Annotated in this window: 97 protein-coding genes and 1 riboswitch; of the genes, 75 read left to right on the plus strand and 22 right to left on the minus strand. The window is 55.9% G+C overall.

Annotated elements, in window-relative coordinates; all coding sequences use genetic code 11:
- Window positions 1-27: 27 nt before the first annotated feature.
- The 22 genes from tnpC to D7024_RS03630 all read left to right on the plus strand — a co-directional run bounded on the left by tnpC (window position 28) and on the right by D7024_RS03630 (window position 20,932).
- On the plus strand, window positions 28-1,596 hold the full coding sequence (gene tnpC, locus D7024_RS03525) for an IS66 family transposase (protein ID WP_165859389.1): 1,569 nt from the start codon (window positions 28-30) through the stop codon (window positions 1,594-1,596).
- Window positions 1,597-1,700: 104 nt separating this feature from the next.
- Entirely contained in the window at window positions 1,701-2,459 is a 759-nt protein-coding gene (urtD, locus tag D7024_RS03530; protein ID WP_341466939.1) for an urea ABC transporter ATP-binding protein UrtD, read from the plus strand.
- Window positions 2,453-3,139, plus strand: a complete 687-nt coding sequence (gene urtE, locus D7024_RS03535) for an urea ABC transporter ATP-binding subunit UrtE (protein ID WP_121450551.1) — start codon at window positions 2,453-2,455, stop codon at window positions 3,137-3,139. Before urtD ends, urtE begins: the two co-directional genes overlap by 7 nt.
- Before the next feature lie 44 nt (window positions 3,140-3,183).
- Window positions 3,184-3,486 (plus strand): urease subunit gamma, encoded by a 303-nt coding sequence (gene ureA, locus D7024_RS03540; RefSeq protein ID WP_121450552.1) that lies wholly within the window; start codon window positions 3,184-3,186, stop codon window positions 3,484-3,486.
- Between the two features lie 9 nt (window positions 3,487-3,495).
- Window positions 3,496-3,891 carry an urease subunit beta gene (locus D7024_RS03545; RefSeq protein WP_121450553.1) on the plus strand — a complete coding sequence of 132 codons (396 nt, stop codon included), beginning with the start codon at window positions 3,496-3,498 and terminating at the stop codon, window positions 3,889-3,891.
- Complete coding sequence (gene ureC, locus D7024_RS03550; protein WP_121450554.1) at window positions 3,872-5,590, plus strand: urease subunit alpha; 1,719 nt, start codon at window positions 3,872-3,874, stop codon at window positions 5,588-5,590. The genes D7024_RS03545 and ureC overlap by 20 nt, the downstream gene beginning before the upstream one ends.
- 22 nt (window positions 5,591-5,612) lie before the next feature.
- A complete protein-coding gene (locus D7024_RS03555; RefSeq protein WP_121450555.1) occupies window positions 5,613-6,056 on the plus strand; it encodes an urease accessory protein UreE in 444 nt (147 codons plus the stop codon).
- The gene (locus D7024_RS03560; protein ID WP_121450556.1) at window positions 6,025-6,735 is read left to right on the plus strand and encodes an urease accessory protein UreF; all 711 of its coding nucleotides are present in this window, start codon (window positions 6,025-6,027) and stop codon (window positions 6,733-6,735) included. Before D7024_RS03555 ends, D7024_RS03560 begins: the two co-directional genes overlap by 32 nt.
- A 26-nt stretch (window positions 6,736-6,761) precedes the next feature.
- Window positions 6,762-7,373: an urease accessory protein UreG gene (gene ureG, locus D7024_RS03565; protein ID WP_121450557.1), complete on the plus strand. Its 612-nt coding sequence runs from the start codon at window positions 6,762-6,764 to the stop codon at window positions 7,371-7,373.
- Complete coding sequence (locus tag D7024_RS03570; RefSeq protein WP_121450558.1) at window positions 7,370-8,230, plus strand: urease accessory protein UreD; 861 nt, start codon at window positions 7,370-7,372, stop codon at window positions 8,228-8,230. The genes ureG and D7024_RS03570 overlap by 4 nt, the downstream gene beginning before the upstream one ends.
- 63 nt (window positions 8,231-8,293) lie before the next feature.
- The gene (locus D7024_RS03575) at window positions 8,294-8,500 is read left to right on the plus strand and encodes a hypothetical protein (RefSeq protein WP_121450559.1); all 207 of its coding nucleotides are present in this window, start codon (window positions 8,294-8,296) and stop codon (window positions 8,498-8,500) included.
- A gap of 332 nt (window positions 8,501-8,832) precedes the next feature.
- Complete coding sequence (locus D7024_RS03580) at window positions 8,833-10,215, plus strand: ammonium transporter (protein WP_121452447.1); 1,383 nt, start codon at window positions 8,833-8,835, stop codon at window positions 10,213-10,215.
- Window positions 10,216-10,275: 60 nt separating this feature from the next.
- Complete coding sequence (locus tag D7024_RS03585) at window positions 10,276-10,614, plus strand: P-II family nitrogen regulator (RefSeq protein ID WP_013824337.1); 339 nt, start codon at window positions 10,276-10,278, stop codon at window positions 10,612-10,614.
- Between the two features lie 235 nt (window positions 10,615-10,849).
- Window positions 10,850-11,677: a nitrogenase iron protein gene (gene nifH / locus D7024_RS03590; protein WP_072867214.1), complete on the plus strand. Its 828-nt coding sequence runs from the start codon at window positions 10,850-10,852 to the stop codon at window positions 11,675-11,677.
- A gap of 83 nt (window positions 11,678-11,760) precedes the next feature.
- Window positions 11,761-12,078, plus strand: coding sequence for a P-II family nitrogen regulator (locus tag D7024_RS03595; protein WP_121450560.1), 318 nt, complete (start codon window positions 11,761-11,763; stop codon window positions 12,076-12,078).
- A gap of 93 nt (window positions 12,079-12,171) precedes the next feature.
- Entirely contained in the window at window positions 12,172-12,534 is a 363-nt protein-coding gene (locus tag D7024_RS03600; RefSeq protein WP_121450561.1) for a P-II family nitrogen regulator, read from the plus strand.
- Between the two features lie 114 nt (window positions 12,535-12,648).
- Window positions 12,649-14,109 carry a nitrogenase component I subunit alpha gene (locus D7024_RS03605; protein WP_013824333.1) on the plus strand — a complete coding sequence of 487 codons (1,461 nt, stop codon included), beginning with the start codon at window positions 12,649-12,651 and terminating at the stop codon, window positions 14,107-14,109.
- Window positions 14,100-15,578, plus strand: coding sequence for a nitrogenase component 1 (locus D7024_RS03610; RefSeq protein WP_121450562.1), 1,479 nt, complete (start codon window positions 14,100-14,102; stop codon window positions 15,576-15,578). Before D7024_RS03605 ends, D7024_RS03610 begins: the two co-directional genes overlap by 10 nt.
- A 224-nt stretch (window positions 15,579-15,802) precedes the next feature.
- Window positions 15,803-17,191 (plus strand): nitrogenase component 1, encoded by a 1,389-nt coding sequence (locus tag D7024_RS03615; RefSeq protein WP_121450563.1) that lies wholly within the window; start codon window positions 15,803-15,805, stop codon window positions 17,189-17,191.
- A complete protein-coding gene (locus tag D7024_RS03620) occupies window positions 17,172-17,987 on the plus strand; it encodes a radical SAM protein (RefSeq protein WP_121450564.1) in 816 nt (271 codons plus the stop codon). The genes D7024_RS03615 and D7024_RS03620 overlap by 20 nt, the downstream gene beginning before the upstream one ends.
- A gap of 88 nt (window positions 17,988-18,075) precedes the next feature.
- Complete coding sequence (locus tag D7024_RS03625; protein ID WP_121452448.1) at window positions 18,076-18,957, plus strand: hydroxymethylglutaryl-CoA lyase-like TIM-barrel protein; 882 nt, start codon at window positions 18,076-18,078, stop codon at window positions 18,955-18,957.
- Between the two features lie 211 nt (window positions 18,958-19,168).
- Window positions 19,169-20,932, plus strand: coding sequence for an NAD+ synthase (locus D7024_RS03630; RefSeq protein ID WP_121450565.1), 1,764 nt, complete (start codon window positions 19,169-19,171; stop codon window positions 20,930-20,932).
- A gap of 64 nt (window positions 20,933-20,996) precedes the next feature.
- Here the strand turns inward: D7024_RS03630 and D7024_RS03635 are convergent, their stop codons facing one another.
- The 4 genes from D7024_RS03635 to D7024_RS03650 form a co-directional block, all read right to left on the minus strand.
- Window positions 20,997-22,406 (minus strand): bifunctional diguanylate cyclase/phosphohydrolase, encoded by a 1,410-nt coding sequence (locus tag D7024_RS03635; RefSeq protein ID WP_165859253.1) that lies wholly within the window; start codon window positions 22,404-22,406, stop codon window positions 20,997-20,999.
- A gap of 315 nt (window positions 22,407-22,721) precedes the next feature.
- Window positions 22,722-22,853: a cyclic lactone autoinducer peptide gene (locus D7024_RS03640; protein WP_121450567.1), complete on the minus strand. Its 132-nt coding sequence runs from the start codon at window positions 22,851-22,853 to the stop codon at window positions 22,722-22,724.
- A 17-nt stretch (window positions 22,854-22,870) separates the two neighbouring features.
- On the minus strand, window positions 22,871-23,500 hold the full coding sequence (locus tag D7024_RS03645) for an accessory gene regulator ArgB-like protein (protein WP_165859254.1): 630 nt from the start codon (window positions 23,498-23,500) through the stop codon (window positions 22,871-22,873).
- Window positions 23,501-23,507: 7 nt separating this feature from the next.
- The gene (locus D7024_RS03650; RefSeq protein WP_121450569.1) at window positions 23,508-23,984 is read right to left on the minus strand and encodes a hypothetical protein; all 477 of its coding nucleotides are present in this window, start codon (window positions 23,982-23,984) and stop codon (window positions 23,508-23,510) included.
- A 459-nt stretch (window positions 23,985-24,443) separates the two neighbouring features.
- Between D7024_RS03650 and D7024_RS03655 the strand changes: the two genes are divergently transcribed.
- The 5 genes from D7024_RS03655 to D7024_RS03675 all read left to right on the plus strand — a co-directional run bounded on the left by D7024_RS03655 (window position 24,444) and on the right by D7024_RS03675 (window position 30,856).
- Window positions 24,444-25,043: a DUF8726 domain-containing protein gene (locus tag D7024_RS03655; RefSeq protein ID WP_121450570.1), complete on the plus strand. Its 600-nt coding sequence runs from the start codon at window positions 24,444-24,446 to the stop codon at window positions 25,041-25,043.
- Window positions 25,044-25,123: 80 nt separating this feature from the next.
- Window positions 25,124-27,013 carry a DUF8725 domain-containing protein gene (locus D7024_RS03660; RefSeq protein WP_121450571.1) on the plus strand — a complete coding sequence of 630 codons (1,890 nt, stop codon included), beginning with the start codon at window positions 25,124-25,126 and terminating at the stop codon, window positions 27,011-27,013.
- Window positions 27,010-27,936, plus strand: a complete 927-nt coding sequence (locus D7024_RS03665; protein WP_121450572.1) for an ABC transporter ATP-binding protein — start codon at window positions 27,010-27,012, stop codon at window positions 27,934-27,936. The genes D7024_RS03660 and D7024_RS03665 overlap by 4 nt, the downstream gene beginning before the upstream one ends.
- Window positions 27,933-29,003 carry an ABC transporter permease gene (locus tag D7024_RS03670; protein WP_121450573.1) on the plus strand — a complete coding sequence of 357 codons (1,071 nt, stop codon included), beginning with the start codon at window positions 27,933-27,935 and terminating at the stop codon, window positions 29,001-29,003. The genes D7024_RS03665 and D7024_RS03670 overlap by 4 nt, the downstream gene beginning before the upstream one ends.
- A complete protein-coding gene (locus D7024_RS03675; RefSeq protein ID WP_121450574.1) occupies window positions 29,000-30,856 on the plus strand; it encodes a DUF8809 domain-containing protein in 1,857 nt (618 codons plus the stop codon). The genes D7024_RS03670 and D7024_RS03675 overlap by 4 nt, the downstream gene beginning before the upstream one ends.
- A 25-nt stretch (window positions 30,857-30,881) precedes the next feature.
- On the opposite strand, the gene D7024_RS03680 is transcribed toward D7024_RS03675, so the two are convergent.
- The 4 genes from D7024_RS03680 to D7024_RS03695 all read right to left on the minus strand — a co-directional run bounded on the left by D7024_RS03680 (window position 30,882) and on the right by D7024_RS03695 (window position 35,290).
- A complete protein-coding gene (locus D7024_RS03680) occupies window positions 30,882-31,886 on the minus strand; it encodes an anti sigma factor C-terminal domain-containing protein (RefSeq protein ID WP_121450575.1) in 1,005 nt (334 codons plus the stop codon).
- A 2-nt stretch (window positions 31,887-31,888) separates the two neighbouring features.
- A complete protein-coding gene (locus tag D7024_RS03685) occupies window positions 31,889-32,368 on the minus strand; it encodes an RNA polymerase sigma factor (RefSeq protein ID WP_165859255.1) in 480 nt (159 codons plus the stop codon).
- Between the two features lie 222 nt (window positions 32,369-32,590).
- Window positions 32,591-33,364 carry a protease complex subunit PrcB family protein gene (locus D7024_RS03690; protein WP_243113681.1) on the minus strand — a complete coding sequence of 258 codons (774 nt, stop codon included), beginning with the start codon at window positions 33,362-33,364 and terminating at the stop codon, window positions 32,591-32,593.
- 306 nt (window positions 33,365-33,670) lie between these two features.
- Window positions 33,671-35,290: a PD40 domain-containing protein gene (locus D7024_RS03695; RefSeq protein ID WP_121450577.1), complete on the minus strand. Its 1,620-nt coding sequence runs from the start codon at window positions 35,288-35,290 to the stop codon at window positions 33,671-33,673.
- Window positions 35,291-35,718: 428 nt separating this feature from the next.
- Between D7024_RS03695 and D7024_RS03700 the strand changes: the two genes are divergently transcribed.
- Window positions 35,719-36,279, plus strand: a complete 561-nt coding sequence (locus tag D7024_RS03700; RefSeq protein ID WP_341466940.1) for an ABC transporter ATP-binding protein — start codon at window positions 35,719-35,721, stop codon at window positions 36,277-36,279.
- A gap of 34 nt (window positions 36,280-36,313) precedes the next feature.
- Window positions 36,314-36,922, plus strand: coding sequence for a putative ABC transporter permease subunit (locus tag D7024_RS03705; protein ID WP_125185613.1), 609 nt, complete (start codon window positions 36,314-36,316; stop codon window positions 36,920-36,922).
- A gap of 50 nt (window positions 36,923-36,972) precedes the next feature.
- On the opposite strand, the gene D7024_RS03710 is transcribed toward D7024_RS03705, so the two are convergent.
- Entirely contained in the window at window positions 36,973-38,169 is a 1,197-nt protein-coding gene (locus D7024_RS03710; protein ID WP_165859256.1) for a tetratricopeptide repeat protein, read from the minus strand.
- 324 nt (window positions 38,170-38,493) lie between these two features.
- On the opposite strand from D7024_RS03710, the gene D7024_RS03715 reads away from it, so the two are divergent.
- The 5 genes from D7024_RS03715 to D7024_RS03735 all read left to right on the plus strand — a co-directional run bounded on the left by D7024_RS03715 (window position 38,494) and on the right by D7024_RS03735 (window position 44,149).
- On the plus strand, window positions 38,494-39,552 hold the full coding sequence (locus D7024_RS03715; protein WP_121450580.1) for an AAA family ATPase: 1,059 nt from the start codon (window positions 38,494-38,496) through the stop codon (window positions 39,550-39,552).
- Window positions 39,553-39,573: 21 nt separating this feature from the next.
- Window positions 39,574-40,470, plus strand: coding sequence for a DUF58 domain-containing protein (locus D7024_RS03720; RefSeq protein WP_121450581.1), 897 nt, complete (start codon window positions 39,574-39,576; stop codon window positions 40,468-40,470).
- 167 nt (window positions 40,471-40,637) lie between these two features.
- The gene (locus tag D7024_RS03725) at window positions 40,638-42,560 is read left to right on the plus strand and encodes a vWA domain-containing protein (protein ID WP_125185614.1); all 1,923 of its coding nucleotides are present in this window, start codon (window positions 40,638-40,640) and stop codon (window positions 42,558-42,560) included.
- The gene (locus tag D7024_RS03730; RefSeq protein WP_121450583.1) at window positions 42,550-43,800 is read left to right on the plus strand and encodes a vWA domain-containing protein; all 1,251 of its coding nucleotides are present in this window, start codon (window positions 42,550-42,552) and stop codon (window positions 43,798-43,800) included. The genes D7024_RS03725 and D7024_RS03730 overlap by 11 nt, the downstream gene beginning before the upstream one ends.
- Window positions 43,772-44,149 carry a hypothetical protein gene (locus D7024_RS03735; protein WP_121450584.1) on the plus strand — a complete coding sequence of 126 codons (378 nt, stop codon included), beginning with the start codon at window positions 43,772-43,774 and terminating at the stop codon, window positions 44,147-44,149. The genes D7024_RS03730 and D7024_RS03735 overlap by 29 nt, the downstream gene beginning before the upstream one ends.
- A 21-nt stretch (window positions 44,150-44,170) precedes the next feature.
- On the opposite strand, the gene D7024_RS03740 is transcribed toward D7024_RS03735, so the two are convergent.
- A complete protein-coding gene (locus D7024_RS03740) occupies window positions 44,171-45,055 on the minus strand; it encodes an SDR family oxidoreductase (protein WP_121450585.1) in 885 nt (294 codons plus the stop codon).
- A gap of 17 nt (window positions 45,056-45,072) precedes the next feature.
- Complete coding sequence (locus D7024_RS03745; protein ID WP_121450586.1) at window positions 45,073-47,382, minus strand: CRISPR-associated endonuclease Cas3''; 2,310 nt, start codon at window positions 47,380-47,382, stop codon at window positions 45,073-45,075.
- Between the two features lie 271 nt (window positions 47,383-47,653).
- Between D7024_RS03745 and D7024_RS03750 the strand changes: the two genes are divergently transcribed.
- The gene (locus D7024_RS03750; RefSeq protein ID WP_121450587.1) at window positions 47,654-48,142 is read left to right on the plus strand and encodes an HIT family protein; all 489 of its coding nucleotides are present in this window, start codon (window positions 47,654-47,656) and stop codon (window positions 48,140-48,142) included.
- Between the two features lie 138 nt (window positions 48,143-48,280).
- On the opposite strand, the gene D7024_RS03755 is transcribed toward D7024_RS03750, so the two are convergent.
- Both D7024_RS03755 and glgP read right to left on the minus strand, forming a co-directional pair.
- Window positions 48,281-49,315: an alpha-hydroxy-acid oxidizing protein gene (locus D7024_RS03755; RefSeq protein ID WP_121450588.1), complete on the minus strand. Its 1,035-nt coding sequence runs from the start codon at window positions 49,313-49,315 to the stop codon at window positions 48,281-48,283.
- Window positions 49,316-49,391: 76 nt separating this feature from the next.
- A complete protein-coding gene (gene glgP, locus D7024_RS03760) occupies window positions 49,392-51,995 on the minus strand; it encodes an alpha-glucan family phosphorylase (protein WP_121450589.1) in 2,604 nt (867 codons plus the stop codon).
- Window positions 51,996-52,228: 233 nt separating this feature from the next.
- On the opposite strand from glgP, the gene thrC reads away from it, so the two are divergent.
- The 9 genes from thrC (at window position 52,229) to D7024_RS03805 (ending at window position 59,961) form a co-directional block, all read left to right on the plus strand.
- On the plus strand, window positions 52,229-53,725 hold the full coding sequence (gene thrC / locus D7024_RS03765; protein WP_121450590.1) for a threonine synthase: 1,497 nt from the start codon (window positions 52,229-52,231) through the stop codon (window positions 53,723-53,725).
- A gap of 202 nt (window positions 53,726-53,927) precedes the next feature.
- Window positions 53,928-55,166, plus strand: coding sequence for an HD-GYP domain-containing protein (locus D7024_RS03770; RefSeq protein ID WP_121450591.1), 1,239 nt, complete (start codon window positions 53,928-53,930; stop codon window positions 55,164-55,166).
- A gap of 85 nt (window positions 55,167-55,251) precedes the next feature.
- Complete coding sequence (locus tag D7024_RS03775) at window positions 55,252-56,433, plus strand: M24 family metallopeptidase (protein ID WP_121450592.1); 1,182 nt, start codon at window positions 55,252-55,254, stop codon at window positions 56,431-56,433.
- A 21-nt stretch (window positions 56,434-56,454) separates the two neighbouring features.
- Window positions 56,455-57,003 (plus strand): 4Fe-4S dicluster domain-containing protein, encoded by a 549-nt coding sequence (locus D7024_RS03780; RefSeq protein ID WP_243113682.1) that lies wholly within the window; start codon window positions 56,455-56,457, stop codon window positions 57,001-57,003.
- A 258-nt stretch (window positions 57,004-57,261) separates the two neighbouring features.
- Entirely contained in the window at window positions 57,262-57,969 is a 708-nt protein-coding gene (locus D7024_RS03785) for a ferredoxin-like domain-containing protein (protein ID WP_121450593.1), read from the plus strand.
- A 19-nt stretch (window positions 57,970-57,988) separates the two neighbouring features.
- A complete protein-coding gene (locus D7024_RS03790; RefSeq protein WP_121450594.1) occupies window positions 57,989-58,444 on the plus strand; it encodes a hypothetical protein in 456 nt (151 codons plus the stop codon).
- Between the two features lie 28 nt (window positions 58,445-58,472).
- On the plus strand, window positions 58,473-58,739 hold the full coding sequence (locus D7024_RS03795; protein WP_243113683.1) for a protoglobin domain-containing protein: 267 nt from the start codon (window positions 58,473-58,475) through the stop codon (window positions 58,737-58,739).
- Between the two features lie 11 nt (window positions 58,740-58,750).
- Complete coding sequence (locus tag D7024_RS03800; protein ID WP_121450595.1) at window positions 58,751-59,080, plus strand: hypothetical protein; 330 nt, start codon at window positions 58,751-58,753, stop codon at window positions 59,078-59,080.
- Between the two features lie 11 nt (window positions 59,081-59,091).
- Window positions 59,092-59,961: a methyl-accepting chemotaxis protein gene (locus D7024_RS03805; protein ID WP_125185615.1), complete on the plus strand. Its 870-nt coding sequence runs from the start codon at window positions 59,092-59,094 to the stop codon at window positions 59,959-59,961.
- Here D7024_RS03805 and D7024_RS03810 read toward each other — a convergent pair.
- Complete coding sequence (locus tag D7024_RS03810; protein WP_121450597.1) at window positions 59,929-62,058, minus strand: cell division protein FtsA; 2,130 nt, start codon at window positions 62,056-62,058, stop codon at window positions 59,929-59,931. The two genes, D7024_RS03805 and D7024_RS03810, sit on opposite strands and share 33 nt — an antisense overlap.
- Window positions 62,059-62,285: 227 nt before the next feature.
- Between D7024_RS03810 and D7024_RS03815 the strand changes: the two genes are divergently transcribed.
- Window positions 62,286-63,053, plus strand: a complete 768-nt coding sequence (locus D7024_RS03815; RefSeq protein ID WP_121450598.1) for an ABC transporter ATP-binding protein — start codon at window positions 62,286-62,288, stop codon at window positions 63,051-63,053.
- Window positions 63,054-63,069: 16 nt separating this feature from the next.
- Window positions 63,070-63,837, plus strand: a complete 768-nt coding sequence (locus D7024_RS03820; RefSeq protein WP_121450599.1) for an ABC transporter permease — start codon at window positions 63,070-63,072, stop codon at window positions 63,835-63,837.
- On the opposite strand, the gene D7024_RS03825 is transcribed toward D7024_RS03820, so the two are convergent.
- From D7024_RS03825 to D7024_RS03835, 3 genes are all read right to left on the minus strand, one after another.
- Complete coding sequence (locus D7024_RS03825; protein WP_121450600.1) at window positions 63,809-65,017, minus strand: glycosyltransferase; 1,209 nt, start codon at window positions 65,015-65,017, stop codon at window positions 63,809-63,811. The genes D7024_RS03820 and D7024_RS03825 overlap by 29 nt on opposite strands.
- A 115-nt stretch (window positions 65,018-65,132) precedes the next feature.
- A complete protein-coding gene (gene deoC, locus D7024_RS03830; protein ID WP_121450601.1) occupies window positions 65,133-65,801 on the minus strand; it encodes a deoxyribose-phosphate aldolase in 669 nt (222 codons plus the stop codon).
- 47 nt (window positions 65,802-65,848) lie between these two features.
- Entirely contained in the window at window positions 65,849-67,246 is a 1,398-nt protein-coding gene (locus tag D7024_RS03835; RefSeq protein WP_121450602.1) for an ArsB/NhaD family transporter, read from the minus strand.
- Between the two features lie 154 nt (window positions 67,247-67,400).
- A riboswitch (cyclic di-GMP riboswitch) is annotated at window positions 67,401-67,490 on the minus strand.
- 158 nt (window positions 67,491-67,648) lie between these two features.
- Here D7024_RS03835 and D7024_RS03840 point away from each other — a divergent pair.
- Together D7024_RS03840 and D7024_RS03845 are read left to right on the plus strand one after the other, a co-directional pair.
- A complete protein-coding gene (locus tag D7024_RS03840; RefSeq protein ID WP_121450603.1) occupies window positions 67,649-68,083 on the plus strand; it encodes a universal stress protein in 435 nt (144 codons plus the stop codon).
- A gap of 155 nt (window positions 68,084-68,238) precedes the next feature.
- Complete coding sequence (locus tag D7024_RS03845) at window positions 68,239-68,760, plus strand: nitroreductase family protein (protein WP_243113684.1); 522 nt, start codon at window positions 68,239-68,241, stop codon at window positions 68,758-68,760.
- Here D7024_RS03845 and D7024_RS03850 read toward each other — a convergent pair.
- On the minus strand, window positions 68,757-69,296 hold the full coding sequence (locus tag D7024_RS03850) for a 4Fe-4S dicluster domain-containing protein (RefSeq protein ID WP_121450605.1): 540 nt from the start codon (window positions 69,294-69,296) through the stop codon (window positions 68,757-68,759). The two genes, D7024_RS03845 and D7024_RS03850, sit on opposite strands and share 4 nt — an antisense overlap.
- 194 nt (window positions 69,297-69,490) lie before the next feature.
- Complete coding sequence (locus D7024_RS03855) at window positions 69,491-70,159, minus strand: Crp/Fnr family transcriptional regulator (RefSeq protein ID WP_121450606.1); 669 nt, start codon at window positions 70,157-70,159, stop codon at window positions 69,491-69,493.
- 558 nt (window positions 70,160-70,717) lie between these two features.
- Here D7024_RS03855 and D7024_RS03860 point away from each other — a divergent pair.
- The 6 genes from D7024_RS03860 to D7024_RS03885 all read left to right on the plus strand — a co-directional run bounded on the left by D7024_RS03860 (window position 70,718) and on the right by D7024_RS03885 (window position 80,046).
- Window positions 70,718-71,908, plus strand: a complete 1,191-nt coding sequence (locus tag D7024_RS03860; RefSeq protein WP_121450607.1) for a sulfite exporter TauE/SafE family protein — start codon at window positions 70,718-70,720, stop codon at window positions 71,906-71,908.
- Between the two features lie 89 nt (window positions 71,909-71,997).
- Window positions 71,998-72,537, plus strand: coding sequence for a hypothetical protein (locus D7024_RS03865; RefSeq protein WP_121450608.1), 540 nt, complete (start codon window positions 71,998-72,000; stop codon window positions 72,535-72,537).
- A gap of 88 nt (window positions 72,538-72,625) precedes the next feature.
- Entirely contained in the window at window positions 72,626-74,710 is a 2,085-nt protein-coding gene (locus tag D7024_RS03870) for a molybdopterin-dependent oxidoreductase (RefSeq protein ID WP_121450609.1), read from the plus strand.
- A gap of 20 nt (window positions 74,711-74,730) precedes the next feature.
- A complete protein-coding gene (locus D7024_RS03875) occupies window positions 74,731-75,240 on the plus strand; it encodes a 4Fe-4S dicluster domain-containing protein (protein ID WP_121450610.1) in 510 nt (169 codons plus the stop codon).
- A gap of 17 nt (window positions 75,241-75,257) precedes the next feature.
- The gene (locus D7024_RS03880) at window positions 75,258-78,062 is read left to right on the plus strand and encodes an FAD-dependent oxidoreductase (protein ID WP_121450611.1); all 2,805 of its coding nucleotides are present in this window, start codon (window positions 75,258-75,260) and stop codon (window positions 78,060-78,062) included.
- 100 nt (window positions 78,063-78,162) lie between these two features.
- Window positions 78,163-80,046 (plus strand): methyl-accepting chemotaxis protein, encoded by a 1,884-nt coding sequence (locus tag D7024_RS03885; protein ID WP_121450612.1) that lies wholly within the window; start codon window positions 78,163-78,165, stop codon window positions 80,044-80,046.
- Here the strand turns inward: D7024_RS03885 and D7024_RS14710 are convergent.
- Both D7024_RS14710 and D7024_RS03890 read right to left on the minus strand, forming a co-directional pair.
- The gene (locus tag D7024_RS14710) at window positions 80,043-80,195 is read right to left on the minus strand and encodes a hypothetical protein (RefSeq protein ID WP_165859257.1); all 153 of its coding nucleotides are present in this window, start codon (window positions 80,193-80,195) and stop codon (window positions 80,043-80,045) included. The two genes, D7024_RS03885 and D7024_RS14710, sit on opposite strands and share 4 nt — an antisense overlap.
- 93 nt (window positions 80,196-80,288) lie before the next feature.
- A complete protein-coding gene (locus tag D7024_RS03890; protein WP_121452450.1) occupies window positions 80,289-81,152 on the minus strand; it encodes an HpcH/HpaI aldolase/citrate lyase family protein in 864 nt (287 codons plus the stop codon).
- Between the two features lie 210 nt (window positions 81,153-81,362).
- Between D7024_RS03890 and D7024_RS03895 the strand changes: the two genes are divergently transcribed.
- From D7024_RS03895 to D7024_RS03910, 4 genes are all read left to right on the plus strand, one after another.
- Window positions 81,363-81,848 carry a hypothetical protein gene (locus D7024_RS03895; RefSeq protein WP_121450613.1) on the plus strand — a complete coding sequence of 162 codons (486 nt, stop codon included), beginning with the start codon at window positions 81,363-81,365 and terminating at the stop codon, window positions 81,846-81,848.
- A gap of 65 nt (window positions 81,849-81,913) precedes the next feature.
- A complete protein-coding gene (locus D7024_RS03900) occupies window positions 81,914-82,579 on the plus strand; it encodes a DUF421 domain-containing protein (protein ID WP_121450614.1) in 666 nt (221 codons plus the stop codon).
- A gap of 178 nt (window positions 82,580-82,757) precedes the next feature.
- Window positions 82,758-83,417, plus strand: coding sequence for a ComEA family DNA-binding protein (locus tag D7024_RS03905; RefSeq protein ID WP_121450615.1), 660 nt, complete (start codon window positions 82,758-82,760; stop codon window positions 83,415-83,417).
- Between the two features lie 98 nt (window positions 83,418-83,515).
- On the plus strand, window positions 83,516-84,229 hold the full coding sequence (locus D7024_RS03910) for a lytic transglycosylase domain-containing protein (protein WP_243113685.1): 714 nt from the start codon (window positions 83,516-83,518) through the stop codon (window positions 84,227-84,229).
- Window positions 84,230-84,380: 151 nt separating this feature from the next.
- Here D7024_RS03910 and D7024_RS03915 read toward each other — a convergent pair whose 3' ends face one another.
- Window positions 84,381-84,623 (minus strand): alpha/beta-type small acid-soluble spore protein, encoded by a 243-nt coding sequence (locus D7024_RS03915; protein WP_121450616.1) that lies wholly within the window; start codon window positions 84,621-84,623, stop codon window positions 84,381-84,383.
- 147 nt (window positions 84,624-84,770) lie between these two features.
- Here D7024_RS03915 and D7024_RS03920 point away from each other — a divergent pair, with 147 nt between their 5' ends.
- The 17 genes from D7024_RS03920 to D7024_RS04000 all read left to right on the plus strand — a co-directional run.
- Window positions 84,771-84,989, plus strand: coding sequence for a hypothetical protein (locus tag D7024_RS03920; protein WP_121450617.1), 219 nt, complete (start codon window positions 84,771-84,773; stop codon window positions 84,987-84,989).
- Between the two features lie 315 nt (window positions 84,990-85,304).
- Window positions 85,305-87,743 carry a DNA internalization-related competence protein ComEC/Rec2 gene (locus D7024_RS03925; protein ID WP_165859258.1) on the plus strand — a complete coding sequence of 813 codons (2,439 nt, stop codon included), beginning with the start codon at window positions 85,305-85,307 and terminating at the stop codon, window positions 87,741-87,743.
- Window positions 87,744-87,873: 130 nt separating this feature from the next.
- Window positions 87,874-88,851 (plus strand): GTPase, encoded by a 978-nt coding sequence (locus D7024_RS03930; protein WP_121450619.1) that lies wholly within the window; start codon window positions 87,874-87,876, stop codon window positions 88,849-88,851.
- Between the two features lie 160 nt (window positions 88,852-89,011).
- On the plus strand, window positions 89,012-90,148 hold the full coding sequence (locus D7024_RS03935) for a sensor histidine kinase (protein ID WP_121450620.1): 1,137 nt from the start codon (window positions 89,012-89,014) through the stop codon (window positions 90,146-90,148).
- A gap of 33 nt (window positions 90,149-90,181) precedes the next feature.
- Complete coding sequence (locus D7024_RS03940; protein WP_121450621.1) at window positions 90,182-90,817, plus strand: response regulator; 636 nt, start codon at window positions 90,182-90,184, stop codon at window positions 90,815-90,817.
- Window positions 90,818-90,961: 144 nt separating this feature from the next.
- The gene (locus D7024_RS03945) at window positions 90,962-91,147 is read left to right on the plus strand and encodes a Flp family type IVb pilin (protein ID WP_121450622.1); all 186 of its coding nucleotides are present in this window, start codon (window positions 90,962-90,964) and stop codon (window positions 91,145-91,147) included.
- Between the two features lie 23 nt (window positions 91,148-91,170).
- Entirely contained in the window at window positions 91,171-91,701 is a 531-nt protein-coding gene (locus D7024_RS03950; RefSeq protein WP_121450623.1) for an A24 family peptidase, read from the plus strand.
- A gap of 8 nt (window positions 91,702-91,709) precedes the next feature.
- The gene (locus D7024_RS03955) at window positions 91,710-92,099 is read left to right on the plus strand and encodes a TadE/TadG family type IV pilus assembly protein (protein WP_121450624.1); all 390 of its coding nucleotides are present in this window, start codon (window positions 91,710-91,712) and stop codon (window positions 92,097-92,099) included.
- A 13-nt stretch (window positions 92,100-92,112) separates the two neighbouring features.
- On the plus strand, window positions 92,113-93,048 hold the full coding sequence (locus D7024_RS03960; RefSeq protein WP_121450625.1) for a pilus assembly protein TadG-related protein: 936 nt from the start codon (window positions 92,113-92,115) through the stop codon (window positions 93,046-93,048).
- 36 nt (window positions 93,049-93,084) lie between these two features.
- On the plus strand, window positions 93,085-93,810 hold the full coding sequence (cpaB, locus tag D7024_RS03965) for a Flp pilus assembly protein CpaB (protein ID WP_121450626.1): 726 nt from the start codon (window positions 93,085-93,087) through the stop codon (window positions 93,808-93,810).
- A gap of 25 nt (window positions 93,811-93,835) precedes the next feature.
- A complete protein-coding gene (locus tag D7024_RS03970) occupies window positions 93,836-95,113 on the plus strand; it encodes a CpaE/TadZ family protein (RefSeq protein ID WP_121450627.1) in 1,278 nt (425 codons plus the stop codon).
- 16 nt (window positions 95,114-95,129) lie between these two features.
- Window positions 95,130-96,509 (plus strand): TadA family conjugal transfer-associated ATPase, encoded by a 1,380-nt coding sequence (locus D7024_RS03975; protein ID WP_121450628.1) that lies wholly within the window; start codon window positions 95,130-95,132, stop codon window positions 96,507-96,509.
- A gap of 13 nt (window positions 96,510-96,522) precedes the next feature.
- Window positions 96,523-97,497: a type II secretion system F family protein gene (locus D7024_RS03980; protein WP_121450629.1), complete on the plus strand. Its 975-nt coding sequence runs from the start codon at window positions 96,523-96,525 to the stop codon at window positions 97,495-97,497.
- A 127-nt stretch (window positions 97,498-97,624) separates the two neighbouring features.
- Window positions 97,625-98,434, plus strand: a complete 810-nt coding sequence (locus tag D7024_RS03985; RefSeq protein WP_243113686.1) for a type II secretion system F family protein — start codon at window positions 97,625-97,627, stop codon at window positions 98,432-98,434.
- A gap of 11 nt (window positions 98,435-98,445) precedes the next feature.
- The gene (locus D7024_RS03990) at window positions 98,446-98,841 is read left to right on the plus strand and encodes a DUF192 domain-containing protein (protein ID WP_121450630.1); all 396 of its coding nucleotides are present in this window, start codon (window positions 98,446-98,448) and stop codon (window positions 98,839-98,841) included.
- On the plus strand, window positions 98,804-99,712 hold the full coding sequence (locus D7024_RS03995; RefSeq protein ID WP_121450631.1) for a HAMP domain-containing protein: 909 nt from the start codon (window positions 98,804-98,806) through the stop codon (window positions 99,710-99,712). The genes D7024_RS03990 and D7024_RS03995 overlap by 38 nt, the downstream gene beginning before the upstream one ends.
- 147 nt (window positions 99,713-99,859) lie before the next feature.
- A partial coding sequence (locus tag D7024_RS04000) for an NAD(P)/FAD-dependent oxidoreductase (RefSeq protein WP_243113687.1) occupies window positions 99,860-100,668 on the plus strand: 809 nt, incomplete at its 3' end.

Consider the following 100,668-nt stretch of genomic DNA (forward strand, 5'->3'; position numbering starts at 1 on the left):
AACACTACTTCGCAATCTATCGCTGCCATGAATATAGAAGAGCTGCAAAGCCGCTGTCTACAGCTGGAAGAGCAGTGCAGATGGTTGGAACAACAGAATGCCGAGCTGACCGCTAAACTGAATTGGTTTATGGAGCAGCTTCGCTTGAGCAAACACCGGCAATTCGGTGTTTCCAGCGAACGGACCGCTTCTGGCTACCAGCAGCTTTCGCTTTTTAATGAAGCGGAAGTGGAAGCCCAGCCGGATTTGCCCGAACCGGCTGTCGAAACCATCACCTACCAGCGCCGCAAACAGCGTGGCCGCCGGGAGATGGTGCTCGATAACCTGCCGGTGGAAACGGTTGAGTACCGCCTGCCGGAAGAAGAGCGGGTCTGTTCGTGCTGCGGTGGTCCTTTACATGAAATGAGCACCGAAGTACGACAGGAACTGCAGATCATCCCGGCCCAGGTAAAAGTGGTCAAGCATGTACGTTACGTTTATTCCTGCCGCCATTGCGAGCGCAACGAGCTAACCACCCCCATTGTCACCGCTCCCATGCCGGCTCCTGTACTTCCCGGAAGTATGGTTTCTCCCTCGCTTATGGCTTACATCATGAACCAGAAATACGGGGAAGGTCTGCCGCTGTACCGCCAGGAGCAGCAGTTTGCCCACCTGGGGGTGGAGCTGTCCCGGCAGACGCTTGCCAACTGGGTGCTGCACGGAGCGAATAACTGGTTGACCCTGATCTACGATCGCCTGCATGAACACCTGCTTAAGCGGGATATTCTGCATGCCGATGAGACAACCCTGCAGGTCCTCCGCGAGCCGGGCCGGGCTGCTGAAACCCAATCGTACCTCTGGCTCTACCGCACCGGGCGGGACGGTCCTCCCATTATTCTCTACGACTACCAGACCACCCGGGCCAGCAAGCACCCCCGCCGGTTCCTGGCAGGTTTTAAAGGCTACTTGCACGTTGACGGCTACGCCGGCTACAACGAACTGCCGGATGTCACCCTGGTGGGCTGCTGGGCCCATGCCCGGCGCAAGTTTGATGAAGCGTTAAAGGCCCTGCCGGAAGATAAACGCAATAAAGCAGTGGCCGCCCGGGTGGGGCTGGAATTTTGTAACCAACTTTTTGCCATTGAGCGCGACTTGAAAGATGCAACGCCCCAGGAGCGTTATCAAGCCCGCCAGGTGCGCAGCCGCCCCGTGCTGGATGCCTTTTGGGCATGGCTTAAAACCCAGAAAACACAGGTACTGCCCAAAAGTTCCTTTGGTCAGGCAGTTAACTATTGCCTGAGCCAGTGGGATAAACTCATTGCCTTTTTGCAGGATGGACGCCTGGAACTGGATAACAACCGGAGTGAGCGGTCGATCAAACCCTTTGTCATTGGCCGCAAGAACTGGTTGTTTGCCAATACTCCGCGGGGTGCCCGGGCCAGCGCTATTACTTACAGCATCATAGAAACGGCAAAGGAGAATGGGTTGAATCCTTTCCAGTACCTCAGCTATCTTTTTGAAAAACTTCCCAACCTGGACCCTAAAGACAGTAACGCCCTGGATCAGTTACTCCCCTGGTCCGATTCGCTGCCCCCTGTGTGCAGGGTTAATAAATAAGCCAGATTATGTCCCCACCTGATTGCAAGGTGGGGTTTATTTTACGCTTACGTTATACAAATGCGAAGCCATGCTGAATTTTCTAAGAAATAAGGTGGATGTCTATGGCTGGAACAGTCATATATGTGGAAAACCTAACCGTGACTTTCAATGGGTTCAAGGCCATTGATAAAATGAACTTTTGTATGAATTATGGCGAGCTTCGGTTTTTGGTTGGACCGAACGGGGCTGGCAAAACAACGCTCCTGGACGTAATATGTGGAAGGTTAAAGCCAACAAGTGGACGCGTGATTTTTAAAGAGGATATTGATATTGCAAAGAAGCAGGAACATGAATTGGTCCTGCTTGGCATTGGTAGGAAGTTTCAAACGCCATCGGTTTTTACGGATCTAACAGTTTTTGAAAATCTGGACCTGGCCTTGCGTCGGAAAAAAGGGATTTTACCCGCTTTATTCCACAAAAATACTGCAGCAGAAAAGGAAAGGATAATGTCAATCCTGGAAAGTGTGTGGCTGGTCGAAAAGATGCACTTAAAAGCTGGCATGTTGTCCCATGGTGAAAAACAGCGTCTTGAAATTGGGATGTTGCTGGTTCAAGAGCCAGAGCTATTATTGCTTGATGAGCCTGTAGCAGGATTAACGAAGGATGAAAGGCAAAAGATGGGTGAACTTCTTCAGACTATATCTAGGGAATGTTCCGTTTTGGTGGTAGAACACGATATGGGATTCATACGGCAGTTCGCACGGCGGATAACTGTAATGCACGAAGGCAAAGTACTAAGTGAGGGGAATATCACCAAAGTGCAAAGCGATCCCAAAGTAGTCGAAGTGTATTTGGGACGGGGTGGTGATAAACCATGTTAAATGTAGAACGATTAACCGTTTCATATGGCGAAAGTATCGTTTTAAAAGATATCCAGCTACAAGTTCCTGACGGTGCCATTGTTGCTCTTATAGGTCGTAATGGTGTGGGTAAGACCACTTTACTAAAAAGTATTATGGGCTTGCTTCATATCAAAGAAGGCAAAGTTATTTTAGCTGGTGAAGATATTACTACTTACTCGACGGATGAAAGAGCCAGGCGTGGTATTGGTTATGTTCCGCAGGGGAGAGATATTTTTCCATACTTAACGGTTTACGAAAACCTTGTGGTTGGACTCGATAAGCGGCAGAGTTTTATGTTAGAAGAAGTTTTAAATCTTTTCCCGATGTTAAAAGGATTATTATCGCGCATGGGGGGGAATCTTAGTGGCGGACAACAGCAGCAACTGGCAATTGCTAGGGCCCTGGTTAGAGAACCGAGGGTTTTGCTTTTTGATGAACCGACAGAAGGTATTCAACCGTCTGTAGTAATAGAAATTGAGAGGGTAATCAAATCGATAAACAAAGAAAAAGGGGTATCCGTTCTGCTGGTGGAACAATATTTAGATTTTGCCTTAAGAATCGCAGATTATTTATATGTTATGGAAAAGGGACAAATTGTTTTGCAGGGGGAGACAAGAGAGATAAAATCACAAAGTTTAAAGGAGTACTTGGTGATCTAGGTGTATAGTCTACCATATTTAGTAAAAAAGGGAGGGAGTCTTAAATGCATTTAACCCCGCGGGAGCAGGAAATGCTGCTTATTTTCCTGGCGGGTGAGCTGGCCAGAAAAAGGAAGGCCCGTGGATTGAAGCTCAATTATCCTGAGGCTGTTGCTCTCATCAGTGCAGAAATCCTGGAGGGGGCCAGGGACGGTAAAACGGTGTCCGAATTAATGCGGCTTGGTGCTCAGGTACTCAAAAAGGATGATGTTTTACCGGGGGTAGCAGAAATGATTGATGAGGTTCAAGTAGAAGCGACATTTTCAGACGGCACTAAGCTTGTTACTGTCCACAATCCTATAAGGTAGGGGTCAAATATGAAACCAGGCGAGTATGTTTTGTCCGATACTCCTATTATTTGCAATAACGGGCGCTATACAATTACTATCACGGTCGCTAATACCGGTGATCGACCGGTACAGGTCGGCTCTCATTTTCATTTTTTTGAAGTAAACCGGGCATTGAGATTTGACCGGGGTAAGGCCTTTGGGATGAGGCTGAACATACCGGCAGGTACGGCAGTACGCTTCGAGCCGGGAGAGGAGAAAGAGGTTACCCTAGTGGCTCTAGCGGGTTTCAGGACTATTTACGGTCTGAACAAACTGACCGAGGGAACGGTTAGCGAAGAAAGGCGTAAAATTCAATGCTTAGAAAAGGCCGAGCAACTTGGTTACTATCGGGAGGTTACGGAAAATGGTATTGAGATTAAGTAGAAAAGAATACGCCGATATGTTCGGTCCGACCGTTGGCGATAAAGTTCGGCTGGCCGATACAGATTTGTTTATTGAGGTTGAAAAAGATCTCACGGTGTATGGAGATGAGTGTAAATTCGGTGGTGGGAAAGTAATCCGCGACGGTATGGGTCAGTCACCAAGGTTGACGAGAGCTGCCGGTGCGTTAGATCTGGTTATTACAAATGCCTTGATCGTTGACTACTGGGGCATTATAAAGGCAGATATTGGTATTAGGGACGGTTTAATTGTCGGTATCGGAAAAGCCGGTAATCCAGATCTAATGGAAGGGGTTGACCCTAATTTAGTCATCGGAGCCAGTACTGAAGTTATCGCCGGGGAAGGTTTAATTGTTACGCCTGGTGGGGTGGATACTCATATTCACTTTATTTGTCCACAGCAGGTAGAGGCTGCGCTTTGTGCTGGAATAACAACGATGATCGGTGGGGGAACCGGTCCAACTACTGGTACCAACGCCACCACCTGTACTCCTGGCCCATGGAATCTATACCGTATGCTGGAGGCGGCGGAGGCATATCCAGTAAACATGGGTTTTCTGGGAAAAGGAAACGCTTCTTTTCCTGAGCCATTAGTAGAGCAGGTAAAGGCAGGTGCGATGGGATTTAAACTTCACGAAGACTGGGGTACAACACCCGCCGCAATTGATTGTTGTCTAAGGGTAGCTGACGAATATGATGTGCAGGTGGCCATCCACACCGATACATTGAATGAGGCCGGGTTTGTAGAAGATACTATTGCGGCAATTAACGGCCGTACTATTCACACCTACCATACTGAAGGAGCAGGCGGGGGGCACGCGCCGGACATTATTAAAGTTGCTTCCTATCCAAATGTACTTCCTTCTTCAACTAATCCCACGATGCCATATACGATTAACACTATGGAAGAGCACCTAGATATGCTTATGGTGTGCCATCATCTGGATAGCAAGGTGCCCGAGGATGTAGCATTTGCTGAGTCGCGGATTCGACCCGAGACGATTGCTGCAGAAGATGTATTGCATGATATGGGCGTCCTAAGTATGATGAGTTCTGATTCACAAGCCATGGGTAGAGTGGGGGAAGTAATAATACGAACCTGGCAAACAGCAGACAAAATGAAGAAACAACGAGGACGTTTACCGCAAGAAGTGGGCGATAATGACAACTTTCGGGTAAAGCGTTATGTAGCCAAATATACTATAAACCCAGCTTTGACACATGGTATCGCCAAATATGTAGGCTCGATAGAGGTGGGTAAGCTAGCGGATCTGGTATTATGGAAACCCAAATTTTTTGGGGTCAAACCAGAGTTGGTGGTTAAAGGAGGTATGATTGTCATGGCACAAATGGGAGATGCCAACGCGTCAATCCCCACACCACAGCCTGTTTTAGGCAGGTTAATGTTTGGTGGATACGGACGGGCAAAGTATAGCACTTGCTTGACCTTTGTTTCGAAATATGCCTTTGAAAGTGGAATTTCGGAAAAGCTTCGGCTTCAAAAGAAAGTCGCACCAGTAGGAAGCTGCCGTACCCTGACAAAGAAGCAGATGGTTCATAATGATACTACACCGGTGATTGAAGTAGATCCCGAAACGTATGAAGTAAGGGTAGATGGCGAATTAATCACCTGCGAGCCTGCAAGGGAACTGCCGCTAGCTCAGCGATATTTCCTGTTTTAGTGGTCTTAAGGGGTGGTGGTGTGTGATTGTTAGCAAGATAGTGGGTAATATAAAAAACTTCCCTTGTGCCAATCGCCGGGTCGAGAGACTCTATTTATCTTGGGATGAACTCGGGAAGAGAATAATCCGCAAAACCACGGATACAGGTACGGATATAGCTCTGGTGCTGTCTGAGACAGGGAGTCTGCATGAAGGGGATATTATTTATGTGGACGAGGAAAAACTCATCCTCGTGGAATTAAGACCTCTTGACGCCATTGTAGTTAGACCCAAAGATCTTTTTGAAATGGGACGTCTCTGTTATGTCCTTGGAAACCGCCATTTGCCTATCTTTATCGAGGGTGAGGATGTTATCACTCCCTATGATTCTGCAACCTGGGACTTTTTGTGCCGAAATGGGTTCGATATAGAAAGATGCGAGCGGGGGATATCCCATGCCTGTCGGTTATCAGGGCACCATCACTGATTCGGCATTTCTCAGCGCTTTACAAGTTGCGGACTCTCTTTTTCCTATTGGAAGCTTTAGCCACTCTTACGGTTTGGAGACTTTTGTCCAGGAAGGTGTGATTACTTCAGCTGCGTCCTTGAGAGACTTTATGTTAACATATATTTATGTATTAGCTCATACAGATTGCCTTGGTGTTTTTTTAACCCAAAAGTATGCTCTTGTCCGTGATTTTGATTCAATTGTTCATTTAGACCAGCTTATGACTGCTTTAAAGAACAGTTACGAAATTAGAGAAGCCAGTACGAGGATAGGTAGGGCGATGTTAAATATTGCTCAACAACTTTGGGTTTCTCCTTTACTTGAAAAGTATTCTGTGGAAGTAAGTAAGGGTGTTGCGCACTGTAACCATGCTGTTGTTTTCGGCTTGATCATGCAAATCATTGGATTACCCCCTCTGCAGGCCAACCTGGTTTTTCTTTACAATACTGCCGCTAGCATGGTCAATGCAGCCATAAAACTAGTCCCACTTGGACAGAGGGAGGGCCAGAGCGTTCTTTTTTCTCTTCACCCACTAATTATTGAAACTGCCAATAAGGTGCTTGAGCTTGAAGAAAGGGACTTAGGAGCGTTTGCGCCGGCTCTTGAGATAAGGTGCATGGCACACGAAAGGCTTTATACACGTTTATTTATGTCATAAAAGTAGTATCGGTGGGGGGTAGTAAAATGAAACCAGTTAGAATAGGTATAGGTGGACCTGTAGGCTCCGGTAAAACCCTTTTAATTGAAAAAATTACACGCCAACTGGTAAATGATTATAGTATGGCGGTGGTAACTAATGATATTTATACCAAAGAGGATGCCGAGTTCTTAATCAGAAATGGTGTTCTTCCCGCGGATCGTGTTGTGGGAGTAGAAACGGGAGGATGTCCACATACAGCCATTCGTGAGGATGCTTCAATGAACCTGGAAGCTATTGATGCGTTAGCAAAAAAGTTCCCAGACCTTGATCTGATCTTCGTAGAAAGTGCGGGTGATAACCTGGCTGCTTCCTTTAGTCCCGAACTTGTTGATTTCAGTATCTATGTTATAGATGTTGCGGCTGGAGACAAAATCCCTCGAAAAGGAGGGCCGGGAATAACTAGGTCAGATTTGCTGGTGATTAATAAGATTGATTTGGCTCACTTTGTGGGAGCTAGCTTGGAAGTAATGGAACGGGATGCACGTAAGATGAGGGGAGACCGGCCTTTTGTTTTTACAAATTTAGTTAATGAGACTGGGTTGGAGAAGGTCGTTGCCTGGATAAGAAAAAATGCTCTTCTTGAGGATCTACGATGAAAAAGGAGATACTTACCACAATCTCAAGTCCATTGCATATTGGGAAGCAAGGGCATCTTTATATCAAATTATCTCATAAAGAAGGCTTCACCTATATCGATGATAGCTATTGCGTCGCACCGCTAAAAATTGCCAAGCCCTTTTATTTGGATTCTAGTGGAGAAGTATTTCTTTACATCATGAACCCGACCGGTGGGATGGTACAGGGAGATCGCTATCGCATGGATGTAGTTTTGGAGCCAGGCGCGCAAGCATTTCTCACTTCACAGGCTGCTACAAAAATATATCGTATGGAATATGATTATGCTGCTGCAACTGATTGTTTTAAGGTTAAGGAAGGAGCTTTATTAGAATATTTTCCTGACCCGGTTATACCGTTTGCGGGCTCTCGTTTTGTTGGTGAAACAGAAATAATAATTGATAGGGGTGGTAGCGCTTTTATTGGTGAAATATTGTTTCCCGGTCGTTTGAAAAGAGGTGAGATGTTTCAATATGATTTCTACAGCAGGAGAACAAGGGTTTTTTACCAAGGGGAGCTAGTTTACTATGATTTTTTTGACTTGCGGCCAAAGGATAAAAAAGTTGACGTATTAGGCATGTTTGAGGGTTACACCTATTATGGACAGCTTACCATTTTTTCGAGTGCGGTAACCAGGGAACTCAGCGATCTCCTGCATTTTGCCTTACAAGATACTTCAGGCTTAACTGGTAGTGCCTCCTTGACTCAGAAGTATGGTGTTATTGTTCGCATTCTTGGCTCAAATAGTATACAGTTAACCAGTGCTTTAACCAAGTGTTGGGATATATCGCATAAATTTCTGTTAGGTCGACCTGCTCCTAAAATAAGGAAGTATTAAGATAAAAATTTCCTTATCTGGCCCTGTGCTACGGCAATATATACGGGCCCCAGCGGGACCCGTATGGTGAGGCTGAGGGTGGCCATCTTCGTGCAGAAGATGCTTGAGGGTGAAGCACCCACAATTTACGTTGATAGGGAAGGGGCTAGGTCTATGAACTTTAAAAAAGGTGTTGACAACAAATTCTCCCTGACTTATAATCTGAACAGAGGCAGATACAGGGGAGTATCTAAGGAGGCAAGGGCGCCTTCTAAGGGAGGGTTCCGTTAGGAGGCGTTTTATCCCGTACAAACGGTATATCCAATGGTGGAGATCAAGCAAAGGCGCTTTTTCAGAAGGTGTTTCTTCTGAAGGGCGCCTTTTTATCATACCAGCGTGGGCTCAAAGCAAGGGTGCTTTAAAGGGAGCAATGTTGTTCCGCTAAAGCACCCTTTTTACGTTTGCAGGAAACGTCCGGCCGGTGAATTGGCGCCGTTCACCCCGGGCGATAAGATACAGGTCATCTTCAGCCGTTATAGCAGGGTCAGGAGACTGCAGCGGCTGGAGGTGCAGAAACCAGGGTAGGTTTGGATAGGAGGTTGGTGTAAGTGTACAGGCGAATCATGAATGGCCTTTACCTTTTACTTCTGGTATTGCTGGCCGCACCCGGTCTGGCCTGGGCCGGTGAAGCTCAAATTGATACGGGAGATACCGCATTCATACTTATCTCTGCAGCACTGGTGATGCTCATGACCCTGCCCGGAGTGGCCCTGTTTTACGGTGGTATGGTCAGGCGCAAGAATACCCTCAGCACGATCATGCAGAGCCTGTTTATCATGGCCCTGATTTCGGTGCAGTGGGTGCTCTGGGGTTACAGCCTGGCTTTTGGTCCCGACCAGGGGGGGGTAATCGGTGACCTTTCCTGGCTTGGCTTAAACGGTGTGGGTCAAGAACCCAATGCCGATTATTCGGCTACCATTCCGCACCTGGCTTTTATGGCCTTCCAGATGATGTTTGCGGTCATTACGGCAGCCCTGATTACCGGGTCCTTTGCTGAGCGCATGCGTTTCCCGGCTTTTGTAGCCTTTACCCTGCTCTGGTCGACTTTCGTTTACGACCCCCTGGCTCACTGGGTATGGGGCGTGGACGGGTGGATGCGTAACCTGGGCGCCCTGGACTTTGCCGGCGGCACGGTGGTGCACATTTCCTCCGGCGTATCCGGCCTGATCGCGGCCCTGGTGCTGGGCCGGCGAAAGGGTTACGGTTCGGAGCCGATGGTGCCCCATAACCTGCCCCTTACGGTCCTGGGAGCGGCGCTGCTGTGGTTTGGGTGGTTCGGTTTTAATGCCGGCAGCGCCCTTTCGGCCAGCGGACTGGCAGCCAGCGCTTTTGTGGTGACCAATACGGCCGCTGCAGCGGCAGCCCTCTCCTGGGTCTTTGCCGAGTGGATCCGTCACGGCAAGCCTACCGTGCTTGGTGGCGCCAGTGGCCTGGTGGCCGGTCTGGTGGCCATCACCCCCGCTTCCGGCTTTGTCGGTCCCATTCCTGCCGTAATCATCGGCCTGGTGGCCGGCGTGGTCTGCTACCTGGCGGTGAGCGTGGTCAAGACCCGGCTGGGTTATGATGATTCACTTGACGCTTTCGGCGTGCACGGTATCGGCGGTACGTGGGGCGCGCTGGCCACCGGCCTGTTTGCTTCCAGGGCTGTTAACCCTGCCGGTGTTGACGGGCTGCTCTTTGGCAACCCCCATCAGCTGTGGATCCAGTTTATCAGCGTACTGGCCAGCTGGCTGTTTGCCGCCGTTATGACTTTCGTCATCCTCAAGGTGGTGGGATTGTTCTTCAAGTTGCGGGCCAGCGAAGATGAAGAGGTACAGGGTCTGGATATCACCCAGCATGGTGAGGATGCCTACTCAGACATGGTGCTGGGCGCACCGGTGAGCCGCATTCAAAGCTTATCGGGTTCTCATTCTACCGTGGTCACTACCAGGGAAGCCGGTGTGTAAGATAAATTAAAGCTGCTTTTTCCCGGGACATGGACTACTGGAAGTAAAGGGGGAACCTCAATGACCAAAATTGAATGCATCATCCGCCCCGGTAAGTTGGAAGACGTTAAAGATGCTTTAGGAAGATTTGGCATACATGGTATGACTGTATCGCAGGTCATCGGCTGTGGCCTGCAAAAGGGTCGTACCGAGGTCTACCGGGGTACGGAATACAGCATTAACCTGCTGCCCAAAATCAAAGTGGAGATTGTCATTGCCGATAAATTTGTAGATGAGGTGGTAAAGCTGGTTACCGAAGCCGCACGTACCGGTGAAATCGGCGACGGCAAGATCTTTACCTATCCGGTGGAAAACGCCATTCGCATTCGTACCGGTGAAACCGGTGAAAGTGCCATCTGATGATTCTCTGGAAAAGGCAATTGCTACTCGCAGGTGAGGTTTTCCTGGCGTTAAAACAAAGATGTTTGAGAACTGGCATTGGCGCCCCGGGTTTAAAGGATCTTCCCTCCTCCCTCTAATCCCGTGGCGCCTCTTAAATTTAGTGAACAGTGAAGTTGTTGCGGGCAAAGGTGCCGGTATCCCCCCGGGGAAACGGCACCTTTTTACATTAAATAAAAGATATGGAGGGCTGATCATGACCAGAAAAATTGCCATTTACGGAAAGGGTGGCATCGGCAAATCCACCACCCAGCAAAATACCGCTGCCGCCCTGGCCCATTTCTATGGGAAAAAAGTTTTGATCCATGGCTGCGATCCCAAGGCGGACTGCACGCGGCTGATTCTTGGCGGCAAGCCGCAGGAGACGGTGATGGATACCCTGCGGGAATTCGGAGAGGACGCAGTGACCATCGACCGGGTGGTAAAGACCGGGTTCTGCGGGATCAAGTGTGTCGAGTCCGGGGGGCCGGAACCGGGTGTCGGTTGTGCCGGTAGGGGTGTAATCACGGCCATCAGTCTGATGGAAGAGCTGGGTGCTTATACGCCGGACCTGGATTTCATCTTTTTCGACGTACTGGGTGACGTTGTCTGCGGTGGTTTTGCCATGCCGGTGCGTGAAGGGAAGGCCCAGGAGATCTACATTGTGGCTTCGGGGGAAATGATGGCTCTTTATGCCGCCAATAACATCTGCCGCGGTATGGTCAAGTATGCCGAACAGAGCGGCGTCAGACTGGGGGGTATTATCTGCAACAGCCGTAACGTTGATGGGGAGAGGGAATTGATGGAAGAGTTTTGCTCCAGAATAGGTACCCAGATGATTCACTTTATCCCGCGGGACAATATCGTCCAGAAAGCGGAATTTAACCGCCAGACGGTGACCCAGTTCGATCCGAATTGCAACCAGGCCCGGGAGTACAGGGAGCTGGCCAGAAAAATTATTGATAACGATATGTTCGTCATTCCGCAACCCATGACCATGGACGAGATGGAGAGCCTGGTGGTCAAATACGGCCTGCTGGAGTAACGGAGTGGAAATGTAAAGGCGGCATATGTAAATGAAGCCTCAGAGGAATGAGGAAAAAATTGTTACACCGGGGAGGTTATAGTATGAAAATGATCAGGGCCATCATCCGTCCCGAAAAAAGTGAGGAAGTGGTGGACGCCCTGGCTGAAGCTGGATACGTAGCCCTGACCAAAATGGATGTGGTTGGGCGGGGCAAGCAAAAGGGCATTCATGTGGGCAGCATATACTACGACGAGCTGCCCAAGGTGATGATCATGCTGGTGGTGGAGGACGGCAAGGCGGCAGAAGTAGTGGAAATCGTTACCAGAGCTGGTTATACCGGAAACTTCGGTGACGGGAAAATCTTTATCACCCCGGTGGATGAGGCCTACACCGTACGCACCGGTGCTGCGGGGCTGTAAGCCGCGGGAGGTTAACGGATTCTTGCCGGAGGCCGGTAAAACGCCGCTGGCACCGGCACTCTCCGGTGGATTTTGCATGGGGGTGAATATACCATGAAGGAAGTAATTGCCATTATCAGGCCCAATAAAATAAACGCTACTAAAGAAGCCCTGGCCGTGCTGGGTTTTCCGGGTCTGAACGCCTGCAAGGTGGTGGGGCGGGGCAAGCAGAAGGGAATCACGGGTGAAGTGACCTTTGCCGTCAGCCCCGAACTGGAAAAGCAGGAGGGCGGGATGAAATACGTGCCCAAACGGATGATTTCCCTGGTGGTGGACGACCGGGACGTGCCACTGGTCGTGGCTGCAATCATCAAAGTCAACCGTACCGGCCGGATAGGAGACGGGCGCATCTTTGTCTGCCCTGTAGAAGAGGTAGTCCGGGTACGCACGGGGGAAAAGGGCCCGGCAGCCATCTGATAACAGGACGGGTCATAAAGCGTCCGGGAATTATACGCTTAAATGAAGGTGAAAGATGGTCCGTCCGGCCGGGAGGACGGCTGTCGCGAAAGACGTGAGGGGAGGAATGAAATCATGCCTGTGGTAAGAATGAAGTGCAACGAAACGATTCCCGAGCGGGATAAGCATATTTACCGCACAGAAAAGGAGAAATCCATAATTCCCGCCTGTAATATCGCCACCATTCCGGGGGATATGACCGAGCGCGGGTGAGCTTTTGCCGGTGCCCGCGGGGTCGTGGGCGGACCAATTTCCGACGTCATTCAATTGGTTCACGCGCCGGCAGGTTGCGCCTGGTACACGTGGGGTACACGGCGGCATCTATCCGACTTTTATCCCTGGGCTACGCCCACCCGCCTGACCAATGTCGCCTTCAACCGCCGCTACTGCATGTGTACCGACATGCAGGAAAAAGACGTTGTCTTCGGGGGCATGAAAAAGCTGGAACAGGCCTGCCTGGAAGCCATCCGGCTGTTCCCCGAGGCAAAGGGTTTGATCATTTTTACCACCTGCACTACAGGCCTGATCGGCGACGACGTGCAGGCGATAGCCCGGCAGGTGGAAAAGAAAACCGGCAAGCTGATCTTCACTTCCGAATCACCGGGTTGTTCCGGGGTGAGCCAGTCCAGGGGGCACCACGACTTTAACACCCAGTTTTACCGGCAGATACGGCAGTTGAGGGAGCGTCGTCCGGAGCTGAAAATGTCCGAAGAAGAGAAAACTCCCTATGACATCTGCTTGATTGGCGAGTACAACATGGACTGGGATTTAAAGATAGTCAGACCGCTCTTTGAGAAAATCGGCGTGCGCATTGCAGCCGTTTTCAGCGGCAACGAGCGCATCGAAAACCTGGTCAAGATGCCCGATGTGAAATTAAACGTGGTGCACTGCCAGCGTTCCGCCGAATATATCGCCCACATGATCAAAGACGGGTTTAACATTCCGTTTATCCGCGTCTCGCTCTTCGGGATTAAGCAGACTGCAGAAGCGCTGCGGAAAACCGCTGCTTTCTTTGGCCTGGAGGAGCGGGCCGAGAAGGTGATTGCCGGGGAAATGAAGCGGGTGGAAAAGAGCCTGGCTTTCTACCGGGAAAAGTTAAAGGGCAAGCGGGTGGCCATTTACGTCGGCGGCCCCCGGGTATGGCACTGGATCAAGCTGATGGAGGAACTGGGGATGACCGTGGTGGCCGTCGCCTGCACCTTTGCCCACGAAGACGACTATGAAAAGATCAACGCCCGGGCGCCGGAGGGAATGCTGGTTATTGACAACCCCAACGAGTTTGAGATCGAAGAGATGCTCAAGACCGAAAAGCCGGACCTGTTTTTAACCGGGCTGAAAGAAAAGTATATCGCGCGCAAGATGGGCATTCCCACGGTAAACTCCCACTCCTACGAAAAAGGTCCTTATGCCGGCTTTGTCGGTATGGTTAATTTCGCCCGGGATATCTACCAGGCTCTTTACGCACCGGTTTGGAAATACCAGTGGGGCATTGATGGTGCTCCGGCAAAAGACGAGGAGGAAGGGTCATGCAGCTGAAGGAAATTCCCGTTACGGGCATACCTTACGATCAGATAAAGATCGAAAAAGTCCCGGCGGCGCCCGAGTATTGTGAGCGTCCGGCGGAGTTGATTCCCTCCGCCAACAGGGCTGTGGTGATCAATCCCAACCGCACCTGTATGCCCCTGGGAGCCATGTGGGCGGTGCTGGGAGTAAGGAAGGCGATCCCTTTTGTCCAGGGTGCCCAGGGCTGTACCACTTACGTACGGTATACGTTCTGCCGTATTTTTAAGGAACCGGCCGTTATCGCCACCGCCTCTTTCCATGAGGATGCGGCGGTTTTTGGCGGCCGGCGCAACCTGGTGGAAGGCATTCGCAACCTGGTGGTACGTTACTGGCCGGAGCTGATTGGTGTGGTGACCACCTGTTCCAGTGAAATTATCGGCGACGATATGGTCAGCTTTATTAAAATGGCCAGGGCCAACCTGCGTAAAGAGATCGGACCTGAGAAAGCGGACCGGATCCCCATAGTGCTGGTCAACACCCCCAGCTTTGCCGGGTCCCATGTGGAAGGTTATGACCGGGCCTCCCGTGCCTTTGTGGAGACCCTGGCCACCACCAGGGGAGAACCCAACGGCAAGGTGAACATCATTCCGGGTCTATTTTACCCGGGCGACATCCGGGAAATCAAGCACCTGCTGCGCCACATGGGTGTGGAGGCGATAGTGCTCTTTGACATTTCCGATACCCTGGACGCTCCCCTGGAGCCGCCAATGTCCGTCCCCTACTATCCTCCTGGGGGTACTGCGGTGGGGGAAATCAGAGACATGGCCAATTCGCTGGCCACCTTTGCCCTGCAGCCCCACGCCGGTCAGGCCGGCGCCCGCTACCTGGAGCGCAAATACGGCGTGCGTGCCGTGGTTGGTCCACCACCGGTTGGGGTACAGGGTACCGATGCCTTTTTAAAGGCGCTGCGGGAGATAACCGGAAAACCCATCCCCGAAAGCCTCTTACAGGAAAGGGGACGGTTAGTCGATTCCCTGGCCGACACCCTGCACCACACCATGATGAAAAAGGTGGCTGTCATGGGGGATCCTGATATAGTACTCGGTGTCACCCGCTTCGTGCTGGAAATGGGGATGGAGCCGGTGGCCCTGGCCGGTGGTACGGCCAGCAAGACCTTCGTCCACGATGTGGAGGCCATCCTGGCCGAAGCGGGCTACGAAGGCGAACCGCCGCTGATCATCAATGGCGGCGACCTTTTCGAGTTTGAGGAGTACCTGAAAAAACAACCGCGCCTGGACCTGATTATCGGTAATTCCCGGGCGGTGGACATCTCCCGTGAGCTGCAGGTACCGCTGGTGCGGGTAGGTTTCCCCATCTACGACCGCTTCGGTTATCAAAAACGTCCCATTGTGGGTTACCGGGGTGGGGAAATGCTGCTTGCGGAAATTGTAAACAGCATGCTGGATTACCAGTACCCCGATGACCGTACCCAGCAGTTGTAGGGACTTTTATGGAATTCCGGGTGATAGTTGCCACGATTCATTTCTTAAATATTGTCAGGAAACGCCAGGTTTGGGTCGGGCCGGCCGGTGGGGGGCGTGAAAGCTCCCCAGGGCGCCCGGCCGGTCCCGGCTCAATTAATAAACAACACAAAGCAACGGGTGGTTTTGAGAAGAGGCCCGTTGGGCTCAAGAGGGGATGCTTTTCGATTAAGGAGAGGATAACTATGCAAATACCCATTGATGTAATACCTGAACGGGCCGGGCACCTGGAAGTGGTGGAGATACCCGCATGTGACCGGCGTACCCTCCCCGGGGTAGTTTCCCAGCGGGCCTGCCTGCTTTACGGAGCCCGCTGGATGCTGGCAGCCATCAGGGACGCGGTTCACCTTATCCACGGGCCGGTGGGTTGTGCTTACTACAGCGGGACGGTGCGTAAAAAGAACTACAGGGTGTTTTCCACTGCCCTGGGTGAAAAGGAGATTGTCTTTGGTGCCGGGCAAAAACTGGAAGATGCCATCAGGGAAGCAGTAAGTTTGCGTCCCCGGTCTTCTGCCGTGCTGGTTTACACTACCTGCGCGGTAGGACTGATCGGTGAGGACGTGGAGGCAATCTGCAAACGGGCATCGGCCTCCCTGGGCCTGCCGGTGGTGCCGGTCAACTGTCCCGGTTTCGGCGGGGTGAGCCAGGGTAAAGGGCACGATGTCGCCGCGGCAGCCCTGCTCGAGCATTTTATCGGGCGTGCTCCGGCCGGGCCGCCCCTGGAGAACAGTGTAAACATACTTGGTGAGTTTGACGTTCAGGGGGATTTGAAGGAAATTGAGCAGTTGTTGCAGCGTCTCGGTTTAAATATTATCTGTGCCGTGTCCGGCCGGGCGACGGTAGAAAATATGGCCCGGGCTCACCGGGCCGGGCTCAATATCGTCCACTGCGGGCGTACCGGGCGCTGGCTGGCCCAAAAGATGGAGGAGCGCTTCGGCATTCCCTGGCGGAAGGTTTCCTTTTTTGGTTTGGCCGAAACCGCGGCGGCGCTGCAGGCCATTGCTGCTTTCTTTAACCGCCCGCGGGAGGCGGCGTGGGTGGAAAAGGAGGCGGAAACCGCCAGGCAGAGGGCGCTTTCTTACCTGAGACGCCTGGCAGGCAGGCGGGTGGCCCTGTTTTTTGGCGCTTCACGTATGGATTCCATGGCCAGGGCCTTTGGCGAACTGGGCATGGAGGTGGTTTTATGCGGCTCCCAGTTCGGCTGCCGGGAAGATTATACCGAGTCCCGCCGCTGCCTGGGCCGGGGAACGCTGATGATTGATGACGCTCACCAGCGGGAGCTGGAGGAATTTTTACACCGGTACCGGCCGGACCTGCTGGTGGGGGGCACCAGGGAAAGGTTCATGGCCCATAAGATGGGAATACCCTTCCTGGTCTTTCCACAGGAAACAAGCCCTTATGCCGGCTTCAACGGTTTTGTCAACCTGGCCCGGGAAGTGGCGGCCCTGGTGGGAGCCCCGGTGTGGCGGCTGGGTAACAGCGGGTTTTCGCGGAAGGAAGGCGAAGAAATGGTGGTCAAACACGTGCGGTATATGGAGAGGGGGATAAACGAGAATGAGAGATCCAGCCTGTGAGGAGATAACCAGGGAGCATCCCTGCTATAATAAAGCCGCTGCCAGGTGGTTCGGGCGCGTACACCTGCCGGTGGCGCCGGACTGTAACATAAAGTGTCGTTATTGTACCCGGCTCTACGACTGCGCCAATGAAAACCGCCCCGGCGTGACCAGCCGCCTGATGACCCCGGGGGAAGCCCTGGAGTACCTGAAACGGGTGGTGGAAAGGGACGGGCGCATCCGGGTGGTGGGCGTTGCGGGTCCCGGGGAGCCCCTGGCCAATAAAGCCACCATATATACCCTGCAGCTGGTGCATCACCGTTTTCCAGAGCTGATCAAATGTATCAGCACCAACGGCCTGCTGCTGGCTGAAAAGCTGCCGGAACTGCAGGAAGCAGGGGTGCGGGCGGTGACGGTGACGGTGAACGCTGTTTCACCGGTGGTAGGCAGCCGGATTTACGATTACGTATCTTACCGGGGGCAGGTATATAAGGGGACTGCCGGGGCGGAACTGCTGTGGCGGGCCCAGCATGCGGGCATCCGCCTGGTCCGGGAACTGGGCATGGTCGTTAAAGTAAACAGCGTGCTTATTCCCGGAGTAAATGACGATCACCTGGAAGAGGTGGCCCGGGCGGTGAAGGCGGCCGGGGCGCATGTCATGAATATTATCCCCCTGATTCCCCAGGGGAAGTTTGCCGGCCTGCTTCCACCGCCGCCGGAGCGGGTCAACCTGCTGCGTCAAAAGCTGTCTCCCATTATTGAGCAGATGACCCACTGCCGGCGCTGCCGGGCGGATGCGGTGGGGATGCTGTCATGAGATTTTAAATTGTGCGGGCGGCAGGGTAGATTTGCCCTGCCGTTTCTCTACCCGGTACCACCGGTCATTTTATCCGGAGGTGAAACTGATGCAGGTGCATATTGTGGATACGACCCTGAGGGATGGAGAGCAGGCACCGGGGGTGGCTTTCAACCTGCAGGAAAAGGTGACCATCGCCAGGATGCTGGACCGGCTGGGGGTGGCCCAGATCGAGGCCGGCACGCCGGCCATGGGGGAAATGGAGCAGCAGGCCATTGCGGCCATTGTCCGGCTGGGTTTAAAAAGCCGGGTGAGCACCTGGAACAGGATGGTGCTGGCGGATATCCGCGCTTCTTTAGCCTGTGGGGTACAGCATGTGCACATTTCTGCCCCCGTTTCCGGCATTCAAATCCGCTATAAACTGGGGAAAAACCATCAATGGGTGCTGGACCGCTTACGGCAGGCCTGCCTCTATGCCCTGGATCACGGTCTTTCCGTGACGGTGGGGGCGGAGGATGCTTCCCGTGCAGACCCAGGCTTTTTACTGGAGATTGCCTTTTTAGCCGGGGAAGTGGGTGCAAAACGGCTGCGTTACTGTGATACCGTAGGCATCCTGGACCCGTTTACCACTTTTGAACGTCTCGTCTGGCTGAAGGAGAACACGACCTTAGAGCTGGAGTTCCACGGGCACAATGACTTCGGCCTGGCCACGGCCAACGCCCTGGCGGCCATTAAGGCCGGTGTCGGTTGGGTGGATGCCACCATCAGCGGGCTGGGGGAAAGGGCAGGGAATACTTCCCTGGAGGAACTATACCGGGTACTTACCGAACTTTACGGTCTGGATCCGGGACTGAACACCCGTTATCTACCCCTTCTGGGCCGCTTCGTGGCCCGGGCGGCAGGGCGGTTGAATCAATATTTTTTACAAACAGCTTTAAGGGACGGTATTTCCAGGGGATGCCGGCAAACAAATCTTTGCTCTCCACAGTGAATCCTTTAAGAAGGACAGAAGATGCCTCGCCCAAAATAAATATATTTCCGCTGTCTATTTCTCCGGATCCACAATCCGGTATTCTTGCTTTATACCCTTGTTTTTGTTAGAATACCGGTAAGAAAATTGCTTTGGAGCAATGGTGCCCCTGTCCTTCCGCTTTAACGGGGACAGGGTTTTTCAATTTCATCCCTGAAAGAAGGGAGAGCATATGCGCATAGCCCTGGCCCAGTTGAATCCGACCATTGGAGATATAAGCGGCAATGTTGACAAAATCCGGCAGGCTGCAGGAAAAGCCCGGCGTATCGGAGCCGGGCTGGTGGTTTCTCCTGAGCTGGCAGTTACCGGTTATCCGCCCCGGGATTTGCTCTGCCGTAAGGATTTTTTAGAACGGGTAAAAAGGGCGCTGGAGGAAGATATTGCCCCCCTGAGCAATGAGATAGCCATCCTCGTCGGTGCGCCGGTGAGGGGAACGGAAGTGCCGGGAGAGGAAAGAAGCACCGCGCCGGATTTCCTGTTCAATGCCGCGCTTCTTTACGCGGGAGGAAAACAGATCGGCCGCCAGGATAAAAGCCTTTTGCCCAACTACGACGTTTTTGAGGAAAGCCGCTATTTCCGCCCGGCCGGGCGAAGGATTCCGGTGCAACTGGGCGAGTGGAGCCTTGGTCTAACCATCTGCGAGGACATCTGGAACGATAAGGACTACTGGAACCGGCAGCTTTACGAGGTGGACCCGGTGGAGGAACTGGTGGCCCGGGGTGTGGACCTGCTGGTCAACATTTCCGCTTCGCCCTACCACTACGGCAAAATCAGGCTGCGGGTGGATATGCTCCGCAGCCTCGCCCGTAAGCACGGCCGGGTGATTATTTATGTCAACCAGGTCGGGGGCAATGACGAGCTGATCTTCGATGGCACCAGCCTGGCAGTGGATGCTTCCGGCAATGTGGTTTGCCTGGCCCAGAGCTTTAAGGAGGACCTGCTGGTGCTTGAGGTGGAGCAGCATGGATCCCGTTGGATTTTAGCGGAGACGGCGGCTGAGGCCGGCCCGGCGCCCGACCGGGATAAACCGGCCGCGGCGGCAAATAATGAAGGCAGGCTTTCTCCCTGCGGGGACCTGCCCGCCCGGGCTCTTCCTGAAGAGGATATCAGCTACGTTTACCGGGCACTGGTGCTGGGCATCGCCGATTACATGCGCAAGACCGGCTTTCGTAAGGCCCTGGTGGGGTTAAGCGGGGGCATTGATTCCTCTGTTACTGCCGCTCTGGCTGCCGCGGCTCTGGGGCCGGAGAACGTGCTGGGGGTTTCCATGCCTTCCCGCTACTCCTCTCCCGGCAGCCGTTACGATGCCCGGAAACTGGCGGAAAACCTGGGCATTGCCTTCCGGGAAGTGCCCATCGAAGGAATGTTCAGTGCCTTTCTGGAAGTTATGAATCAGGGTGGCGAACCGTGCGGAGACCTGGCGGAGGAGAACATCCAGGCCCGCATCCGGGGCAATATCCTCATGTTCATTTCCAACCGGGAGGGCTACCTTACCCTCACCACCGGCAACAAGTCCGAGATGGCTGTAGGCTACTGCACCCTCTACGGCGACATGTCCGGAGGGCTGGCAGTGCTGGCCGATGTACCCAAGGTGATGGTTTACCAGCTGGCCCGCTATATTAACCGGGAGCGAGAAATCATTCCCCACAGCGTGCTGGTTAAGCCCCCTTCGGCAGAGTTGAAACCGGGCCAGGTGGACCAGGACTCCCTCCCTCCCTACGAGGTGCTGGACGCCATCCTGCAGGCATACATCGAAGAGGAGAAGCCGGCTGATGAAATTGCCGCCCGGGGGTTTGACCCGGATCTGGTGCGGGAAGTAATCCGCAAGGTGGACCGGGCCGAGTACAAGCGCCGCCAGGCCGCGCCGGGCCTGCGGGTGACCTCCAGGGCCTTTGGTATGGGCCGGCGTATGCCCATTGCCTGGCGGGCGGGGTAGGTTTCGCCGGTATTATACATGTGGATTATGGGAGTTCAGGCGGCTGGTGTCATTTTAAATACATTTATGAGCGAATGATTACCTCCTGCTTCATGATGATTTCCGTGAACAACTCCACCAGGTGAGGGTCAAACATTTTCCCGGCTTCTTGTTTTAAGACCATACACGCTTCCCGGGGGGTTTTGGCCGCTTTATAGGGACGGTCTGTGGTCATGGCGTCAAAGCTATCGACAATGCGCAAGATACGGGCAAAAAGGGGGATATCTTCCCCGGCCAGGCCATCCGGATAACCGGTACCGTCGTAATTTTCGTGATGGTGACGGATCAGCGGGACAATGGCCGAGAGCAGGGTAAGGGGCCGCACAATGTTCCCGCCCCAATCAGGATGGTTTTTAATCATCTCCCATTCATTTTGATCCAGTTTGCCGGGCTTGTTCAGTATTTCCGGCGGTATCTCAACCTTGCCTATATCGTGCAGGTACGCGCCGCACTGGAGCAGGCTGACATGTTCCGGGGGAAGCCCCATCCTCTCCGCCAGAGCAACGGCGTAACCGGCCACCCGCTCGGAATGTCCAAAGGTATAACGGTCCCTGGCGTTGATAATGGTAAGAAGGGTTTTTAAGGAATTAAAGAGCTCTTTTTCCGAGTGGCTAAAGGCGCGCAGTTCGTCCACCACGGAGAAGTACAGGTGGGTTTTCCGGCCGTATTTGGCCCGGTAAAGGGCGTCATCCGCCACCCGGACCAGTTCCCGCGCGGTGGTACCGTCCCCGGGATAGCAGGCTATGCCCGAGGAGATGGTCATCCTGCCTGCCGGCAGGTTTTCGGCGCCTTCAAAGGGAAAACCGGCCACCTCTCGCTTGATCTGCTCGTCCAGTTCCCGGGCTGCCTCCCGGTCCGCCCCGGGCATGACTACTACAAATTCTTCTCCTCCATAACGGGCCGCAAAAGAAGGCTCCTTTACCAGCCGGGCCAGTATACGGCCGATGGTGGCCAGGACTTGATCACCCTTCTGGTGACCGAAGGCATCGTTATAAAACTTGAAGTAGTCTATATCCATCATGATCAGGCTTAAAGGCCTGCCGGTTTTTTCGGCTTCTGTCAGGCGGCGGCGCAGCTCTTCCTGGAAGTACCGGTGATTGTAAAGCCCGGTCAGGCCGTCGGTATTGGCCAGGTGGATCAGGCTGTTCCTGGTTTCGGTTTCGATATCCGTAAGCCCGCCGATAAACCACCCCGCCAGGACGATTACGCCGGTATTGACCAGATCTACCTGGAAAGCCTGGGGTGAAAAAGGACGCAGGATGGGGAATAAATCGCTGATAAGCACCACGCAGCTGGAAAAGGCGGCCACTGCCACCCCTACCTTTTTACCCCAGGTGGTGGCAGCGATAATTACCGGTATAAGCAAAAGAAATTTGGTTGCCGGAAAGGCTACGGCCAGGGAAAGGGTGAGGGGTAGTAAAATGCAAATTATCAATAGCTCGCCTAAATAAGGCAGGTAAGGCTCACTTTTGAGGGTTAATTTTTTGATTAAATACAAAGTGATATTTAAAGCGATTGTTGCCGAAAGGACTACCGAGAAGTAAAAAAAATTACGGTAAGCTTCCCACGGTGTAAAATTATATAAAGCCGGTAGTACCAATAATGCTAACAGGATGCATACGATATGGGTACAGGTAATATGCTCCGTAATATTTCTTTGCCTTTTATCCTTCCATGTAACCATAACATTTCCCCGTTGTACAAAAGGTATTAGGAGAGGTATAAAAGCCTCTCCTAAATACACGAAATGTTACTTTTTTAAGGCGCGAGGTATTTCTGGTTGATAGAACCATGTGAAACATGCCGGTTTTATACTGACCGTAGCAACAAAAAGCAACACACTGAAGAGAGCTGTTAAAGCACTAAAATACATCCGCTTCATTGGTGGATCACCTCCATTTAGATGAAATTAAATATTTTGTCTATCCTGGCTACAAAGCGGTGGCCAATACGGGTCAGGGAAAAAACCTGCCACAGCATACCTATTTCAGCAGCCAGGATTAGGATTGCCATGTTGGGGCTGGAGAGTACTAGAAGAGCGAGTTGAAGCGTAACAATACCTAACACTGCTGCTGATGAGAGCCAGCGAAAACGTTGCCGTTCCCGTGGTGAGGTAATGGGCTTGGCCGGGGAATCCACCGGCGCCAGCCGCCAGGCAACCGCAAAAGCCAATGCCCCGCCGGCCAGAATCACCAGAGCTAGTAAAGGACGTGGGAAAAATGGTGTAAGATTGGTTGCCAGCGTTCCAAACAGGGGGACAGTCAGGATACTTAAAATGGTACACCGTGCGGGCGATGTACAATGGGCGCCGCCGGAAAAAGAGCGCAGGAAGGCGCTTGTAAAAAGTGCTGCCAGGGCGGCCGGCAGGCATCCCGCCAGCCATGCCACCAGCGATATGCCCAGCATGGAGACGACGGTCTGAAAGAGGATCAGCAGGCTGTAGGCCGCAATCTCTTCCTGCTCTTCTGTTAGCGCCAGGGTTTTGCGCAGGTAACCGGCTAATTCCCGGGAGGGACTAAAACGGACCACCGAGGCATCACCTGGATACTTGTTTGCGATTCCGATGGTTGAAATAATTTTTCACCAGGGCCAGTATTAATAAAGCAACCTCATAGGGAAGGCTGAAAAGGCCCCTTAATAGAGGGTTTTTAACTGCCTGTTCATATGAAAGATTGCTTAAGGCTATCAATGGCTTAACGCTAATCAATTCGACTAGAGATATTACAATAAAGCAGACGAGAACTGCCAAAAAAACCCTGCTGGGCTTGGCACCCGTGACCAGCCTCGTGTAAACTACCAGGGAAATGGCCAAAATCACCGTGTGCATCCCAAAGGCAATGGGCAGTAAACGCACCAGGTTGGTGGCAGTCTGTAAAAGGGCTACCGCTGCAATCTTTTTCCATTCCAGCGGCAGGCCCAGGAGGGCAAAAACGGCCATGGCCATGACAATACTTTCAGGCAGGTCCTGTACGGGTAATGCCAGCAATGCCTGGGGTAATGTTTCTCCAAACATGTTGTAAGGTCTCTCCAGGTAGGAATAACCAGCCTTCTGCCTTTACTTCGTCATAAAACAAGAAAATCCTGCTACTTGCCGCGAAAAAAAGAAACCTACCTTTTCTTTTTCCTTCGACATGAAGTTACAATAAAACCTGGCTGACAGAATTTACGTACAATATGATCATGAGGAAAGCTGTTGCCAGGAAGGCTTTTGTAAAAAAATTTCCCGGCAATGGAACCGGAGGGCCTTCCGGTTCGTCTTATTAATGTAGGGGTATGGATGGAGTGTATGTTGATTTGAAGTGAAAGGGGCGTGCCTGGAAGGTTGATGTGTCGAATATTAATGAGACGGTTAACTAAAGCCTTGGCCAGAAGTGCAGGTTGTTATGCTTACCCGGGCCGGTTTCTGCCTTTTCAGTCAGGGAGATGTTACTACCCGCCCGGTGTGGCCGCTCAACTCTTGTGGTGGCTGCCGTTGCGGCGATGGTCCACCGCCGTACTGGCAGTTGTAATGCTCTTTTGTTTCTTGCCGGCTGTTTTTGCCGCACCCGGTCCCGTTAAAATCAGCGTGGTGCCCGGCTGGCAGGGACAGGTGGTGCCGGGTAGTACGGGTCCGGCGGTGGTCACCCTGAAGAATACCAGCCGGCAGGATATCAGCGGCGTGGTGGAAGTTATCAACTATTACAGGCACGTACCGCCTCCACCGCCCGGTTCACCACCCGGTGCCAAACCATCAGGGCCGCCTGTTTTTATTCCCGCCTCCGCCTTTGGCGAGAAAGTTTCCCTGCCCGCCGGTGCGGAAAAGCGGGTGGTGTTGTGGTTTCCCTGGCATGGTCCCGGGGACAAGATGATATTCCGTTTTCTGGAAGACCAAAAAGTCCTGGGAAGCGTAGAAGTTAAGGTACCGGGCACCGCCGGCGTGATACACGGTCCCATGGCCGGGGCGGTGGGGGTGCTTGGGCAGGTGCCTCCGGCACTGGAAAAGGTGCGCCTGACCACGCCCGACGGTGTTCCCCGGGCTCCCCGGATAATTTCCCTGAGCGCCGATCTTTTCCCCGGCGTGGTGAAGACTTAAATGCTTTTGACACCATCCTGGTAACCGGGTCCGGGGCGGGTACCCTGACGGAAGAACAGCGGCGGGCCCTGGCCGGTTGGGTGGAGTTCGGAGGTCACCTGGTCCTGGCTGGAGGGCTTGAGATTAGCGATACCCTGGCCGTTCTGCCCGCCGGAACTACCACCATTAAAAGCGAGGGCATAACTGACCGGGGCAACTGGCAACCGGCGGCCGCCTGGTTGAAACAGCCCTCCGCGGAGGTAACCGGCGCCCCCGCAGCCCGTCTGGCCGGGAAGGGAACCTGGTGGGGGCCGGTGGAGAGCCCGCTGGGATTGCAGGAAGATTACGGCTACGGTAAAATTACCGTGCTTACCTTCGATCCCAATCAAGCCCCCTTCAGTCGGGGTTCCCTTGGGCAGGCCTTGTGGAAAGAGCTTCTCATGACAAGAAATCAAGAGGAATACAAGTTTAACCCCGCATTCCCCATGGTCCGGTTGGAGAGTATGTCCCACCTGCCCAACAACCTGCCCCGTACGGCCTTTCCCCGCTGGTGGGTAGTGGGTCTCTGTTTGCTGGCCTATATTTTGATGGCGGGGCCACTGGTTTATCTGGTCTTGCGGAAGTTGCAGCGGCCCGAGTTGACCTGGCTGGCCGTACCCCTGCTGGCCGTGATTTTTACCGGCAGCCTTTACCTTTACATGCTCCGGGCGGGCACCAGCGTACTGGTCAACACGGTACAGGTGGCCGATGCCGCCACCGGGGACCGGGTTAAAGGATATACGGCGGTGGGCTTTTTTGCTCCCACCCGGTCCATTTTTACCGCCACCCTGGCCGGAGGTGACCGTTCGGTACAGGTGCAAACCTTTGGGGGCCGACCCTGGGAGATATATGGCCCGCCCGCAGAACCGCCCTATACCGTAATCCGCGGTAACGACCTGGAGGTGCGTTTCAGCGATGCATCCCAGTGGACCATGCGCACCCTTGCTTTTCGCCAGGACATGGCGGAGGCCGTTACCGGGTTAACGGCAAAACTGCGGGTGGAAGGGTCCCGGCTGACCGGCACGGTGAAAAACGGTACCGCCCTTCACCTGGATCACGTTACCCTGCTGCTGGGCGATGATTACCGGGGACTGGGGGACCTGGCGCCGGGTAAGGAGGTGGCCGTGAATATGCCCATCCCCGTGCCGCCTGCTTATAATCCCCAGGGGATGCCCCGTCCCAACCTGCCCACCTGGCAGATTTTCCTGCAGCCCAAGGGCCGCAGGGATGATAAGCGCGGTCAGACGCCGTCCCAGGGGCCTTACCCGCCGGACTACCAGCCTCCGCCCCGGCCGCTGACCGTGGAGGAGCAGCGGCGGGCCATGATGCTGGACCAGTGGCTGGGCATGTACCGCTACGGGCCGGTGGAGAATGTGAGTCAGCCCCTGACCCTGGTGGCCTGGACCCACGACCCGCTGCAGGATGTGGGGGTGAAACACCTGCGGTCTAAAAACCATTACCTGGGCATGATTTTATTGCACCCGGAACTGGTTGTTCCCAAAGGAGCTTTTAAGCTGCCCCCGGGCCTGGTGGTCCCCCAGTTGGCGGACATCGATGTGCGGGGCATGTCCGGCCACAATAACCTGATTGGCCTGGAAGGGGGCTCTTTGACATATGCTTTCCGGCCGGGTTTGCCCGCAGGGGCAAAAGTAGAGGAGATTACGGTAGAACTGCCTTTCTTCCCCGCCCGGTCCACTCCCGGTATGCCCAGGGGGGCCATGGGACCGCCTGTTTCCCAGCCGGCAGATGTAGCTCCGGGGGCGCTGGAAGTGTATCACCCCGGGCGGGGGTGCTGGGAGCCGCTGGCGGGGGCCAAAAGTTTTACCCTGCCTGGAGAATATGTCAAGCCGGACGGGGAAGTACTGCTGCGGGTAAATGGCGAGAGCTTTTCCTCCGGGAGAGGATTTTACTTCCTGCCGCCGACGGTGGCCTACAGGGGGGTGATGGAATGATCCGTACCAGCGGGCTGGTTAAGTATTACGGGCGGATCATGGCATTGCAGGGGCTGGATATGACGGTGCCTCAAGGGGCCATTTACGGGTTCATCGGGCAGAACGGGGCCGGTAAAACCACCACCCTGCGCATCCTGGCCGGGCTGCTGCTGCCCGACGGCGGCGCGGCCGAAATAGCGGGCTACGATGTGGTGCGCCATCCCCGGGCAGTGCGGGGGGTGGTGGGGTACATGCCCGATTTTTTTGGCGTGTACGATGACCTGAGGGTGGGGGAATACCTTTTGTTTTACGCCGCTGCCTACGGCATCCGGGGCCAGCGGGCGGCCAGGTTGCGGGATGATCTCCTGGAACTGGTGGAACTGGGGGACAAGCGGGAGGCCTTTGTGGATACCCTGTCCCGGGGTATGCAGCAGCGTCTGTGTCTGGCCCGCTCCCTGATTCACGATCCCCAGGTGTTGCTCCTGGATGAGCCGGCCAGCGGTCTGGACCCCCTGGCCCGGGTGGAAATGAGGGAAATATTAAAGGAATTGTGCCGCATGGGAAAAACCATTATTATCAGCAGCCACATCCTGTCGGAGCTGGCCGATCTCTGCACCCACATCGGCATGGTTACGGCAGGCCGGATAGTGCGCCAGGGGCTTTTGCACGAAGTGCTGGCCGCCGCACACCGGCGGAATTTTATCGTGCGCTGTTACGGGTCCCTGGCCCCGGCGCTGGCCGTCCTGGAAGCGTGGCCCGGCGTGGAAATCATCAATACCACGGAGGAACAGGTTGAATTCAGCCTGTCCGACGGCCCGGCCCAGGTGGCGGCCCTGTTGAAGGAGATGATCTCCAGTGGGGCAGCCGTAACCCATTTTGCCGAGACGCAGCAGAGCCTGGAGGATACCTTTCTGCAGCTGGCCAGGGAGGGGGATAAAGCATGAAAACATTCCTCCGGAACCAGTGGGAAGGACTGCGCAACGGCCTGGTTCCCATGCTGGGCAAGGAAATGCGTGGCCGTACCCGGGGACTGCGTTCCCCTTTGTTGCTCAGCTTTTTCCTGGGGTTGATGAGTGCCGGTACGGTGGCCTTTCTATGGCTCATGACCGATCGCACCAGCCAGATCATGCCTCAGGTGGGCCTGAACCTCTACAGCCTTCTGGTCCTGGGCATGATCCTGCTTCTGGCCTTTATTGCCCCGGCCATAGCCGCGGGAGCCATCAGCGGCGAGCGGGAGAGACGCACCTATGATCTCCTGCTGGTGACCAGGGCTTCTTTAACGGGAATTGTCCTGGGCAAGTGGCTGGCCTCGGTGGCCTACCTCCTCTTCCTGGTGCTGGCCGCCCTGCCGGTGCTGGCGGTGGTCTTTCTCTTCGGCGGGGTGCCCCTGTCCAACATGGGCATGGCCCTGGTGGTGGCCTTAACCACCGGTTTGGGCTACGGCGCCCTGGGCCTGGTCCTGTCGGCCATTTTGCGCCGCAGCCAGGCGGCCACCATTGTTTCCCTGGTCCTGGTCTTTATGCTGGTCTTTGGTTCCCTGGTAGTGGCAGGAGTGGTCAGTGCCGGCAGGCAGCCGGCGGGAGATATGCCCGTGCCGGCTGGTGAGCCGTGGCAGTCCGTTCCCGGCCCACCCTGGTATGTTTACCTGAGCCCTCTGGCGGCCCTTTCCCCGGCCCTGCCCGGTATGGAAAATGAAGGGCTGTCCATGAGCGGCCGCATCCCCCTGGTGGGAACGATGCTCAACGAAATCCTGCGCCAGTTCCGGATGGGTCCGGAAGCCGGAACTTATGTTTACGGGTATGCTTACGGGCCGGGTTACCCGGGCGTATATCCCGGGGCCCCGGGAAGGGCCGGGTTACCGTCCTGGGCCCGTTTTGCCCTCTGCCAGGGAATACTGGCGGTGATCTCCCTGGTGATATCGGTTCTGGTCATTGCCCCCCGCAAACCCTGGTCGGTGTGGCTGGCCTCCCGGCGGGCCAGGGCCAGGGGGCAGGGAGGAATTCCGTTATGAGCAATGGCATTCGCGTAATATTGTTGTCTTTTCAAAAGAAACGCCATGGCTGGCCTCATGCCGGCCTGGCGGACGCCCTGTCGCCGCTGGGGAGGCGGGTGCGCACCCGCTACCTGCTGGAGAGCCTGCGGCTGGCCCTTTTGTGGGGGATGGCCCTGGCTGCCGGAACACTGGTGCTACTGCGGTTGACTCCGGTGGGCTTGCCGGGCCTGTGGGCCGCCGTAACGGGCGGGGTTTCGGCCCTGCTGGTGGTTGCCTGGCGTGCCTGCAGGCGTCCCGATGCCCTGGATGTGGTGCGGGTGGCCGATTCCCTTGGCCTGGACGGGCGTGCCGTTACCGCCTATCGCCTCCTGGCCCGGCAGATACCGCCGGATCCCTGGGCACAGGCGGCGGTAGGGGAATCCCTGGCTGCCTGCCGTGAGCTGGGTACCAGGGTGGAACGTATTTACCCGGTCATACCCGCCGCCGGGCCCTGGAGGCACGCCGGCCTGATGGCGGCGGTGTTGCTCGTCCTTTCCCTGCTGCCCAATCCCCTTGCTTCCCACTGGGACGCCCGGCGTGAAGAACGGGCGGCCCTGGCCGAGGCGGCCAGGCAATCCAGGCTGGCGGTGGAAAAGGTGCATCAGTTAAAGATAGGGGCGCAGGGGCTGCTTCCTGAGGAGCTACGCCGTGAGCTGGCAGCTCTTCCCCGGGCGGTGAGCCGGTCCCCCAACCGGGTGGAAGCGGCCACCCGCCTGGAACGGTCGGGTCGGAAGCTGGATGACCTGCTGGCCGGTCTTAACCCCGGTGCCCGCCGGGATGTCCGGGAACTGGCTGCCCTCTGGGGGCGGAAAAATGACCGGGTTTTAATGGGCCTAGCAGCCGCTTTAGAAAACGGAGATGCCGCAAAAGCCCAGGAGCTGGCCCGCCAGCTCTTCGGGGCAACTGATGGGAAAGAAAGGGAAGAGCGGGCCCTGGCCCTGTTCCAGGGAGCGGAAACGGTGAAAACCCCGGCCCTTCGCCAGAGCCTGCGGGATGCGGCCCGGGCCGTGCTGGAGGGTGATCCGGCGGGCAGTTCCCGGGGAGTAGGAGGCGGTAAGGGTAATCATTCTGACAGTGCCGGTGAAGCCCTGGCCTCTGCGCTGGGTGAACTGGCGGAAACAGCCCTGGCTGCTTCCCGGCTGGCCGCGGCATCCTCCGTCTTTAACGGCCTGGCCCGGCAACTGGCTGCGGGGGCTCCGGTATCTGCCCTGGCTATGGCCGGAAACGCCGGTTATCCCACCGGTCCGGGGGCCGAAATGGCCGGGGCCGGCGGTTACCCCGGTGGAGCCGCAAATCCGGCAGGTGCAGGCACTGGTGCGCCTGGGGCGGCAGGTGGGAGTGCAGCCGGTACCGGCGCTGCCGGAAGTGGTGGTTCCGGTGACAGCGCCGGTGGGAGCGGGGCCGGGGGCACCGGTCAGGACCAGGGCACGGGAGATCGGACCGGTGGCGGTAACGGCGGTGGAGAGAATACCGCTTCCGGTGGTCGGGGTAATAATGGGGGTAATGGCAGCGGCAGGGGTGGTGGCAGCAATGGGGCGGGCGGCCAGGGAGCCGGTCATTCCGGCGGAGGAATGGAGACAATCTATGCCCCCTTCTTACTGGGAGGCAAAGGGGAGGAATCCCGGGTGGCCGGGCAGGTGCGTCCCGGTGAAGCCGGCGAACAGGTGGGCCTGCACCAGTCCCCCACCACCCTGGGGGCCATACGTCCCTACAGCGAAGTTTATGCTGCGTATAAAGCCGAAGCCCAGGAATCGTTGTCCCGGGCGCCCCTGCCGCCGGCCCTGCAGTCCCTGGTCTGGCAGTATTTCGAGGGGGTAAAACCGGAAGAGTAAAGCCGGCTTATCACCTGTGTCCCCGCTACTCCCTCCCGGCAACCGCCCCTATAACGGCTGCGGAAACCACCGGGTTATCCCGCAATTTTAAAAGATCGGCCGGTTTGCCGCAAACCACCAGGCCGTAGTAGCGAATGCCGTTCTGCTGTAAATAATCGGCCGTGCGCTTGAGCAATTCAGAAGAGTAACTGGGAATCCCGCTTAAACGCCGCAATTCTTCGGGAAATTTTTCATCGGTAAACCTTGGCTCCGCGTCCTCCCCGTCCGGGAAACCGCCCAGGGGAAGGCCCACCAGCCGGTGTGCCAGGCTGTATGCCGCAAAGGGGCTTTTCTTGCCCGCCTCCGCAATTTCCTCGTTGCTGTAGGCGGAAATGGCGCCCCAGAGCGGCTCCACCCCCGCGGGAAGCAAGGCGGTCATCTCTTCCCTGGTGAGCAGGCGGCTAAAGGACAGGGCCATTTCTACTGTTTTACCGGCGGGGATCCCGCTTAACCGGTCGAACTGGCGGGGAAGCTGTTCGTGGGTTACCGCCGGGTGGAAAAACCTTAACCGCGGGACCGCGCCGGGCAGCAGGTATTCCTGGCCCCCCACCTGGAGCACGGTCTGGTCCGGGTCCCGGAACATTTCCCCGCCCCAAACCTGGTATTCCACCCTGGTGGTGCCGACGTAAACGGGGTGGTCGCCGACCATCCGGACCAGGAGGTATTCCCTTTGCTGCCCCAGCCAGCCCACATCCTGCCAGGAGCCGCGGACGGCAATGGTGTTCGGAGTGCTGTAACGGATCAGGTCGGGGTAAAAACTATCGATCCGGTTCCCCTGCTCGTTCAGGAGGTGCCTGGTCCACACAAAAAGGAGCGCGAAACTGACCACCATCACCCCCAGGGCAATCAGGATCGTGCGCAAAGCGCTGCGCCACCGCATCCGGCGTAAAAAGCGCCGCTCATCCCAAAAAAACTGTTCTTCTTCGCCCCCGGCCAGTCCTCCCGAAGTTTCACCTTCTTTTTCGCCCATGTTCAACTCTTTTTCGGTCATGATCAGCCCTCCCAGAGTTTTGTGTATTCCTCTTTAAACTTCTGCCTGGCCCGGAAGAGCCTCACTTTGACGGTGCCGGGCTTCATCTTCAGGGCGGCGGCGATCTCTTCCGTGTTCAGGCCCAGGTTATACTTCAGCGCCAGCAGGGTCCGCTCCGGGGGGCTTAAGCGGTTCAGCGCAGCCACCACCGTCTCCCGGACCGCCCCGGCGAGCGCGGCTTCCTCCGGCCCCCGTGCCCCGTCCGTCAGCTCTTCGGCAGGAAAATTCACCAGCACCACCCCCTTGGGGGAGCGGCGCAGCCAGTCAATGTACTTGTGGCGGGCGACAGTGAAAAGCCAGGCCCTTAACTTTCCCGGCCGTACCCCGTCCAGGTGGAGGTAGGCCGCCACCAGCGTCTCCTGGGCCAGGTCCTCGGCATCTTCCCGGGCCAGCCCCAGGCCGCTGAAGTAGTGGTAAATCAACCGGTACAATTCCTGCCACAAGGGGCGCCTCTCCTTCAGGAACTTTTTGCCGGCCGGCCTGATGGCATCCGGCGCGGGTTGGATGAAAAAGAATTCTTTTTCATTCTATAAAGACGGTGGAAAACCAGAAAAGGTTACAGGAGATTTTACGACAAAAAAAGGGGGGCAATAAAAAAGGAATAACATCACCACCCCCTATCCGCAATATGATAACATTATGCCGACTCGGCGTTCGGGTGCTTGTCACCTCACCTCCCGAAACTCCGGTGCCGCGCCGCCTGCCGGGATGCGGGCCAGCACGCAAGGGTAGGTGATTACCTGGGCCGCCATCTGGCCGGGCGGCGGGCCGGCAACCCGGTAATGCACCGTTAGTTTGCCCCGGCCGTCATCGTGGATGCCGGTAATCTCCACCCTGTAGGCGGCGGTAGGTTTTTCGCCGGCCGCGATGAAGATGTAGCGCCACTGCCCGGAAGTAAAGGAGCCCGCAAAGGGCTGCCGGCTGTTGGCCGCCACCCACTTTTTTACTTCTTCGGGGACGGGAGCGGTGGTTTCCAGTTCGCGCCATAAATCCCCGGCATCCCCGGAAACCAGCACCTTATAGGGCACGGCCGACCCATAAGGGCGGATATTTACGTAAAGAGGTAATTTCATCTCCTCCAGGAGCTTTTGCGCCTTTTCAGCCGCGTCGCCCTGAGGATATTCTCGAATGATTTTTTTCAGGTAACCGGTGTCGCCGGTGTAGGCGCCCAGGACCAGGAGCGCGTCGTCGGCCATGGAGATCTCCGGATATTCATTCACGAACTGCCGGTAGGTGGAGATTATCTTTTGTCTCACTTCCGAGGGGGTAAAGGCAAACCAGGCGTCCTGACCCCACTGTTCCAGGCCGATGTAGCACAGACCCAGGGAGTAAAGCGCCCTGGCCTTTAGTTCGGGGGAAGCGGCGGGATGGCTGTAAACCTGTTGGAAATACGGGAGGCTGTGGCTGTAGTTGATCATTTCCCGGGCAAAGGCCGCCATCTCCGCCGGCGCCCGGCCGGAGGCGGTGGCGTTGATATAGCCGAGCCAGTTGTACCACTGCCGCTGTCCCGCCCAGAGGTGGTTGTAGTAAAGGAACTGGTCGTGGTAGATGGCCGCCGCCAGGTCGTACAGGCGGGCGGGATCTTGAGTTTTTTCCCACTGCTCCTTTCAATACGCATTTGCCTCCACGGTCACCGCCGGCGCCGCCGAAATCCTGGTCTACGGAACCGCCGTGAAGATCTAAACTATCTAATGGTCCGGTTATAACCATGGCGTCGGTGATGATTTGCGGGCCTGTTCGCTGTCTCATTCGCAGGATAATACCACCAGCCTGCCCTCCTCGCCGGACCGGTCGTCCCAGATATAGACCAGCCGCTTGCCGTTTGCTCCCAGGACCATCTTTTGGCCGCCGTCGGCGGTGATTTGCGTTGCGCGGTCACCCTGCACCCAAAAAATCTCTTCCTCGCCCCCTGCGCCCCCGGTGAGGAAGAAACCGTCCGCGCAGCCGGGCACGGGGAAGAGGTCATCCCAGAAATCAACAACGGAGGCGACTTCCACCGGCTTTTCCCCTTCCCGGGCAACCCACAGGGAGCATTTATCCTGCCTGCTCACCAGGTAATGCACCTGCCTGCCGTCCGGGCTGACGTTTAAGGGTGTAATGTAGGCGGCGTCGGGGGGTAAATCGGCCACTTTCGTCATTTTTCCCTGGAGGTCGGCCACCCACAGGGACTGCCATTCCATCGCGGCCTCCCTCCAGGTTCCGGTCTGGCCGGCGGGGCTGCCCTTGACTTTCCCCGCGGCAAAAGCCAGGTGATTGCCGTCCGCCCCCCAGCGGAAATTCGCCACCTTCGCCCCGGGGACAGTTATACGGGCAACCTTTTGACCGTCCGGGGTAACTATTTCCACTGCTTCCGCCACTGGCGCGGGGCCGTCTTCTAAAGGCACGACGTGGTAGTCGTTGGCGTACCGGCCGGCCTTTTGACCGGGCTTCAACGGCGCCGCGTAATAGGCCAGGTGACTGCCGTCCGGGGAATACCGGGGGAGGAAGTTCCAGTTCTCGCCGTTTAGCGCCAGGGCTTTTTCCCGGCCGCTTTCCAGGCTCAAGAGGAAAATCCCTTTTTGGTCCGGCTCCCACAGTTCGTAAACGCAGCTGTCGCCGGCAGGAGAAAGCAGGGGATAAAAAAGGCCGTCGTAGGAAGGAATATTATCCTTTAAAAGCGTTTTTTTGCCGTCGGCAAGATCCAGCCGCCACAGGGCGCGGGAAGCCTGCACAAAAACGCCATCAATGCCGGGGAGCAAATGCACCTGGCGCACCATGCCCTCCGGCACGGGCAGCCAGGCTATCTCCCGGGCTTCGCCCTGATCCGGCGCGGCCGCCCGCAGGGAAATCCCCCGCTGCCCCTGGTGGGCTCCGTCGGGCTGGGTTCCCTGGCGGGCGAAGACCACCTGGTTGTCCCTGGTCCAGCCCAGCAGTTGCAGAACTAGCGTACCGCCGGTCAATTCGTCCCCGGTCCGGGCCAGGAGCCTTCCCCCGGAGCCGTCCAGGGCCATCACCCACAGTCCGGCCGTCCGGCCGTCCGGCTGTTCCTGCCTGCCCTGAAAGGCAATCCACCGGCCGTCCGGCGAAAACATGGCCGCGGCCGGCGTATAATCAAGCGCGCCTCGCTCCATGGCAAAGGAGGCCAGGTGGATCGCACCGCCCCTGACCGTACCGCCGCCGGTGGTTACTTTTATCCCGAGAATTTCCGCTGTCTTTTCCGGCAGCGGCTGGGGCGGCTGCACCGGCGGCTGCCCTCGCTGCTCCTGTTGCGCCGGCGGCGCCTGCCCCGGCCCCGCCTTCGGTCCGCAGCCCGCCGCCCCGATCACCAGCGCCACCCCCAGGAGCAGGCAGGCGGCTAAATGCTTGTAAGCCTTTTTAACAGCCACCCCGGTATCTCCTTTGTCTGGTTTTTATATTATTTGACGGCGACAAGGGAGGTTTTGTTCCCGGGGTGGAGAGCAAATACTGCAAGATATTCTTCCCCCTTTGCAAAGAATCGATTTCTTTGGTGATCCTGGCCAAAACCCGTTGGTATTCGTCTACCCGCTGCCGGATATGCCCCGCCTGATCCTTTAGCATCTTCACCGGCTAAAATAGAATAGCATGACAAAAAATTTGTTTAAGCAGGAACTGAAACTAATTTTCCTGCGTCTAAAATAATAGTTGAATCATTCAATAGCAGCTGTGCTAAAAATACGAAATTAACAACGGGGAAATTTATTGCAAGGGTTCTTGGGGTTGATTTTGGCAATAGTTACTTTCTCAGTGATTCACGAAGGGATACATTACGAGGGAAAGGACAGGATAACAGCCAGTGCTCGAGTTGGTTAATTTATCGAAGTCATACGCCGGAGGACGGGTCAAGGCGGTCGACAACGTCAGCTTAAAAGTGCACCAGGGAGAAATCTTCGGTTTTTTGGGTCCCAACGGAGCGGGCAAAACGACCACCATTAAAATGATCGTCGGCCTTTTACAGCCCGATGAAGGAACGATCTTGATCGACGGGATTAATCTGGAAAAAGACCCTCTCGCCGCCAAACGCAAAATCGACGTGCCCGATCACCCCGACGTTTACGAAAAATTAACCGGGATCGAATATCTGAATTTCCTCGGGGATGTCTACCAGGTGCCCGCCGAAACCCGCCGGGAAAGGCTGGAACATTACCTGGAAATTTTTGAGCTAAAGGACGCCGTGAAAGATTTGATCGGCAGCTATTCCCACGGGATGAAACAAAAGCTGGTCTTAACCGGCGCTCTTTTGCACGACCCGCCGGTGTGGATCATGGACGAACCCATGGTGGGCCTGGACCCCCGTTCCGCCTTTTTGCTCAAGGATTTGATGGCCGGCCACTGGTTTTTCCGCCCTCAAGTATAAATATTTTCAGCAAAAGAAAGAACTCTGGCGGCCGGTGGTCGGAATCCTGGGCGGAGGCGCCGCGCTTCTCGTCTTGATGGGGACGTATTTCTCGCTGGCGGGCGCTTTCTACGCGGGCGGGAAAATGCTGGGGCAGCCCTGGCTGGTGCTGGAATTGGCCATCCTGCTGGGAGAACTGCTGGTATTCTTTTTCGGGCTGGGCTGGGCAATTTCGGTTCTTTATTTTTCCAGCGATCTCCCCATTCTCCTCCCCCTCCCCTTGAAGCCGCAAGAAATCTTGCTGAGCAAGTTCCTGCTGGTTTTGACCAACCAGTACATTTTTCTGCTTTTTGTTTTCCTTCCCCCTTTTCTTATCTATGGAATAGGAGAAGGGGCGGGCTTTCTTTATTACCTCACGGCCCTGGCAATTTTCCTTTTCGCGCCCGTCATCCCGCAAGGGCTCGGCACTCTGCTGGTTCTCCCCTTGATGAACTGGGCCAGTAAAAAACGGGCGCGCGACTTTTTCACCGTGCTGACCTACGTGCTGTCGCTGGGCGTGGCCATCGGAATACAGTTTCTTTTCCAGAAGAATCCTTTTTTCCACCAGTCCAAAAATATCTCCGGCGGGAATGGAAACTGTTCATCAGAACGCCCGTCTACGTAATGAGGAGCGGTTGCATGTAAAACAGGGTTCGGGAAAGTCGGCCGGGGAACCTACTTTGTTTCTTTGCTGGCAAGTTCTTCCAGGGCTTTCCGGGGTTTGTCCCAACCGGGCAGGTAAATTAAGGCTTTCTGGAAGTATTCAGCGGCCCTTTGGTTCTGTCCCAACCTGGCGTAGATCTCGCCTGCCTCGTAACAGGCTTCGCCCATCATGCGGGGGGAAAGATCGGCAGTTAAAAGACTTCGGATAGCAGAACCCATACTGGCGGGTTTTTGCGGGTGGGGAAGCTTTTTCTCCCCTGCGGCGATGATGTCCTGGTAGATGGCGGTGGCCTCATGATAGCGTTCGAGACCGGTTAACGCCCGCGCTTTAATCAGTTGAAAACCATATATAGAAGGGTAGATTACCTTGTCTGCAACCATCCCTTTTTCGGCTGCTTCCAGGGCCTGCCGGTATTCCCTTACCTTAACCAGGGCGTCCGCCAGGTAGTACCAGTAAAAGCTGGCCTGCGGGTGTTCCCGCACCCTTTTCCGGTAGTACTCTACCACCCTTGGGAAATAGGCGAGGTAAACGTCTTCAGCGGAGATCAAATTTTTCCCATCCCAGCGCAGTACATCTACGGCCATGGCGTCACCGGTGTCCTTGACCCAGACGGCCAGTTCCTGCCGGCCGTCTTTACCTTTTTCACCGGCCAGGTCCTCCACTTCCAGGCGGTGGTAACCTGTGCCGGCAATTTTTTTCAGGTTTCCATCCTGCCAGGCCAGGATGTCCAGGCCATTGCCCGCCGAGGCGCCGATGGCCCAGCCGATAAGCAATTCATCCCGCCCGTCGCCGGTAATGTCGGCCAGTTGCAGCCGTTCCAAACTATATCCGCCTTCCTCCTGCCACAACTTTGCCCACTTACCGTTCTTTATTTCCTCCAGAACCAGGACACCTGCACTGCCCTGGCTCGTGCGGTAACCGGCAATAATTTCCGGTTGCCCGTCATGGTTTAAGTCGCCGGTTTGAATTAATTCCCGGGTGCTTTGGGCCACCTCCCCTGCCGGTTCCGGGGCTAAAAGGTGTGCACCGGCAGGTAAGAAGGTCTGCACAATCTTTAGCAGCTCGTTCTGATTACCCGCCTTTCTTCCGGCGGCAGTGCTGGCGCCTGTTCCCGGGGGCTTAATCAATGCTCCGGGCGTGGGGAACTGGGCGCAGGCGCTGATGATTATGCTTCCCGCAATGAGCACGGGCACAAGTTTTTTACGCATGGCCACCATCCTTTTGCCGCTGTTGTAAAAAAAGGGCCTTTTAGCGCAAGTTTATCAGATCTTTAAACCGGAGTGGTTACAAAAAGGTTACAGAACTAACCTGTTATATGCGGTTTTTCTAAAGGCAGGGAAACGTAAACCGTTGTTCCGACACCCGTATTCTTTGTGCGGGTTTTTGGACTTCATCCCTCTATATTCAGGACGGATTGACCCTGCAAAAAGTTCCCCAAAAACAAAAAAATAACCCCTGGTGGGAACCAAATGGGCCTGCCCGTCGTCATATTAAGGTAAAGAAGAAAGCATCTCAAAGTAAAGGATGATTTTATGGCCGTAAACAATAAAGAAAGGGACTATGGACCGGCAGGTACAGGGGGCGCCGGCCTTCCGGCACCGGAAGGCGCGGAGATTACCCGCCGTTTACATGAGGTTACCCGCCGGCTGGGTGAAGTGCAGGAAGCCATCGGACGGGTGATTGTGGGGCAGCAGGAGGTGGTCCACCAGGTATTGATTGCCCTTCTGGCCGGGGGACACGTGCTCCTGGAAGGCATACCGGGTTTGGGTAAGACGGTGCTGGTGCGGACCATCGGCCAGGTGACCGGTCTTACCTTCCGGCGCATCCAGTTCACTCCCGACCTGATGCCGGCGGACATCACCGGCACCATGGTCTTTGAGGAGCGGGGTAGCGGCGGGCCTTTTCGTTTTGTGCCCGGACCAATCTTCGCCAACATTGTGCTGGCCGATGAAATAAACCGGGCTACTCCCAAAACCCAGAGCGCGTTACTGGAAGCCATGCAGGAACGCACGGTAACCGTGGGGGGGACGAGCTATCCCCTGCCCAATCCTTTCTTTGTACTGGCCACCCAGAACCCGCTGGAGATGGAGGGAACCTATCCCCTCCCTGAAGCCCAGCTGGACCGGTTTTTATTTAAAGTTAACGTACCCTACCCCACGGCCGAAGAGCTGGCGGTCATTGCCGCCCGGACCACCGGTGCCGTGGAGCCCCCGGTACCGGCGCTGCTTGAGCCCCACGAACTCCTGGAGTGGCTGGGGCTGGTACGGCACGTGGTGGTGGTTGAAGACATAATGAACTACGCGGTGCGACTGGTGCTGGCAACCCAACCCGAAAACCCCCACGCCCCCGAGCGGGTGCGCCGTTATGTCCGGTACGGTTCCAGTCCCCGGGGGTTGCAGGCCTTGATCCTGGGAGCCCGGGCCGAGGCCCTGCGGGACGGTCGCCCCCAGGTGGTTTACCGGGATGTACAGCGGGTGGCACCGGCCGCCCTGCGCCACCGTTTGATCCTGGGCTTCGAAGCGGCCGCGGAAGGAGTTACGGCCGATGACCTGGTTGTCGAGATACTGGCTACGGTGCCGGCGATATCGTGACGTTATAATGGCGGAGGATTTATGAAATTCCAAAATCATTCTCATAACCCTGACCCGGCTCCCGGCAGGTACTTGCTAGAGCCCGGCCTGGTGGCCCGCCTGGAAGGCTACCGCCTGGTGCGTTACCGCCCCGCCGGGGGTGAACCCGGCGGGGGCCGGCGTTCCCACCGTAAGGGGGGCGCGGTGGAATTTGCCGACTACCGCCAGTATACGCCCGGAGACGAACCCCGCCGGGTGGACTGGAAGGCCTATGCCCGGCTGGGTCGATTGTACGTCAAGGAGTTTCTTGATGAGCGGCAGGACTGCGTCCTGCTGCTGGTGGATACCAGTGCCTCCATGGATTACGGCGGGGAGGCCCACAAAGGGCGCTGCGCCCTGCGGGTGGCTGCCGGGCTGGGGATATGCGCCCTGGCGGGCCATGACCGTTTGGCCGCCGCGGCCGGTGGGAGCCAAACAGCCCTCTTAGCCCCTCTGGGAGGGCGGGGGAGTATTTTTCGCCTGCTGCAGTTTCTGGAGGGATTGACTTTTGGAGGCGTTTCCGACCTGGCCGGGGACCTGCGTGCCGCTTTAGCCATGGCACCCCGTACGGGCAGCCTGTACGTTTTTTCCGACCTGCTGGATCTGGAGAAGGTGGAAAAGACCCTGCGCCTGGCTGCGGGTTACGGTTTGGAAACGACGCTCCTGCACATCATGGCACCCCAGGAGCGGCAGCCAGTTTTGGAAGGGGAATGGGCGCTGGTGGATGCCGAGAGCGGGGACCGGGTGGAAATATCCGTAACCCCCGCGTTGCTCCTGGCATACCGGCGGCGCCTGGAAAACCATATGGGGCAACTGGACGACCTGTGCCGGCGCTGGGGAGCCCGGCGGGTGATGGTGGACAGCGGTGAGAGGCCGCCGGCACCTTCTTCATTACCTTGACCCGGGCAGGGGTATTGCACCCGCGATCAAGCAGTAGGGAATGCCTGCCGTAGCAAGCAATGTACTAACTTTGGTTGGCGGATCGGTCATGTTAATCTACTCCCTGCCGGAGCTTTTGGGTTATCCGGGATATTTTCTGCAGACGGTTGAAACCGGAGGCGATTTGTTTGAGCTTTTTACACCCCCTTTTCCTGTGGGTGGGCCTGACTTTGCCGGCCATAGTGGCCCTGTACATATTGCGACCCCGGCGCAGGGAAATGATTGTTCCCAGCACCCTTTTCTGGCAGGCAGCGCCGTCCAGTATAGAGGCCAGCCGCCCCTGGCAGCGGCTGAAACCCCGGTTGTTATTGTGGCTGCAGCTGCTGGCGGCCGCATCCCTGACCCTGGGGGCTGCAGCGCCGGTGTGGTACTGGGGTTCACCTTCCAAAAGCGTCATAGTACTTCTTGATGCCTCGGCCAGTATGAACGCTACCGATTTAGGGCAGACCCGCTTTTCCCGGGCATTGCGGGAAGTGGAGGCCCTGGCCGATAGCCTGGAGAAGGGGGCTACCATGACGGTTATTGCCTTTGACCGGCAGCCCCGGATGGTGGTGCGTGAGGCTGCCGATTCCCGGCAGGTGCACCGGGCGCTGCAGGGGCTCAAGCCGTCCTGTTATCCGGGGGACCTGGGGCCGGCCCTTTCCCTGGCCCGGGCACTGGGCCGCCAGCAGGACCGGCCCCGGATAGTCCTGGTGAGTGACGGCGGTCTGGCTCCGGTGGACAATGCCGGGGATCTGGAACTGGTCACCGTGGGTAAGGATGGGGCGGCCAATGTGGCCCTGGCCGGTTTGCAGCTTCGCCCGGCCGGAGAAGGCCAGGCAGCCCAGGTAACGGTTGTTAACCATGGCGGGCGGGCGGCTTCCGGCCAGGTTTACCTGAGTGCAGGCCGCCAGGAAATGCAGGCCCGGAAATGGCACCTGGGGCCGGGGGAAAGCACCCACCTGCTGTGGCCCGATTTACCTGCCGGGGTGCCGGTGGCGGCACGCCTGGCCGTAGATGATGCCGGGATGGATCACCTGGCCCTGGACAACCAGGCCTGGGCGGTGCCCGAAAACAAACACCGCGTGCGGGTTTTGCTGGTCAGCCGGGGAAATATCTTCCTGGAACGGGCGCTGGGTGTATTGCCGGGCGTTGAGGTATATAAATGCACCCCTCAAGAATACCCATCCCTTTTGGGCGGAGCTTACAACTACGAGATTACCGTGCTGGACGGCCTTAATTCCCCCTTGCCGCCGGGGGCGGCGCTTTTTGTAAATCCCCCGGCGGGGGAGGTGGCCGGATTAAAAGTGGGTGGCAAATTTCATCCTCCGGCTCTGGCGGGAATGGAAGGAAGTGCCATCCTCCACTATGTGGATCTTTCCCAGGTGCATATTGCCTCTGCCCGCGACCTGGAACCGGGCAGCGGCTGGGCCGCCGACGTAAAGGCGGCCGGGAAAACGGTGCTGGCCCACGGTCAGGGGCAGGGAAAACGCCTGGTGGTCTGGGGATTTGATTTGCATGATTCCGATCTCCCCCTGCGTCCGGCCTTTCCCGTTCTCCTGCATAACACGATGGCCTGGCTGGCACCTCCTGACCTGGAGCTGCCGGCACAGGTTTACCCGGGTCAGGAGGTAGAGGTGGCCGCTTTACCTCTGGCCCGGGGTATAGAGGTGGAGCCGGTTTCACCGGAAGCAGTTTTTTTCCGGGGAGCTTCCCTTTCCAGTGTTCCCAATGAGAACAATTTAGATGATGGCAAGCCTGGTGCTCGGGTGGTGCTTGCCCCACCCTTCCCGCCTGCTCCCTGGATTCCCTCTGCGCCGGGCCTGTACCGCATCGTGGAAAGCTGCGGGGATGGGGATTATCCCGGCCACCAGATCAGCCGTCTGGTGGCCGTAAACGGATACCATCCCCGGGAATCGGATCTGCGCGTGCGGGACCCCCGTTCCCAGCAGGGGGAGGAGGTAACCTCCACCGCCCCGCGGCCCCGGCCCCGATCCCTGGCGGGCTTGTTGAGTGCTCTGGCCCTGGCGGTGGTGCTGGTGGAGTGGGGGGTGGCCAGCCGTGGGCATTAGTTTTACCGAACCTTTATGGTGGCTGGCCCTGCCGGTAATTCTGGCCGCCGCCTGGTACCTGCGCCTGCCCTGGCTGCAGATGGCCCGGCTGGCCGGACGGGGGCCCTGGCGGCGGGAAATTTTCCGGGTCGCTTTTCGTTTTGCCATCCTGATCCTCCTTGTGGCCGTGCTGGCGGGGCCGCACCTGGTTATGCCGGTGCAGCGGCAGGCGGTAATTATGGCCCTGGACGCTTCGGCCAGCGTGGGGCCGGCCAGAAGCCAGGGAGAACAGTGGATCCGGGAAGCGCTGGAGGCCAGGCCGGCTTCCGCCCTGGCCGGCGTGGTTGCCTTTGGCCAGCGGGCACTGGTGGAAGAACCCCCGGGACTCCGGCCGGTGTTTCACCAGCTGGGGACCGATCCCGGCGTGGCGGGCAGCCGGGTGGGAGAAGCCCTGCGCCTGGCCGGGGCCCTTTTCCCCGAAGATGCCCGGCGGCGGGTGGTATTGTTGTCCGACGGGCGGGATACCGGGGGTGATGCCGTGGCGGCGGCCCGCCAGCTGCGGGAAGAAGGAGTGCGGGTGGATGTGGTGCCTCTGGGAGGTCCTGCCGGTCCGGACGTGCGTGTGGAAGCTTTAAAAGTCCCTCTCCGGGCCCGGGTGGGCGAAAAGACGGCCCTGGAAGTGGTGGTTACTGCCAACAGGGACACCCGGGCCACCCTTTATATAGACCGGGACGGGATGATGGTGGCCTCCCGGGAGGTGCAGCTGCGGGCGGGGGAAAACCGCATCAGCCTCTCCGTTGATGCGGGCAGTGCCGGCCTGCACAGCTACCATGCCCGCCTGGTGGCCGCCGATCCCGCCCGGGATGTTTTTACGGCCAATAACCGGGCCGGTGCGGTGCAACAGGTTAGTGGGCCGCCCCACGTCCTGGTGGTGAGCCCTGATATAAAAGAGACTGTTACCCTGGTCCGCTCGCTGCGCAGCGCCGGAAAAGTAGAGGTTACGGTGGTAACCCCGGAAAGCGTGCCCGGGGGATTGGCCGCCTGGGCCCGTTACCAGGCGGTGTTTCTGGTTGACGTGCCTGCTTTCAGTCTGGGAGAAAAAACCATGCAGGAGATTGAAACCTATGTGCGGGACGGGGGTGGCGGCCTGGTTATGGTGGGCGGACCCGACTCCTATGGTCCCGGCGGTTACGCCGGTACCCCGGTGGAACGGGCGCTGCCCGTGGAAAGAAATGTTCGTTCACGGCAAAACTGCGGGTAGCCATAACCGTTTCCCTGGTAAATATGGCCGGAATGGTTCCGGCATCGGCAGTGGCGTAAAAACGCCTGCTCCCGCCTGGACCGGCCGCACCCTGGCCACTATAGAAAAGCTGGGTTTCCGGGTCGGCAGGAGGGGTAGGACGGTTACCGGTAGTCAAACAGACGGTGGCGGAAAGGCAGGAAGTGAAGCGGCAGAAACACACCCGGTGGCGGGCAGGGCAGGCGGTGGGGAGGAAACCGGTTCGCTTCAAGAACAAAGAGCCGGCCGGGGTGCCGGACCTGTCCAACCAGATTCACCACAAGACACCGCCGCCAGGCTCCTGGCCGCCAAACGCCGGAGAAAAAGTTAGGCTGGGTGAGAAATACATGGGCTATTTCAGCTCCGCCAGCCCCTGCGCCAGGGTCCTGGGTTTAAACCCGAAATGTTTTTCTACTGCATCCAGGTCGGTCACATTGTCCAGCTCCATTTGCTTTAACTCTACGGAAGTTACCGGCGGATCGGGCAGCAGGCGCTCCATCACCGGGACCACAAGGCGCATCAGGGTCAGGGGGACGGGCAGTTTGACCCGCCGCCGGCCCTGGCTGGCCAGCCAGATATCCAGCATCTGGCCGTAGGTCAGGTGCTCCGGCCCGCCGATTTCGTAGGTTTGTCCTATAGACGCCGGGTTGTTTAGAGCAAGGACGACGCAGCAGGCCAGGTCTTCGGCAGCCAGGGGTTGAAAGCGGGAGGATGCGGCGGGGACCGGAGCAAAGGGTGGAGGGCTCATCCTTAAGGACTGGTCCATGCGGTCAAAAAAGCCGAAGCCCCGGCCGTAGAGCACTGAAGGACGGAAGATGGTCCAGGCCAGGCTGCTCCGGCGCACGGCTTCTTCACCCAGCCACTTGGAATAGGCGTAGCGGTAGGCCGGGTCCGGGCGCACACCCAGGGCACTCATATGGACGAAACGCCGGCAGCCGGCCCTTTCGGCGGCGGCAACCATGTTGCGCGTGCCCTGGACGTTGATGCTCTCAAAGGTAACCGGTCCCTTTTCCCGGATTACCGCCACCAGATGGACCACTGCCTCAGCGCCGCGGCAGGCTTCATCCAGGGAAGCCGGGCCGGTAACGTCTCCAGTGTAGAACTCGGGCTCGTTACCCAGCAGGGTGCGGGCCTTTTCCCTGTCCCTCACCAGGCAGCGCACCCGGTAACCCGCCTGCAACAGTGCCGGGACAATGTGCCGGCCCACCAGCCCGGTAGCTCCGGTAACCAGAATCATATGCTGCACCTCCATAATCATCCGTTTTCCGGCAATTCCAGCCCGCGTTCCTGGTCATATGCAAGGTGACAAAGGATGATCTTCTCCCGGGGGCTGTCCAGGATAGAAAATAATTGGGGATGGCGGGAGTACCATTCTGCGGGTACCTTCATTTTACGCTCCCCCATGGCAGCCGGTATGGCAAGAAGTTCCTCCTGCCACAATTCAGCCGGGATTACGTCTATTAACCGCTCCCGGGGTTGCCACAGGTTTACCAGGGGGGATGCGGCGTAGCGCACCTCCCGGGGTGAATAGCCGAACAGCGTACAGGCGCGGAATATTTCCTCCAGATTGGTGGGAATGTGTTTATTCCGCGCATATTCCTCTTCCAGGATGGCTTCCAGGTAGCCCGGAGTGACGGAAAGGGGTTGAGTGAGAGCCGGGTTAAAGCTATGGCTTTCTGGTTCATTTCTGCTGGAGGAAGAGTGAAGCACCAGTACCCCCGGCCCACGGCAGCCGTTGTTCTTGTCCTCAAGACATTGCGGGCCAGTGTCCCTGCGCCAGAGGGGATAACTGTGCCGTAACAACCTGGTGGGTCCGGCACTCCCCGTATGCACGACATCGCATTCCGGAGGTCCCGCTGGATCGATGTCCCCACCAATTATTAACAGCCAGGGGCCGGGTTGTCCTCCCAATAACAGCATTTCTCTTTCCAGCCTGTCCCGGTCCCCGTGGGTGAACAGGGAATGATAAAGAAAAACCGGGCATCCGGGCAGGGCCGGTTTGAGTTCGCGGGTGATTTGCCTTGCCTCCCGGGCGGACGGGGTATAAACCACCTGCCTGAGACCCAGGCGGTAGTATTCCCGGATCAGCTCCGGCTGCCTGCCCTGGCAGCGGATCAACTCAAAGAGAGGCTTGTTGTGCCCGGCAACGTGATCTTCCACCACATAACCCGCATCCGCCAGGTATTTTTTAAATGCCGGAGCCAGTGCCGTTTCTAGAATTATATGGGGGATCTCCATTTTCCGCAGCAGGGCCAGGGCGTCCAGGGTATAATGAAAGGCCGGGCTCGACGGTTCCGGCAGCCCGTCCAGGACCACTACCGCTTTCATCAGGTTGCCCAGGATATAATCGGCCTGCCGTAAACCGTGGACGAGGGAGAAAACCAGATGGTCCAGGGTGGCTACCGTTACCGGGCAGGCAAAAATGCTTTCCCTGGAATTGGTGGCCGTACCGTCAGGGCGGCCGTAATTGTTTTGCGGCAACCCCCAGAGGTAAGGGTCATTCCCGTAGTAGCTCGTAGCATGCACCAGGGCCACCTGTTCCGCGCCCCAGAAGCGGGTTAACTGGTGGCGGGTAAAGCCGGAGGCGATTTGTCCGGGGCAGATCCATACCAGTTTTTCCCGGCATCTTTCCCGGCCCAGGGACACGGCCCGGGCCAGGGCCAGCGTCATCCTTCCGGAGCCGGGGGGTGCCAGGAGCAGCAAAAACCCGCCACCGGCCGCCGTACCGGTTGCTTTAACCGTCGCAGCGGCAAAAGGCGGCCGGTTTAAGGCCGGGCGGTCGAAGGCTGACTCAAGGTGATAAGGTCCTGAACTCCTGTCCTGTGCATTAACCGCGTTTCTTAATAGCGACCCGCAAACCGTTCCGCCGGTCAGGGCGGCCTGGTGAAAAGCCCGGCTGGCCTGGCTGTCACAATACTTTAAAAGGTTAATGGCAAAACAGTACAGGGCCTTGGTTCGCGCAGCATTGCCCCACAGGCTTACCCCTTGCTGAAGCCGGGTTACTTCCCCCTGCAGCCTTTCTCTTAAGCCGGTTTCGGCGATGTAAGCAGGAGGGCGGAAAACCGGCCGGGCGGAAAGGGGAAAGATATCCTTGAAGTAACGAGTATACAGGTCCTGGTAGCTTTGCAGGTAATCTTTTATCTGCTCAGTCAAGTAGTTTACCCGGGGAAGCAGTTCAAAGCTGTAATAAAGGTGGTCGAAAGGCTGGGTGTGGTGGGTAAGTACCAGTATCCTTACCAGAAGATTGTACTCCGGCGGCAGATCCGTTTCCACCAGGGGCAGGCTGAAAAAGGTATGGGAAAGCTCCCGGCTCAGTTCCTCTTTGACCAGCCGTTCTTGAAATTCCCGGGTGGCCTTGCCGATATCGTGTAAAAACAGGGCGAAAAAAAGGATCTGGCAAAAATCTGTTAAAGGCAGATACTGCTCGTCAACCAACCTCTGCACTGCCGGGCGGTGTTCCCGCAGGTAACGGTACAAGACAATCAGGGCATCTTCCGTGTGGCCTGCGAGGGTTTGATATACATCCACGCCCGCACGCTTTTTGGCCAGGAGGGATACAGGCATGGTCGAACTCCTTAAGATCAAAATTTTTATTACATATTACTCCAGGGGATAAATGAAAACAAGGGTAATGTGCAGTCCAGGAAGGAATTGAGGAACGAAAAACCGAAAAACTACATAATCAAAAGGGGAGAATTTCTACTACTGGAGTATCCCCATTTTTCACCTGTTCTGGCTTGCGAGGCTCACCGGAGCGAGCGAGAGTCAAAGCAGGCTAAGTAGAAAAGTGGGGATAAGGTCAGATTTCCACTACTGAAGGGGAGGAGTCAAGACCTTGGAGCGGATCTGGGCACCGTGGCGAACGGTATACATCGGCAAGCATAAAGAAGAGGGATGTATTTTTTGTGAAAAATTACGGTCCACGGAAGACGAAGCCAATTACGTGCTCCTGCGGGGACAGGAGACCTTTGTTTTGCTCAATCTCTATCCCTATACCAACGGGCACCTGCTTATTGCTCCCAACAGGCACGTGGGGGAATTGACGGAACTTACGGAAGGTGAATTGCTGGAACTGGGCAAAATGACCCAGCAGGTGGTTTCCCTTTTGAGGGCGGCCTTTAACCCCGACGGCTTCAACATTGGGGTCAACCTGGGCAGGATTGCCGGCGCCGGTGTGCCGGGCCACTTCCATATTCACGTGGTGCCCCGCTGGGCCGGAGACACCAACTTCATGCCCGTCCTGGGGGATGTGCGGGTTATTTCCGAAGCCCTGGACACGACCTACCGCAAGCTTAAAGAAGCTCTGGCCAGGGAAAGGGCCTAAACGCATAAAACGGTCGGAAACGACAGTGCGCTGGTCCCGGGGAGGCTCAGGTGCAGCACTGCAGTGAGCGGGAACCAGCGCACACTCTTATAAATGTTCAGTTTGCCCGCTTCAGGCACGGCGTTTTCCAGAGCGACATTAGCACTCCATTCCCGGATAGGGACGGAGCACTCTTTCGTCGATGTCGCTTAATGAGGCACATCCGGTGAGAATCATGGCCTGTTTCAGCTCACCGGTGAGTTTCTCCAGGACAAACTTTACCCCTTCGGCGCCGCCGCCAAAGGCTCCGATCACCAGGGGCCGGCCCACCAGCACCGCGTCAGCCCCCAGGGCCAGCAGTTTCAACACGTCAGCTCCCGAGCGAACGCCGCCGTCGGCCAGAATGGTCACCCGGCCTTTTACGGCCCGGGCAATGGCCGGTAATACCTCAGCCGCCCCGGGAGTATGGTCCAGAATGCGCCCGCCATGGTTGGAGACCACAATGGCCGCCGCTCCCGCACCGGCCGCCAGTTCGGCTTCGTCCACGGTCATAATACCCTTGACGATAAAGGGCAGGCGGGTGGCACTGACCAGTTCCTTGAGTTCGTCAGCTGTCTTGGGTCCCACCGGTTGTCCGAACAGGGCCATTGTCACAAGGCCCGCGCCGTCCACGTCCACGCCAACTGCCGGGGCACCGGCTTCTTCTGCCCGGCGTATGCGCTCAATGACGGCCTGTTGCTCCCGGGGTTTAATCACCGGGATACCGTGCCCTCCTTCTGCAGCGATGGCTTCCAGTCCGGAGGTGTAACATACCGGGTCGCCGCTGTCCCCCGACATGCCCAGGGTGCCGGCCTGGCGGGCCCCGGCCATGATCATGCCGATGAACTCCCGCTCGGTAAGGGCACCCCCCATGTTATAGGTAACTCCGGTCATGGGTGCAGCAAGAATGGGGGTGGACAGTTCTTTGCCAAAAAGGGTCAGGCTGGTATCCGGATTTTTGGCCCCGTGAAGCGTGCGCAGATTTAAGCGGTAACGGGCCAGGGCTTCTATATTCGCCTTAAAGGATGCTCCCGTACCGGTTCCGCCCATGCCCGGGACTTCTCCGGCACAGGCACGGCCATCACAGCTCGGGCACACCCGGCAATACCCTTTCAGTTTTTCCCGGGCCGCTTCCCGCAACTCTTTCCAGTTCATAACAGCAATACCTCCTGTCTTCTAGTGATCAGACCATATTATAAATTTCACCTTTCTTTTGCATTTTCCTGCTTTTTTAAAAATGCGGGGCCCAGGTAACCAGGGGCAACTCAAAGATGTGGGCAAAATCGCCGTTAACCGGGCGGACCCTGACGGTGTAGCCCACGGTTCCCTGGGGCAGGATGAGATTGCCCTTGTAAAGGTATGTCCCTTCGGGTGTTTGTCCTGTCATGGTCATGGGTATGTTTTTTATGTTACGTAAGTGTCCATTGGAATTTAATAAACAAAAAGCGCCGGGCATGTGTTCAAAGCTATAAAAACAGTGGTTGTCCACCGTACCGTAGACTATCTCCACGGTAACGTCTTCCGGTGAAAGGGAGCCCAGCTGCACCACGGCTTCGATGGGCAGCGGTTCCCCTACCCCCATGGCCTGGGTGTCCCCGGCCTTCACGGACGTAATGGTCACCTGGGGCCAGTTTTCCTTGAGCCTTTCTTTAAAGGCGGCTAAATGCCGTGCAGGTTCGTAGTTATTGCGGCTTAAGTGCAGGTTCCGCTGCATGGCCGGCACATAAAACTGCTGGCAGTATTCTTTAACCATCCGTTCTGTATTAAAAAAGGGCGGTATGGTTTGCAGGGATCGTTTCATCAGCTCGATCCAGGCCCGGGGTATTCCCTTTTGATCCCTGTCATAATACATGGGAATAATGGTTTCCTCCAGCAGGGCAAAGAGGGAGTAGGCATCATCCCGGTCCTGGGTTTCTTCATCGTGGTATTCCCTGGTTTCTCCCACGGCAAAACCGTTTTCCCCATCGTAGGCTTCGGGCCACCAGCCGTCAAGGATGCTGCAATGAATTACCCCGTTTACGGCGGCCTTTTGGCCGCTGGTGCCGCTGGCCTCCAGGGGGCGGCGGGGAGTGTTCAGCCACACATCCACTCCCTGCAGCAGGGACCGGGCCAGGGCGATGTCGTAGTCTTCCAGAAGGACCACCCGTCCTTTAAAGGGTTCCTGGTTGGTCAGTTCGTAAATTTGTTTGATCAGCTCCTGCCCCAGGCGATCTGCGGGATGAGCCTTCCCGGCAAAGATGATCTGGATCGGGCGCACCGGATCGCTTACCAGCCGGGCCAGGCGCTCCTTGTCCCGCAGGAGCAGGTTGGCCCTTTTATAGGTGGCAAAACGGCGGGCAAAGCCAATGGTCAGTATTCTGGGGTCCAGGTATTGCTCCACTTCCCGGATACGCAGCGCCGGTTCCTGGTTGCGCAGGCGCTGACCGCGCAGGTTGTCCCGGGCGATGCGGATCATTTTTTCTTTTAACCGGCAGTGTACCTCCCACAGTTCTTCAGCCGGGATGGCCGAAACTTGTTCCCAGGCTTGCTGGTTGCAGCAGTTCTGCCGCCAGTCGGCTTCCAGGTAACGGTCGAACAGTTCCTGCAATTCCGGGGCGAGCCAGCTACCGAGGTGCACCCCGTTGGTGATGGAGGAAATAGGAATTTCCTCCATGGGTATACCGGGATAGAAGCGGCGGAACATTTGCCTGGTTACCTGGCCGTGCAGCTTGCTTACCCCGTTGCAGTAGCTGGAAAGACGCAGGGCCAGGAGGGTCATATTGAATACCTTTTGCTCCTCATCCCAGCCCAGGGCTAAAAAGGTATCGGGCCCCATGTTCAACTGGTCGTACAGGTGATTGAAGTACTTGTCAATCATCTCGGCGCTGAAAACATCGTGTCCGGCCGGAACGGGGGTGTGGGTGGTAAACAGGGTGCCCGCACGCACCGCCTCCACGGCGGCATTTACCGGTACTCCGGCCTGAACCAGCTCACGGATCCTTTCAATAAGCAGGAAGGCGGCGTGGCCTTCGTTGATATGCCAGGCCAGGGGGTGAATGTTCAAGGCGCGCAGTACCCGCACGCCGCCAATGCCCAGCAGGATTTCCTGGCAAATACGTGTTTCCCGGTCGCCACCGTAGAGCTGGCCGGTTAAAGCCCTGTCGGCCATGTTATTACGGGTCACATCAGCGTCCAGGAGATAAACGTGTACCCGGCCCACCTGCATCTGCCATATTTTCAGGTATACGGTCCGGCCGGGTAGTTCCACGGGAACATACAGCGTGCTGCCATCGGGATGGGTTACAGGGGTGATGGGCATCTGGTAAAAATTTAAGCTGGGATAATGGGCTTCCTGCCAGCCCTCCCGGTTAATGCGCTGGGTGAAGTAACCATTTTTATATAACAGGCCCACACCTACAAAGGGCAGGCCCAGGTCGCTGGCCGACTTGCAGTGATCCCCGGCCAGCAATCCCAGCCCGCCGGAATAGGTGGGGTGGGATTCATGGACGCCAAACTCGGCGGAAAAGTAGGCGATAACGTGGTTAGTGTGCTCGGGGTATTGACGATTAAACCAGGTTTGAGCAGTCATGTACTGGTTCAGGTCTTCCATTACCTGGTTGTAGAGCAAAAGGAAAGATTCGCTTTTCGCTACCTTTTCCAGCTGCTCCTGGCTGACGTTGAGCAGGAAACAGACGGGGTTGTGTTTTACTTCCTCCCAAAGGGAACTGTTGATGCGCCGGAAAAGTTCCTGTGCCTGGGGGTTCCAGCTGAACCAAAGGTTCCGGGCCAGCTCACCCAGGCGGGAGATCTTATCTGGCAGTTTGGGTGCTACAGTAACCGTACGGATAAAGTACATATTCCGTTACCTCCTAAATTTGTGGGGCCGACCTGTTATGTTTTTAGGCCCCGGTGAGGTATAGGTATTTTATTTTCGTGTAAAGTATTGTATTCCTCATGAGCGGTAAATTTCCTTTTCTCTGGTAAAATTTAATTAAAACAGCCTGTTGCACCCTCGGTGTTTCGGGGCAGGATTTTAACGATGCTATAGCTAATATAAAGCTGGGAATTACATGCCAAGGAGTTGCTACCATGTTATACCAGAGTACCAGGGGAAATAGCCAGCCGGTGAGTGCCGCCGGAGCCATCAAGCTGGGTATTGCTCCCGACGGGGGGCTGTTTGTGCCCGACCGCCCGGTCTTTGTGACCGCCGGCGAGCTGGCCTTGATGGCTGGAATGACTTACCAGGAACGGGCGGCAAGCATACTGCAATTGTTTCTGACTGACTTCACCTCCGGTGAAATCAGGGAATGTGTACAGGGAGCCTACGACCGGGAAAAGTTTGACGTGCCGGAAGTTGCCCCGCTGCAAAAACTGGATGAACACCTGTACGTGCTCGAGCTGTGGCACGGCCCCACCTGCGCCTTCAAGGATATGGCCCTGCAAATACTGCCCCGGTTTTTGCCCCGGGCGGTGAAAAAGACGGGGGAAGATAGGGAAATTGCCATCCTGGTGGCCACCTCCGGCGATACGGGTAAGGCCGCCCTGGAAGGTTTCCGGGATGTGCCCGGTACCCGTATCATTGTCTTTTTTCCGGCCCGGGGGGTCAGTGAAGTACAGCGCCTGCAGATGATCACCCAGGAGGGCCGCAATGTCCACGTGGTGGCGGTGGAGGGCAACTTTGACCAGACCCAGAGCGGGGTGAAGGCAATTTTCACCGACCCTGCGGTAAATGCGGCCATTGACCGCCGGGGCTACCGCTTTTCTTCAGCCAATTCCATTAACTGGGGGCGACTGGTGCCCCAAATTGTTTATTATTTTTCAGCCTATGCGGATCTGCTGGCCAAAGGGGAGATTGCTTCCGGTGAAACCGTGAACTTCGTGGTGCCTACAGGTAACTTCGGCAATATCCTGGCCGCCTTTTATGCCCGGCAGATGGGACTGCCGGTCAAACGGCTTATCTGTGCGGCCAACCGCAACAATGTGTTGACGGACTTTATCCGCACGGGCACCTACGACCGCACCAGGGAATTTTATCGCACCATCTCCCCTTCCATGGATATCCTCATTTCCAGCAACCTGGAGCGATTGCTTTATGAGGTTACCGGTGGCGATGCCGCGAGGGTGCGGGAGTGGATGGGGGCGCTGCAAACTGCAGGGCGCTACCAGGTGGACGGCGAAACGCTGGAAAAGATCCAGGCCGTTTTCTGGTCCGATTTTGCCGGTGACCCGGCCACCATGGAGACCATCCGCAATACTTACCGGCAGTATGGTTACCTGATGGACACCCATACCGCCGTGGGCAAGTATGTTTATGACCGCTATGTCGAGGCTACCGGGGATACCGGTAAAACTGTGATTGCCTCCACGGCCAGTCCCTTTAAGTTCAATCAAAGCGTGGCCACGGCCATCCTGGGGGAAGAGGCGGTACGGGGAAAAGGGGAATTCGAGTTGCTCGAGATCCTGTCCCGGGCCACCGGGCTGCCCATACCCAAAGGGTTAAAGGACCTGGATAAAAAACCGGTGCGCCATACTTTGACCGTGGCACCGGAGGAAATGAAACGGGTGGTGCAGGAGCTTTTAACCTAGCGCAACGCGAATATTCAGTGAACCCTGTTGGTTACAGCCCAGCACTCATTAAAACGTGACTCCGCTCCTGGTGTTTCAAGTTTAATTGATACATCCGGTTTTAGGAAGACCTGGTATCCCAGTGAGTGCTGGGTCCCTGCTCACCCAGCATAGTTGCATTGAATGGCCACTGATGTCAGTAACTCAGGGGGAGGAACCTGGCATGCCCGTAATAGACCTGGCCCGGCTGCTCGTCAACCTGTCCCTGGCCCTGGATTTCTCCCGCCGGGGTTTAATGCGCCATCACCAGCGGGTGGCCCTGATAGCCCTGCGCCTGGGTGAAGCGGCGGGCATGTCGGGGGATGAACGTTTTGACCTTTTTAAAGCGGCCATCATTCACGATGCCGGGGCGGTTACCTGGCCCGAAAAGGATGCCCTGGAAGTTTTCGACGTGCAGCAACCCTGGGAACACTGCCACCGGGGTTACCGGTTTATTTCCGATGTAGCTGTTTTATCGCCTGCCGCTGAAATTATCCTTTCCCACCACGACCGCTGGCAGGGAGGAAATCCTTCCGGGAATATAAAGGCCGGTATTCCCCTGGCAGCCCGGATTATTCATCTGGCTGACCGGCTGGACGTGTTACTGAACGACGGGGAGTACGTCCTGGATCAAAAAGAGTCCATTATCAGGCAGGTTCAGCTGCTTGCGGGAAAAGTTTTTGATCCCGACCTGGTGGATATTTTTATGCAGCTGGCCAGGGCGGAAAGCTTCTGGCTGGATATTACCGCTCCCTGCCTGACCGAAAACCTGCTGGAACTGGTGGGGGAGCACGCTTCCACCATTGACCTTGCCGATCTCATTTCCATAGCCCGCCTTTTTGCCCGGGTCATCGACGCCAAGAGCCCTTTCACCCACCGCCATTCCCGGGGGGTGGCTGCGGTGGCCCGCTACCTGGCCCGGCGCATGGGGATGTCCGACGAGGATTGCCTGTTGATGGAGGTGGCGGGCCTGCTGCATGACCTGGGCAAGTTGACCGTCCCGGAGGATATTCTGGAGAAACCTGGGCGCTTAACCGAAAAGGAATTTAACCGTGTCAAGCAGCATACTTACTATACTTACTGGCTGCTCAAGCCCTTCGACAACCAACTGCCGATTGCCCGCTGGGCGGCCTTCCACCACGAAAAAATAAATGGCCAGGGATATCCTTTCCGGCTGTCCGGTTCCCAGTTGTGCCCGGGGGCCAGGATTATGGCGGTAAGTGATATCTTTACGGCCCTGAAGGAGGACCGCCCGTACCGGCCCGGCATGGCCTGGCCGGAGATAGAGCGTATTATTGCCCGGCAGGCCGGGCAGGGTATGCTGGACGGGGATGTGGCGGGGGTGCTTATTGACAGCCGGGGAGAGTTGGAAGAAATATGGGGTGACCTGGTCACTGCCGGGGACCACTGTGCCCTGGGATAAAATGGGCGTGATAAACGCGGTAATTCTCAGGTGTTCTCAAGAAAATGGATAACCGGCCGGAGATTTTAAAAGGAAGGTGGAAATTATGTCTTATCCTCCCCTGGCGGAGCTGGAAACCAGGGTAAAGCGTTTCCAGGAGGTTTTGCGTGCACAGGGCATGGATGGCGCCCTGCTCCTGCAGGGAGCGGATCTGGTTTATTTTTGCGGCACCACCCAGAACGCCCATCTTTATATCCCGGCCCGGGGGCGTGCCCTTTTCATGATCCGGCGGAGCAAAGAGCGCATTGATCCCGCCCTGGTGCCGGCGGAAGTGGTGCCCCTGCGCAGGCTGGAAGAGATTCCCCAACTGTTATCCGCCCGCGGCCTGGCGGTGCCCGGGGTGCTGGGCATGGAGCTGGACGTGCTGCCGGTTAACCTGTATCGCCGCTACGAAAAAATTTTTCCCGGCCGGATTATTGACTGCTCGCTCCAGATCAGGGAACTGCGGGCTGTGAAGTCGGCGTACGAGATCGGTCTTTTAAAAGAGTCTGCAGTCATGATGGACAATGTCTTTGCCCGGATTCCGGAAATGCTCCGGGAGGGAATGGACGAGCTTGAGCTGGCCGCCCGCTTGGAGGCGGCAGCCCGTTGTGCCGGCCATATGGGCCTGATCCGGGTGCGGGGATTTAACCAGGAGTTCTTCTGGGGATGCCTCCTGGCGGGGCCCAGCGGTGGGGTGCCCAGTTACTTTGACAGCCCCCTGGGCGGGCCCGGCCTTACGCCGGCTTTTCCCTTTGGTGTGGGCAGGCACCGCCTTGCTCCCGGCGAACCGGTGATGGTTGACTATGTGGGGGTAGTCAACGGCTACCAGGTGGACATGACCCGGGTTTTTGCCCTGGGGTACCTGCCTGAAGACCTGCTCAGGGCCCATGAGACGGCGGTAAACATCCAGAATGCCCTGGTGGCGGCGGCCCGGCCGGGAGTAACATGCGGGGAACTTTACGACCTGGCCCTGGAAATGGCTACCGGCGCCGGCCTGGCGGAACACTTCATGGGCTGCGGTGAGCAGGTGCGTTTTGTGGGCCACGGCATCGGCCTGGAATTGAACGAGTTGCCCGTGCTGGCCCGGGGGGCGAAGGATAAGCTGCGGGCGGGTATGGTGCTGGCTATAGAGCCCAAATTTATCTTTCCGGGCCGGGGGGCGGTGGGTATTGAGAATACCTTTGTGGTTGGGGAGGAGGGGTTGGAGAGGTTAACTACATTCCCGGATGAAGTGGTAATTGTTTAGTTTGTCTTACATTGACTGTTTTTGCAATTTATTGCTACTTTTTTATTGGAGCCCGCTGGAAATTCCAGTTTTAAGGAAATTCTGGTCCGTTTCGAACGCTGCCTGGGCTGTCGTTCCTGCCAGCTGGCCTGTGCCGTGGCCCACTCCGGTGCCGGCAGCCTCCTGGGCGCCGTGTTGAACGGTGAAAGGCCCCGCGCCCGCATTTTCATCCACCAGGCGGGCGGGTACAGAGCCCCCCTGAACTGCCGCCACTGCCAGGACGCTCCCTGCATCGACGCCTGCATTGCCGGAGCCATGTACAGGAAGGATGACGGTACCGTGACCAATGTGGGCGGCGAGCAGCAGTGTACCGCCTGCTGGATGTGCGTCATGGTCTGCCCGTACGGTGTGATCCGTAGCAATGCTGAGGGCACCATGGCCCTGAAGTGCGACCGGGAGTGCCGGGGCGAAAAAGAGGTGCCGGCCTGTGTCCGGGCCTGCCCCACCGGGGCTCTGGTCTACGACGAGGTGGACGACTACAGTGATAAGCGGCGTCTGGATGTCCTGAACCGCGCTTTGAGCAATCTATAGCTCCCAGTATGTGGAGCGGGGCTCTGTCGCCTTTAAAGCCGGGCCCGGTTTAGCACCGGCCCGGCTTTAAAGCTTTAAATATCAATCAGGGTGGGGCAACCTTATTAGTAATAAGAAAAAATATTATTTCTAAGAAGGAATATTCCTGGCTCTGGCAAATATCATTAATCAGGTACCCGCTGGACAAAAAGGAGCAGGTTGTGGCGGGTATGACAGCAGTATTCAATCAATTGATAAAAAGGAGGTTGTGTTCCCCCAATGGGTGAAGGGTATTTCAAGCAGAGAAACGGCTTGATTGCTGTGGACATCATGGCCGCTTGCGGCGTGATGACTCCGGAACAATGGGCTGGCCTGGGCCAGGCAGCCCGGGAAAATAATGTGTTCCGGCTGAAGATGACCGCCCGCCAGACGGTGGTAGTTTTGCTGCCGGAGGAAAATGTGGAGAAGCTGGTGGCCGCCCTGGAGCCGCTCGGTTTGCAGGTGGCCCCCTTCGGCAAGGTGGTGCGACCGGTGAAAGCCTGCCCGGGAAACGAGTCCCTGTGCCCGCGGGCCATTGCCGATGCCCTGGGCCTGGGAATCGCGATCCAGGAAAAGTACGTGGGGCAGGAGGTGCCCAAGGATTTTAAAATTGCCGTGGCGGGGTGTGCCCGGGGCTGCACGGACCCCCAGTGCGCCGATTTTGGTGCTCGGGCTTCGGGTCAAGACCGGTTTGACGTTTTCATCGGCGGACGGGGAGGTACGGTTAAACCGGTTCACGGCATTGCCATTGCGCGCAAAGTAACTGCTGAACAGGTGCTGGGGCTGCTGGATTTTGTACTGGAACGCTACCGCAGTCTGGCCCAGCCCTACGAGCGCCTCTGTCAAACCCTGGCCCGGGCCGGGGAGGGGCAGTTCCAGCCGCCCGCAGAACTTCTGGCATCGCCGGGGGAAGAGGCGTCTGAATTTGCCAGGTTTTTGCAAGGTTAGGGGAGGTGGTAATTGAAAGATGGCCACGGTTAGAGTTGAAGAGATAAATTTAGCAGCTTTAGAAGCGCAATTGGACAGGATCTGTCAAGGCTGTGATTTATATAATTCCGCCGGTTGCAAGGAGTCCCAGTGTCTGGTGGGGTTCGCCCGTAAGGTTTTAAGCTTTGCCGCCCAGAAGAAGCTCCTGGATATTCCCGGGGCGAGCAAGCTTCTTCCCACCCAGGACTTTAAACCCTACTACCCGGAACAGGTGGCCGGGGCCATTGCTGAAACCTGCCGCCAGTGCCGGCAGTGCCGCGATAACCATTCCCCCGACTGCGTTATTGCCCTGGTGCGTTCGGCCCTTGAAAGCGCCCTGCTGCAGGAAACCATCGACTACCCGGGCAGCGTCTTCCTTTACCTGGCCCGGATCAAGGAGCAGCACCCCCAGTTGGCCGCCCTTTTAGCCCGGGAGCTGCAGAAGGGCAGGACCTGAAAAGTTACGTAAAAGCGAGGAATAGCCTATGAATGTAATGGCTGATCATGAAAAATCACGGCAAACCCAGGTACAATACCTGGCCATCTCACCGGAAGACCTGGGGATTATGGCCGGGTACCGGGATCTGTTTGTTAGAGAAGCCGACAGGGTAGTGGATTATTTCTACAGCCATATTTTGCAGTTTCCCCACCTGAAAGAAATTATCGAGAGGCACAGCAATGTAGACAGGCTGATCCAGAAGAACAGGGAAGCTATTATGAAGATGCAGAAGATCAACGATGATAATCTATAGGGGGGCTTGCCATGGGATTGCAAAGTGAGGTGTTGTGCCGCCTGGCCGCGAGGGGCAGTTTGTTCCGGGTGTTGTTTCTTTCCATGATTGTGATGGGATTGCTTATCGGGGCGGTTTTCCCTTTTTTTATGGTAGCCCTGGGATTGCCCTCCGGAATGGTATTCCGGCCGTCGTTTTTTGGAGCCTGTGTACTGGCGGGGCTGCTCGTCGGAGAGATCAACTACCTGCTGGCTCGTTTCGTACTGGCCATTCCTTTAAAAAACCTGGCCGGGATGGCTGAACGGGTGGCCAGCGGTGATTTGAAAGACGGGGGCGACCTTTTTTGCAGCCGGGAATTATAAGGCGGGGTGACATGGTGGAAAAAGACGCAATTGGCCAACTAATCGGTTCGTTTGAACAAATGCGCCGAAACTTGGCCCACCTGATCGGCGAAGTTGCGGAAGAGGCCAGGAAGGCATCGGAGCTGGCCGAGCAGCTTTCCAGCGCCACGGATCAGATCTCCCAGGGGGCTACAGAAACGGCCAGCGCGGCGGTTCAGATTTCCGCCAGCGTGGAGGAAGTGGCCGGGCGGGCGGAAACGGTGGCCCGAACGGCCGGCCGGGCCGCTTCCCTGGCCGAAGACGGCGGCCGGAAGATGGATGAGGTTAGCCGCCAGATCCGTACCATGCATGATACCACACGCCAGGCGGTGGAACGGGTGGAGCGTTTTGCCCGGATGTCCGAGCAGATCGGGGAAATACTGGGCATTATCAGCAGCATTGCCGACCAGACCAACCTGCTGGCGTTGAACGCGGCCATTGAAGCCGCCCGGGCCGGGGAACACGGCCGGGGCTTTGCCGTGGTGGCCGAAGAGGTGCGCAAGCTGGCGGAGAGATCGGCCTCTTCAGCCGAGGAAATAGGCAACCTGGTGTCAGCCATCCGGGAAGAGATCAGCGAGGTCACTGCCCTGATGGAAGGATCGGCCCGGGAGGCGGACCGGGGCCTGGCGGTGGTTGAGGAGGCCGGCACCGCCTTTAAGGAAATTTTAAGTGCGGTGCAGGAAGTGGATTCCCAGGTGGCCGATGTAGCGACGGCTTCCCGGCAGGTGTCGGAGGCGGTACAAAATATCGCCGCCTCCACCGAAGAGCAAAGCGCCCTGCTGCAGGAAACCGCCAGCAGCATTGCCACCCTTTCCAGCATGGCCGAGAAGTTAAAGGCTATGGCTGCCCGGTTTACGGTTTAAAACGCCGATTTCAATGATATCCCCGTCGTGCAACTCGTCGGTAAAGGATGCTTCTTTGCCGTTGAGGGTGAGGCGGATGGGCGGCTTAAGCTCGCTGGGATCCAGGTCAATGTAATTGAAGATGTCGATGAAAATATAACTGGAACGCCCCGTCAGGTTGACGGTAGATCCGTTTACCGTGACGGTGATGCCCTGGGTGATTCCGGGGCTGAGTGTACCTCCGGGTATTCCCTGGTTTTCGGGAAATATCTCTGTGGCATCCTGGTGTTTCCAGAGCTCCTCAGCGACCGGGGCCTTTTGCCCTGCCGGCTGACTGCGGCCTTTCCCATCCCTGGGCCGGTAGTCCACCCTGTCCCCATCGTGCAGGCGGTAGGCCGGTGGGGCAACCTGGTCGTTCACCAGCACCTCCCACGCCCCCAGTTCCGCCAGAGGAACGGCCAGGTATTCTGCCAGCCACTCAAAAAGGGGTTTTACGGCGCAGATTTCCACTTCACCATCCAGGGGGATTTCCCGGGATGGTTCGGCGACCTGCCCGTTGATTAAACAAAGGGCCGCTGTTTCCACTGGCCTCCCGTTGGCGTGAACGGTGATGGTGCCCGGGGGTGGCAGAAGGTCGGCTACTGTGGCCCGGGCATCTTCACCATTCACTGCCGGGTGGACCACAATCCGGTCTCCGTGGGCCACCCTGGTTTGCATGTTGGCTTCCCGGTCATTCACCAGAATCCTGGCCGGTTGGGAGAGCCCTCCGTAAATGACCTGGCGCTTGCCGTTTAAGGTAAAGGCCAGGTTTTTCCCGTTTTGCCCGATCAGCAGGCGGGGGTTAAAGCCGGTTAAAGCCAGCACATTCCCCACGGTAAATTCCCGGGCGTTGAAGAGCCGGTGTTCCACCCCGTTCACCATGATGTGGATAAAATCATGGCCCAGTTTGCGTAAAGCAACCAGGGCAATGCCCGCTACCGTCACCCCTTCCGGCCCGGGAATTTGATCCTTACCCTCCACCATGAGTACCTGTCCCAGGCTGCGCCGGTCCCGCAGGACCACCCGGTTTTTGTCCAGCTCCAGATGCCGGGCAATCTTTTCCGTCAAGCCGGGAACCTGCCCGCCGCCTCCTACGCAAAATACCGAACGGGGTGGTCGCCCCCCGTTTTGGGCCAGGATTTGGGTGCTGATTTCCCGGGCCAATCTTTCCAGTGCCGGGTCGATGCGGGCCAGCAGGTCCTGGCAGGAGATGGTATTTTCCATGCCCACGATGTCCGTGTAACGTATATCCTCGCCCCGGACCAGCTCCCTTTTCATGCGCTCGGCGGTGTCAAAATCAACCAGGCAGGTCTGGACAATTTCCTCGGTAATTTCGTCTCCAGCCACGGGGACCATGCCGTAGGCGGTGATGGCACCGTCCCTGGTGATGGCAATATCGGAGGTGCCGGCGCCGATATCCACCAGGGCCAGGTTTAAAAGGCGGTAGTTTTCGGGAATGGCTGCTTCGATGGCGGCAATGGGTTCCAGGGTGAGGCTTAAAGGCTCCAGTTCCACCCTCTGGAGCACGGCGTAGAGGCTGTTGACCACCGAGCCGGGCAAAAAAGTGGCCAGCACATCGGCTCCAATGGTTTTGCCCCGGTGGCCCACCAGGCTGGAAATGGGGTAGCCGTCCAGGTAATAAGAAACGATGCTGTAACCTACGCACGTGAAATCCTGTCCGTTGGGCGGCGGTTCGGCTGCCAGTTCCCGGTGGGCCTGCTGGATGGCTGCCAGTTCCAGGGCGTTCACTTCAGGCCAGTCAATTTCCTGGCCGCTGGTTTCCTGCTCAATGTGGCAGGACCGGGTAATCAGGGAGCGGCCTGCGGCGGCAATGGCCACATGTCGCAAGGGGAAGCCCAGTTCTCCTTCCAAATCTTTTTTGACCGCCCGTACCGCTTCCGCCACTCCCGGAATGTCGTGGATCTGCCCGTCCAGCATGGTTCGCCGGCGGTGTTCCACCAGCCGCTGCGCCGCCAGCCTTAACCGGCCGTCTTCGGGGACGGCTACCAGTCCGATTACCGTACGGGTGCCGATATCCAGGGCAAAGATGGTATTTTCAGGAGATACTTTTAAAGCCATGCCACATACCTTCCCGTTCAGTTCGCCAATAGGGTGTCGATGTAAACATCTGCCAAAAGGCTGTTATGTTTAGTTATTCTACCTGATCAGAAATGGATCCTGCCTTAGGGCATGTGTTATTTGTTACGGCTGTTGGTGCCTGCGGGGCAGGAGATCATAAACTTTAGTGCAAAGTTAAAGGGTAGAGGCTTCGATATTTCAAGATTTTGGGGATTTGGTGATGGTGAGTGGCGATCCATGCTGATGGTTTTTTTCTGGATCGGGTATGGCGTACGGCTGCCGGCAATGAAGGGCAGCCGGTCACCATACTCGAGGACATTACAGCCCACTTTCCCGGGGGTACCATCACGGCCCTGGTGGGGCCGTCGGGTTCGGGTAAAAGTTCCCTGCTGCGTCTTTTAAACCGTCTGGATGAACCCAGCCGGGGCAGGCTTTACTGGCAGGGCAAGCCCCTGGAAGGGTATCCCGTGCGGGAACTGCGGCGTCAGGTGGGCATGTTGTTTCAAACCCCGGTCCTTTTTCCCGGTACCGTAGAAGAAAACCTCCTTTACGGTCCCCGGGTTACCCGCTCGGCCCCGCGCGTAGAGCCGGCAGAGTTGCTGGAACAGGTCGGGCTGGACGGCACGTTTTTGCGGCGGGACGTGAGCAGCCTTTCCGGTGGCCAGGCCCAGCGGGTTGCCCTGGCCCGGGTGCTGGCCAACCGGCCGGCGGCCCTTTTGCTGGACGAACCCACTTCAGCCCTGGATCCCGGGGCCCGGGATGAGATAGAAGCGTTGATCACGCGGCTGCAGCGGGAAAATGACCTCACCGTGGTGTGGGTAACCCACGATGCCGCCCAGGCCCTGCGGGTAGCCCGGGTGCTGGCCGTCATACAAAAGGGGCGCCTTACGGCCTGCGGTCCGAAGGAGGATTTCATGCGCGGCGATGTCGATCCCTGGGTGCGCCAGTTCTTCCAGGAGGGCAGGCACACCCCGCAAAGGTGCTGCCGGCCCTGAAAAGAGGTGAAATCCCTTGACCGATGCAGCTCTATTGTCCACGCTGGCCCTGGTGCTGGTGGCCATGCTTTTGTCTTTGTGGCAGCAGCTGCGCCTGGAGCGGGATTTGCTGGTGGGGACGGTCCGTACTTTTTTGCAGTTGCTGGCTATCGGTTATGTGCTGACCTTTGTGCTCAGGCAGGACCGCTGGTATTTTACCGCGGGGGTATTGTTGCTGATGACCCTGGTAGCCGCCCACAATGCGGCCGGAAAGGGCAAAAAGATCCCGGGGATATTCTGGCGGGTGATCCTGGCTATTGGGCTGGGGGAAGTAGTTACCCTGGGCCTGATGCTCTCACTCCACATCATCGATGGTAGCCCCCGCTTTGTCATTCCGGTGGCGGGGATGATTGTCGGCAACGCCATGGTGGCTGCCGGCCTGGTGCTCAACCGTTTTCAAGCCGATATCCGCCGGCAAAGGCGGGAGGTGGAAGCCGCCCTGGCCCTGGGGGCATCTCCCCGGCAGGCGGTGGAAGGCGTTCTGCAGGCGGCCGTTAAAGGGGGCATGCTGCCTACCATTGATTCTATGAAAACCGTTGGGCTGGTTACCCTGCCGGGGATGATGACCGGCTCCATCCTGGCCGGGGCCGATCCCTTGCTGGCGGTTAAGTACCAGATCATGGTTATGCTGATGCTCAGCAGCGCCACGGCCATTTCAAGCATTGCCCTGGGGTTTACTCTTTACCGGGCTTATTTCAGCAAGGCCGAGCAATTGATCATACCGGGTAATTCTTCTCGGCCGTAAGCATTTCCAGCCACCGTTTTAGATAAATGGGCAGGGTAAAGTTCTTCCTGACATGTTCCCTGGCGTTTTGACCCAGCCTCTCTCCCAGGGCCGGGTCGCGTAAAATCCTCACCAGTGCCCGGGCCATTTCTCCGGTGGTGGCGGCGGCCAGCCCGGTTTGCCCGGGGATTAACTGCACCGTAATGCCGCCCACGGGGGAAGCTACCACCGGGCGGGATTTCCACATGGCCTCGGTTACGGTCAGTCCGAAACCCTCCCGTACCGATTTCTGGACCACCACTGCGGCAACCCGCTGGAGCACATTGATTTCCAGATCGCTGGTGGGGGGGAGTTCCAGGATAAAGATGTCCGGGTCATGGGCGGCTGCTTGCCGCACTTCCTGGAGCACCTGGATGCCCTCGGGGTCGTCGGAGGCTCCACCCCCCGCCAGCACCAGGCGGCATGGTATTTCCTTTCGCACCAGACGAAAGACCTGGATAACCCCCAACGGGTCTTTGAGTCGGTCAAACCGGGAAATTTGCACCACCAGGGGCAGGTCAGCCGGTATGCCCAGCCGCTCCATAACCGCGGCAATCTCACTGGACGATACCTCCCGGTTTTTCTCCGCCAGGGGGTCGATGGCCGGGGGCATGAAGTATTGCCGGTGGCCCAGATTCCGGGCGTAGGCCGGGATATGATAGATGGCGGCGTCACAACGCCTTGCCCAGGGTCTCAAAAAATCCCACACCTCCCGGTCCACGTCTACCGGGTCAATGTGGCAGTACCACAGCCAGCGGCCCGGGTGGCCGGGACGGATTTCGGCCAGGCCCAGGGGCTGCTGATCGTGGAGAATGACAAAGTCCGCCCGGGGTTCTACCAGGTCGTAGTTCTCCCGGGATATCCGGCGGTAGGTGTCCAGCATGGCGGGCGTTATTTGTACGGGTACGCCGTGAAAGGCGTTGTGAAAGGTTTTGGTCACCCGGAAAAATTCCTCATCCCCCTTGATGACGTCCCAGCGCACCTCTAAGCCCGCTTCCTGCATCATGGGCACGAGGCGTTTTAAAATTTCCGCCACTCCGCCGCCGGCAAAGGTGGAATTAATGTGCTGAACCCTGCACCCTATGAGCTGCCGGGCCAGCTCATAGATCTCTTCGATGAGTTGTTCACCAACAATAGCCTGATAATCCCTGATACCAGCCATGAATGACCCTCTTCCTCTGCAGTGTTTTCTAACCCCTTAGTATATTCGCCCGGAAAAAAATTTTCCTCCACCTGCCCAACATAGATGGAGGAAATATTTTATCGTGTTATTCGCTTTACTCCAGGCCGGCCAGCAGGGCCGGGCCGGCGCTCGTACCCAGCCTGGTGGCCCCGGCCCGGATCAGGGCCAGGGCCTGGCCGGTGGTACGAATGCCCCCCGAGGCTTTTACGCCAATTTCCGGGGGTAGGTTTTCCCGCAATAGCCCCACATCTTCCACCGTGGCCCCGCCCGGGCCAAAACCGGTGCTGGTTTTTACAAAGTGGGCGCCTGCCTGACGTACCAGCCGGCAGGCGGTAATCTTCTCCCCGTGGTTTAAGTAGCCTGTTTCGATAATCACCTTGACCAGCCCCCCGGGCAAAAGGGCGGTCACTGCCTCCACCACTCCCCGGATATCGGCCACAACGAGATCATAGTTTCCTTCCTTCAAGGCGCCAATATTTATGACCATGTCCACTTCCCTGGCGCCGTTTCTGACGGCCTCTTCAGCTTCCTTCTTTTTTACGGACGGCGTGGTTGCCCCCAGGGGGAAGCCAATCACCGTGCACACTGCCACACGGGAACCGGCAAGTATTTTCGCGGCATATGCCACATGGGCGGGATTAACGCATACGGCGGCGAATCCTTCAGCCATCGCCTCAATACAAAGTTGCCGGATGTCCCGGGTGGTGGCTGTGGGTTTAAGCAGGGTATGATCAATCATGGCGGCCAGCTGGTTTCTGGTCAACCGCCAACCCCCCTTATAAAATTACTGTTATTAAACGGCGCAGGGAATCACTGGTTGCCTGCTGGGGTCGTGGTTTCTATTTTAAGCTGCCTTTGCAGCAGGTTTAACAGCAGGCTCAAGGCCAGCCCTATTGCCAGCGTGCTTACCAGCACCAGGGTGGTATTAAATTGCAGCCAGGCCACCAGGTATGCTGTGGCAATGACAATGGAAAGGATCATGAGGGGAAAAGCTACTTTAAAGAAACCCAGGAAACTGATAGGAGTACCCCTCTTTTCAGCCATGCCCACCACTACCACGTTGGCCGAAGCACCGATGATGGTGCCGTTGCCACCCAGGCAGGCTCCCAGGGAAAGGGACCACCACAGGAAATTGAGGTTTTCTATGCCCCCCAGGCGGCCCATGTCCTGAATTAAAGGAATCATGGTCGCCACAAAGGGGATGTTGTCCACAAAGGCCGAGGCCAGGGCCGAAAGCCAGACAATCAAAAGGCCCGCCGGCAGGAGTTCTCCCCCGGTAACCTCCAGGGCAAAATGGGCGATGGTTTCAATGACCCCTACTTCTTCCAGCGCTCCCACCAGGGCAAACAGGCCGATAAAGAAGAAGATAACCGGCCATTCTACGGCGTGCAGGGCATGTTCCGGGTCGGAACGGGTGATTACCAGCAACAGGGCCGCCCCGGCCAGGGCAATCACCGAGCTCTCCAGGTGCAGGAACTGGTGCAGGGCAAACCCGGCAATGGTTAAACCCAAAACCCAAAGACAGGGCTTGAGCAAAGAGGCGTCTTTAATCTCGTCCCATTCATTTAGCTCCAGGATGCTTTTTTGATTCTCAGGGTTTGTAACCAGGTCCCGGCGGTAAATGAGGCGCAGGATAAAGATCGTCAAGACATAAATCACTACCACCACCGGGGTAAGGTTAATCACAAAATCCATAAACCCGAGCCTTACGGCGCTACCAATCATGATGTTGGGCGGGTCTCCGATCAGGGTGGCCGTTCCCCCAATGTTGGAAGCGATAATTTCAGAAATTAAGAAGGGCAGGGGGCTTACTTTTAGTTTGTGGGCGATGGCAAATGTAACGGGCACGATGAGCAGTACCGTGGTCACATTGTCCAGCAGGGCTGAAAGTACAGCCGTGACCAGGGAGAGGGATGCCAGGATACGCAGGGGTTCTCCCCGGGCCATTTTGGCCGCCTTGATGGCCAGGTACTCAAAAACTCCCGTTTCACGGGTAACGCCCACGATGATCATCATGCCCGTTAAAAGGCCAATGGTGTTCCAATCGATGTAGTGGACGGCCAGTTCCGGGGTAATGATACCGGCCAGTATGACTATCGCCGCACCGCAAAAGGCAGCCACGGTACGGTGAATCTTTTCCGAAATAATTATAGCATAGGTGAGTAAAAAGACGGATGTAGCTAAAATAACTTGCGTTTGAGCCGACAAATTTCCCATCTCCTTTCATCCATAGTATTTCGATAATCACCCAGTCTTACTACATTTAAGGAAACCACCTCCATTAGACCAGAAATGTGACTAATTTCAGGCAAAATTAAAGGGGGGGGGTAGCCAAGTGACTACCCCCCCCAGCAGTCGGTACCGTTGCAGCCTGGCGATCATAGTCCTGAAAAGGACCTTAGACCCATAGCTTTAGCGTCCCGGGCTTTCGCCCGGTTTGCCCAACCCGTAAGGAACGTACACTTTTCACTTTACTACATAAGTATTATAAGTGGTCAGGGCCTATGGAGGCAATAGGAATTTAATCAATTTATTAATAATGCAGGTTTCTCCCACTAGAACGTAGAAGATCTTGCAATAAAGATTGTCTTTGGGGAGGTAGTGGTTTGCATGAAAATCCTTCTGGCCGTGGATGGTTCGGAGAATTCACTGCGTGCTGCCAGGCAGGCTTTGCGCTTAAGCAAACTAAACCCGGAAGTCGCAGTTACGGCTCTGTACGTGGGGCCTTCCTGTTATAAACTTTTCCCCGAACCCGGAGTATGTGCCTGGCTTCAGCAAAAAGAGCTGGATCAAGAAATAGAAGCCCGCGCGGAAAAAGTCTTTGCCGCCGTAGAAAAAATTTTTCGGGCAGAAGGCCAGGCCATAGCCACGGCGGTGGAACGGGGAGATGCCGCTGAAGCCATCTGTCGGCTGGCTGCGGAGGGTCAATTTGACCTGATCGTCGTTGGAAGCCGCGGTTATGGCGATCTTAAGTCCCTTTTCCTGGGCAGCGTGAGCCATAAAGTGCTGCACCTCGCCCCCTGCCCCGTAATGATTGTCAGGTGATAAATATGATTAATAAAATGTAGCTGTACTCTTCCGGGGTTTTTATTATTGAAAATTAAATTGGTATTTGGTAAAAATACGATTGGGTAAACACACGAGATGAGAATTCCGGGGTATAACATAAGAGCACTTTGATGCAGGAGGTTAAATTGATCATGTCCACGATTCTCTCCCTGGTGAGGAGCCGGTATTCCGTAAGGCACTATAAACCCGACCCGCTGCCCGAGGCATTGCTGGATCAACTCCTGGAAGCGGCCCGCTGGGCCCCTTCTGCCGGTAACCTGCAGCCCTGGTTTTTCTATGTGGTTACCCGGGAGGAAAAAAAAGAAGCCCTGGCACAGGCCGCTTTAAATCAACGTTTTATTGCCCAGGCGCCCGTGGTGATTGTGGTTTGCGCCGAACCGGAACGCTCGGCGCGGGTTTACGGTGAGCGGGGGCGGCAGCTTTATTGTTACCAGGATACGGCTGCGGCAGTGCAAAATATTCTGCTTACCGCAAATGCCCTGGGCCTGGGAACCTGCTGGGTGGGTGCTTTTGACGAGGAACGGGTGAAAGAGTGCCTGGGTATCCCCGCGGGGCGTATACCCGTGGCCATCATTCCCGTGGGTTACCCGGCCGACGATCCGGCCCGCAGGCCCAAGAGGAGGGAAATAGAAGAGATTGTGAGTTACATTTAGGCCACCGGCCGGGATTTCCGGCCGGCTTTTTTGCGAAGCGGTGTAAATCTTTTGCGGATATAACGAACCCTTTTTACGTCCGGCATGCGTTCAGCCGGGCCAAAGAGAAGGCTGTTGGTGGGACAGGCGGTAACGCAGGCCGGCTCGAGCCCGGCATCAATCCGATCTTTGCAGTAGTCGCATTTCACAGCTACACCTTTTTCTTCATCCCATTGGGGCGCACCCCACGGGCAGGCCATAATGCAGCTCCGGCACCCAACACACAGTTCCCGGTCAATGAACACAATGCCGTCCCTGGGGCGTTTCTGGACGGCTCCAACCGGGCAGGCCTGCACGCAATAGGGGTCCTCGCAGTGGTGGCAGGCTGTGAAAACATACGTTGCCATTGCTTGACCGCTTCTGATAACAGGGTCTACCGTAACAACCTTACTTGGCTTGGGTCCCACGCCAAGCCCCTTGTTTACTTTGCACTGCACTTCACAGCTGCGGCAGGAAATGCATCTTTTCTCGTCCTGGTACAGGTAATACTTGCTCATTGATTAGCCTCCCAACAGTCCCTTTGTAATATTGACTATAGTTCGATACTTTTATTAGATAACCTTCTTTAAAGCATTATTTTTATTTATAAATAATGGTAGACTTTGACCGGATTCACCGGTCAAGAAAAAAAACCCCGCTCTTTTGCGGGGTTTGTTAGGTATCTCAAGCGGATCTGTAAGGCCGGCTACACTTACATAATCCACCGGGCCAGCTTATCTGGATCTACGATGCTGATGGTTCTTCCTTCATAAGCAATGCTTTTTTCCTGCTTGAAGGTGTTTAATAGAGAAGTTACCGTCTGCCGGGAGGTTCCTACCATATTTGCCAGTTCCTCGTGGGTAAGCTGTACGCCCAGTTTTATGCCGTTTTTTGTTTCCATGCCGCAGCGTTCGCCCATTTTTAACAGGGCCAGGGCCAGCCGTCCGGGAGCCTGCCAGCAAACCATCTCGTGAATAATCTGTTCCGCTTCCCGCATGCGTACTCCCAGTAATTTAGCTACCTTAATGGCCAGAAAAGGATGGGCGCCCATTAACTCTTCAAATTTGTTTTTACGCAAAACCACCAGGCTGACGTTGCTGATCGCACCGGCAAAACAGGTACGTTCCCCTCCCCACAGGGCTTCGGCCAGACCCATTAACTCCCCGGGGCTGCGAATACTGCCTACGGTGACCCGGCGGCCGTCGGCATTCAGGCGGTAGATTTTTACCCAGCCGCTTTCCACCAGGTAGACCCGGTCGGCCGGATCGCCGGCGGCAAAAATGACATGACCTTTCGGATAATGCACCGTAAATCCCGCCTGGCGAATAAGTGCCCTTTCCACTTCATTTAATGCCGCTTTTTCCACATGCGGTAGTGACATGCCGTCTATCCCTCCCGGTAAAGAAAGGGTTTGTTTATAGCAAGTTTGTTAGAAAATTTCTATTAGATAATTCTTGTAATCGTTAAGCTATACATGCTCAAATGCAAAAAGGAAGGTTAATATAATTTAACATTTATTATATTCCCATTTCTCCATCCCTGTCAATGGCTGTTATGGGAAGCAGGCATAAAGTAGATAGTGGAATTAAAAGATGAAACAAATGAAATTATGTTTATAAGGTGTCGTGAGCATGACAAATTATTTGTCTACAAGATGACTATTAAATTGTCTTGCACCTGACGTTATCATGTTATCACATTGATTATATTTAATTATAACACATAGGGTGTGTCTTGTTATAAAAACCATTTAGGGAGGTGAATTTTTTGTGTGGCATTCGTATCAAGGGAGGTGATTCCACAGTACATTAAAATCTGGGCTGATTTCTCATGCCTTTATTATTCTTGTGTGATTGTGAGTACAAACTTTATTTCCCTTTCTTTATATAAGCGCTCGAACTTATAAGAGTTTTCATCACTGATTACGGGGGAGGATTAAATGAAAAAGGGGATTATCAATAAAATTGCCCTGGCCACACTGCTCCTGATGCTGGCCGTTCTGGCTTTAGGGGCCAGCGGCGTGGGGGCGCAACAAGCACAAGTGGTGGGCAGCGACCTTGGGTTGAAGGGGAAACTGGGTGAAGCCATAGCTAAAGCCCCGGTGGGCACGGGTAAGGGGCAGATCGATCCCGATGCGCCCAGGGGAGCCTTCGGCATTCCCGGAGCGCCTGAGATCAACTACCTGGTGGCCATCCTGTGGGCCATCTGGGTGGGCTGGATCTTCTCCACTGTGGGTGCATTCGGTGGCGTTATGGCTGGAGTAGGCCACATGACCGTTTACGGCCTGGGTGACTGGGTAAAGCCTTTTAAGAACACCGCGCCCCAGTTGAACAAGCTGCTTACTGACAGTATCCGTACCTCCAACCAGTGGCTGGTTGGTTTGTCAGCACTTTTAAGCACCATTAACTACCTGAAGGCTAAGCGTTTGGCCTGGCCGCTGGGCCTTGCCCTGGGATTGGGTTCCATTGTGGGGGCTGTGGCCATTCCCGCTCTGACCGGCGGCAAGGTGAGCTTCAGCCAGTACCAGGGATGGTTCGGATTATTTGTTTTTGTGGTGGGCGTCGTTCTTTTATATGAAACGACCCCCCGGGGGCAGGCCAGCAAGAAGGCGGCCAAAGAGGCGGCCAGGGCCTTTGAGCAGAGCATCAAGGAAAAGAAAGACGAAGCTGCCCAGGGGATTATAGTTACCGAGTGGAGTCTTACCAACATTAAGTTTTCCTTCTTCGGCGTGGAGTTTAAGTTCAACCCCATCTGGGCTTTTATGGGCGGCGTGGTAATCGCAGCCATTTCGGCCTTCATCGGTGTGGGCGGCGGCTTTTTGTACGTGCCTTTCCTGACCAGTATCGTGGGCCTGCCCATGTTCGTGGTGGCCGGCACCTCGGCCATGGCCGTCCTGGTCAGTATGATGACCAGTATCACCACCTACATCACCGTAGCCGGTGCCGCCTTGGACTGGGGCATGATTGGGGTGGAGTTAATTGGCGTATTTATCGGTTCCATGATTGGCCCGCGAACCCAGAAATATATCCCGGACATCTGGCTGAAGAGATTGTTTGTCGTTCTCGCTTTTTACGTCGGCCTTGGTTACTTCAGCAAGGGATTCTTCGGGAAAGCCTGGGTTCCAATGTAAGATTCGCTTAACAGATATTCCGCTCCAGGTTCCCCGGGCTGTTCCCTGGGAACCTGGGGCAACTACCTGGATAAACGGGGGCTTGAAGTATGGGCCTTTGGGAACTGGTGGATCAGGTCCTAATTATGTTTTATAAAATCAGCGGCCATCCGGTTTTTGACTACTTTCTGGGTACATTCCTGGTGGCACTCTTGGCGGTGGTCATCGGGGAATTCACCATCTCCATGGTCTTTCTGGTGAACAAAAACCACCTGGACCGGCTGAACACCCGGTTAGCGGATTTGCAGCAGCTATCCCTGGCTGCCTTAAAGCTGGGGGACAAGAAGAGCTATGACGCCTGCAACAAAGAAGCCAACGACGCCTTTGGCCGGGCTTTCTTCAACATGTTTGGCCTGTCGGCGGCCGCCCTGTGGCCCGCTTTCTTTGCCCTTGCCTGGATGCAGCAGCGTTTTGCCGGCATCGGCTTTCCCATACCCTTTACCGGCCTGGCTGTAAATTATGTGTTTACTTTTCTCATCTGCTACATCCTGGCCCGCATGTTTTTCAGCCGGGTGAAAAACCGGCTCCCCTATTTCAGGGGTATACACCGGATGCTGATGGCTTATGAAGAAAATTCCAGCAAAAGCTAGGTTTTTATATAAGATATCCCTGCCGCTGTCAGCGGCAAAGTAAATATCCAATAACTCCGTTAAAACTTATTTTATGGAGGCTTCCCTTATGGAAACTGTCTACAGCATTTGTTTCATGTGTACGGTAAGATGTCCCATAAAAGTAATGGTGGAAAATGACGACGTCAAGCTGATCGAAGGCAACCCCCACGTTGCCGGCATTGAGGGCAGCATCTGCCCCAAAGGCGCTGCCGGGGTCAGCCTTTTAAACGACGACGAAAGACTGAAAAGGCCCTTAATCCGCACCGGCCCCAGGGGTTCCGGGCAATGGCGGGAAGCATCCTGGGAGGAAGCGCTGGACTACGTGGCGGCAAAACTCGCCGAGGTCAAAGAAAAATACGGTGGGCGCAGCATCGCCCTGACCGAAAGGGCACATCTCAACTCCCACATCAGCAAAACCTTTATGAAGGCCCTGGGATCTCCCAACTATTTCACCCACGACTCCTGCTGCAAGGGCTCCCTGAACACCGCCTTCAGGACCCTGACCGGCTATACCGACGGGCAGGTGGGCGTGGACCTGGGGAAGGCCAAACACGTCATCCTTTACGGCCGCAATATTTTTGAATCTTTGGAACTCAAGCAGGTCAAACAGTTAATGCAGGCCATTGACAACGGGACCAAACTCACCTACATCGACCCCAGGGTAAGCGTTACGGCCACCAAGGCCCACAAATACCTCATGATCAGGCCCGGAACAGATCTGGCCCTGAACTATGCCCTGATGCACGTGATCCTGAAGGAAGGATTATATGATAAGGAATATGTCAACCGCTGGGTTCTCGGTTTAAAGGAACTGCAGCAATTTGTCGAGCCCTACACCCCGGAATGGGCGGAAAAGGAAACCGGCATTCCCGCTTACGAAATTGTTTCTCTGGCCCGGGAGGCCAGCGAGGCCAAACCGGCGGTGGTATTCCACTACGGGTATCGTTGCTCCCACTACCTTAACGAAATCTACTTCAGAAGGTCCATTATCATGTTGAACGCCCTCATGGGCAGTATTGAAGCTCCCGGAGGCATCTTCTTCAAGAAAAGCGCCAGGGATGTGGGCAAGAAACCCCTCAACAAGTTAACGGATCAAGATCTCCCCAGGGTAACCGAAGAAAGATGCGACGGAGTGGGCACACCCAAACTTCCGCTGCCCGACCCGGCCCACGGGGTAGTGCAGATGCTGCCTAAAGCCATACTGGAAGAAGACCCCTACCCGGTGAAGGCGTTAATAGTTTGGCGCTTTAACCCGCTGCTTTCCATTCCCGACTACGAAAACACAAGGCGTGCTTTAGAAAAGCTCGACTTCGTCGTTACCATAGATATCCACTTCAGTGAAACTGCCTGGTATTCGGATGTTATCCTGCCCGAATCCATCTACCTGGAAAGGGGAGACTCCATCCAGGAAGCAAACGGCTTAAAGCCCGCATTATACCTGCGCCGGCCCGCGGTGACACCCCGCTATGACACCAAGCCGGGATGGGAAATCATGAAGAACCTGGCCGACCGGCTGGGCATCGGCCAGTACTTCCCCTATCACACGCTGGAAGATCTGTGGGCTTACCAACTGAAGGGAACCGGGATCAACATCAGTGACTTTGCAGAAAAGGGATTCGTTTCCCTGAGTGACGAGCCCATTTACTGGGACCGGAAGGACGGGATCAAATTGAAAACCCCCTCCGGGAAAATTGAATTTGTGTCCAGCCTTTTAGAACAAAACGGGTTTCCGTCCTTCCCTGCGTATGAGCCCGTGCCGGCGCCGCCGGAAGGATATTTCCGCCTGATGATCGGCAGGGCCGCGGCCCATACCCATGTATCGACGCAAAACAACCCGCTTTTAAACGAACTGGTGCCTGAAAACGTCTTATGGATTAACACCCGCCAGGCAGCAAAGCTGGGCATTAAAAACGGCCAGATGGTGGAAGTCATATCCTCCCGGGGCCGGGATACCATCCGTGCTTTTGTAACGGACCTCATCCACCCGGAAGCCGTTTTCATGCTGCACGGTTTTGGCCACAAGGTACCCGTGCAGTCCAGGTGCTACGGCAAGGGGGCCATGGACGCCATGTTGCAGGAAAACGTCACCGATATGGTGGGTGGCAGCCCGGCTTTACAACATGTCTTCGTCACCGTAAGGCCAATTAACTGATACTGTTGGGAGGTTAATAAATGAGCAAGTATTACCTGTACCAGGACGAGAAAAGATGCATTTCCTGCCGCAGCTGTGAAGTCCAGTGCAAGGTCAACAAGGGGCTTGATGTGGGGCCAAAACCGAACCAGGTGGTGGTGGTAGGCCCGGTTGAGATAGATAGTCATCCGAAGGCAACCAATGTTTTTATCGCTTGCTTCCATTGTGAAGAACCCTGGTGCGTGCCGGCCTGTCCCACCGGCGCCGTGCAGAAACGTGCCAGGGACGGCATTGTTTTCATTGACCAGGAGTTGTGTGTAGGGTGCAAAAGCTGCATCATGGCCTGTCCATGGGGGGCGCCCCAATGGGACGTTAAGAAAGGCAAGGCTGTAAAATGCGATTACTGCAAAGACCGTATTGATGCGGGGCTCAAGCCGGCATGCGTTACCGCCTGTCCCACCAACAGCCTTTGCTTTGGTTCGGCCGAGCGCATGCCGGACATCAAGCGGGTACGTTATGCCCACCAAATTATTGCGGTGGGGCATAGTTAAAAAGGAGCAGGGTTTACATGGCAAAAAATACCTGTAGCGTCAAGAAGGCAGAGGAAATTGTAAAATCCTATTTAAATATGAACAGACTTTGCGGCCAGTGTCGCTCTAATTTAAATACAGCTTTAAGCCTGCTGGGCAGGATACGGAGCGGAAAGGCCCGCATTGGCGACCTGGAGGGCCTGTTAACCCTGGTCAACAGGTTGCACCTTACGTGCCACTGCGGTCAGGGGAAGCGTGTGGCGCCGGAAGTTATGGCCATTTTACGGGAGAACAGGGACGATTTCATAGTTCACATTGAGAACCGGGTATGTCCCGCTTCCGAATGTCCCCACCTGGTGCTTGCACCCTGTCAGGCGGCCTGTCCGGCAGGTATCGATATCCCAAATTATGTTGCACTGGTAGGACAGGGCAAGTATACCGAAGCTTTGCAGCTAATATTAGAGGATGTTCCCTTGCCCGGTGTTCTGGGGCGTATTTGCGAACATCCCTGTGAGCGTGCCTGCCGCAGGGGTGAGGTTGACGCACCCATATCTATCTGTGCCCTGAAAAGGCTGGCTTACGACCAGGTCCGGGAAATCCGGGAAAAGGTAAACCTTTTTTCGCCGCGGCCTGTAAGAAAATCAGAAAAGAGAGTTGCAGTGGTCGGCTCAGGTCCTGCAGGACTTTCCTGCGCCTATTTCCTGGCTAAGAAAGGTTACGCTGTGACCATATTTGAAGCCATGCCCGAGCCGGGGGGAATGCTCGCCTACGGCATTCCCCCGTACCGGCTTCCCCGGGAAGTTCTCCGGGATGAAATAGCCCGCATCCAGGCCATGGGTGTGGAGATCAGGTTGAACAGCCCAATTACCGGGGAATACGGTATTGAGGCTTTGATGGAAGACGGTTACGCGGCAGTGTTTTTAGGCACTGGAGCCTGGAAAGGTTCCATCCCCATTCCCAATCATGAGTGTTTCAAAGGTGTTATGGATGGGGTGACCTTTCTCAGGGTAGTAAACCAGAATTTGTTAACGGGAACGGGTGAACCTGGGGTAGAGGTCTGCGGCAAGAGAGTGGTTGTGGTGGGCGGCGGCAACGTGGCCATTGACGCCGCGCGGGTTGCCCGGCGTCTCGGAGCCCTTGAGGTGAGGATTATTTACCGGCGTTCGCGTCAGGAAATGCCTGCGCTGGATGAAGAAATAGAAGCAGCTGAAAAGGAAGGAATAATTCTGGACTACCTTATCTCTCCCACAGGGCTGGGAGGCAAAGACCAGTGCGTCCAATACATTGAGTGCATACGCAATACTTTGAGCGAGCCTGATGCAACCGGTCGTTGCTGGCCGGTGCCCATCAAGAATTCGGAGTTCAAGATGGAAGCCGACCTGGTTATTTTTGCCGTAGGCCAGAAGCCGGATCTCTCATATATTACTGAGGGTTCGGGGTCACCGGATGTGCTGGTTTCCCGGGACCGTATTGTCGTTAACCCGGACACTATGGAGACATCCCGGCCGGGAGTCTTTGCGGGGGGCGATGCTGTTACCGGGCCCGCCAGCGCCATAAAGGCCATTGCTGCCGGGAAACGGGCAGCGGCGGCTATAGATGCCTATTTGCGTGGAGAAAAACCTTCAGCCGCCATAAAGTATCCGGTTAAAAGAAAGGTTGCCGCCCTTATGCAGGTTACTGCTCAGGAAAAAAGTCACTCCCGGGTCTATTCCTTTGAGGAACAGTACCTGCCCGTAAAACAACATACGTTTGACGAAGTAATGGAGGGTCTTGGCCCGGAAGCCGGTGCGGTGGAAGCAGGCAGATGCCTGCGGTGCGACCTTTGCATTGCCTGCGGGAAATGTGTTGATACCTGCCGCAAAGTGGGGGCAGAAGCCATTCAGCTGGGTTACGTTGAAGGCAGCAAGGGAGCTGCAACTGATTTTGCACGCCCGGGCAATAAATGTATCGGATGTGGCAGCTGTTCCGTTAATTGTCCTACCGGGGCCATAACCATAAGCGATGAAGGCGGCTTCAGGGAGATGCGCATGTGCGGGGCGCTGATGAGCCGCCTGGAACTGTTTACCTGCCGGATTTGCGGGCAGTCCTTTGTCACGTCAAAACATCTCGACTTTGTGAATGAACGTTTAAAAGATTACCCAAGCCGTGTCCATAGCACAACCGAAATATGTCCCGCCTGCTTACGCCGGGTATGGGCTCACCGTATTTGCGGCAGGGAGTACCAAACTGTTGATTGGATGGAACTGGTCTCCATTGAACTGGAACAAGAGGCTCTGGAGCCGGAAAAAGATATGGCTGATGTCTTCTTGACGTCCCGGGAGGAACAGGTGGTCATGGAGCGGATACGGCCCCAGATGCAGAAGATTCACGTTCTGGTTAGTGAACTCTCCACAGTTGTACATGGTCCCGGCCGGCTCTCTTTAGAAGCGGGTCGTATATTGAAAATGATTAACGATGTGGCTGAACAGGTCAACCTGCTGGCTCTTAACGCTTCAATTGAGGCCGTCAGGGTTGGTGACCAGGGAAACGAAATTTCTGCATTGTTGAATGAGGTGCATGAACTGGCCGCACAATCCGCCCGTGTGGCTACGGAGATTGGTGTTTTCATCCACAGGGTACGGCAGGAGATTTCCTCCGGCGTTAGCGGGGAGAACGATACCGGTGACGGCAGTTTTGCCGTAGGGGAAGGTGTCCTGCTTGCCGTTGAAACGAGAAAACACTTCAATGCCATTGTGCAACATATAGAGAACGTTGTCCGGCAGGTGGGCAGGGTGGCCCGCATCGCCGGGGAATTAAGTGCCAGGCAGGAGGAAACTGTCCTGGTCGAGGAAAAATCGGCGTAGTAAACGGATACCCGGAGTGTTTTGGAACCACACACTCCGGGTGTCCCCAAAAAAAATATACTGCGTAGTGGGGATGGATATAGCGAGGCGATAAATACATATGAAAGCTTTATTTGCCAGCATCAAGACCCGCATTTTGCTCCCTTTACTGGTTTTATCGGCGATGGGCTTTGGGCTGCTGGCGTTTTACAATTACAGCCAGACCAAAAGTTTGATTATCCAGCAGGAGAAACAGCACTTCCAGTCCATCCAGGCCTTTGTGGAAAACGACCTGGCTGAAACCACCCGGAGCATTCGACTGGGTATAGAAAGTGTGGTCAACAATCCCCAGGTGCAGGAAGCATTTGCGGCCAGGGACAGGGAAAAGCTGAAAGCACTCACTGCCCCCATTTGGGAACAAATTAAAGACGACGGAATTGAACAATTCCAGTTCCACCTTCCCCCGGCCACCGCCTTTTTACGCCTGCATATGCCCAACAAATTTGGGGATGACCTTTCTTCCTTCCGGGCTACGGTGGTGGAGGCCAACCGGAGCAAAAAGCCGGTGGCCGGCCTGGAAGAGGGGCGGGGCGGTTACGGTTTCCGCGTGGTGGTGCCGGTGTTCTACCAGGGGCAGCATGTGGGCAGCGCCGAGTACGGTCAGGGTTTTAACGAGGCTCTGCTGGCAAAATGGAAAGAGCAACTGGGGGCCGATTTTTTTGTTTACCGGCGCGGGGACAGGGGTATCTCCCTGGTGGATAGCGGCAACCTGCTGGCCGCTACGGCGGACAAAGATACATATCCTGTGGACGAGGGCTTAATTAAAGCCTGCCTGGAACAAGGGAAGACGCAGGTAACATACATAAACGACGGCCGCCAGGCGGTTCAGTTGCTGCCCTTGAAAGATTACTCCGGCGCTACCATTGCCTATGCCAAGGTAGTTTTAAACCGGGAAGGAATGCTGTCCAAACTCAATGCCACCATGGTTAACCTATTTACCGTTTTCCTGATTACCGGTGCCCTGGTTTTAGGCATTATCTACATTCTCCTTTCGCGTTCCTTGAACCCCATCACCAGGCTGGTGGGAGAAATGGCGCGCGTGGGCGAGGGGGATCTTACGGTTTCTCCCGTATGCTCTTCCCGTGATGAAGTGGGCCGCCTTACAAACAGTTTTTGCAGCATGATTGAAAGCATTCGCTCCCTGGTCGGCCAGGCGCTTGCCACCGCACGCCAGCTTTCGGCGGCAGGCCAGGATCTATCGCTTTCCATTCAGCAGGTTTCCGCAGGGGCCCAGGAGACGGCAGGTATAGCCGACAGCCTGGCCCAGGTAGCGGCTCAACTAAACAACGGAGTACAGGAGCTGGAAAAAGCAACAGGAGACGCATCCCGCACGGCCCGGGGAGGGGAGGAGGCCATGGAACGGCTGCGTTCCCAGATGGAAAAAATTCAGGGTCTGGTCAGTGAGCTCTCCACCGTCGTTCACGGCCTGGGCCGGCGTTCCCAGGAAATAGGGCGTATAGTAGAAATGATCACCGACATAGCCGAGCAGACCAACCTGCTGGCCCTCAATGCTTCTATTGAAGCAGCCAGGGCCGGGGAACACGGCAAGGGATTTTCCGTGGTAGCCGATGAGGTGCGCAAACTGGCCGAGCAGTCCGCCCGGGCGGCTACGGAGATTGGAGTTTTTATCCGTGAAGTGCAACAGGAGACGGCCCGCGGGGTCAATGACATGGAAAAAAGTGTTCAAAGTATGCGGGAGGGCGTCCAGCTGGCCGTTGAAACCGGGAAACACTTTAATGCCATCGTACAGCAGGTCGAGCACATTGCCCGGCAGGTGGACCGGGTCGCCCGGGCCACCGGTGAAGTGAGTGCGGCCAGCCAGGAAGTGGCCGCCGCGGCCAGCGAACAATCGGGAACAGTGGAGCGGATAGCCCGGGCGGCCAATGAGCTCTCTTCCATGGCCGGAGAACTGGAAGCCCGTGTGAGCCGTTTTAAGTTGAATTAACCCGGTTCTACTTCATCAAAGGAAAGGGTGGTCACCCGGGTAAAATCGCCCCGCTTCTTTTCTTCCGGAGTAGCCGGCTGCTCCAAAAGATCTTCATTCCCCGGAGCAAACCGGGGTTCTTTATTCCCGGGCCTTTTCACGGCCGGCATGATTACCATTCCACCTTTCGTTCTAACAAGTCTAAACTGTAAACACTACTTATGTTTTTAAAATCTCTCAGTGAATTGTTGCATATTCATTGTTCATTTACCCAGGCGCCGGGCGGCAGCCAGCAATTGTTCCGCCCGGCGCACAATGGGCAGTTCTACCATTTTCCCTTCCACCTGTATGACGCCGCTGCCGGCAGCCTGGGCCCGGGCAAAGGCCTCTACCACCTTCTCCGCCCAGGCGATTTCCTCTGTGCCGGGGGTGAAGACCTCATTCACCGGCGCCACCTGGGCCGGGTGGATCACCAGTTTGCCCTGGAAGCCCAATTTGCGGGCACGGCGGGCATCTTCCACCAGGAAAGAGATGTCCCTGAAGTCGGGGTTTACGGTATCCAGGGGCGGGGCGATGCCTGCCGCCCGGGAAGCCACCACCAGCTGGTTGCGGGCAAAAAATAATTCATCGCCGTCCCGCGAATAGGGTACGCCGATATCCATGGTATAATCGTTGCCCCCAAAAGCCAGGCAACTCACCCGGGGGGCGGCGGCAATTTCCCCGGCCCGGGCGATACCCCGGGCGCTTTCCACAAAGGGGATTAATTTAATCTTGCCTACGGGTAAATTATGTTGCTTTTCCAGGAGTGAGAGCAACCAGTCTACCCGGCGCACTTCTTCTCCCGACTCGGCCTTGGCCAGCATCAGCCCCTCTACGGGCAAATCGACCACCGTTTGAAGATCCTGCAGGATGTGGGGCGAACCGGCACCGTTGATGCGCACAAAAACGGGGATGGGGCGGGGAATACTCAAGGTTTGACGGATCTGCTGGCGGGCCCTTTCCTTTTGGGCATCGGCAACGGCGTCCTCCAGATCGAGGATGACCGCATCGGCCCCGGCCGTAAAGGCCTTTTCCCCTTTGCGGGGATCGTCTCCGGGGGTAAAAAGAAGTGTGCGCAAGGGAAACATTAGCAAAGCACCATCCTTAATTAAAATTATTCCCGGGGCTTTTCGCAAAATACGGTTTAACCTGCTACTTGCCAGCGGGCTCTTTTTTATGGGACAATGGTGTTATGGAGCAGTTTGGCATCTTGTTTTTAGCCCGGGTATAATTGCCTTTTATTCTTTCCGTACGGGTTTTAATCCTGCTGTTGTTAACAGGTGGTGGAGGTGTGGGTTTTGCGGGAGATTGCCTTGCCGGATTTTATTGGCGAATCGGAGCACGGGATGATCGTAATGGTTTCGGCGCTGGAGGATGAGCTTGAACCGCTTTTCCGGCGCTTTAACCGGGGCGAAATGGTTCCTTACCGTTTTGGCTGGCAACTGGTACCCATTGATGGCCAGAACTATCTGGTCACGCTGGACTTAAACTGGGACGGCGGGCACGAAGTGGCCATCGGTTTCACCCCGGAAATGTGGGATATTCTGCCCGCTGTGCGTCATAAAGACCTCACTGTCGTCACCGACTGGGACCTGGTTGGCCAGGAGACAAAAATTTCCCCGTCCAAAGCCCTGGTTATCCGCCAGGCCTACCGGGGGTTCGATGTGTTGATCAGACAGGTGGCCCAGGTAGTCCCACCTCTGCAGGGGTCCCACCCGGGGGAGGAACTGGAAAAATTGCAGGAAATCCTGGCCGGATGCGTGGATCCGGGTCAGCTCCATTGAATTGACTTTCAAAGAATAACCCGGCCTTACCCGGGGCCAAACTAGAGGAGCGGGAGGCCGGGTTAATGCTATTATCAATTTACCGTACGGTGTTAATATATTTTATTGTACTGCTGGTAGTTCGCCTGATGGGCAAGCGGGAAATTGGTCAGCTTTCGCCTTTTGATTTTGTGGTAGCCATCATTATTGCCGAACTGGCGGCCATTCCCATGGAGTCCACCAGTATTCCCTTATGGAGAGGGGTCATTCCCCTGGTTACCCTGGGAATTCTGGAAGTCGTGCTCAGTTACATGGCCCTGCACAGTCCCTTCCTGCGCCGGTTGCTGGACGGTGAACCCCAGGTGGTAATCAAAAACGGGCGCATTATTAAGGATGAACTGCGCCGGGCGCGCTATAATTTAAACGACCTTTTGGCCCAGCTCAGGGAGAAGGGAATTGTTAATGTGGGTGACGTGGAGTTCGGGGTGCTGGAAACTTCGGGCAAGCTGAGCGTAATCCCTAAATCTCAAAAACGTCCCGTTACACCTGAGGATCTGGGCTTACCAACCAGTTATGAAGGTTTGCCGGCTGTGCTGGTGATGGATGGGCAGGTATTAAAGGACAACCTGCGTTTGGTCGGCCTCGATGAGGCATGGCTAAAGGAACGCCTGGCCGCGGCCGGGTTGAAGCCAGAGCAGGTTTTTCTGGCCACGCTGGGCACCGATGGCCGGCTGTTTATTAATGAAAATTAGGATTTAAGGATGAGATAAACAGCCCACTTACGGCGAGTTAAGTAGTTAGTAGTTATTACGGTCTAGAATAGAGTTCCCGTTATTAGTGAAGTTTAGATCTAGCTTTATTTTTACAGAAAAGAAGGAATATGCATTTTAAAGTAGAACTAACTGGTGAAAATAAGGCGGGGCGAAACTGGTGTTTGAAATTACAAGGCGCCACCAGCTAATTATTTTGATCGTTACAGCCATACTGATTTTTGGTGGTGGCTATCGCTATGCCTTATGGCAGCAGCGGGCCACTGCTGAAAGCAAACCGGCATTGGAACAACTAAATCCTTCGGAGAACCTTGAAGCAAAAGAATTGGTGGTTCATGTTGCCGGTGCAGTGGAAAAGCCGGGAGTATATCGCCTTTCAGCCGGTGCGAGGGTGCAGGATGCGGTTCAAATGGCCGTTGCCCGTCCGGAAGCAGATCTCGATTTATTAAATCTGGCCGCACCCCTGGCCGATGGCCAAAAACTGGTTGTACCGGCAAAACAACCTGGTTTAACCGGTGGCGCGGTGCCTTTGCAGAACATGTCTGGTTCTGCTCCCGTTAGTGCCACCTTGCGCAATAATCCTTTTGCTCAACCATCCGGTGATTCACCGGCTTCCGGGGGCGGTACGCTGGTGAATATCAACACGGCCGACCAAAAGGAACTGGAAACCCTGCCCGGGATTGGACCCTCCCTGGCCCAGCGCATCATCCAGTACCGGGAAACCAACGGACCTTTTAAAGTGCCCGAGGACATTAAAAATGTTTCCGGCATCGGGGATAAAAGGTTTGAACAGCTCAAGGACTACATAACTGTTTATTAGCCTTTTAAATCCTTTGCAGCAGGGCACAATGCACTTCCTAATGAGCGCCTGGCCGGTCCCCGTTTCGCCAAATTTAAGATAAACTTGGAGGAAACAGAGTGTTTGTTCCACTGCTAAGCCCACTTAATCAAGTTGGTAACAGTCAGGGCAACTGGCAAGTAGGAAAGCTCCATGGTCCGCGGGAATCCTTTGCCCTGCTGCTGGCAGCTGCCCTGGAATCGTCCGCCGGCAATACGAGGGACGGGAAGGGAAAACAGATAGATGATAAAAATATCACGGAGTTGCTATTGCCTTTCTTTTTACTGGCAGCGGGCAGCAGGGAACTTTTATCGTCCCTGTGGGTTGTTTTTAACTCCTTGCTGCCACAAGAGGAGAACGGGCAGCAGACCCTTCCCGCCGGTAACAACAATGGCCGACCGGTCAATGCCGGTGGGCTCGATGCCCTGATCAACGATGTGGCTAAAAAGTACGGTTTAGAACCGGCGTTGCTCAAGGCAGTGGTCAAGGTGGAATCGGGGTTCAATCCCTTTGCCCTTTCCCCTGCCGGGGCGCAGGGGTTGATGCAGCTCATGCCCGCCACGGCTGCGGTTCTAGGAGTGCAAAACCCGTGGGACCCCCGGGAAAACCTGGAGGGGGGCGCCCGTTATTTGAAATCCCTGCTGGAGCGTTTCGGAGGCAATGTCAACCTGGCCCTGGCGGCCTATAACGCCGGTCCGGGGGCGGTGCAGCGTTACGGCGGCGTGCCTCCCTACCGGGAAACGCAGCAATACCTGCAGCGGGTAGCCGCTGCAAGACATGAGTTTTTGGTGTAAAAAAGCAACCCGGCACTTCAGCAGCCGGGTTCAAACGTTTTTTAAGCGTCACATAGGAACCGTCGCAAAACCAAAAACTGCACGGGCGGCGATCCCTTAAAGAGCGACCGCCGCCCAGTTTGTTACGCTATATTTTAGGCTTGACCGCCACCTAAAAGTCATCCTGAAGGTTCAAACGGGCTTTGCGATCCCCTTCTTCGGCCAGTGCCTCTTCTCCGGCCTTCACCAGCTTGCGCACCATGTTGCCGCCAATTTTGCCTGCTTCTCGCACGGTCAACTCATCCCCGGCATTGACCAGATCATCCTCCAGGCCCAGTTCCCTGGCCGTCTCCCACTTAAGCCTATCCAGTTGCCTTTCCGTACGCAGCTTGTCGTTGTCCTTCTTGTGACCCATTAGATCACCCCTGAGATTAGGATGCCTCAATCGTCTGATTGCGTATACAAGAAAAATTTAAATCCTGCTATTGACACATTTGGCAGTGAGTCTTAATATGGTATTAACAAAATATTAACGTAATCTTAACAAAGGGGGGTGGTGCCAGTGTTGACGGCCGGAATTGATTTTCAAAAGTTAAAAGAAAAAAGGGATTTACTCTATCTGGTCGAATGGTACTGCCCTCTGGAAAGGGGTAGGCAATGGGGCGAGGAAGAACTGCGGGGAAGAGATAGCGAGCTGTCTTTATCCCGGTTGACTCTCCCACTGGCCCTGCACAGACCCCTGCTAAACTGGCAGCAGAGAGAAGTAATTGCCGGTTTTTAAAGTCGGTATACGACCGGTCCGGGTTCGGGTTGGTGCCGGGGCAAACCATTCCTGCCGGAATAGGGCCGGTTATGGTTGCCCCCGGATTGGCGGCTGGCAGGTTGCTGAAACGCTGCCCGTATCCAGGGGTGTCGATTGTTTTTGCATTGAGTACGATCCCGTCGGAGTATAATTTCACGGCGTTAATACCATAACGACAGGTGAGGCTGTTGACAGGGTGAAGCGGTCGCAGCTTCTTTTATTTTACGCGAAGGAAGATGGAACCCAGCGGCGAACAATTCCCTTGTTACTACCTGTCATTTTGGGGTGTCGTTGTTGGTTTCCAGGCCCTTGGTGTATTTAACCCTGGCTTTTGCAGCCGGCATTTTCCTGGCGGGTAGTTGGGAGTTGTCCCCCAACACGGCCCTATTAATTTGTGGTGCCCTGTTTATTGCGGCCTTGCTGGGGTATTTTTTTCACTTGTCTTTTAACCGGTGGGTTATTTTAAACCTGTTCCTGGCCCTGGGTTTCGCCTGGGCCACTTTGGCGGCTTGCCGTGTCAACCCCGTCCTTGATGAGTATGCCGGACACTGGGTGACCCTGGAGGGCACCGTCAGCCAGGAGGCGGATGTCCGTTCGGACCGGGTTTACTACTTACTGGATGTGCAGAGGATTTCCCTGGGGCGGGAGGCCCGGGAGCTCCAGGGGCTGGTGCTTGTGCGGGCCGCCGTGCCGGGGTCGGTTTATTCCTACGGGGACCGTTTGCGTCTGCATGGTTTGCTTACACGGCCCCCCGACCCGGGCAATCCCGGGGGGTTTGACTATCGCGCTTACCTGGCCCGCCGGGGTGTCGGTGCGGTCCTCATGGTGCGGGATCCCGCTTCCATTCATAAGCTTGGGGTAGGCGGGCACCCGGTAGTGCGGGCGGTTCTGCGGGTTAAGGAAAAACTCCTCGCGGTTAGCCGGGCGACCCTGCCGCCGGAGAAAGCGGCCCTTTTAAACGGAATTGTCTTTGGCAGCCAGGGGCAGATAGACCGGAAGACCTGGCAGCTTTTCAGTGAATCCGGCGTGGTCCACATCTTAAGCGTCAGCGGCTTACACGTAGGCCTCGTTCTGGCCGGGGTGCTGGCTGCGGTCAGGTTACTGCACCTGCCCCTTTTCCTTACCGCTCCTGTAGGCACAGGGATATTGCTCCTGTACGCCACCCTGTGTGGTTTGGGTCCGGCGGTGACCCGTTCCACCCTTATGGCCCTCATGTTTCTCTGGGCCCACCACCTGGGCCGGGTAAGGGACTGGCCTACCACCCTGGCCGCGGCCGCCCTGGTCAGCCTCGTGGCCAGGCCCCTCTCCCTCTACGACATTGGCTTTCAGCTTTCCTTTGCTGCCACCTGGGGTATCCTTTACCTGGGACCGGTGCTGGACGGGCTGTTGAAAAATATCATCCGGCACACGTGGTTAAGGGCAACCCTCTGGGTTTCCCTGGCCGCCCAGCTGGCCACCCTGCCCCTGATAGCCTGGTACTACAATTTAATTTCCCTGGTATCTTTATTAACCAACCTGGCGGCAGTGCCTCTCACCGGGTTGATCCTTGCCCTGGGTACGGCGGCTGCCTTCCTGGGCCTGGTTATTCCCGCCCTGGCCGGCCTGATCAATACCAGCACCTCCCTGCTGCTGGACGTTTTTATAAGTTTGGTTTCCCTTTGCCGGGATTTACCCGGTGCCGTGCTCCATGTTCCAACGCCTTCTCTCCTCCTGGTGGTGGCCTGGTATCCCCTTTTGTTTTTGGGTGTGTTGCTTGTTTCAAAGGATGGCCGGGTTCTTGGGCGCCAGTTTTTCAGCCGCCATCGCCGCTTATTGCCGGTGGCTTTCCTGGGTGGAGGACTTTTAATAGGCCTCTTTCAGTTCAAAAGTTCCGGGGAAAACCAGCTGGTGGTCCATTTCATCGATGTGGGTCAGGGGGACAGCATTCTCGTTCAGACTCCCGGCGGCAAAAACATGCTGGTGGATGCCGGGGGCTGGCCGGGGGAATTGGACTCGGGGGAAGGGGCCGGGGAGAAGGTGGTGGTGCCGTACCTGCGCCGGCTGGGTGTCAGGCGCCTGGACGTGCTGGTGATCACCCATCCCCACGAGGATCACGCCGGGGGAATGAGGGCGGTGATCGAGGCCTTTCCAGTTGACCTGGCCCTGGTGTCACCGGTAGGAGAGACAGGAAACTCTTCCGTTTTCACCGGCAAATTTTCGGACAAGGTCCCTTTAACCTATCGTGCCCTGCTGGCCGGACTGGCCGCCCGGGGCGTGCCTGTGAAGGCAACGGGGGCCGGGGACCGCCTGCACCTGGATCCGGCTTTGGATATCCAGGTACTGGGGCCACCCCGCCCGCTGCTTTCCGGCACCCGGTCTGATTTGAACAACGCCTCGCTGGTGCTGCTTATTCGTTACGGGGAAGAAGTGCTGCTGCTTACCGGGGATATTGAGGTGGAAGCCCAGCAGGCCCTCATGGATGCGGGCGTTAATCTGGGGTGTACCGTGCTCAAAATACCCCACCACGGCAGCCGTTACCTCCTACGTTCTTTTCTGGAAAAAACGCACCCGGCCGTGGCGGTGATTTCCGTGGGACGGCATAACAATTTCGGGCATCCCGCCCCGGAAACGCTGGAACGCCTGGCCCGGTTGCCGGTGCAGGTTTACCGCACCGATCAGGATGGGGCGGTGATCTTGCGCACGGATGGAAAGCACCTGTTTATGCAAACAGGCCGCAAGCGCCGGGCGGCATAAGAGAGTTTAGCGCCGGAAGTCTTAAAGCGACCCGTGTGAACCCCCAACCATCCCCTGATTGCCTTATCCCGGTTTTTAAGCTAAACTGAAGCCAAACCCTTTTCAATATTTTAAAAAGGGGGAATAGCCAGTGCCTGCCAACCTGACCCCCCAGTATCACGCTGCGGAAGAAGCTTTTCGCAATGCCACAACTATTGAGGAAAAAATCGCTGCCCTGGAGGAAATGCTGGCCGTAATCCCTAAGCACAAGGGTACGGAAAAGCTGCAGGCCGACATTAAACGGCGGCTGGCCCGTTTGCGGGAAGAAGGACAAAAGAAAACCACTCTCAGCCGGCACGACCCCTTCCATATTGAAAAACAGGGAGCCGGGCAGGTGGCCCTGGTGGGTTATCCCAATAGCGGCAAATCAGCCCTGGTTGGTGCTTTAACCAGAGCCAGGGTGAAGGTAGCGGATTACCCTTTTACCACTACTATTCCTTTTAGCGGCATGATGCCTTACGAAGAAATATACGTCCAGCTGGTTGATACCCCGCCCATTATCGCCGAAGGGTTTCCTCCCGGGCTGGCCGGCTTACTGCGCAACGCCGATGCCCTGCTGCTGGTAATAGACAGCTGTGCCGGTGACTGTTTGGATCAATTGGAGAATTCCCTGCGGTTATTAACCGAACGCAAGATCATCCGCAGTGAGATTCCACCCGGTGTCAGGGCGGTACCGCCGCACCGCTTGATTATAGCTGCTAACAAAGCGGAACAGCCCGAGGGGAGGGAAAATCTTTCACTGCTGCAAGAACTGCTGCCGCCTGACCTGGAAATATTACCGGTTTCTGCAGCAGCAGGTCTTAACCTGGAACAGCTCAAAACCAGGCTATATTCAGCTTTAGAAGTAATTCGCATTTTTACCAGGTCCCCGGGCAAAGAACCGGACCTCACCCGCCCCTTTATTTTACCCCGTGGCAGCAATGTTTTGGATTTGGCCGGGAACATCCACAAGGATTTTGTGAAAACCTTGCGTGGAGCACGAATCTGGGGGTCGGCCCGTTTCCCCGGCCAGAGTGTGCCGAAGGAATACGTCTTGCAGGACAGGGATATTGTGGAGCTGCTGGTCTAGAAAGTAGTGCCGGGAGGTACATGGATGGAAGTTCTTTTATCCTCCCGGCACCAGCTTTTCTTTAAGCATCTGGAAGGACTATTTTTGATGGTGGAGAAAAGTACCATATTATTATACAAAAAGAGGCAGTTCTTGGTGAAACGGGGCGGGGTGAAAGAGTTTGTTCGACATTTCAGCGTTGGACAGGGTGATCAAAGATACTCTTGCCGCCATGGAAAATGGAAAGAGCCAGATTTTCGAGATCGCGGAAGCCACGCAGATTGAATGCAACCGCATCCAGCAAGAGTTGCAGCAGGTGATCGAGGAACTGAGGAAGACCATCGACCAGGTGGATGATCTGGAAATAAGGGAGAAAAAGGCGCGCATTCACCTCATGGAAGTAAGCAGGGATTTCAAGCGCTACCGGGAGGAAGATATCAAAAGCGCCTACGAAAAGGCCCAAAATTTGCAACTCCGTTTAAGCGACCTGCGTAATCAGGAAAAAATGCTCCGCTTCCGCCGGGATCAGCTGGAAATAAACTTAAGGCACATGAAAACCAGCCTGGCCAAAGTGGAAAGTACCCTTGCCCACCTGAGCACGGCCATTAATTACCTCAGCAACAACCTGCAGCAGGTGTCGCTGAAAGTAGGGGAACTGCAGCAGCTCCACGATCTCGGGGTCAGCATAATCAGGGCCCAGGAAGAGGAACGCAAGCGCGTCGCCCGGGAAATACATGACGGACCCGCGCAAATGATGGCCAACATCGTCATGCGGGCAGAATTTTGTCTTAAACTATTAGAAATCGATCCCGCCAGGTTGAAGGAAGAGCTTAATGCCCTGCGGGAGCTCGTCCGGCAAAGCCTGCAGGACGTGCGCAAAATCATCTTTGACCTGCGGCCGATGGTACTGGACGACCTGGGGCTGGTGGCGGCCTTAAAGCGTTATGTGGCCGATTTTCGGGAGCAGTACGGAATAGCCGCCGAATTTTCCTTTTTTGGACAGGACCGGCGACTGCCCGTTTCTACGGAGGTAACGTTATTTCGGATTGTCCAGGAATGCCTGAATAACGTGCGCAAGCACGCGGCGGCCCACAGCGTACTGATCAAAATGGAGGTCCTGCCGGAGAGGGTAAACCTTTTGGTCAGGGATGACGGGAAAGGCTTTGATCTTGAGGAAGTAAAAAATAGCAGCCGCCCGGAAGGTTACGGGCTGATCAATATCCGCGAAAGGGCACAGCTTCTAAACGGTTCTGTACAAATCAACACGGCCCCGGGCAGGGGGACTGCGGTATATGTAACGGTTCCGCTGCAGGAATAGTTGGAAAGTCTTGAAAAAGGAGTTGGGGCGTACTTGACGATCAAGGTTGTTATTGCGGATGACCACCCTTTGATCAGGGAGGGCCTGCGCAGGATCCTTTCCCTGGCGCCGGACGTGATTATCGCCGGGGAAGCGGAAAGCGGGGAGCAGGCCGTGGAGTTGACTCGCCGGACGGGGGCGGACGTTGTACTCCTCGACGTCAATATGCCCGGCATGAACGGCATTACCGCCTGCAAGTTAATTAAAACGGAAATGCCCGGCACCAAAGTTATCGCCTTAACCATCCATGACCAGGAAGAATACTTATTTGAGCTGATCCGGGCCGGGGTCTCGGCCTATCTGTTAAAGGACGTGAGCCCGGACAAATTGCTGGAAGCCATTTTGGGTGTAACCCGCGGGGAATCCTTTATTTCGCCCCGGCTGGCGGCGAAAGTTTTTCAGGAGTTCAACCGCCGGACGGGGAAAGCGGGAAATATTCTGACCAACCGGGAGTTGGAAATCCTCCAGCTGCTCGCCCAGGGGGAAAGCAACAAAAGCATCGCCCAAAAACTTTTCATCAGCGAAAAGACGGTGAAAAACCACCTGACCAATATCTTTCAAAAGTTAAACGTTAATGATCGAACGCAGGCGGTGCTTTACGCCATCAAAAACAAGCTGGTGCAGGTGTGAAAGGGCCTTTCGCCCTTTTTTTTTGGGACTCCGGTCCTATGGAAATTAAGACCAAAATCACAACTTGAAATAAGACGCCTGTGCGATGTGTAAAAAGTCTACCGGTGGTAGAATCAGAAGAAAAAGAAAGGGTGGTGTTTTTACATGCGGAATTTAGTGACCCGTCTGGTGAAGGAAGAGAGCGGGCAGGGGATGGCCGAGTACGGGTTGATCCTGGCGCTGGTGGCCATTGCGGCCATTGCGGCCTTAGGAATTTTGTCGGGCGGCATCAACGAAATTTTTAACAAGATTGGTGGCAAGCTCAGTACCGAGGGTGGAAAAGTCCAATAAGGTGGTTTCGGCGGGTTTGTCACATGATGATTTCTTTTGACATTCTCGTGATCGTGCTCACGGCCATCTGCCTGTACACGGATCTGCGCTGGAACAAAATATACAATAAAGTGTTGTTGCCCTTTGCCCTCATCGGCGCCGGCATGCAGTTGTATTTTCATGGTCCAAAAGGCCTGGCGGAGGGGATGGCCGGTTTTTTGACCGGCCTGTTGCTTCTCTTGATCCCCTTTGCCATGCGCCAGATGGGGGCGGGAGATGTGAAGCTGCTGGCCACGATCGGGATGATCAAGGGGCCGCAATTTACCCTTTTCGTTTTTTTGGGCGCGGCGCTGGCCGGCGGCCTGATGTCCTGTGTTTTGCTGATCAGGCAGGGGCGCCTGCTTTTCTCCCTGCGGGCGATCGGATGCGCTGCCCTCCTTCGCCTTGCCCGGGTTCCCGCCCAGTACGCCTTAACTCCCCTGGAACAGGCCGCGCCGGGTGACGCGATTCCCTTCGGGGCCGCCATTTTAGCAGGCGTTTTTGCGGCCTATTTGTTTGCGTTTATTTTGAGGTGAGCTGCCGGATGTGGAAAAAAATTATCCGCTCGCAAAAAGGGCAGGCGATGGTGGAACTGGCCCTGTTGCTTCCGGTGTTGTTGTTGATTTTAGGGGGAATTATTGAATTCGGGCGCATTTTCCATGCTTATCTGGTGATCACCGGTGCCAGCCGCGAGGGTGCCCGGGTCGCCGTGGTAGGGGAGACTTACGATGGGGTGCGCGAGAAGGTAATCGCTTCTGCACCGTCGCTGGACGCCAATTCCCTGGACGTTTTGCTGGAACCCGAGAGTTACGGGCGGGGGGACATGCTCACGGTGACGGTGACTTATCCCGTGGACCTGGTCATTCCCCTGATCAGTGCGTTGCTGCCGGATCCCTTCACCATTAAAGCCGCTACCACGATGCGGGTGGAGTGAAAGGAGCCTGCCGATGATTAAAAAAGTTCTTTCCCGTCTGGCGGCGGATGAAAGGGGCGGTGCTTTCGTTCTGGTTTCCCTGATGATGCTGGGCCTGCTCGGTTTTGCCGCCCTGGTCACCGATTTCGGCCTGTATAGCTTAAACAAGCAGCGCCTGATTAACGCCGTGGACGCTGCGGCGCTGGCGGGCGCTGCGGAGCTGTCTCCCGCCGGGAGCGGCGACGAAGCGGTCGCTAAAAGCTGCGCCGAGCAATACGCGCTGCAAAACGGGGCCGATCCCGCGGGGCTGACGGTTTCTATTTCCAACAGCCCGTCCGGGCTGAAGGTGGTTGAGGTAACCGCCGAGAAAGAAGTGGACTTCATCCTGGCCCGGCTGCTGGGGTATACATCCGGAAAAGTGCAGGCCGCCGCTTCCGCCGCCGTGGCGGGTGTTACCTCTTGCCGGGGGGTTGCCCCTTTGCTGGTGCCCAAACAGAACTTTCAATTTGGAAAAAGGTACACTTTAAAATACGGGGATCCCGCCTATCCCGGAAATTTCGGCGCCCTGGCCCTGGGCGGCACCGGGTCGAGCACTTACCGGCAGAACTTGATTTATGGATACAGCGGCGAGATCGCGGTAGGAGACCTGGTCACGACCGAGCCGGGCAACATGAGCGGCCCTACCGAGGGCATCGACGAGCGGCTGGCCCGCTGCAAAAACAACTGCACGGTGGACCATTTTGAGCCGGGCTGCCCGAAAATCCTGATTATTCCCGTTTACGATCCCGGCGGTACGCTCTACGGGAGAAGCCAGGTAAAAGTAGAGGGCTTTGCCGCCTTTTTTGTCGACCGGGCCGATTCAGAAAAGGACGAAATACACGGGTATTTTATTTGCACCACGGTGGAAGGAGAGGCGGATTTTTCCCGGCCTCCGGATACCGGCCTTTATGCGGTGAGATTGCTGGAGTAGCCCGGGCAGTGAACAGCGCGAAAGGGGGCTTTACGCTTGTTGCGCGGGAAAGTTAACCTGTTCCTTATCCTGGCCGTAATTTTTGGCCTTGTGGCAGCATATGGAGTTTATACCTATCTTCAGCAGTTAAAGGCCACCTACCAGAGCACCGGTGATTTTCGACCGGTGGTCCTGGCCCGGGAAAAAATCCCACCCCAGACAAAGATTACAGAAAATATGCTGGAGGTCAAGGAGATACCGTCTTCTTACATCCATAAGGAAGCGCTTGCGAAGCGGGAAGAAGTGGTGGGCAAAATTACCACCACCGTAATCTATCCCGGAGAGCAGATTTTAAAGGCGAAAATAGCCGGACCCAAAGATCCTTCCCAGGGATTGGCCTTTCTGGTTAGTGCCGGAAAAAGGGCGGCCACCATTGCCGTCAACGATGTTTCTGGCGTCGCCGGGCTCTTACGGCCCGGGGACAGGGTGGACGTGGCGGGTACGGTGGATGTGCCTTCAGGAAGCGCCAGGGAAACTGTTACTTCCCTGCTCATTCAAAATGTAAATGTTTTGGCCGTCAACCAGTCCGCGGACCCGAACCCGGTCAAAAACAACAGTAAGTCTGTACAGACTCAAACGGTTACTCTGGAGGTTACCCCGCAACAGGCACAGACGCTGATCCTGGCCGCCGAAAGGGGGTCCGTTCGCCTGCTGCTGCGTTCACCCGGTGATGGAGCGGAAGTGGCCCTCCCGTCTGCCCGGCTGGGACATCTCGTGCGCTAGCTTTCTGATTCGGGAGGTGAGTTAATTGGATACGACCAAAGTTTTAATTGCCGACGACATTGCCGGCACCAGGGAGGACATTAAACGCCTTCTTTACTTTGAGGAAGATATCAAAGTAGTCGGGGAAGCCGCCGACGGGGAGGAAGCCCTGCGCCTTACCGAAACCCTGCAGCCGGATGTGGTTTTGATGGATATCAACATGCCCAGGATGGACGGTATTCAGGCGACGGAGCTGATCTCAATGCAGTTTCCGGAAGTTGCCGTGGTGATCATTTCCATCCAGGGGGAACAGGAATACCTGCGCAAGGCCATGGCTGCGGGGGCGCGTGATTACCTGGTCAAGCCCTTTAACAGCAGCGAGCTGGCCGAAACAATCCGCAGAGCAGGTGCTTTTCATAAGAAAAGGCAGGTTCATTTTAGCGGCGGGCAGGTTGCTGGCGCCACCCCGCAACCGGCCCGCATCCCCGGCAAAGTGATCACTCTTTTCAGCACCAAAGGCGGCGTAGGGCGCACTACCCTGGCCTGCAACCTGGCCGTCGCCCTGGCCCAGGGGACGGGCCAAAAGGTGGTTCTGGTTGATCTGGATCTGGCGGGCGGGGACGCGGCGGTGCTCCTGAATATGCCCACCAAAGGAACCGTCACCGAAGTAATTCAGGAACCTGATTACGCGGACCCCTCCCTTCTGGAGAGCTATCTTGCCCCCCACTTTTCGGGGATCAATGCTCTGCTGTCCCCAGCCGACCCGGAGCAGGCAGAAACGGTTACGGGAGCACAGGTGACGGTAATTTTGCAAACTTTAAAGAAAAGTTATGACTACGTGGTGGTGGATACTTGCGCTTACTTAAATGAGGTGGTTGTTGGCGCCCTGGAAGCCGCCGATCAGGTTCTCGTCCTGGTTACCCAGGATCTGCCGGCCTTGAAACATGCACGCCTGAACATCGATATTCTCGAACGCTTGAACTTTCATTCCAAAATAAAGCTCATTTTGAACAAGACCCGTCCGGATATGCTCAAACCAAACGAGCTCGAAAAAAGCTTAAATTTTTCCCTCTGGCATGCTGTGCCTGCCGAAGAGAAAATCGTCCTGCCCTCTATCAACAGGGGAATGCCCTTCGTTCTGGCCGAGGCGGGGAGCGCAATCAGCCAGAGCATATTTGAACTGGCCGGGTTGCTGACGCGCGGGGAGGAAGAAGCGGCCGGAAAAGGCAGGATTGTGCCGGAGAGCCGCGCCGATTATCGTGAGCGGAAGTCGCTGTTGGGCAAGTTTTTCAAAACATCCGCGAAACCCGTTTCGTTAAGATAGAAGAGAGGTGATTGGGTTGTCCCTTTTTGCGAGGTTTGAGCAGAAGAACAGGAGAATTTTTGAACCCGGCGGAGCTATACAGGTAAATAAAAGCATGCAGCCTGCCAGGCAGGCTTCTTCCGTTTCCCCAAAAGACCCCTTCCAGGACCTTAAAGTCGACCTGCACAAGAAAGTTATCGCCGAACTGGCGGACCTGCCCCAGGAGAAAAGAGACCGCCGCGAATCGGTGGCTGAAAGGATCGGGGACCTGGTCGGCAGATTGATTGATGAATCCGGGCAGCACGTCTCCCGTTCCGACCGCCAGCGGATCATCAATGAGATTATCGATGAAGCGATTGGTTTTGGCCCGATCACCTCCCTGTTGAAAGACCCGGAAGTTACGGAAATAATGGTCAACGGGCCGCGTCAGGTCTACGTGGAGCGTGGGGGCAGGCTGGAGCTCACCCCCATTACTTTCCGGGACGACCAGCACGTCATGCACGTGATTGAAAAAATCGTGGCCCCTCTGGGGCGAAGAATAGACGAGAGCTCCCCCATGGTCGACGCCCGGTTGCCGGACGGCTCCCGGGTCAACGCCATTATTCCTCCCCTGGCCTTGAACGGGCCTACCATTACCATCCGTAAATTTTTTCAGGATCCGCTCACGGTGGAAAATCTGCTGTCGCTGGGCACCCTTACGGAAGAAATGGCCCTTTTCCTGGAAGCGTGTGTGCGTGCGCGCCTGAACATGATTGTCTCCGGAGGCACGGGAAGCGGGAAGACAAGCATGCTGAATATTCTCTCCTCTTTTATCCCGGCCGATGAGCGGATCATTACCATTGAGGACGCGGCCGAACTGCAGCTGCGCCAGGAGCATGTCGTCACCCTGGAAAGCCGTCCCGCAAATATGGAAGGGCGGGGGGAGGTAACCATCCGGGACCTGGTGCGCAACGCTTTGCGGATGCGCCCGGACCGCATTATCGTGGGTGAGGTGCGCAGCGGCGAAGCGCTGGACATGCTGCAGGCCATGAACACGGGGCATGACGGCTCTTTGACCACCGGGCACGCCAATTCCCCCCGGGACATTCTTTCGCGCCTGGAAACCATGGTGCTGATGGCGGGGGTGGACTTGCCCGTGCGTGCCATCAGGGAACAGATTTCCTCGGCCCTCGATGTGATCGTGCACATGGCGCGCCTTAAGGACGGGTCCCGAAAAGTCACCCACATTACGGAAGTACAGGGGATGGAAGGGGACGTGATCGTCCTCCAGGATCTTTTTCTTTTCGAGCAGACGGGCGTGGACGGCAACGGAAAAATACTCGGCCGGTTCCGGGCCACCGGGATCAGGCCAAAATTTATAGACCGCCTGGAAGTGTGCGGGATCGAGCTGCCGCCGAATATTTTCTGGCTGCGCTAAAGGAGTGAGTGGCGTGGATTTAAAGGTTATTGCCCTTTTTACTTTTCTGTCCGTAGCGTTGCTTGCGCCGGGGCTGCAGCAACTCATCCTGGCCCGGAAGAAGTTTATCACCGACCGGCTAAAAGAACTGGCCGGGCGGGGAGGCCCGGGCGGAAACGGCCGGATGGAAAAGATTAATCAAGACCTGCGCCATAACTTCTTTAAATCGCTGCTCGCCCACGCGGGCCGGTTGTCCCCGCGGGTGTTGAGTATGGCCGCGGACAGGCGGCTGGCCGAAGCTGATCTGCCTTTCAAAGGAGAAGAATTTGTCGCCCTGGCCGTGTTTTGCGCGGCCGGGGGAGGTGTTATCGCTGTTGCGCTGACCGGGCGCCCGGAGCTGGCCGTGCTGGCTGCGCTGGCCGCCGGGGCGGCGCCTTTCTGGCTGGTAAAGGCAATCGCAAAAAGACGGGTGATGCTTTTTAACGGCCAGATTGCCGATACTCTTTTGATCATGGCCAACTCTTTGCGCGCCGGTTTTAGTTTTATACAGGCCATTGAAGTGGTCCAGCGGGAGATGCCGCCGCCCATCGGGCGGGAATTTGGACGCACCTTTAGGGAGTTAAGCCTGGGCACGCCGGTGGAGGAGGCGTTGACCAGCCTGGTTAAAAGAGTGAAAAGCGAAGACCTGTCCCTGGTGGTTACTGCCGTGCTCATCCAGCGGCAGGTGGGAGGGAACCTGGCCGAGGTGCTGGATAAGATTGCCCGGACCATTCAGGAAAGGGTGCGTATTCAGGGGGAAATCCGTGCTCTGACTGCCCAGGGACGCCTTTCCGGAACAATCATCAGTGTGTTGCCCGTATTCCTGGTTGTTGTAATGGTGCTCATCAATCCAGGGTATATCGGTGTCCTGTTTACCCACCCTACCGGGCGGATGATGCTGGGCGCGGCGGTGCTGGCCGAGCTATTGGGATGGTTTTTAATTAAAAGGATTGTCCGTATAAGCGTTTGACAGGAAGGGGTTGCTTATTGATGATCCTTTCAGCGGCCGCGGTTTTTCTGGCTTTTGCGTTTTTTCTTCTGGGCCTTTACCACGCCCTTTGGGGGGAGCGCTTAAAAGTTTCCACAGGCTGGAGGAAGTGTTGGGAGCCCCCGCCTTATCTTTCCGGGAACAGGAATTAAAGGCGCCCTTTTTGCAAAGGGTGGTCCGGCCGGTTTTAAGAAAAATGATTGGCCTGGCCGGTGTTTTCATCCCGGCCGAAAAAACTGCCGTTCTGGAAGAGAAACTGAACCGGGCAGGGAGGCCGGGCGGTCTGAGCGCCGGCGAGTACGCCTTGCTCAAGTACTTTGCCGCCGGAGCGGCCGGGGTATTTTTCTTTTTCTTTTCCGGAGTGGTCCACCTGGAGCCGGTCCCAACCTGCCTGTTTTCCTTCCTGGGCGTTCTGCTGGGCTGGCACATGCCGAACTTCTATCTTGAGGCCCGGATCCGGGACCGCGCCGAACTGATCAGAAAAGAACTTCCGGATGTGCTGGACCTGTTGACCGTAAGCGTGGAAGCGGGCCTGGGCTTTGACGGCGCCCTTTTGAAGGTGGCGGAGAAAAAGAAAGGCCTGCTGGCCAAAGAGTTTTCGCAAATACTGCGGGAAATAAACATGGGCAAGCCGCGGCGTGAAGCCCTCCGGGATGCAGCCGAAAGGCTGGGGGTGGACGAGTTTTCCTCCTTTGCCGGTTCCATCATCGTCGCCGACCGGTTGGGGATCAGTATTGGCAACGTGCTGCGCGTGCAGTCGGCACAAATGAGAAACAAGAGGCGCCAGCGGGCCGAAGAAAGAGCGATGAAGGCGCCGGTGAAAATGCTTTTCCCCATGGTGTTTTTTATATTTCCCGCCGTATTCCTGGTTCTCCTGGGGCCGGCGGTGATCAAAATCAGTAAAGTTTTTACCAGGTGAGGTTTACAGGGATGCGTTTGAGTAATTTAACCCGCAACGCATTGCTGGCCCAGAATGTGCGGGTGGCGGCAAACTTCTGGTCACGGTTGAAGGGGCTTATGGGCAGGCGGAAGATGGAACATGGCGAGGCTCTTGTTCTGGAAAAATGCCGGGCCGTCCACACCTGCTTTCTGCGTTTGCATATTGATGTGGCTTTTCTGGATGAAAAGGGGACGGTGCTCAAAACCCTGGTCAATCTGCCTCCTTACCGGTTCACCATGCCGGTGCCCGGGGCGCGCCGGGTGGTTGAGCTGCCCGCCGGCGTTCTCTTGAAAACCGGCACAGTACCGGGGGACACGCTCAGTTTTTCTGAAAAAGAGGTGATCCGCAATGAAAAAAACGGGGCGCAAAATTTCCATTGCCACTAAAATAAGCATTTACTTTGGCCTGTTAATTTCTTTTCTAATCATTACGGTGGGTTGTTCTACTTACATCCGTATCCAGCAAATCATGGAGCTTCAAATAAAAGAGAAAGGCGAGGCCGTTGCCTCCGCCGTTACCGCCCTGGCGGCGGAGTGGCTGCAGGCCGGTGACCCGCAGCTATTAAACAAGCTCTTTTCCGACCTGAAGGCGAATGAAGATATCGGGGAAGCGGCCATCGTTAATTCCGGCGGGAAAATAGTTGCTCATACCAATACCCTTTTAATTGGCAGAACTGTGTCCGAGGGCTCTTCGGAAGGAATCTTTCAAAAAAGCGTTTCCCCCGGTCCGGTGCTCAGCGCTCCGGTAAGAACTGCCGAAGGCAGTTTGCTGGGCTACTTTTACATCCAGATGGATCAGGAACGAACAAAAAGATACATGCGCAACCTGGCCCTGACCATGGTTTTTGTTTTGCTGGCAGCGTTGTATGCTGGAATCATGCTGGCACACATCATCAGCAAACGTGTTTTACGCCTGCCTATTAATGATTTAATGGAAGCTACCCGTCATATCGCCACCGGCAATTTCGCCTATAAAGTTCCGGTACGCAAGCAGGACGAGCTGGGCAACCTGGCCCAGGCGTTTAACACCATGACCGCCTACCTGACCAATCTTTTCCGGACAGTCCAGCTGAGCACCATGGAGATGGCCAAAAGCAGCCAGCTTATTTTGGCCCGCACGGAAAGCTACTGCTCCACCGCCGGGAAAGACCAGAAAGAGATGACGGAGCTGACGGAAATAACCAATGCAGCCCGCCGGTTGGCCCGGGTGGTAGACAGGTTGAACAGCCTTTCTCTGCAATTTAAGATTACAAATTGATGGCTGCCGGCGATTTAACCTGGCAAATACTGAATTAAAGGACATTACCGCAAGTTTCAAGGTTTAAGTTTAGAAGCTTGCATTAATTTTCCCCACCGGGAAAAGATAATGGCCAGAGCAACTGGAAAAACAGGAGGGAAATTTGCAATGTACGACCTGGTCATTATCGGGATGGGCCCGGCAGGGTTAACGGCGGCTGTATATGCGGCCCGTAAAAAGCTGTCTACCCTCTTAATTGGAAAACAATACGGAGGCCAGATGGCCTGGGCTCCGGGAGTAGAAAACTATATCGGTTTTCAATATATTACCGGTCCCGAATTGCTGTCTAAGTTTGAAGACCATGTAAAACAATACCCCGTTGAGCGCGTCGAAGCCGAAGTAGTTAAACTAACCCGGGAGAACGGTCATTTTGTCACCCGCACTGTCGGCGGCGAGGAATTTCGCTCCCGGACGGTGATTGTAGCTTCCGGCAAGGCTCCCCGCCGGCTCAATGTGCCCGGTGAAAGGGAGTTGACGGGCCGGGGGGTCAGCTACTGCGCGGTTTGCGATGCACCTATTTTTGCCGGTATGGATGTGGCGGTGGTGGGGGGAGGCAACTCGGCTCTTACGGCAGCGTACGATTTGATCAAAATAGCCAAACAGGTCTACGTTGTCTCCCTGGTGGAATGGACTGCGGACCCCATTATCGTCGATAAAGTGAAAGACGCGCCGAATCTGACCAAACTGGTGGGGTACGAAACGGTGCGCATCGAAGGAAACGAAAGGGTGACGGGCATTACCTTGCGCTCCCTGGACGGGCGAAAAGAAGAGAAAAAAAGTAAGCGTCAAACACAACCCACCTTGGCACAATACCCAAGTTTAAGGGATAATCTTCCTCAAAAAATAAGCTCGATGAGGAGGATTTTTTCTTATGACCAAAGCCGAACGGGAAGCGCTATGGGAAACCCGAATAGCCG

This window comes from Desulfofundulus salinus (assembly GCF_003627965.1).
Taxonomy (GTDB): Bacteria; Bacillota; Desulfotomaculia; order Desulfotomaculales; family Desulfovirgulaceae; genus Desulfofundulus; species Desulfofundulus salinus.

Coding starts and splice junctions, on each gene's coding strand:
- tnpC (WP_165859389.1), top strand. CDS start 28: ATGAATATAGAAGAGCTGCAAAGCCGCTGTCTACAGCTGGAAGAGCAG.
- urtD (WP_341466939.1), top strand. CDS start 1,701: ATGGCTGGAACAGTCATATATGTGGAAAACCTAACCGTGACTTTCAAT.
- urtE (WP_121450551.1), top strand. CDS start 2,453: ATGTTAAATGTAGAACGATTAACCGTTTCATATGGCGAAAGTATCGTT.
- ureA (WP_121450552.1), top strand. CDS start 3,184: ATGCATTTAACCCCGCGGGAGCAGGAAATGCTGCTTATTTTCCTGGCG.
- D7024_RS03545 (WP_121450553.1), top strand. CDS start 3,496: ATGAAACCAGGCGAGTATGTTTTGTCCGATACTCCTATTATTTGCAAT.
- ureC (WP_121450554.1), top strand. CDS start 3,872: ATGGTATTGAGATTAAGTAGAAAAGAATACGCCGATATGTTCGGTCCG.
- D7024_RS03560 (WP_121450556.1), top strand. CDS start 6,025: ATGCCTGTCGGTTATCAGGGCACCATCACTGATTCGGCATTTCTCAGC.
- ureG (WP_121450557.1), top strand. CDS start 6,762: ATGAAACCAGTTAGAATAGGTATAGGTGGACCTGTAGGCTCCGGTAAA.
- D7024_RS03570 (WP_121450558.1), top strand. CDS start 7,370: ATGAAAAAGGAGATACTTACCACAATCTCAAGTCCATTGCATATTGGG.
- D7024_RS03575 (WP_121450559.1), top strand. CDS start 8,294: ATGGTGAGGCTGAGGGTGGCCATCTTCGTGCAGAAGATGCTTGAGGGT.
- D7024_RS03580 (WP_121452447.1), top strand. CDS start 8,833: ATGAATGGCCTTTACCTTTTACTTCTGGTATTGCTGGCCGCACCCGGT.
- D7024_RS03585 (WP_013824337.1), top strand. CDS start 10,276: ATGACCAAAATTGAATGCATCATCCGCCCCGGTAAGTTGGAAGACGTT.
- nifH (WP_072867214.1), top strand. CDS start 10,850: ATGACCAGAAAAATTGCCATTTACGGAAAGGGTGGCATCGGCAAATCC.
- D7024_RS03595 (WP_121450560.1), top strand. CDS start 11,761: ATGAAAATGATCAGGGCCATCATCCGTCCCGAAAAAAGTGAGGAAGTG.
- D7024_RS03600 (WP_121450561.1), top strand. CDS start 12,172: ATGAAGGAAGTAATTGCCATTATCAGGCCCAATAAAATAAACGCTACT.
- D7024_RS03610 (WP_121450562.1), top strand. CDS start 14,100: ATGCAGCTGAAGGAAATTCCCGTTACGGGCATACCTTACGATCAGATA.
- D7024_RS03615 (WP_121450563.1), top strand. CDS start 15,803: ATGCAAATACCCATTGATGTAATACCTGAACGGGCCGGGCACCTGGAA.
- D7024_RS03620 (WP_121450564.1), top strand. CDS start 17,172: ATGAGAGATCCAGCCTGTGAGGAGATAACCAGGGAGCATCCCTGCTAT.
- D7024_RS03625 (WP_121452448.1), top strand. CDS start 18,076: ATGCAGGTGCATATTGTGGATACGACCCTGAGGGATGGAGAGCAGGCA.
- D7024_RS03630 (WP_121450565.1), top strand. CDS start 19,169: ATGCGCATAGCCCTGGCCCAGTTGAATCCGACCATTGGAGATATAAGC.
- D7024_RS03640 (WP_121450567.1), bottom strand. CDS start 22,853: ATGAAGCGGATGTATTTTAGTGCTTTAACAGCTCTCTTCAGTGTGTTG.
- D7024_RS03650 (WP_121450569.1), bottom strand. CDS start 23,984: ATGTTTGGAGAAACATTACCCCAGGCATTGCTGGCATTACCCGTACAG.
- D7024_RS03665 (WP_121450572.1), top strand. CDS start 27,010: ATGATCCGTACCAGCGGGCTGGTTAAGTATTACGGGCGGATCATGGCA.
- D7024_RS03670 (WP_121450573.1), top strand. CDS start 27,933: ATGAAAACATTCCTCCGGAACCAGTGGGAAGGACTGCGCAACGGCCTG.
- D7024_RS03675 (WP_121450574.1), top strand. CDS start 29,000: ATGAGCAATGGCATTCGCGTAATATTGTTGTCTTTTCAAAAGAAACGC.
- D7024_RS03680 (WP_121450575.1), bottom strand. CDS start 31,886: ATGACCGAAAAAGAGTTGAACATGGGCGAAAAAGAAGGTGAAACTTCG.
- D7024_RS03690 (WP_243113681.1), bottom strand. CDS start 33,364: ATGGCGGCCTTTGCCCGGGAAATGATCAACTACAGCCACAGCCTCCCG.
- D7024_RS03710 (WP_165859256.1), bottom strand. CDS start 38,169: ATGCGTAAAAAACTTGTGCCCGTGCTCATTGCGGGAAGCATAATCATC.
- D7024_RS03715 (WP_121450580.1), top strand. CDS start 38,494: ATGGCCGTAAACAATAAAGAAAGGGACTATGGACCGGCAGGTACAGGG.
- D7024_RS03720 (WP_121450581.1), top strand. CDS start 39,574: ATGAAATTCCAAAATCATTCTCATAACCCTGACCCGGCTCCCGGCAGG.
- D7024_RS03735 (WP_121450584.1), top strand. CDS start 43,772: ATGTTCGTTCACGGCAAAACTGCGGGTAGCCATAACCGTTTCCCTGGT.
- D7024_RS03740 (WP_121450585.1), bottom strand. CDS start 45,055: ATGATTCTGGTTACCGGAGCTACCGGGCTGGTGGGCCGGCACATTGTC.
- D7024_RS03745 (WP_121450586.1), bottom strand. CDS start 47,382: ATGCCTGTATCCCTCCTGGCCAAAAAGCGTGCGGGCGTGGATGTATAT.
- D7024_RS03755 (WP_121450588.1), bottom strand. CDS start 49,315: ATGAACTGGAAAGAGTTGCGGGAAGCGGCCCGGGAAAAACTGAAAGGG.
- glgP (WP_121450589.1), bottom strand. CDS start 51,995: ATGTACTTTATCCGTACGGTTACTGTAGCACCCAAACTGCCAGATAAG.
- thrC (WP_121450590.1), top strand. CDS start 52,229: ATGTTATACCAGAGTACCAGGGGAAATAGCCAGCCGGTGAGTGCCGCC.
- D7024_RS03770 (WP_121450591.1), top strand. CDS start 53,928: ATGCCCGTAATAGACCTGGCCCGGCTGCTCGTCAACCTGTCCCTGGCC.
- D7024_RS03775 (WP_121450592.1), top strand. CDS start 55,252: ATGTCTTATCCTCCCCTGGCGGAGCTGGAAACCAGGGTAAAGCGTTTC.
- D7024_RS03785 (WP_121450593.1), top strand. CDS start 57,262: ATGGGTGAAGGGTATTTCAAGCAGAGAAACGGCTTGATTGCTGTGGAC.
- D7024_RS03790 (WP_121450594.1), top strand. CDS start 57,989: ATGGCCACGGTTAGAGTTGAAGAGATAAATTTAGCAGCTTTAGAAGCG.
- D7024_RS03795 (WP_243113683.1), top strand. CDS start 58,473: ATGAATGTAATGGCTGATCATGAAAAATCACGGCAAACCCAGGTACAA.
- D7024_RS03800 (WP_121450595.1), top strand. CDS start 58,751: ATGGGATTGCAAAGTGAGGTGTTGTGCCGCCTGGCCGCGAGGGGCAGT.
- D7024_RS03805 (WP_125185615.1), top strand. CDS start 59,092: ATGGTGGAAAAAGACGCAATTGGCCAACTAATCGGTTCGTTTGAACAA.
- D7024_RS03810 (WP_121450597.1), bottom strand. CDS start 62,058: ATGGCTTTAAAAGTATCTCCTGAAAATACCATCTTTGCCCTGGATATC.
- D7024_RS03825 (WP_121450600.1), bottom strand. CDS start 65,017: ATGGCTGGTATCAGGGATTATCAGGCTATTGTTGGTGAACAACTCATC.
- D7024_RS03840 (WP_121450603.1), top strand. CDS start 67,649: ATGAAAATCCTTCTGGCCGTGGATGGTTCGGAGAATTCACTGCGTGCT.
- D7024_RS03845 (WP_243113684.1), top strand. CDS start 68,239: ATGTCCACGATTCTCTCCCTGGTGAGGAGCCGGTATTCCGTAAGGCAC.
- D7024_RS03850 (WP_121450605.1), bottom strand. CDS start 69,296: ATGAGCAAGTATTACCTGTACCAGGACGAGAAAAGATGCATTTCCTGC.
- D7024_RS03855 (WP_121450606.1), bottom strand. CDS start 70,159: ATGTCACTACCGCATGTGGAAAAAGCGGCATTAAATGAAGTGGAAAGG.
- D7024_RS03860 (WP_121450607.1), top strand. CDS start 70,718: ATGAAAAAGGGGATTATCAATAAAATTGCCCTGGCCACACTGCTCCTG.
- D7024_RS03865 (WP_121450608.1), top strand. CDS start 71,998: ATGGGCCTTTGGGAACTGGTGGATCAGGTCCTAATTATGTTTTATAAA.
- D7024_RS03870 (WP_121450609.1), top strand. CDS start 72,626: ATGGAAACTGTCTACAGCATTTGTTTCATGTGTACGGTAAGATGTCCC.
- D7024_RS03875 (WP_121450610.1), top strand. CDS start 74,731: ATGAGCAAGTATTACCTGTACCAGGACGAGAAAAGATGCATTTCCTGC.
- D7024_RS03880 (WP_121450611.1), top strand. CDS start 75,258: ATGGCAAAAAATACCTGTAGCGTCAAGAAGGCAGAGGAAATTGTAAAA.
- D7024_RS03885 (WP_121450612.1), top strand. CDS start 78,163: ATGAAAGCTTTATTTGCCAGCATCAAGACCCGCATTTTGCTCCCTTTA.
- D7024_RS14710 (WP_165859257.1), bottom strand. CDS start 80,195: ATGCCGGCCGTGAAAAGGCCCGGGAATAAAGAACCCCGGTTTGCTCCG.
- D7024_RS03890 (WP_121452450.1), bottom strand. CDS start 81,152: ATGTTTCCCTTGCGCACACTTCTTTTTACCCCCGGAGACGATCCCCGC.
- D7024_RS03900 (WP_121450614.1), top strand. CDS start 81,914: ATGCTATTATCAATTTACCGTACGGTGTTAATATATTTTATTGTACTG.
- D7024_RS03915 (WP_121450616.1), bottom strand. CDS start 84,623: ATGGGTCACAAGAAGGACAACGACAAGCTGCGTACGGAAAGGCAACTG.
- D7024_RS03945 (WP_121450622.1), top strand. CDS start 90,962: ATGCGGAATTTAGTGACCCGTCTGGTGAAGGAAGAGAGCGGGCAGGGG.
- D7024_RS03950 (WP_121450623.1), top strand. CDS start 91,171: ATGATGATTTCTTTTGACATTCTCGTGATCGTGCTCACGGCCATCTGC.
- D7024_RS03955 (WP_121450624.1), top strand. CDS start 91,710: ATGTGGAAAAAAATTATCCGCTCGCAAAAAGGGCAGGCGATGGTGGAA.
- D7024_RS03960 (WP_121450625.1), top strand. CDS start 92,113: ATGATTAAAAAAGTTCTTTCCCGTCTGGCGGCGGATGAAAGGGGCGGT.
- D7024_RS03990 (WP_121450630.1), top strand. CDS start 98,446: ATGCGTTTGAGTAATTTAACCCGCAACGCATTGCTGGCCCAGAATGTG.
- D7024_RS03995 (WP_121450631.1), top strand. CDS start 98,804: ATGAAAAAAACGGGGCGCAAAATTTCCATTGCCACTAAAATAAGCATT.